This window comes from Chryseobacterium camelliae (assembly GCF_002770595.1).
GTDB classification, from domain to species: Bacteria; Bacteroidota; Bacteroidia; order Flavobacteriales; family Weeksellaceae; genus Chryseobacterium; species Chryseobacterium camelliae.
The window spans coordinates 1,441,788-1,557,130 of record NZ_CP022986.1; the positions used below are offsets into that span (position 1 = coordinate 1,441,788).

Below are 115,343 nucleotides of genomic sequence, written 5' to 3' on the forward strand. Positions count from 1 at the left end.
AACTGTTTCTTTTTAATAAGGGGCGCTATGGACGACCAAAGATGAGCGAGATGATCAGACTTTTCAATACGGTCTGCTCCCGTGTCGCCGAGATACAGTATATAATGGTCTTCTTTTCTCACCAGTGCAGCGCTGCTCTTATAAGGATTAACGTGGCTCAGCTCGTATCCTGTTATCGAAAATGGCGTCTCAGATACTAAAATTTCCGTTTCTTCCTTCAGCTCATTATAGTGGTATTTTCCAAGCACTGGTTTCTGCCCCTGGTCGGCGAAGTTGACCCAGGTATCCGATATAAAATAATGGTCCTGTAGGATCCGGATAACCGGATCTATGGCAAATATATTCTTTTTGGAATCGGCCGGCGAATTGATAATCAGTCCTGACAGATGATCCAGGTGTCCATGTGAGATAAAATATCCCTTAATCTGGTCTTTTAACACCGATTCTGCTGATCCGTCAAGGCTTTTCAGCTGAAGGGCTTTCCGGATACCGGCATTGACCGTTCCTGCATCAAGGCATAAGAAGGAATGTCCTTCAGGAGCACCCAGCAGATATGCTGACAGGTTATCTTCCTGTTCGCCGCCATAGATTCCCAGTGGTACAACATCAAAATTTTGTGCATAGCCAATGATACTGAATAAAAGTGCCAGTAAAGAAAGTTTGATCTTTTTCATAATTATCCTGCGGTAATAATCTTCTATATGGCTACCGGTGCTTTGATCCCCGGATGCGGGTCATAGTTTTCCAGGGTGAAGTCTTCGAAATCGAAATCAAAGATATCCTTGATTTCAGGATTAAGCTTCATGGTCGGAAGCGGCCTCGTTTCTCTGGAGAGCTGCTTATGAACCTGCTCAAAGTGGTTGTTATAAATATGGACATCCCCGAAGCTGTGTACATAATCGCCCACCTCAAGCCCGCACACCTGTGCTACCATCATCAGCAGTAAAGCATAGCTGGCAATATTGAACGGAACGCCGAGAAACACATCGGCACTCCTCTGGTACAGCTGTAAGGATAATTTTCCGTCTGCCACATAAAACTGGAATAAAGCATGGCATGGAGCCAGAGCCATATTAGGAATTTCGGCAACATTCCATGCGGAAACAATCAGCCTCCTGGAATCCGGATTTTTTTTAATCTGGTCAATCACTTCGGTAATCTGGTCCACTACTTTTCCGTCTGCACCGTTCCAGCTTCTCCATTGCGCGCCGTAAACCGGACCTAAATCACCGTTTTCATCGGCCCATTCATCCCAGATGGACACGCCGTGGTCATTCAGGTACCTGATATTCGTATCTCCTTTCAGAAACCACAGCAACTCATAAATGATGGATTTGAGGTGGACTTTTTTAGTGGTTACCAGCGGAAACCCTTCAGAAAGGTCATATCTCAGCTGATACCCGAAAACGCTTCTCGTACCGGTACCGGTACGGTCGGTCTTATCAGTTCCGTGGTCTAAAATATGCTGTAGGAGGTCTAGGTAGTTTTGCATTCCGAAGGGTTTTTATGCCTCAAATTTAGAAAAAATATACGGCATTTTCCGGTATAGGAAGACATAAAAAAAGCATCCTGTTTGGAATGCTTTGTATTTCTAGACATTATCCGTGATCTAAACAGCAGTATATCCGCCGTCTACCAGATAGTAGGCTCCCGTCATAAAAGAAGCCTTATCCGAGCTTAAAAACAGGACCAGCTCGGCAACTTCCTGCGGCTTGCCCAATCTTCCCATCGGGTGTTTTGCCACCAATGCATCTTTCATATCACTGTCAAGGCTTTCTAATAAAGGCGTTTCGATATAGGCCGGACCTACAGCATTGCAACGGATATTTCTCTGCCCATATTCTGCTCCGATATTTTTTGTCAGGCCTACCACAGCATGTTTCGCCGTAGTATATGCTGAAGAAAGCGGTGCAGCAACGGTGCCGTGAATGGACGCCATATTAACGATAACGCCGCCGCCGTTCTTTTCCATCTGCTGGATTTCATATTTACAGCCGTAAAATACCCCGTCAAGATTGATATCCAGTACCTTTTTCCAGCTGTCGATGCTGTAATCCCCGGTAAGGTTCTGCTCACCGCCGATTCCGGCATTATTGCAGGCTATATCAAGCCTTCCGTATATTTCTGCCGTTTTTCTTACCAATTCTTCTACCTGTGCCGGATCTGATGTATCTGCTTTTACAAAAGATGCTTCACCCCCACCTGACTTGATCTGTTCAACCACTTTGTTCCCGTGTTCTTCATTAATGTCGGAAACAATAACTTTCGCTCCTTCTCTGGCATAGGTTACGGCAATGGCAAGACCAATCCCTGACCCTGCACCTGTAACCAGCGCTACTTTGTTTTCAAGTATTCCCATTATTAAAAATTTATGTGATTTGTGTTTGCATTCATTTCACTGTCTTATAACAGTACCACAGTTACTTCCCTGGTATTCCCCTGGATGGATTTCAGCCTGCCGAATTTATTTTTAGCAACAATATTGTCATTCCAGTAATCGAGTTTTACATTGCCAAACCTGATTAGTTTCCTGTACCGGCTCTGGTCTGTAAAATCCTTTAATCCATAATCCACCGTAATATTGCCGATGGACCTTATTTTCCTGAGCCGGCTGTTGTCGGTAAGGTCATTCCCCCAATAATCAATGGGAACAGAACCGATCATTTTCACCTTGCCCAGTTTTTCTTTTTCAACGATCGTATCTTCCCAGTACTGTACGGTTACATTTCCGATCTTTTTAATCTTCCCGTATTTGGGGTCATCCTGATCCGGTGCATCCCAGTATTCTATTTTGGTATTGCCGATGCTTTTAAGTTTCCCGTCACGGTAACGGTCAAAAAGCTGATCATCGTAATAATCGAAAGTCCCGTTCAGAGGATCCTGATAAAACCTGATGATCTGCCCTTCCGCATTGATGCTGATGATGAGGTCATCAACACTGATATCCACATACTGAATGTCATAAGACCTGCCGGAAACATAAGCCTTAACCTGTGCAGGCAGATACATATACAACGCCATACAAATGACTGAAAGAATGGTTTTTATCTTCATAATGATCCGTATATTGATTACCAGATTTCCTGAATGGTCTGTTCAATGGTATTAACCGCAAATGTCTCTCCCATTTTCCTGCCAAACATCATTTTTGCCAGTGGCGCTTCCGGCGAAACAGCCGTTACTTTTTTTCCACCGATCATCAGATCACCGGCAGAGACAGAGATATAGAACATCCCTTTATCTGTTTTTACCAGTGCTCCGTTCTGTACCTTAGAACAGGAATCTGCACTGATCCTTCTGAATACTGCCTGCTGGCTCAGCACTTCGTTCAGCTGCTTCTGTAAATTGTTGATTTCCTGTTGCAGCATCTCACGGCTCGTCTCATATTTATCGCCCATGGAGCTTTTGGTGTCGTTATTTGAAGCTCTGGCTTCTTCAATCAGCCGTTCCAGATGGCTGATCTTGTCCGAGATTTTATTTTCTAGGGTTTCACGTATGATTAACTTGTCCATATCCTTATGATCACTCTCAAATGTACTGAATTAATTTCAAGTTTATCCGGTCATATAATAAAACAGACAGCTCTTAAGGCTGCCTGTTATTCAAATATATATTATTGCTCATTTATTTTTCAAAGACAGCATAATCCGAAACTTTGAAGCTGAAATCTTTTCCGGCACTGAAATCCCTTTTGGTTTTATCAAATACATTTTTGAAACTTCCTGACACATGATCATCCTGAATACTGAAGCTCACGGGTTCCTTAGACATGTTAAGTACTACCAGCACCTCATCTTTGCCGTTCTTTCTCAGATAAGCCAGGATTTTATCATTGGCCGTCGTATTCAACAGGTAAGTGGTCACTGCCGTATCACCACCGCGTAGTGCCGGATTGGATGATTTAAGTTCCAGCAGCGTTTTATAAAAATCAGCCATCTGGTAATTATTCGTCCATGCAATAGGGTCTTTCTCGAAGAACTCCAGCCTTTTCATATTCGGGAGTTCCTGCCCGGAATACAGCAACGGCACACCGTTCCATGTCGCTGAAAAAACAGCCATAGGCTTGGTGATCACGCCATACTTTTCATACTCGGTACCATTCCAGGAATTTTCGTCATGATTGGCCGTAAACCACGCCCTCATTGAGCCGTCACCGATATTGGAATATTTGATCAGCAGATCTTTCAGGTCCTGTAAAGGCAGGTTCTTTTTATAGTAATCTTCAGATACGTGCATCCATTTCCATGAATAACTGGCATCGAAAACTTTTCCGTGTTCAGGATTTTCAAGTTCATCAAATTCTCCCAGCCAGAACAGAGGCTTTACCTGATCCAGTTCCGGGCGTGCTTCCTCCCAGAAGTCAGCTTCCACCCATGAAGCGAGATCACAACGGAAACCGTCGATTCCTGTTTCCTGCACCCAGAACTTCATGGCATCAATCATAGCTCTGCGTACTTCTTTTTTACTGTAATCCAGCTCAATGATATCATCCATTCCTGAAGCCCGGTGAAAAGATCCGTCCGGATCTTTCAGGTAAAATTCAGGATGGGTTTTGGTCCAGATATGGTCCCAGCCCGTATGGTTGGCCACCCAGTCAATAATGACTTTAAAACCAAGCCGGTGGGCTTCGTTTACCATATGCTTAAAATCATTCATGGTCCCGAATTCAGGATTGATAGATGTATAATCCGATGCTGCATAGGGACTTCCCAGGCTTCCTTTTTTATTTTCCTGGGCGATCGGTGTTACCGGCATGAACCAGAGTGTTTTCACCCCCATGGATTTCAAACGGGGCATTTCCTTTTCAAAGGCTTTAAAGGTTCCTTCCTTGGTATATTGCCTTGTGTTTACTTCATAGATGTTTGTGGTGTGTTTCCATTCCTTCGGTAAATCCATAGTATCTTTTTTATTTTGAGTAGCGCAGGATACAATCCCCAGGCTGATAACAGCCATTAGCATGAACTTCTTCATGAGTCAATTTTTAACAAAAATAATGATTACAATTGTATTCGGCTGTCTTTTCATTATTTTTTGAGATGATTTAATATGCCTGCGGAAGATATTTCAGGATTGGATATTATACAGATACTTTTTTAATGCTTTGATTTCAAGAGTATTTTTAAATACATAAAATCCTGTTAAAATGATTTGAAAATTTATAATATTTTACACAAATAATAGGCTTATCATATAAAATTATTCATTATGAAAGTAGTTCTATGATACTTGGCGTACTTATTGTTATGTGATCTAAAATCAAACCACATTAAATAATAACGATATGATAAAGATTATTCCCGAAGCTCCGGAAAATGTTGCAGCTTTCAATGCAACGGGAGAAGTGACGAAAGAAGATTTTGAACAACTGGTGATTCCGCGTGTTCAACAGAAGGTAGACCAATATGGAGAGCTGAATTACTTATTGTATCTGGATACGGATTTAGACAAATTCACAATGGGTGCATGGATAGAAGATGCGCTTTTGGGAGTAAAGAATTTCACAAAATGGAACCGTACGGCTATTGTGACTGATAAAGAGGGCGTTCAGAACTTTACCGATGCTTTCAGCGTACTGATGCCGGGAGAATGCAAATCCTTTCCGAAAGAAAATTTATACAATGCATTGTACTGGTGTACCAATGGTAACGAAGTAGAAGCATAGAGGTAAAATTAAAAAACAAAAAATCCGTTTCAGATAAAACTGGGACGGATTTTTTAGTGGGCATTGCTCTACAATACCCCTTACCTTCATGGTTATTAGTTTTCAATACAAATATATTTAAAATTAATTCACCATAAATGAAATTATCGTTACTTTTCTCAATTATTTTGATCGTGATTTAATAAATTATCTTAATGCTGCCCCATTACAGAGAATCTGATGATGACTTCATACTTAGTGCTGATTTTCCCGCATACAGGTATTTATACCGGAGGCTGATAGCCAGTCCGATTCCGGTCATGACCACTCCTACCAGGGACGGATAATTGAAAGTGTAGCCATGTTCCAAAGGGATTCCCCCAAGAAAAGCGCCCATAGCATTGGCAATATTGAAGGCAGCCTGCATGAATGCGGCAGCCATCATTTCGCTTTTTGGGGCTGCCTTCATCATCATGATATTGATGGGCGCAGCTACTGACATGGATAATGCACCGCAAACAAAGGTTAGCACCAGGGCTATATTCTGGTATTGCGAAAGAAAGAAGACTCCGGCCAGTGAAAACATCATCAGCAACAGCAACAGGGAGCAGGTTTTTTCAGGGCTCATCCTGTCCGACAGAACTCCGCCACCCAAATTTCCGGCTACCATCCCTACTCCGGCGATCACCATCACATAAGCCATCTGGCTGCTTTTGATTCCTGCCACTACCGTCATCAGAGGCGTAATATAGCTGAACCAGGTAAAAAGCCCCCCGAAACCGATGGCTGTAATCATCAATACCAGCCAGGCCTGCCTGCCTTTCAGGAATTTAAGCTCTTCCATAAAATGCGCATTCTGATTGTTCCGGAGATCAGGAAGCCATAACTTAAGGAACAGCAGGGCTATAAGACCAATAACCGCAACAATGGCGAAATACCACCGCCAGTGAAAAGTATGCCCTATATAAGTTACCAGAGGCACCATAGCCAGGTTGGCAACGGTAAGCCCGGTAAACATCAGGGAAATATAAAATGCTTCTTTTCCTTTTCCACCCATCCTGGAAGCCATTACCGTTCCTACTCCAAAGAAGGCACCGTGAGGAAGTCCGGACAGGAACCTGATGATCAGCATGGTGGTATAATCCGGAGCTATCGCAGACAAAGCATTGAAAATGGTAAAAATGACCATCAGTGACATCAGCACTTTTTTAGGAGGAAACTTTACTGAATATCCGATCAGAAACGGAGCACCGATAACCACTCCAAGCGCATAAGCTGAAATAAGGTGTCCCGCCTCCGGAATGCTGATCTGCAATGTTCTGGCCATGTCCGGCAACAGTCCCATAATGGTAAATTCTGTTGTCCCGATGCCTAATCCGCCTATTGCAAGCGGTATAATCCTTTTATCTATGGTTGCCATGACTTGTCTACTATTGTTTTTGAAAGTGCAAAAATCGCCAGAAATTATGGTTTCTGCTCCACCGCTAATGATAAAAATTTGCTCTGTATTAATCTTTTCTTTTAAATTTAACCCAATAAATCATCAAAACAGAACCAATGAAGATCCAGAAAGAGATCATAGATTTTGAAGAAGGAAAGTCCTTCAAACTGTTTTCACCATCGCTTAAAAATTGTTTCTACTGGCACTACCATCCTGAAACCGAGCTGGTCTATGTGGAAGCTTCCCATGGAATCCGGCATGTGGGTAAAGATATTTCAAAGTTTACCGATCACGATCTCCTGCTGATCGGGTCCAACGTCCCGCATCTTAACTTTGACTACGGCATCCAGACCGAATGCCGGCAGCTGGTCCTTCAGATGCAGGAAGAATTTACCCGTAACCTGACTGCCATGGCAGAATTTAATGCCGTAAAAGAACTCTTGGACCGCTCATGTCTTGGACTATCATTTTTTGGCGCGACAAAAAAAACCGTAGTGGAAAAGCTGCGTATCATGGAAACCCAGGATTCCTTTGAAGCTGTTATGAGCCTGATTGAGATCCTGCAGATTCTTGCGCATTCCAGGGAGGTTAAAGTGCTTAATCAGGAGGATACGCGTGTACAGTGGTTTATGAACGATAAGATCCGGATGGGCGCCATTTACCATTATATTGATGAGCATTATGATAAAAAACCGGATGTTAATGAGATTGCCAGGATCGTCGGGCTGAGTACGCCTGCTTTCTGCCGGTATTTTAAAAAACAGACGGATATGACTTTTACAGGCTTTGTTAATAATTACCGCATCAACCAGGCTAAAATATCACTCCTGAAAGGCAGTTCGGTTACAGAAGCCTGTTTCCAGGCAGGTTTTGAAAGCCTTTCTTACTTCAATAAACTCTTTAAGCAGCATATGGAACAGACCCCTTCAGAATTCAGGAAAGAACATATGAAGAGATGATCTGTAAAAAACGCCCCTAAAAGGAGCGTTAATTATTAATGGATATGTTTTTCTGCATGGTAAGAACTCCTAACCAAAGGCGAACTCTCCACATGCCTGAATCCTAAACTTCTTGCAAAATCCCCGAATTCATCAAATTCTTCCGGAGTAATGAATTTCTTTACCGGCAGGTGTTTTTTGGTAGGCTGAAGGTATTGGCCCAGTGTAATGACATCCACATCAGCATTCCTGATATCTTCAATCGTCTGGAAAACTTCATCCCTGGTTTCCCCTAAACCAAGCATCACGCCGGTTTTGGTCCTCCTCTGTCCGGCTTCCTTGAGGTATCTCAGTACGTCCAGGCTCCTTTCATATTTAGCCTGGATCCTTACTTCCCGGGTCAGCCTTTTTACCGTTTCCATATTATGCGAAATAACTTCAGGTGCTACACTTACCAACCGGTCTAGATGTTTGGTGATCCCCTGAAAATCCGGGATCAGCGTTTCCATAGTTGTTCCGGGTGAAATCCTTCTTACCGCATTCACGGTTTCTGCCCAAAGGATAGACCCCATATCTTTAAGGTCATCACGGTCTACGGATGTAAGCACGGCATGTTTGATCTTCATCAACTTGATTGAACGGGCCACTTTTTCAGGCTCATCCCAGTTGACATCCATCGGCTTCCCGGTCTTCACCCCACAGAATCCACAGCTACGGGTACATATATTCCCCAGGATCATAAATGTTGCGGTCCCTTCTCCCCAGCACTCCCCCATATTCGGGCAGCTTCCGCTTTGGCAAATGGTATTGAGTTTATATTTATCAACCAAAGTCCTGAGTTCTCTGTAGTTTTTCCCGGTAGGGAGCTTTACACGGATCCACTTTGGTTTTTGTACGGTAGTATCTTGAACTAAATTTTCCATCTCTAGAATTGAAGGTCAAAGTTAAGCATTTTTTTATCGAAACCATCAAACAGGTCTATTGATGAAACAGATGATTTCAAAGTGCATCTGATCTGATCAAATTAAAAGGGTTGCAAATTACAAGTCCTCAAACTCATTATTTTTCAGCAGTTCTGCCAGGACCTTCTTAGCACGCATCACTCTTACCTTGGTATTGGCGACAGAAATCCCTAATTCATCAGCAATCTCCTTGATGCTTTTTTCCTCAAAAAAACGGAGTTTGATAATATCCTGGTAATTGGCATCCAGCGATTCAATGGTCTTGATTATTTTTTTCTGCTCTTCATTCGAGATCATCAGCTCCTCCGGGGATTTAGCATACTGGTTCTTTACTTCTTCGAGGTTTTCGGTAGGATCCTGGTTTTCGCGGCTCTTTTTACGCCAGAAGTCAATAACGGTGTTCTGGGCAATGGTAAGTATCCAGGTTTTGAACTGGAAATGAGGATCAAACATATCCAGCTTGGAAAGCACTTTGGAAAAAACATTGACCGTAATTTCATCGGCATCGTTTTCATCCCTGACCTTTTTCATGACAAATGAAAAAACATCCACCCAGAAAATATTAATCAGCTTCGTCTGGGCTTTCTGGTCTTTCTCTTTTGCTCTGCGGATCAGCAGGAATAATTGTTCGTCATTCATTATAAACAAATATACTTTAATTACCAGAAAAAGCAAAGAACTTACCACGGGCTTCAGGATTCTTATATTTAAAGGGTTCTTTATGCCTTTCTGCCGTCCGCCTCAGTCCGATACCGCTGAATTTATTATCTTTGCCAGTAAAATTTTAAAGAAAATACAATGAACTCCTTTATTGAAGAACTGAAATGGCGTGGCCTTTTTGCCGACATGATGCCCGGAACCGATGAGCAACTGAATAAAGAGGTCACTACCGCATATATCGGCTTTGATCCTACTGCCGATTCTTTACATATCGGAAGTCTTATTCAGATTAAAATTTTAGCCCATTTCCAGCAGCATGGCCACAAGCCGATCGCATTGGTAGGTGGTGCAACCGGAATGATCGGGGACCCTTCCGGGAAATCTTCCGAAAGGAACCTTCTGGATGAGGAAACACTCCTGCATTACGTAGACTGCCTGAAAAACCAGCTTTCAAGATTTTTAGATTTTGAAGGCAGCGGACCGAACAGGGCAGAGCTGGTGAATAACTATGACTGGATGAAGAACATCTCCTTCCTTGATTTTGCTAAAAATATAGGTAAAAACATTACCGTTAATTACATGATGGCAAAAGATTCCGTGAAGAAGCGTTTTTCCGGAGAGAGCGGTGCAGACGGAATGAGCTTTACGGAATTTACTTATCAGCTGATCCAGGGATACGATTTCCTTCACCTGTATCAGAATAACCAGGTAAAGCTTCAGATGGGCGGTTCTGACCAGTGGGGAAATATCACGACCGGAACAGAGCTGATCAGAAGAAAAGCACAGGGAGAAGCTTTTGCGCTTACCGTACCTTTAATTACCAAAGCAGACGGATCCAAGTTCGGAAAATCTGAAAGTGGTGAAAATTACTGGCTGGATAAAAAGAAAACGTCACCGTACAGGTTTTATCAGTTCTGGCTTAATGCCACTGATAATGATGCTGAACGATTCATTAAATTTTATACCTTTTTAGGTAAAGAAGAAATCGAGTCACTTATTGAAGATCATAAAGCCGCCCCTCACGAAAGAAAACTTCAGAAGAAACTCGCTGAAGAAGTTACGGTATGGGTACACGGTAAAGAGGAATATGAAAAAGCGCTGAAAGCTTCTGAAATTCTTTTTGGGCGTTCTACCGCTGAAGATCTTATCAGCCTGGATGAAGAAACCTTTCTTGATGTTTTTGACGGCGTACCTCAGAAAGAAATAGCCAAGGCTGATGTACTGAATGTGCCTGTTATTGATCTTCTTTCAGAAAAATCAGGATTTCTTAAATCCAAAAGCGAAGCCCAGCGTGAAATCAAGGGTAATGCAATCTCTGTTAACAAACAAAAAGTTGATGATACTTTCCTGGCCGGCGAGCATGATCTTATTGACAATAAGTTTCTTTTATTACAGAAAGGAAAGAAAAACTATTTTATTATTAAAGTAATGTAATGGGTTTCGGCGCGGCTTCTCCGAAGCCGCGCCGAAACTGTTCTATAAAATAGCAAAGACCGCAATATATGCGGTCTTTGCTATTTTATCTTATAAGATTTTATTACAATTCCAGGAAGCTGTAAGCAACAGCGGCGTTTTTAGTCCCGGATCCGGTTACTGTATCGCTTTTCGCTACTTCACTGTCTACCCAAATACTTACAATAAGTTTAGAATCGGCATTCGGAAGAACAGCATTAGAAGCAAGGTTCAGCTGAGACTGGCTCGAATTTACAAATATATCACCACTGCTCCAGGTAGTACCGGTAGGATCAAAAATAGTATTCTGGCTTGTTCCTACCTGTGTTACCACAGTTTTGAAAGTTCCTGTACCACTGCCTGTACCATTCACTATTTTTGCTTCAAACTTTACAATATGGTCCGTAAATTCATCCTCTTTATCATCCTTACATGAATTCATTACAGAAACTACAGAAAATAAGACGGCGAACAGGAAAGAAAGTCTGAGTACACGTTTTGATTTGTAAAATTGCTTCATTTCTCCAAATAGATTTTTTAATGTTCCAAATATAGCTTTTTTATCAATATAAAAATACGTTTTATGAAAATATTCCAATAAAGATTTCCTATTAATAGTAAATCAATAAAAATATTATTCTGGTTTATACCATAGTCGTTTTTGGATAAAACATTTCATTTACAAAGACTTAAAAATAAATTCATATTGTAATGAATGGGATTTTTACAGGTTGTATCAGGATAACCTGATTATTAATTATCTTTGCTCTTATGAATTTAGACTATCTGATAAGAGAGCCCGAGCAGCTGACCCAGGACACTCCTGTCCTATTCATGCTGCACGGATACGGAAGCAATGAACAGGACCTTTTCAGCTTCAGGGAAACGCTTCCTGCCGACTGGCTTATTGTGAGCTTCAGGGCTCCTCATCCTACCCAGTTTGAAGGGTATTCATGGTATGATATCAATTTCAATAATCCTGGAGAATTTGTGAATGTTCCGCAGGCTAAAGAGTCTTTAAATGCCGTACTGGAAAGTATTCTCAAAGTCATTAATGATTACGGGCTCACCAACTCCAAAACACATTTATGCGGCTTCAGCCAGGGAGGAGTCCTATGCTATGCACTGGCCTTGAGCTATCCTGAAATGTTCAGCCATGTTGCCTGCCTCAGCAGCTATCCTGAAGAAAAGCTACTGGAACATATTGTAAAAGACAAGAAAAAACTGGAGCAGCTTCGTTTCTTTGTCTCACACGGGACAGATGATGCTGTCATCCCTCTGGAATGGGGACGCAAGGCGGCAGACCTGCTGTATGATCTCAGCTGTTATTTTACCTTCAGAGAGTATATGAGCGGTCATGGAGTCAACCAGAAAAATTATATGGACCTGATGGAATTCTTTTCAAAATAAGAACCCATATAATATAAAAAGTAAAAACATTCTCAGAGACGGGAATGTTTTTTGTTATCAATCATGTAAGGATGAACTGCTATTAATACAGCAAGTCTCTATAAATAACAGAAATGATTATGAATACTGAAGAAAGCACCATTGACAGAATAAGAACGCGTCCCAGGTTCAAAATGTTCACCCATCTGACTAAGGAACAATATGCCGAAAACCTGAAAAAATACCTTCATGAGCATAATGATGAGTTTTCAGGGAACATCAACCATGAGGTTGCAACAATCTGTGTTGAAACTGAATACGACAATTACTGGAAACCAAATCTTGCACTAAGGATCGAACAGGAAGATGAAAAAACGGTGATCAGGGGTATATTCGGACCCAGCCATTCAGTCTGGACATTTTTTATGTTCCTTTACTTTTTCTTTTCCATTCTCTGGATGACATTCTTTTCCATGTATTATGTGGAAAAGCAGATTAACAGCCATGAATATCCATGGGCATTGTCTGCTTCTTTTGTGATGTTGTTCTGTATTGCACTTACCTATGCAGCTGCCCAATTCGGACAATACAAAGGAAGGGAAGAAATGAAAAAGCTGAGAAGATTTGCAGAAGAATCTACACTTCCTTTTGAAACCCAGAATTAATCCACAGATTATTGCGTTGCATCAGAAGTTTCCTGGGTTGCCAGGACTTCTGCTTTGGCCGCTTTCATTGAATCGGCTACTTTTTCCCTGTTATCCTGTTCTTTCAGTATTTTATCAATATTAGGTTCTATCATTTTGGTCATCTGTTCTACAGAGACATTATTGGCATTAGGGTCATCCAGAAGTTTTCTCCATGGCTTTCTTTTTCCCCAAGGATAGTCTCCGTATACCAAAACAGCCGTTCCCCTCGCTTTTGTTGTGGCACCGCCCGGATTCAGGATCCATGTATCCGCATAAGAATACAGCCATTGAGCATCTTTCATGAGCAATCTCAGACAGGAATGTGAAGCCGGATAACCGGGAAGGTCATACTGATGCCATCCGATGCCGCCCATATTGAAGATGTTGAAATTATAAGGGAGCTTCCATTCGCTTTTTACTGTAGAGATTGCCAGTTTCTTTTTCCAGTTGGCAAAGGTAAGCCCGCGGGTGGTCTGGGCAGATTTTTTACCCATGCTGGTAGGCCCCCATTTTACAAGGCTGCCGTTGGAATACACACCATACGCCTGAAGCGGATAAGAAAACACTACGAATTTCTTGACATTGCTTAGGATATCAAGCTGCATAGGAAAAGGTGAGTAGGCCATCAGGGTCGTATCGATATCTTTCGGAACGACAAGGGTATCTGCATTCCATTTGTTTTTGGAATCCAGGCGGTTCAGAGCTAAAATAGCATACCTTTCTTTTTCGTTATACTTTTTACTGAATACCGCAAACATGGAATCCTTCAGTTTCTTACTTTTAGGAAGCACAAAAGCATTATAAAATCCGTCTTCCTGCATGGCCGGCGGCATAGACTCCTTTTCTATCACCGAATCTTTTTTCACAACAGCTGAGTCTTTTTTATCTTGCGAATCCGTGACCACAGAAGACGATGTATCCTGTACGGCATCTTTGATCTTCTCAACTTCTTTTTTACATGAAATAAGCATTAATGCCATGCATAATGCAGATACTGATATTTTTTTTACAGATATGTTTTTCATAGCTATTATAAGACGAAATATTTTCGCTACATATTACAAATATCAGACCTAAATATCAATATTAAAAGTGTCTGTACAAAATACTGTAAAAACCGGGATAGTCAATTGATAATCCGGAACTATAGCGATTGTAAAAGGACAAAAAAACCTTGCTTATCATGTGGAACTAAAATTCATCAACAATAAAACCCATATAATTCAGCTCTTTTCCAGCTGATGATATTGATCCTGAACAGGCTATCTGATCAGGCTTAAATTTCCTGTAGCTTTGTTGATCAGTTTCTTGTCACCATATAAAGCAATACCCCTGTAGTGAATCTCATTTTCTGCAGTCGTAAGCATTGCCGTTTCATATTGTTCATATGTTTTGGAATGCTGGGCAAGATCTGAAAAGTCCACGATGATCAGATCCTCCCTATCAAGCGATAAGAGATGCTTCCGTATTTCTTTTATCTTGTCAGCCACAGCACCCAATATCGGTATTGGAATTTTTGTGATGCCCAGATGTATGCCTCCTTGCCGGTCACAGATGTCATGTCCTATGATATTTCCGGCATATTTGCCCAGCGTAATAGACAGGACGCTGGCTGTATTGGCAATAATCCCTGTAGGTTGTGCACTGTCGATGATCAATACACATTTTTTTAAATCCGTTTCTTCTTTAGTCTGATTCATTGTAGTCATTTATGTTCTGTAAATTTATATTAAATAGACATTTGAACTACTGATATTGATTAAATTAGGAAATATTCCTAAATTTAGATTTGAAAATATTTAATATTCCCAAATTAAACTGTATAACAACCATAAACAGGAAATTATCCTATGGCGAAACTTGATAAAACCGATATCGGTATACTGAATGCCTTACAGAATAATGCGAAACTGAACATCAAAGAGCTCTCAGATCTTCTGCATATCTCTAAAACACCCATTTATGAGCGTATAAAACGCCTGGAAACCGAAGGATACATCAAAAGATATGTGGCATTGCTGGATAATAAAAAAGTAGGGTTACCCTTGATTGCATTTTGCAATGTATCACTGGCTGTGCATGATGATGAACACATCAGGCGCTTTCAGGAGGAAATCAGGAATATTGAAGAAATCGTGGAATGCTACTCCATCGGAGGTATGTACGACTTTCTGATCAAGGTTGTCCTCAAAGACCTTGATCACTACAATATCTTTGCCTTTGAAAAACTGACGAAAGTTCAGGGGATTGTAAAGATGCAGAGCTCTTTTGTGCTGGATGAAATAAAAAATGTAACCACACTGAATATTCCATTGGTAAAGTAGCTGTTAAAAAGTACAAATAATCTACCAGGACCTGTCTTAAAATAAAAATGCTGTAAAACAGATGTTTTACAGCACTTATACTATTATAATCGAATAGTTGCGATCCGGACGGGACTCGAACCCGCGACCTCCGCCGTGACAGGGCGGCATTCTAACCAGCTGAACTACCGGATCAATTTTTTTAAAAAGAAATTGACAAAACTTCTGCGATCCGGACGGGACTCGAACCCGCGACCTCCGCCGTGACAGGGCGGCATTCTAACCAGCTGAACTACCGGATCTAATTTTGTTTGAAAAGTAAATTGAAAAACTTTTGCGATCCGGACGGGACTCGAACCCGCGACCTCCGCCGTGACAGGGCGGCATTCTAACCAGCTGAACTACCGGATCATTGTTTGCTAAAATAAAGAACGTCGTTTCTTTTTTGTGATTGCAAAATTACATCTTTTTTAATACCCTGCAAATTATTTTGCAAAAAAAAGCCTTCCAAAAGCGGAAGGCATTCATTATCAAACTTATTTTTTTATAAGTGTGCGCTTAGTTTTTCAGCGATTACTTCTTTAGGAGCTACGCCTACAAGCTTATCCACTACTTCTCCGTTCTTAAAGATTAGTACAGTAGGAATATTTCTGATCCCGTACTGCATGGAAATTTCCTGGTTGTTGTCTACATCCACTTTCCCTACTACTGCTTTCCCTTCAAAATCTGTTGCTACTTCTTCGATGATTGGTCCCAACGTTCTGCATGGTCCGCACCATACTGCCCAAAAATCTACCAATACCGGTTTATCAGATTTTAAAACCGTTTCCTGAAATGAGCTATCTGTAATTTCTAAAGCCATTTTTTTATTTTTATTTAAATTAATATTCTATCAGATTAAAATTGTTTTATTACGAAATCAAAATTACGATTTTTACGAAATAAGACTATCTATGTTCAACATTTGTTTTTTCTATAACGAAATCTTCCGAGATTTCTTTCAGCGCAGAGGTCAAAGCATCAATATCTGCTTTGGTGGTCAGGTGGCTGAATGATATTCTTAATGGCGTACAGGTATCCATTTCATCTTCAGTTAAGACCATCATCATGACCATGGAAGGTTTTGAAGCTCCGGAAGAGCACGCGCTTCCCTGGGAAATCGCAATACCTTTCATATCCAGCTGAAGCCCGATCAAAGGGTTTTTATATGGCAGTAACGCACTTAAAACCGTATACAAACTGTTATCTTTCTCAGCACTTCTGCCGTTGAATTTCATTCCAGGGATTTCAGCGCTTAATTTTTCAATTGCATAATCCTTTATAGCCTGCATATGGTCCCTGTAAGCATTCATATGGGTAAGGGAAAGCTCCAGTGCTTTGCCCAGACCTACAATCCCGGCTACGTTCTCTGTTCCGGCTCTCAGGTTTCTTTCCTGAGGCCCACCGGTAATAATACCTTTCAGGCCTGTTGCTTTTCTGATAAATGCAAAACCGATGCCTTTCGGCCCGTGGAACTTGTGGGCACTGCATGAGGCAAAATCCACCATGATCTCAGAAAAATCAAGGTTCATATGGGCCATGGTCTGTACCGTATCAGAATGGAACAAAGCATTATACTGCTTGCATAATTCCGCCACTCTTTTGATATCAATGAGGTTCCCGATCTCATTATTGGCGTGCATCAGGCTTACCAGGGTCTTTTTATCAGAAACTTTCAGCAGTTCTTCCAGCCTGCCCAGGTCCAGGTCCCCTTTTTCATCGGGACGGATGTAATTTACCTCTACTCCTTTCCTGTTCTTCATATCCAGGATGCTTTCAGAAACACATTTATGCTCCAGAGGAGAGCTGATGATCCTTTCAATGCCCAGATGTTCCACACTGGACTTGATGATCATATTATTGGATTCTGTCCCGCATGAAGTGAAGATGATTTCCGCAGGAGTGACGTGAAGATAATCTGCAATCTGCCTTCTCACGTTTTCGATGAGGATCTTGGCTTCCTGTCCAAAGCTGTGGGTGGAAGACGGATTCCCGAAATTCATTTTCATGGTGTCTACCATGGCATCGATAACTTCTTCTGAAAGAGGCGTTGTTGCAGCGTTATCTAAATATATTTTATTCATTTTACTTTGAATATTTTAATTCTACGGAGTTAAACTGATATCCTGCAGGAACAGCAAAAATGATCCACGGATGGGAAATCACCTGGATCTCCATTCCACCTGAAACTTTTTGCGGTACCTCTACATACAATACTTTATTCTGTACAGAAATATTGTTGATCTGTGTTACCGTATGGTCTCCGGAATTGAATGTTCCAAGGTTATACAGCACCACGGTTTTGCCTTTGGGGAAAGCAGGCATCTTACTTTGCACATCAGTTCCTGCTTCTACGATACCAAACTGGCTCTTACGGATGACAGACTGGAATTCCTGTTCATTCTTCAGAATGGTAAATCCCGGCTTTCCTGTACCTCCCTGTGATTCTGAAACGATGATCTGTGCATTGTCCTGCATTGGCGAAGTTTTATCTGAAGGCATCCCGGAACAGCTGATGATAGTTCCTAACCCTATGGCAAACAGTTTTTTCATGACCCTATTTTATCATCCAAAATTAATGAAAAAATTGGTAATGACCTTCATTTGCCCACCTGAGCATATATTTATCTCCGGAAGTATCTCCGAAAGCAATAATTTTATCAAATTTTGAATCATGGATCTCTTCCTGTATCCTGACCAGTTTTTCTTTTCCGTTGCAGTTTTTACCGATAAAATTGCCTGTAAAAATGCCGTTCCGGAATTCAGCCTTAGTAGCTACCAGCTGCATCTGCAGGGCTTCTGCAAAGGGTTTTGCCCATATATCCAGTGAAGCGGTAACCAAAAGGCTTTTCGTACTTTCACGATCCATATTTTGGATAAAGTCCAGCGCATTTTCCCTTACGATTTTAGGATAATGCTGTTCAAAGAACTGCTGTGCTTTTTTTTCAATCTTTTCCTGGGTCTGGCCTTTAAGGATCGAACCGATAAAGCTTTTTTTCACTTTTTCGGTTTCGGCCAGCTTCAGTTTAAGCAGAATAAAGAGGGGAACATGCCTTAAAAACTGCATCCTGAACCTGGCTGGATCATAAAACCTGAGGTACATGAACATGGTGTCTTTATAGGTAATGGTCCCGTCAAAATCAAAGCAATATAATTTTTTCATCATTTATAGTTTTAATTTTTTGAATAGGAATTCCGGAATGTTCCTGATGATCATCATGATCACTGCCCATACCGGCAGTACATAGGTAATATTCCTCCTGCTTTTGTACGCTTTAAAAATATGGGCCGCTGCCTGTTTGGGAGTTGCCGTCAATGCCGGGTTCAACGGCATGCCTTCGGTCATTTTGGTTGCCATAAAGCCCGGCTTAACCGTCATGACATGGACTTTCTTTTCAAAAAGATAGTTCCTTAAACCACTTAGGTAAGCTGTGAATGCCGCTTTTGCACTTCCATAAATGAAATTGCTCTGCCTGCCACGGTCACCGGCTACTGAGGATAGTCCGATGATGGTTCCGGACCTCCGGCTTTCGAATTTATAGGCAAAGTGATTGATAACGGGAACCAGGCGGGAATAGTTGATGCTGATGATCCTTTCGGTATTCCTGTTGTCGTACAGTCCCTCTTCAGAACCTTCACCCAGGTATCCTGCCGCACAGAACAGCAGTTGCGAATGTACAGAATCCAGCCTGTTGTAATCAATCTCTTTCATCAGGTCCAGCTCAATGACTTCGGACTGCTGAAAGAACTTCACATCAATATGCCTGGCAAACCGTTCGGTTGTTTCCCTGTTAGAGGTCACGAGATAAATTTTCTCAAATTTCTCCCCTTCCTGAAGTGCTTTTTCCACAAAAGCCTGTGCTACCTCGGATGTACTTCCCAGAACTATCATGATGAATGGTTGTTTATGATTCTTTTGTGCTGAAGAGACACAAATTTAGGATTATGGATATTTTTTAGATAACCGGTAAGGGAGGACCTACTCATACTGTCTTTGGTAAGGTAAATCCTTCCCCCGAATTCCTGTACGATATCATCCAGCTTATCTACCAGCTTTTTAAGTTTTGCATTGACTTTAAAATCAAGTGCGAGCGTATAGCCTTCCATCGGAAATGAGTTGTACGCCTGCGGATTGTTTTTCCCGAAGAGTTTCAGCACCGCCAGGAAGGATCCGTTTCCGCTGCTGGCAATGGTTTCAAGGATTTTTTTCATTCCTTCTCTTCCATTCTCTTTCGGGATGACCATCTGATACTGGATAAATCCTGATTTCCCATAGATGCGGTTCCAGTTATGGATGGCATCTAAAGGATAAAAAAAAGTCTCGTAATCAATAAAGTTTTTAAGTTCCTTTTTAGACTGCTTTTTATAATACAGCAGATTGAATATCTTAATTGTAAACGCATTCAATACAAATCCCGGAAAGTAAAACGGGACATTGGGTTCAATCTTTTTCTTAAGCCTTAAGGGACTTCCGGAAAGGTTCTGCGGCAGTTCATGCTGGAAGGCGTGTTCTCCCCGCATCAGGATACTTCTGCCAGTATTGGGGCCTTTCTGAAAACAGTCGATCCACGCTACCGTATAGGTCCAGCTTTCACTTTCCTCAAAAAGGCGGAATATTTCATCCAGGTTTTCAGCTTTGATGCTTTCCTGGCGGATGTAAGCCGTTTCTATATTTTTAAGCTTGAATTTTGCCGTCAGAATGATCCCTGTAAGTCCCATTCCCCCGATGGTTGCCCAGAACTTTTCCTGGTTCTCTTCCCTTGAACAGGTCATAATATCACCGGATTCCGTCATAAGCTGAAACTCCAGGACGTACTCAGAAAAACATCCTTCGGCGTGATGATTTTTACCATGCACATCTGAGGCAATGGCACCACCCACAGACACAAATTTTGTCCCGGGTGTCACATACAGAAAGTAGCCCTGCGGAACAGCGACTTCCAGGACTTCGGAAAGAAGCACGCCGGACTCACATTCTATGATTCCGTTCAACCGGTCGAAACTGATAAACTTATTGAGTTTTTTGGTTGAAAAAATATGGTCGCCTAATGAAGCATCCCCGTAACACCTCCCGTTTCCCCTTGCGATCACTTCATTACGCCCGAGTACAAATTCCTTTATTTTACGGAAGCTGTCTTCAGACTTTATTTCTTTTTCCACTATCGGAAAATTGCCCCAGTTGGTGACTTTCTGTATAAAATTAGGCTTCATTTTTTAAAGTAGATTTGAATTAAAAATGCAGCAACCCACAACACTAAGGTGACCTGAATGTACCGGTCCCTGTACACGATCTTGGTTGGAGATTCCGTCCTGTTGTATACCAGCGTCTGCTGAAGATACCGCAGAAAAGCAAAGACCACAAAGATAACCGTATAAAATACCCTTTCATGAAACCGCATCTGGACTTCAGGTGATAATGTAAACATAAGGTAACATACGATGGCCAGTGTTACAGAAATAGAAAGGGTTATATCTGCAAACTGAACATTATATCCATCCAAAGCCCTCCGTGTTTTACCGGAAACCTGCGCATTGATCAGTTCTCCTCTCCTTTTTCCGATGGCCAGAACCAGCGCAAGGACAAATGTAAGCAATATCGCCCATTGCGAAGTTTTAATCCCGGTAATGTATCCTCCTGACAATACGCGGAGTACAAAGCCTACCGCAATAATGGAAATATCTACAATGGCAACATGCTTCAGCCTGAATGTATAAGCCAGGTTCATCACAAAATAAAAGCCTATGATCACGGCAAATTTCCATAAATTCTGATGGAAATATATCTGAGCAAGAAAGACAGCAATACTGTTGATCACGAGTAAAACAATCAGAATGGCAACAGCCTGTCTTTTCGATATGGCACCGCTGGCTAACGGACGCCTTCTTTTTTCAGGGTGCTTGCGGTCTGCTTCAATATCATTATAATCATTAAGGATATAAACCACACTGGCAGTAAGTGAAAAAATAACGAATGCAACAATACTTTTGGTAAGAAGATCAACATTGGTAATATTGCCTGAAAAAAAGAGGGGAACAAAAACAAACAGGTTCTTCACCCATTGCTCCATCCGGAGCAGCTTTACATATTTCTTCATTTATGTGGTTTCAGATGCAAAAATAACAATTTAAAAAAAAATTCCGGATAAAAATACAAAAAAAACCGCCGAAGCGGTTATCTGGAAAATATTTATATGTTAATTAATTACTGTCCCTGCTGGGCATCGTTAATCATTTTTTCGTTTGCTGTAATAGCAAATTCTACCCTCCTGTTTTTAGCTCTTCCCGCATCGGTATCGTTGCTGGCTACAGGCATGCTTTCTCCTTCACCTTTAGCATATAATCTGGATGATGCTATTCCTTTACCCATAAGATAGGCTTTTACCGAATTGGCTCTTCTTTCAGAAAGGCTCATATTATAACTATCAGAACCTTTGCTGTCCGTATGGCCATAGATATTGATGTTGGTATCAGGGTTGTTAACGAGTACCTGAGCCAATTTATCCAGGTTGGTTTTAGCTGCAGCAGTAAGGTCTGATGAGTCAAAAGCAAAATTCACAATGCTTTCACTTAAAGTAATCTTAATACCGTCCCCTACTCTTTCTACTTCAGCGCCAGGTAAGGTTTCTTTAATCTCCTTAGCCTGCTTATCCATTTTGGAACCGATCACATTACCAGCTACACCACCGATAATTCCGCCTAAAACAGCTCCTAAGGCTGCATTTTTTCCTCTACCTACATTGTTACCCAATACGCCTCCGATCACTGCTCCTGAAGCAACACCTACGGCTGTACCTCTCTGCTGGTGGTTGGAATTCTGAATGGTTTCGCAGCTTGTCAGCAATAGTGCTGACGACATGAAAAACGCTCCGATATATGTTTTAGTTAATTTCATCTTTTTAATTTTTTTGTTATTATTACTTATTTCATTCCGCTTCTCTCGAAATGGTATACGACTCTTACATTATTTCCATCAAATGGAACATTCTGTTCCAATGAAAACTGGTCTGTATTCTGATCAACAATGGTCAGGGAGTACCCTACTGTATTTTGTTTGGCCTTGGTTCCGGCAGCAATTTTCTTGAACATAAAAGTATTGCCTCCTTTTGACTCAAATTTTATAGGCTGTGTAAGAGCAGGGCAGGATCCGCCGCCATTTAAAGTATATGCTCCTGTGTAGTTATTGGGAATCAATCTCCAGTGGCTTCCAATGAAACACTGAATATCTGCACCTTCATCAAAAGGTTTGATCTTATACTGCTTATCGTAATCGATACGTACAATTTCCCAGTCCCCTTTCATTTTTAAAAATTCAGCCCTCTGATTCTGGGAATTCGCAGCTCTGTTTACAGAGGAACAAGACACTGCAAAAAGTGAAGTTCCCAGTATGCCTGCAAGAAATAAATTTTTCATACTCTAGTTTATTATAGTTAGTATAAAGTCATAAAAAACCGTGCCAAATAAATTGTGAAAACAAAAAAGTCCGGGACGACCCGGACTCTTATATTGCTATTCCTGAAGTAAAATCAGAATTATTTCCTCACTGCTTTTCTGGATGGTTTTGCTGCTTTTTTAGCAGATCCGGATTTGCCGTTGTAGAAGTTCGTGTACGCATATTCTGCCGCTTTCTCAAGATCGATTACGCCTCCGGCCTGTGAATAGGTATTAAACTGATTGACGGTACTCGGATTGCTGGATTTCACCAGTGACTCGATGATCTGGTCAGGCTTTAGCCCAGGCATATACGCCAGAAGCACTGCTGCTGCACCGGCTACAACAGGCGAAGCCATGGACGTTCCCTGAAGGTATCTGTATTCATTCTTCGGGACCGTAGAATAAATCTGCTCTCCCGGGGCGAATACATTCACCATTTTCTTGTTGTAATTGGAGAAGCTCGCTCGTAAAGCATCATTGTTATTGGTACTTGCCCCTACAACCAAAACATTGTTCACAAACGGCTTTTCATCTGTAGCATTTTTGAAATTGGTAGGATATGCAACATGCTCAGCAACATCTTCATTCTCATTACCGGCAGCCTTCACCAAAAGTACGCCTTTATCCTGCGCATATTTGAATGCATCCCAAACGACATTTTTACCTGGAGAAAGCGGCTTACCGAAGCTCATGTTCAGCACTTTGGCTCCATTGTCTACCGCATATCTGATGGCATTAGCCACGTCCTTATCTCTTTCATCCCCGTTCGGTACTGTTCTTACAGACATGATTTTCGCTACCCTCGACGCAACTCCGTACTGTACTTCTTTCCCCTGAGGAAGACCGGCAATGATACCCGCAACGTGGGTTCCGTGTTCTGCATCCGGACCCTCATAATGGTTATTACCATATTTCTTTTCAGAATAATCATCATAATTATCCCCTACGATTTCTTTTCTCGGGTCATAACTGAGATCATATTGTTTGCTCTGAGGCTCAAAATGATCAATAGCTTCCTTCATCTGTGCAGAGATGGCTTTTTCAAATTCCGCAGACGATTTGCCTTTAAAATCCGGACTTTGCGCAACCTGCTTCAATATATTCAATGCAATGGCATCTTTCTGATCGGTAGGAGCCGGTATAGCGGCTACCGTTTCCGGAGTCACTGCTTTGCCGTTCAGCATTTTCATCATATTAGGGATCAGGGTATTGATCATGGTGAATGTCTGAAGGCTCTGTCTGGCTTCTGTACTTTTATCGGTAAAAAGTTCTTTGGCTTTCATATACATCGCAAACTCTTCCGGCATTTTAGCCTGGTTAGCTTTGTTTTTAGTAGAATCATCCCCTTCAAAAACAGGCTTGTATTTGGCAACCACTCTCGTAACTTCCATATTGTCTACATCGATATCGCCGTTTTTTCCGCCGATAAAGTTCCATCCGTGAACGTCATCGATGTATCCGTTACCGTCATCATCCTTACCATTTCCAGGAACTTCGTTAGGATTGGTCCATATGTTTTTCACCAGTCCCGGATGGTCTACCTGAACACCGCTGTCTAAAACACCAACGATAACTGTTTTAGGCTTAAGACCTTTGGACTCTAAAAATTTATATGCGTTTTCGGTATTGATCCCATATACTTTTGTGGTGGCAAAATCTTTATGATACCATGTCATCAGGTCCTTATCCTCATTAGGATCGAGTTTTTTATCCTGTGCTTGCTGAGCAAAACCAAAGCTGAAACCTGTCAGGAAAACAGCAGCCAACAAAATCTTTTTCATGTTAATAAGATTATTTAATATTTCTAATATAAGTAACAGATTCAGGTCCTTTGTTACAGATCAGGTCTAAAACAGACAGATCTTTAAGAAACCCAAGCTTATCCGAAAATGTCTGGTAATAGTCTTCCATAGCAAATTCTGAAGGTGCCTTAGCTGAAAAACGTTCCCTGAAATTTACCGCTTCCGGATTTTTGATGTATTTTTCATTCAAAATATATGCCTGATCTGTTTTCAGTATCTGTTGGATGATCTGAAGGGCATTCAGGTTAAAATCAAGAAGTGAATTTCCTTCATAATTATAAATTTCTTTCAGCCTGCTTTCGTAGTATTCAAAATAAGGCGAGCTCTGGTAGGCTGTCTTGATGGATTTCCAGTGCAGGGTCTTCCAGTCTTCGGAGTCAGACATTTCAATGTCCTTCAAGAGCCTTTTTCCGTTATGCCTGATCGGGATGATCAGAGCAAGCTTGCCATTGGCTCCATAGATGTTGGCCCGGTTCCTGTACGTCTGTTTTGGAAAATTTTCGTGCTGTTCCAGCCCGATGGTATTCTCAGGATTTAAAAACACTGAGAACCATGAAATAGGCGGCAGATAAAATACCGGCAATAATACGTTCTTCATATTCATGATGCAAAAATGAAGTATTTTTTCAAATACTTCATTCTGTTTATAATTTATTTAACTGATTAATCCTGCTCTGCATTTTTCTTTCTGAACAGCTTCACAAAATATTCCCATCCGAAGAACAGGATCAGGATCATGGCTGCAATCCACCAGTAAGAGGCTTTATTGGATTCGCCGGTGTTCGTAGCTTTGAACATCCTGTCCCAACGGACTTTAAACGGAGCCTGATACGAGGAACTGTTATCTTTGAACGCTCCCTGTAAGCTCATCCAGGTAAACATTGGTTTTCCTACGATGTTTTCTTCCGGAACAAAACCAAAGAACCTGGCATCCAGGGAAGCATCCCTGTTATCCCCGATCATCATATAGTAGTCCTGTTTGATCGTATAAGTGCTTGCAGGCTGGCCATTGATAAAAATCTGGTTCCCTTTTTCTTCAAGATGATTATGTTCATATTCAGAGATAATCCAGCGGTATTCAGGAAGGGTTTCTTTATTAACAGCCACAACGTCTCCTTTTTTAGGAATTCTAAGCGGTCCGTACCAATCCTGGTTCCAGGGCTTGTTGATCGGGAAGATCGACTGTGTGGTATCTATTTTCTTTCTTGCTTCATCTCTGTAAAACACGGCGGCAAGTCCTTTTTCCTGAATGTCTTCCTTCATCTCAATTACCTGAGGAAGAGCCTTGATATCTGCTGCCACTTTATCAGTAAGTCCCTGGAAACCGTAGATAAATCCTTTATCTGTCTGCTGCTCCTGAACGGGTAAAAAACCGTAAATATTGTATAGTGACGGAATATCCAGCTGGCTTCCTGTCGTTACGATATACCTGTGCTGTACTTCCTGGTCTCCCAGAACAGTTTCCGGCTTACCGTTTACAAACAGTCTTCCTGCTCTCATTTCAAAAGTATCGCCTGCTACGGCAACACATCTTTTTACATAAGGATCTTTCCTGTCTGTCGCTGTATGCACAGAATCACGCGGGTAGTTAAATACAACGATATCGTTTTTCTGCGGCTTACTGAACTGGAATATTCTCTCATAAGGCAGTTGAACCGCATCTACATAAGATTTAGGATCATCTTTAGGGTTTCCTGGCTGGCCGGTATCAAAAATAGTTCCCTGTAGGAAAGGTATTGCTACCGGACGCATGGGCAGCCTGTAGCCATAGCTCCATTTATTAACGAAAAGGAAATCTCCAACGAGCAGTGTCCGTTCCATAGATCCCGTAGGAATCCCGAAAGGCTGGGTAACAAATACGTGGATGATGGTGGCAAAGACCACCGCAAAAGTGATAGATCCGATAAATGAATCTTTCTTTTTGGCATTTTTCTCCTCTTCGGTAAGAAACATGTCATTCATGCTTTCATCTTCCAGTTCCGTATCTTTGGAATAATTGACTACAGCCATATAAATGAACGGAAGAAAAACCGTCAGCAGCTGTTGTTGCGTAAGGCTTTTCCCGAATTTCTTCATAAGATAAATATGGAAAACAGACATCATGATAGGTCCTACAATAGGAAGGTAGGAAAGAAGAGCCCACCACTTAGGATGCTTGGTCTCTTTGAGGATGATGAAGTAATTATAGAACGGGACAAATGCGAAAACCGGATTGTAGCCCATTTTTTTGAACAGCTTCCATGTTGAAATTCCCATCAGAAGGGATAAAATAACAACGTATACTGCATAAGTTAGAAAGTAATTCATAAATTTTTGTGCCTGTCTGTTATAATTTGTGTTAGCAACATTTATATTAGTGCAGGAATCTGATGTTTCGTTACAGGACTACAGCCCTAAAACATCTTTCATCCCGAAATTTCCTTTTTTGTCACGGATCCATTCTGCAGCGATCACCGCCCCCAAAGCGAATCCATTTCTGCTGAATGCCGTGTGCTTGATTTCGATCTCATCCACTTCGCTTCTGTAAAACACGCTGTGTGTCCCCGGAACCTCATCTTCACGGATAGCAAAGATACCTAACTGATTGTCCTGCGTTTCCTCCAGTTTCCAGGCATCAAATTTCGGATGGTGCTGGATGATTCCTTCTGCAATAGAAATTGCAGTACCGCTGGGAGCATCTTTTTTATGGACGTGATGGATCTCTTCAAGCTGACAGGCATATTCATCCCTGTTTTTCATCAGCCCGGCCAGCTTTTCATTCAGTGCGAAGAACAGATTGACGCCAAGGCTGAAGTTGGAACCATAGAGGAATGCAGTATCATTCTGAACAGCAAGATCTTCTATTTCCTTTCTTTTTTCCAGCCAGCCGGTAGTTCCGCACACCACAGGAATCTGGTGTTCCAGACATGACTTGATATTTCCGAAAGCGGCTTCCGGAAGTGAAAACTCAATCACCACATCGGGATTGTTCAGGTTTTCAGCAGTTGGGGTTTCTTTTAGCCTGGCGACCACTTCATGTCCTCTCTGAGTGGCAATCTCATCTATGATTCTGCCCATCTTACCATATCCAACTAATGCTATTCTCATTGTCCTATTATTTTTAACAGGCCGTTATTATCACCACGGCCTTAAAATCTGTAACTTAAACTTATTCCTGTTTTAGGAGGATTTATTCCGTACTGGTCCTGGATTACTGCCGGATTGAAAGTAAGGTCCGGATCATGGCGGCTTTCATATAAATGGGAATCTACCACTGCATCCACAATATTGAGGATGTAAATAAGCCCTGAAATGGCAATGGCATAATCGCGTTGTCTTTTTGCTCTGTCCTGCGCATTTCCCAAGGCTACTTTATCCAGCCACGGATGTTCATCCACAAACTGATTAGGCGTACCGTTCAGCTTGGCAATATAATACTCACGGTATTTACGGTATTGCTTATCATTCCATACCGCGATTCCTACTCCGGTTCCTACAGCCCCCCATACGATAGGGATTTTCCAGTATTTTTTATTGTAAAACTGGCCCAGTCCGGGAAGTACGGCGGAATACAGGCCCGCTTTGGTAGGATTAAGCTTCATGGTCTTGCGGGTAGGACCATTGGCATTTTCAAGGTCAGCCACTACAGCTGATTCTGTTTTTGTATTATTTCTTTCAACCGATACGCTGTCCTTCGGATGGTATTCCACCCGGATGGTATCATTGGGCCTCACCTGGGCATAGCCCAGCGCAGACAGATACAGGAAGAATATTAAGAGTGTTTTATTCATTTATTTGATATGGGACAGAATATAATCCAGTTCTTCCTGATTTTTAAAGTCCAGAACTATTTTCCCTTTTTTACCGTTTCCGGCTGTTTTGATCTCCACTTTTACATCGAGAAGGTCGGCAATGGCTTTTTCAGCCCTTTTAAAATGATTGGGCAGTTCAGCTTTTGCCGCTTTCCTGGCCGCCGGTGACTTAGGATTTTTCAGTATGGCCGCAGCCTGTTCAGACTGTCGTACATTCAGGTGTTCCTTGATGATTTTCTCGAACAGGATCTGCTGAAGTTCTTCATTGTCCAGGCTGATGATCGCCCGGCCATGCCCGGCAGAGATCTCCCCGCTTCTGATGGCGTTCTGGATATCCGGGCTTAGCCTTAAAAGCCTGATGGAATTGGTAATGGTACTTCTGTCCTTTCCTACTCTCTGGCTCAGGTTTTCCTGCGTAAGACCGATTTCATCCATTAATCTCTGATAGGTCAGAGCAATTTCCACGGCATCAAGGTCTTCCCTCTGGATATTTTCCACCAGGGCCATTTCAAGCAGCTCCTGATCGTTTACCAGTCGGATGTAGGCAGGAATCGTGGCCAGGCCTGCCATTTTACTGGCCCTGTACCTCCTTTCCCCGGATATGATTTCAAACTTTTCACCGTCCTTTCTCAGGGTAACCGGCTGGATAACGCCTAAATTTTTGATCGACTGCGCCAGTTCGTTCAGTGCTTTTTCGTCAAAATAGGTCCTTGGCTGAGTGGGATTCGGATAGATATCCTCAACAGCTACTTCTACAATATTCCCTACAAACTTGTCGGCACCTTCGTCGGTTGCTGAGTTGATCGTCGCTTTGGATTCAGCACTAAGAATAGCACCCAAACCACGCCCCATCGCTCTTTTTTTGTCCTTCATAGTATATGTAAAGCTATAGCGTTCGCTATCAGCTGTTTATTAATTCTTTACTAAATTTTCGTTTTTCAGCAGCACTTCTTCCGCCAGCTGAATGTACTGAATGGCACCTTTGCTTTCCGCATCATAATTCAGAATGCTCTCTCCGAAACTCGGTGCTTCGCTCAGCCTTACATTCCTGCTGATGATGGTTTCAAAAACCATTTCAGGGAAGTGGGCATTAACTTCTTCCACCACCTGGTTGGACAGCCTTAACCTTCCGTCGTACATGGTGAGCAGCAAGCCTTCGATATCAAGATCCTTGTTGTGGATTTTCTGAACATTCTTAATGGTATTCAACAGTTTACCCAGTCCTTCCAAGGCGAAATATTCACACTGGATCGGGATGATTACGGAATCAGCCGCAGTAAGGGCGTTAACAGTAATCAGACCTAAGCTCGGTGCACAGTCGATGATGATATAGTCATAATCATCACGAACGGTCTGCAATGCTTTCTTAAGCATATATTCCCGGTCTTCTTTGTCTACCAGCTCAATCTCTGCTGCAACCAGGTCAATATGCGACGGCACGATGTCCAGATTCGGAGTTGCGGTTCTTTTGATGCAGGTCCTAGTATCCACACTATGCTCCAGAAGATTATAGGTTGAATACTGAACGTCATCCACTCCCAGTCCGGAAGTTGCATTTGCCTGAGGATCAGCATCAATAATTAAAATTTTCTTTTCCAACACCCCTAATGCCGCAGCCAGGTTAACAGCTGTGGTTGTCTTCCCGACTCCTCCTTTCTGATTAGCGATCCCTATGATTTTTGCCATTATTAGAACTTTAAGGCTCAAAAATACACTTTTTTCTTTGCTCCTCGTGAACGATGAAAACGAAAAATGAGTTAAAATATTGTTAATAAGCCTTTTAGCCCTAAAAAAAATTATCCACAAAAAAAATTCTTTGTGGATAAGTATCAAGATTGGTCTGGAGTGTTAATTTTCAAACTTCATAGAAATTGGGAATTTAAAATAGCTTCTTACCGCCTGGCCTTTTACTTTGGCCGGAATCCATTTTCCTTTGATGTTTTTGATGGTTCTTAATGCTTCACTGTTGAAATCAGCATTTTTACCGTCTGCTTTGATGGCGGAGATAGATCCGTCACGTTCCACAATAAATGTAATCATGGTTTTTACGACACCATCTGAATCGATGCCAGAACCATCGAAGTTATTTAATACTTTATTCCTGAAAGAATCGATGCCGCCAGGGAAGCTCGCCTCCACATCAACAACAGTAGAAACCGCATTTGGGTCTGCTTTTTCAGGCACGGGAGTGGTTGCTGTCGGAATGGAAACAGGTCCAGTATTGATGGCCGGAGCCTGCGGCACATAGGTATTTGCCGGAGCGGTTTCACCATCGCTGTTATTTCTGGTTCCCGCAACCGCGCCTTCAATCTTTTCAACCACTTTTTCTTTGGTTAGATTAGCTTTAGGCTCCGGTATTGTTTCATCAAAGGTTTTAACTTTCTTTTGCTGAGCGGCTGGAGGAGTCGGTTTTACAGGGACAACAACTTCATGTTCAGGTATATCTTTAAAAACAAACGGTCCCGGATCAGGAGTTTCTATACTCACTTCTGTTGTCTTAAAAGCTGAAACAATCAATGGTGTAATTGAAATCGCAGCCAGTAAACTCACGCCCACAAAAAGCGCTTTGGTTAATATTCTGTCGGATTCATTTCTTAATACATACGCACCATATTCTTTATTACGGTGTTCAAAGAGCAGTTCATTAAAACGGGACTCTTCATTTTTAAACGGGTTTTTCATCACAATAAACATTTAGATGGGTTACACAAAATTATCAACTTATCACAGGTTATTCAATAACATAATTAAAGCATCAAAACATAAGCCAATATATTAATAAAAACTCAACAAAATCACACATTGAAGCCGAAGTATTAAATTTAACTATGCTTTAAATAATATTGTTTTATGGTATGATGAAAAAATATCACCTGTCGTGGTAAATAAAAAGAGACTGTCCGATGACAGTCTCTGTAGTATGATTAAGATGGATATCCTGTTAGAATAGTTCCTTTCTGATGATGTTCTGGCTTCTTTCAGGACCCACAGAAACTAAGTACACATTGATACCCAGATATTTTTCAATAAACTCGATGTATTTCTGAGCCGTGTCCGGAAGCTCATCGTAGCTTCTTACTTTGGTAAGATCTTCAGTCCAGCCCGGAAGATCCTGGTAGATCGGTTCGTAGTTGTATAATTTTTCAGTAGAAGAAGTAAAATAGTCGATGATTTTGCCATCTTCAGTTTTGTAATGCGTAACGATCTTCAGGTTTTCGATCCCGGTAAGGACATCCAGTTTGGTAATCACCAAGTTGTTGATCCCGTTGATCATGCAGGCATGTTTCAGGGAAACCAGGTCTAACCATCCTGTTCTTCTCGGTCTTCCGGTCGTTGCGCCGAATTCGCCTCCGATCTGCCTGATGCTTTCCCCAAGCTCATTATCCAATTCAGAAGGGAACGGACCGTTTCCTACTCTTGTACAGTAAGCTTTGGCCACCCCGATCAGGTTTTGAAGGGAAGTAGGAGGAACTCCTGCTCCCGTGCACACTCCTCCGGTAGACGGAGAAGATGACGTTACGTAAGGATAGGTTCCGAAGTCAATGTCCAGCATCAGGGCCTGAGCACCTTCAAACAGAACATTCTTACCTTCCTGGATCGCCTGGTTCAGTTCCAGTTCGGTATCTACGATCCTGTCCTGAAGCAGTTTCCCGATTTCAAGGAATTCATTATAGATCTCTTCAACATCCAAAACCGGCTTTCCGTAGTATTTTTCAAACAGGGAATTTTTAACCTTCAGGTTTTTCTCTATTTTATCTCTTAAAATTTCAGGGTTCAGAAGATCGATCATCCTGATGCCCACTCTTGCAATTTTGTCTTCGTAGCAAGGTCCAATCCCTTTTTTGGTGGTCCCGATCTGCGTTCCTCCGTGCTCTTCCTCACGGTAGGTATCCAGAAGAATGTGGTATGGCATGATGACATGTGCTCTTCTGCTGATGAAAATGTGGTCTGTTTTCAGGCCTTTGCTTTCGATCTGATTTACCTCCTTAATGAAAGATTTAGGATTTACCACCACTCCATTGGCAATGATGCATTTCCCTTTGCACTGAAGGACTCCGGACGGAAGAAGGTGCAACACAAATTTTTCATCGCCCACATATACCGTGTGACCTGCGTTGTCTCCACCCTGGAAGCGCACCACATAATCTGATTTGGCCGATAAAACATCCGTGATTTTTCCTTTCCCTTCATCTCCGTACTGAAGACCTACAACTACGTAAGTTGACATATTTTACTTTTATTTTAGATTCATGCAAAATTACTTTTAAAAAATTGTGTGGGCAAATTTGAGGGGGAATTTATTTTGGATGAAATAAAAATCATTATTTGATAACTTCATGCTGTTAAATCAATTGTGATTACTGTTAAGAATTGATATGTTTAAATTAAAAGTAAAAACCATGACCTAAAAGGTATTCACTTTACCAGGTGGTCATCAAATAATTCCATAATGTCATAGATAAAAGCAGATAAATATTCGTCTGCAATTGAAGTAGCAAGGGCGACTTCATAAAGATATCAAAGATGAAGGATCTAAAAAATCGGAATTGATTCGAGAACTGGACAGGCAAAAAAATCAGGATTTATTAAAAATTTCGACTATTAAAGAACTTCTGAAGATGCTTTATCAAAAATATTCCGGTGACCTATGGTGATCTATAAACAAAACCTAACGGGTTTTTAAAAACCCATTAGGTTTAAAATCATTCCATCACCACCTCACGCTTCACCCCTATCTCCTCCAAAAACACCGCATCATGCGAAATAACCAGCAGGGTTCCACGATAATCTTTAATCGAATTCGTCAGGATGTCCACATTCTGAAGGTCTAAATTATTGGTAGGCTCATCGAGGATGATCATATCGGGTGCTTTCCGGCTGATGGATAATGCACACAGCAAAAGCCGCAGGCATTCTCCCCCGCTCAGCACTCCACATCTTTTATCCCAGGTTTCCTTGCCGAACAGGAACCTTGAAAGCAACGTCTTTATTTCGGATTCCTGTAAAGCCGTATCATTGAACTGCCGGGCAAAATCATATACGGTTGCGTTCTGGTCAATCAGGGAATATTCCTGGTCGACATAGACTGCATGAAAACCTGACTTTGAAATTTTTCCGGTGGACGGCTGCAGTGTTCCCAGCAGCAATCGAATGAGGGTCGTTTTTCCGGAACCGTTTGAACCCTTTACCTGAATCCTGTCGCCACTGCGGACCTCTAAGTTCAGGTTTTCTTTCCAAAGGTTTTCCTGTCCATACCGGAAATTAATTCCGTCTGCTGAAACCAGCAGTTTCCCTTCGTGCAGGTCCGGATCGTCAAAGCTGACTTTCATCTGTTCCACATTTTTCCTTCCGGAGCGGAGATCGCGCAGGTCTCCGGAAATTTCACCGATCCTGTCAGCATGAATGCTTTTCAGCCTGGAAGAATTTTTCTCCGCATTGTTCCGCATCGTATTCATCATGATCCTAGCGACACCTGCTTTTTCCTGTTTGCCTTTTGCCCTTGCATCAAGCTTCTGTTTCCTTTCCAATGTTTCGCGCTCTTTTTCCCTAGCTTTTTTCAGAGCACGTTCCCTGGAGTGGATGTCGTTTTGCAAAGCTTCGTTTTCAATGTCTTTTTGCGCGGCATAGAAATCATAATTCCCGCCATAGGTAGAAATTCCCTGGTTACTCAGCTCAAAAACGGTATCTGCCAGATTGAGCAAAGTACGGTCATGGCTGACCATGACTACGGTTGCACTGGTCTTATGCAGCCAGTCGTACAGCAGATGCCGGGCTTCCAGGTCAAGGTGATTGGTCGGTTCGTCGAGCAGTATGGTATTGGGCTGATGAATCTGTAGCCCGGCCAGGAAAACTCTGGTCTTCTGGCCGCCGCTCAGCGTCTCCAGCTTCTGATAAAGGCTTACGGAATCCAGTTTCCAGTACTCCAACGCCTGCCTGCACCGTTCTTCAATGTCCCAATCGTCATTCAGGAGGTCAAAATACCGTTGCTCCACTTCTCCACCGGTGATTTTTTGAAGCGCATCCAGTTTCTGATCTACTGTAAGGCATTCTGCTACGGTCAGATGATCCAGGTTGCCGAACATCTGCGGAACATAAAAAAGATTTCCCTCAATACGTACACTTCCTTCCAGAGGAATAAGCTCACCGGCCATGATTTTCAGCAGCGTAGATTTACCTGTACCGTTGCTGCCTACCAAAGCTGATTTTGATGATGAAGGTACCGTTAAGTCGATAGAATTGAATAGCAGATTTCCTGCGGGAAACCCAAAAGATATATGGTGTAAAAAAAACATAATTCCTTTCTTAATTAAAGTTGAACTTCAACAGCCACAATGCTGCTTTATCATTAAATCTGAAAGAAACTATATCCTACATGACTGTTTTTTGGGTAATGTTGTATGACAAATATAGTAATTTTTTCACCAATAGCTTCAAAACGCCAGCAGCCTTTGTGTATGCCTCAAGAGCATTTAAAAATTTCCTGTAACAATTAGGCTGACGGTAATATGATTATTATTAATTCGTCCTGAACTTTTTAAAACCGGTAGCTGAGTCTGCTTCAGTCAGTACTTTTACTGTTATCCATATAAAATCCTTCCTTCCAACGCATAAAAACTTTGATCAAAAATCCGTAACTTTGCCGCCTACTAAAATTTTTATGGAAAGTATTAAAGTTCACGACAAAACTTTTGTTCCTTATCTGGAGGACGCCGAAATTCAGGAAATTGTAAAAGCAACGGCTTTAAAGATTTACGAAGATTACAAGGATGAAGTTCCTGTTTTCATAGGGGTTCTGAATGGAGTGATCATGTTTTTCTCAGACCTTCTGAAACATTATCCCGGACCGTGCGAGATTGCATTTATTCAGATGAGCTCTTATGTAGGTACTGAATCTACGGGCATCGTTTACCAGAAAATGGAGCTGACCAAGGATGTAAAAGACCGCCACATTATCTTGGTAGAAGATATTGTGGATACAGGAAATACAGTGGAAAGCCTGTTCAAGTATTTCAAGGAAACCCAGCGTCCTAAATCCGTAAAACTGGCTTCATTCCTGTTGAAACCTGAAGTTTACAAGAAAGATTTCAAACTGGATTATATCGGCAAAGAAATTCCGAACAAATTTGTTCTCGGTTACGGACTGGATTATGATGAACTGGGAAGGAACCTGCCGAATCTGTACCAGCTGGAAGAGGGACAAATCAACCACTAGACAGCTAAAAAATAAATCGAAGAAAAGTAAATATTAATTTTAAATGCTGAACAGCAAAAAGCAGGAAGCCACAGGCCTGCTGCCAATTGCCAGAAGCGAAACAACATTATGATAAACATTGTTCTGTTCGGCCCTCCGGGAAGCGGTAAAGGAACCCAGGCACAAAACCTGATCGAGAAATTTAATCTGAAACAGATTTCAACAGGTGACCTGTTCAGATTCAATATGAAAAATGATACTGAGCTTGGAAAACTGGCCAAATCATATATTGATAAAGGTGAGCTGGTTCCGGATCAGGTGACTACGGATATGCTGATCGATGAGCTCAGAAAGCCTACGGATACCAACGGATTTATTTTTGACGGATATCCGCGGACGGTAGCCCAGACAGAAGCTTTGGAAAAAATCGTTCAGGAAGAGTTGAATGATGAGATCGATGTTTGCCTGTCCCTGGTGGTAGAAGACAGGATTCTGGTAGAAAGATTACTGAAAAGAGGAGAAACCAGCGGAAGATCAGACGACAGCAATGTAGAGATCATCGAAAACAGGATTAAAGAATATTATACCAAAACCGCAGAAGTAGCCGAGCTGTACAAACAGCAGGGGAAATATGTGGAAGTAAACGGCGTTGGTGATATCAACGAAATTTCAGAAAAGCTTTTTTCTGAAGTGGAAAAAGTAAAATAGTTAAAAGTTATGGGTGATGAGTTATAAGTTTTTACAATTCATACCTCATGCTTCAGTACTCATAACTCATTAAGGATAAGAAATGTCAAATTTTGTAGATTACGTAAAGATTCATTGTAAGAGCGGCCACGGAGGCGCAGGTTCTGCCCACCTCCGCCGTGAAAAATACATTCCCAAAGGAGGACCGGACGGAGGTGACGGAGGCCGCGGAGGCCACATCATCATGAAAGGGAATGCCAATGAATGGACTTTACTTCCTCTTCGGTACACACGCCACGTAAAAGCGGAACGCGGGGAAAACGGAGGGAAAAACCAGTTAACCGGCGCGTATGGCGCAGATGTATATATTGAGGTTCCTATCGGGACCATTGCCAAAAATGAAGACGGTGAGATCATCGGCGAAATCATGGAGGACGGACAGGAAATCATCCTCATGGAAGGCGGAATGGGAGGAAAAGGAAACGAGCATTTCAAGTCTTCCACCAACCAGACGCCCCGATTTGCACAGCCGGGAATGGACGGGCAGGAAGGATATGTAATTTTCGAACTTAAGATTTTAGCAGATGTAGGCCTTGTAGGTTTTCCGAATGCCGGAAAATCAACGCTGCTTTCCGCAGTTTCTGCAGCTAAACCGAAGATCGCGAATTATGCCTTTACGACCCTTACCCCTAACCTGGGAATCGTGGATTACAGGAATTACAAGTCTTTCGTCATGGCCGATATCCCCGGAATTATTGAAGGAGCTGCTGAAGGTAAAGGACTGGGACACCGGTTCCTGCGCCATATCGAAAGAAATTCAATCCTTCTGTTCTTAATCCCGGCAGATTCTGAAGACCATTTCCAGGAATACAAGATCCTTGAGAATGAATTGAAAGAATACAATCCTGAACTTCTGGACAAAGATTTTATTATTTCCGTATCCAAATCCGACCTTCTGGATGACGAACTTAAAAAAGAAATCTCCGCAGAGTTCCCGGAAAACAAACAGCCTCTGTTTTTCTCCGGTGTAACGGGCGAAGGCCTTGTGGAGCTTAAAGATGCCATCTGGAAGCAGCTACACGGATAAAAAAAATCTTACGGCAATCAATGCTGAAATACAATCATACAAACCGGGGAATATCTCCGGTTTTTTTATTGATCAATCTGATTTACCACACATCGCATCAGATGTATTTGGAACATTTATTGAAGCAGATCATCCAAATTTATGTTATGAAATATCTGTTAAGCCTTTTTGCTTTTGTACTTCTGTCTTCCTGCGGGCCGCAGAAGATGACTGCAAAATATTCCACGATCGAATATGAAGCAACACCATGCTTCGGATTCTGCCCGGTTTTTAAAATGACCATTAATGCAGACCGTACGGCAATATTTGAAGCTGAACATTTCAACTTCAGCGACCGCCCTTCAAAAGATGATTTTTCCAAGCCGCGTGAAGGCACATTCAAGGGAACCATTAAGGAAACCGACTATAATCAACTTATCAGTTTACTGGATGGATTGAATGTACAATCTCTGAATGACAAGTATGGCAGCCACAACGTTACGGATCTTCCCACCTCGTACCTGAGAGTGCGTTTTGCAGACGGAACGTCTAAAAACATTGAAGATTACGGGAAAAGAGGCAGTGAAAAACTTTCCGAACTTTACACTTTTTTTGAAAATCTGAGAAAGAATCAGCAGTGGACGAAAGTGAAGTAATTCCATTTAAAAATATTACGCTACCTTTGCAAAACCAATTCCTTCAAAATGAAGGAATTTTTTAATGATAAAACAATTCATTTGAATTTTACAGACTTACAACTCATAGAACCTATTGCCAAGGCAATTGAGGAACAAGGATACACCAGCCCTACGCCTATTCAGGAAAGATCGATTCCTGAAATCCTGAAAGGAAGGGATTTTTTAGGTTGTGCCCAGACAGGAACAGGAAAAACCGCAGCATTTGCCATTCCTATCCTTCAGAATTTAACTCAGAGAAAAACTCCCGGAAAACATATTAAAGCCCTTATTCTAACGCCTACCAGAGAGCTTGCCATACAGATTGAAGAAAACATCCAGGCTTATGGAAAATACCTGCCATTGAAGCACCTCGTTATTTTTGGCGGTGTGAAACAGGGAAACCAGGAAATTGCGCTTAGAAAAGGAGTAGATATTCTGGTTGCGACGCCGGGAAGACTGCTGGACTTTATCGCCCAGGGAATCATCAGTCTTAAAAATCTTGAAATTTTTGTCCTGGATGAAGCAGACCGTATGCTTGATATGGGTTTTGTGCATGACGTGAAGAGGATCATCAAGCTTCTTCCCCAGAGAAGACAAACGTTATTCTTCTCTGCCACCATGCCTGCAGAAATCCAGAAGCTGGCAGGATCGATCTTAGACAATCCTGTAAAAGTGGAAGTTACCCCGGTCTCTTCAACAGCGGAAACCATTAAGCAGTCGGTATATTTTGTTGAAAAGGAAAATAAGCTTGACCTTCTTACCCATATTTTAAAGAATGATATTTCAGATTCTGTATTGGTATTCTCAAGGACTAAGCATGGTGCCGATAAAATTGCACGGAAGCTGCAGAAAGACAATATCACCACAGAAGCCATTCATGGGAACAAATCTCAGAATGCACGCCAGAATGCCCTGAATAACTTTAAATCGGGTAAAACAAGGGTATTGGTGGCTACGGATATTGCAGCGAGGGGGATTGATATCGATGAACTTAAATATGTAGTTAATTTTGAGCTTTCCGATGTTTCCGAAACGTATGTGCACCGTATTGGAAGAACCGGAAGAGCGGGCGCAGAAGGAAGTTCTATTTCCTTTGTGGACGGACTGGACCTCGTCAATCTAAAAAATACGGAAAAGCTGATCGGAAAAAAGATCCCGGTCATTAGAGACCATCCTTTCCATACGGACGATCTTGTTGCGCAGAAGAGGGATTCCAATAATAAACCTATGGGAGCGGGAATGCAAAGGCCGAAACCACCGGTGAAAGATAAAGCTTCGGTAGGATTTAAAAAGCCTAAGAATAAGAACTTCACCAGAAAAAAATAAAAAATAAAACCTTTCATTCTGAAAGGTTTTATTTTTTCCGGAAAATCCAGATATCTTGTTCCGGGCGGCCATTGTTCATAAATGAAGGTATATGTTCCATCACTTCAAAGTCGGAAAATAATTGCTCTACATACTCATCAGGATGAAACGCAGAATAGGTTCTATGTCCTTCTTTTACATTGCCTCTTACGACCAGTTTACCATTTTCAAATTTTCTTACCTCTTTTTCGGTAAGAATCATTTTAAACAAGTTACCTTGCAGGGAAAGAAGGAGGATACCGCCTTTCTTTAATACTCGTGTCAGTTCATTTTTCCAATCATCATGCAGTTGTTCTGATAAATGCGTAAAAATGGAAATTCCATAAACGAAATCAAAGAACTCGTTTTCATAGGGCAGTTCGGCTTTCAAACCATTTAAATTAAATGTGACATTGTTTATGTTACTTTTATTCCATGCGATTGAATTTTCATTATAATCTGTCGCATAGACCTGACATCCAGGTAAAAAATCCGACATGTGGCGCACTACTCTTGCAGGACCACAACCCCAATCCAGAATATGAAGTGTCTCAACAGAAGTATATTTTTTTAAGATCCCGACAAATCTCTCTGCAGTAGACCTCCCACTTTTATAATAACTTTCATAATTGATATTGAAAGATTCGTACATCAGATAATCCGGTGGAAATACAAAATTCGGATACTGAGACTGAAAAGTTTTATTTTTGCTTTTATTTTTGTTCTTATAAATATAAAACCTCAGCTTATCCGCTAAAAACAGCAAATTTAATCGCCTTAGAAGATTAGAAATTTCAGCTTTCATCTTTGCGTATTAAATATTTTCATTGCGTTTTCTGTAGTGATCCTGTCAATTTCCGAAAAGTCCTTCCCGTAAATGTTCACCAGCTTCCCGGCAACGAGATCCAGGTAACTGCTTTCGTTTCTTTTCCCCCTGTGCGGTACCGGAGCAAGATACGGAGAATCTGTTTCCAGGACGATTTTCTCCAGCGGGACTTCATGCAGGAACTGATCGATCTTACCGTTTTTAAACGTAACTACCCCACCGATTCCCAGGATAAAATTAAGGTCGATGGCATGCTTTGCCTGTTCCAGCGTTCCGGAAAAACAATGGAAGATTCCCCTCAGTCTGGGATGCTTTTTTCTTTCCAGGACTTCGAACGTCTCATCAAAGCTTTCCCGGGTATGGATCACAATCGGAAGATCCATTTCTATGGCCCAGTCGATCTGCTTTTCAAAGGCTTGAATCTGGATGTCCAGCGTAGTTTTATCCCAATACAGGTCGATACCGATCTCACCGATAGCCGGAAAAGTCCTGCTGTCCAGATAATTTTTAACCGTTTCCAGTTCTGCCTCCCAGCTTTCAGGCTTAACGTAGCAGGGATGCAGCCCCATCATCGCGTAAACATCTCCTGGATATTCCGCTTCCAGTTCCAGCATCTTTTCGTGGGATGCGGAATCTATCGCGGGCAGGTAAAATTTTGTAATTCCTTTGTCTAAAGCCCTCTGAATGGCTTCTTTCCGATCGTCATCAAATTCTTCTGCATATAAATGCGTATGTGTATCAATCATTTCTTAATCATTTTAGCAGGTCTTCGTAAGGATCTTCCAATCCCAGCAAAAGACCGAAGGCAGGCTCCGTTTTGACGCCCTTCCTTTTCAGTTGTATTATTTCCTGTTTAAAACCGTCTCCTTTTTCTTTTAAAATGCGGTATTCAGCGAGCATATGACGGTACGCATTCTGCTGAACCGACGGTATATCCTGTCCGAAAATTTCAACCGGGAAACCGTCCAGCATAAAGTTCAGAATAATGGATGCCTCCCCGTTGACCATCATCTTCTCAACAGCAATTTCCACATCCGGCGGAAAGATCTTTTTAAACATCAGCTTATCTAAAAAATCTTCTTCATAGGTAAGATCTACCTGACAGATAATATCCAGATCGCTTCCTTCCACATCGATCCCGATAGGTATAGTTCCGGCCAGCACCGGTGAATACGCTTTCAGTTTTTCAAAAATCCGGTATCTGGTGAGCACCTCATAAGCCTTTCTCTGTATTTCGTTTCCTTCCTTCAGATAATCAATGGCTGTAAAATCAATCATAACAGAGCTTACTGGAAGTTGACATGGTTAAGCACATCCTGAGTGACATCCTTTCCTCCGGTAAAATTCGTATAGAAAGCTCCTATCGTAAAGATCGGGCCGAAAGGAAACCCCCACCATCCGAAAAGGAAATTGATCATGCTGTACTTCCAGCTGTACGATGCTGTGGATTCACCGGCTCTGATGAAATAAATATCACTCCGCTTTCTGGTCGTCAGGATGATGATGGATATCGTATAGGAAAACATGATGAACTTTGCTCCTTTAGCCAACTCCTGATTGACCTGATCTGTTGTTAACCCTTCTATATTTTTTATTGACGGCATATCTGTCTACGGGAATATTTTGTATTTTACTTTTTTCTGCTGCTGTTCTATCCTCAGATTCAGTTTTTCTCTGAATTCTATGTACTTCGGGTCTTTTTCATCGGCTGTTGTATGAGCCAGGGCTTTATTAATGCTGAAATTTTCCCTGATGAACGTTTTCGTATTCTCTGCAAACCATGCACTGCCGAATTTTTCAAAAATATACAGGACTGCCTGAACGCTTGGATGGATCATATCATCTTTATAGAAACGGTAATCTCTCAGGTCATCCATCATGATCTCATAGACCGGCAGGTAGTGGCAGTTATCAAACTGTTCAATCGTTTCATGTACTGATGCTATAAGCTTGGATTTACTCAGCTGGTTTTCCGTCATGCCGTCTTTGGTATGGCGCACCGGGGATACGGTAAACAGGATCTGCACATCATCTTTACAGATGTCGTCCAGGTTTAAGACCGTATTATAAATGGCATCAGTAATTTCCTGATGGGTCAGCAACCTCTTTTCAAAGAATTTCTGAGGAATCTTGTGGCAATTGGCGACCAGCTTCTGCTTAGGCAGGAATTCATAAATAAACGAAGTCCCATAGGTGATGATTACCCAGCGTGTTTCCTGCAGGAACTGGTTTCCATCGGCAATATGATGATTGATCTTATCCAGCGTCTGATGGATATACCGGCTGTCGAAACCTGTATGGTGATCCAGCGAGATGTATTCTTCGTTAAAAAGAATGAGTTCCTCTTCCGTATAAAACTCAGAATCGTGAAGCCGCTTGACCGCATTGGCAATCGAAAACGGATTAAAGACCGTCCCGAAAGGATTGCTGAGCGTCTGCAGCTGACCCTGGCGGAACAGGTCCGACATTTCCGAAGCAAAGCAGGAACCGATCGAAAATATTTTATCTTCAACCTGAATCTTCTTCTGCGATTCCCTGAGCTCTACTTCGGTACGGAATTTCATTAGGTTAATCCGGATTTAAAATTTCAAAATGAAATATGATCTCATTTTCAGGTGTATCAGCTTTCCCTTCTCAGAAGGTAGTTAGCCAGCTCTGAAAACGGTTTTTTCTTTTCTTCCGGAATATCGATTTTTTCCAGATAGCTCTGCCCTATCTCATTATGCTTTTCAATCAGTCGCAGGGCTTTTTCATCCACTTTTGCCCTCCTGAAAATCTTTTCTACTCCGTAAACTTTATCGATGTTATCGGTTTTCTTGGAATACCAGTAATCCAGTTCCTTACGTTCTTCCTCTGTTGCATGTTCTTTTGCCAGGAGGTAAAGTACGGTTTTCTTATTTTCGTAAATATCTCCTGCATGTTTTTTACCGAACTGTGCCTGGTCCCCGAAAACATCCAGGTAATCATCCATGATCTGGAAGGCAATACCGATATGCTTCCCAAAGTTGAAGATCGCTTTAGCATCTTTAAAGTCTGCTTTGGCAATTAGGGCACCGATTTCAAACGAAGAGGCACTCAAAACTCCTGTCTTATAGGTAATCATTCTGATGTAGTCATCGAAAGTGACATCTTCCTGGGTCTCGAAATTGATGTCATACTGCTGGCCTTCGCATAAAAGCAGTCCTGTATGGGTAAATATCCTGATGCAGGCTTTGAAAATCTCCGGTTCAAGGTCTTCAAAAAACTTGTAGGCTTTCAGCATCAGTCCGTCTCCGGAAAGGATTCCCACATTGATCCCGTGCAGTGTATGAATCGTAGGCTTGTTTCTTCTCAGCGGTGCTTCATCCATGATATCATCATGGATCAGGGTGAAGTTATGGAAAAACTCAATGGCCAGTGCCGGCTTGATTGCCTGTTTCAGATCGCCGCCAAATAAATCGCATGCCATGAGAACCATAATAGGACGAAGGCGTTTGCCCCCGTGCGAGATGATGTAGTTCATGGGCTCATACAATTCTGCCGGCTTGTCTTTAAAGGTATATCTGGCAATAGCTTCAGCAACAATCTGCTGATATCGGTCTAAAAATTCCATACAATCTAATCGTTTAAACAAAAATACAATTTTTAAAGGAGCCTACAGAAGCATTTGACAACATTTGTAATCAAAAAAAACATCTGAAAATGGCACTTTGTTGATTTTATTCTAGCAGGAGAACAGTAAAGCACCAATATATGATTTACGGCCGTAGGCTGATCCGCTTATCCGTCCGGAAAAGATGAGGACAATAATTCATAATCCAGATGCAAAAAAACTTTGCCCGGCCGGACAAAGTTTTTTTATGGTATTTAAAATTTGTGTTAAGATAAAAAGGTAACCAGCAGATAGGTAACCCCTGCCACAATAGCGGAAATCGGAATCGTTAATACCCATGCCCATAGCAGGCTTACGGTAATCCCCCATCTTACGGCAGAAATCCTTTTGGTCAGTCCTACCCCAATGATGGATCCTGTAATGGTATGTGTAGTAGATACCGGGATACCGAAATGGTCTGTAATAAACAGGGTGATCGCCCCGGCTGTTTCAGCACTTACTCCTTCCAGCGAAGTTACTTTGGTAATTTTTGTTCCCATGGTTTTGATGATCTTCCAACCTCCGCTCATGGTACCCAGACCAATGGCAAGGAAAGATACAAGAGGTACCCAAAGGTAATGTTCGGCAAAATAATCAAAACGTTCTGCAGAAGGAATGTTCAGGTAAATTGGGTCCTGAAGCATGTTCACATGGTAATAGATCAGTGCAGCCCCGATGATTCCCATTACTTTCTGGGCATCATTAAGACCGTGTCCCAAACTGAATAGCGCCGAAGAAGCCAGCTGCAGCCTCTTGAAAGACTGGTCTGCCTTATGCGGGTTTGACCTTTTATACAGGTGTACAATGATCAGCGTAATGATGATTGAAATAATCATCCCGATGATCGGTGCCATGAATATAAAAAGGAAAATAGGGATTACTTTATCAAATTTCACCACACTCTGGGTCGTTACCTGGTGGGCCGCCTGTTTCAGCGTATCCCAAAGTCCAAGGGCAGGCTGTGCAGCGGCAACATCATGATAATCCATCATGAATGCATGCATCAGAGCAGCTCCGAGAAAACCTCCGATCAGCGTGTGGGAAGAGGATGACGGGATCCCGAACCACCATGTGAGGAGGTTCCAGGCAATAGCAGCCACCAGTCCGGAAAAGATCACTTCAAGTGTAATGAAGTTTTCATTAACGGTTTTAGCAATCGTGTTACCGATCTTAAACTCACCGATGATGTAAGCAGCGATAAAGAAAGCGGCAAAATTCCAGAGTGCTGCCCAGAGAACAGCCTGAAAAGGGGTTAAAACTTTTGTAGAAACTATGGTCGCAATTGAATTGGCCGCATCATGGAAACCGTTGATATAATCAAAGATCAGGGCTAAAGCAATAATAACCGTCAGTAAAATAGGAAATTCCATTTCTGTTGTATTCTTTTAAGCGTATTTAATCATGATGTTCTCAATAGTATTGGCAACATCTTCCGCTTTGTCGGTTACTACCTCAAGATAATTAAGTACGGATGAAACTTTGATGATGTTGATGGCATCATTGGTTTCGAACAGTTCTACCATAGAATTGGAAAGAAGGTCGTCCGCAATATTTTCAATGGAATTTACTTTGATACATGCTTCCTTTACCTGCTCCATATTCTTGAAACCTTTAAGGTTCTTCATGGCATTCTGGATCTCAAGACAGGCTTTGTGGATCAGCAGCGAGAAATCTGAGTAAGCCTTCATCTCAGGAGACTTGTACAGGAAAATATATTTTGTGGAAGCATAGATATAATCGGCAATATCATCCAATCCGGTAGCCAGCGTGTGGATATCTTCCCTGTCGAAAGGAGTGATGAAATTTTTACCCAGCTCTACGAAGATTTCATGTGTAAGTTCATCATTCTTATGCTCATAGTCGCTCATTTTCTTCAGCATGGTATCGTCATTAAGATCGAAATCCTTGATCCCGTTGTTGAATTCCTCAGACATAGCCACCAGGTTTTCTGTCACTTTTTCGAAAAGAACGAAGAAGATTTTATCTTTAGGCTGAAAAGCGTGGAAAATATTACCAATTCCCATTGTATCGTTTTTATAATTTCGTGCAAATTTCTTAAAAAAGAGGCTTACCCAAAAGCATATAACATTAAGTTTTGTTAACATTGAATATCCTATGGACATGCACAAAAAAAAACCGGCTGAAAAGCCGGTTTATATTATTGATAATGAGTTTAGTTAGCCTCTTCAGCCCTCATATCTTTTCCTCTGAATTTCATAGAAGAAATATTGCTTAAAAGGTCTCCTTTGAACGATTTTTCAATCTCAAAGAAAGAAAATTTATCTAAAATTTCAATATCGCCTATTTCAGCTCTTTTCTTGCTCTTTCCGTTAGATGTTGCTTTGTTGATGATATCCAGAACGTCGAGTTTTTTCAACTGGTCTTTTTTACCCAGATTGAAGAAGAACCGTACCATGTCTTCATTTTGTTTTCTCGGCTTTCCTCCGCGGTCTCTTCTTTCTCCTCTGTCACTTCTGTCACGGTCTCTGCCTCCTCTGTCACGGTCTCTTCTTGAACCTCTGTCATCATCTCTGCTGCTCAGTTTCTGTTCCATCAGATCATGTCTGTCTTTGTAGTACAGGGCAAGATCTTTCAGCTGGAACTGAAGTAATTTATGGGCAAGTTCCTCTTTTGTGAATGCTGATAAATCAGGAATCAGGGAATCATCGAACTCAAAGAAATCTTCGTGGATCTCAAAAAGGCTTTCGAAAACACCTCCTACCTGAGCTTTAATGATATCATCTCCGGTAGGGATTTTCCCTTCGTTGATTTCAATTTTGGTAACCGCTTTGATCTGCTTCAGCTTTCTGCTTTCTTCAGGCTTGATCAGGGAGATCGAAACCCCATCTTTTCCCGCTCTACCTGTTCTTCCGCTTCTGTGAACGAAAACTTCAGGATCATCCGGTAAAGAATAGTGGATCACGTGCGTTAAAGAGTTTACATCCAGCCCTCTTGCAGCTACATCCGTTGCCACAAGGATGTCGATGTTTTTCAGCCTGAATTTCTTCATCACCGTATCTCTCTGTGCCTGAGAAAGGTCTCCGTGAAGCGCGTCTGCTGCATAACCGTTCTGCATTAAGAAATCGGCCACCTCCTGGGTTTCCATTCTGGTCCTGCAGAAAATAATGGAATACTGGTTCGGGTTAGAATCAATAAGACGCTTTAAAGCTTCTTTTTTCTGACGGTACCCGGCAACATAATATTCGTGTTTGATGTTTTTCTTAACCTCGTTAATAGAACCTACCGAAATTCTGTGCGGCTTTGTCAGGTAATTTTTTGAAATTCTTTCCACTTCTTTGCTCATGGTGGCAGAGAACAGGAAAGTCTGCTTGGTTTCAGGCGTTTCGCTTAAGATGGTTTCCAGTTCGTCTTTGAACCCCATGGAAAGCATTTCGTCGGCTTCATCTAAAACCAGCCAGTGAATCGCAGAAAAGTCAAGTGCTTTTCTGTTGATCAGGTCGATCACCCTTCCCGGAGTTCCCACAATAATCTGCGGTTTGTCCTTTAGGGATCTCATTTGGTCCATAATACTGCTTCCACCATAAACTGCTGTAGTTTTGATGTCTTTCATGTACTTGGAGTAATTTTTAATGTCTTTGGTAATCTGAAGACATAGTTCGCGTGTCGGACAAAGCACCAATAGCTGGATTTTGCGACTCGTATCGTCAATCATATCCAAAATCGGAAGCGAAAATGCTGCTGTTTTGCCTGTCCCAGTCTGCGCAAGTGCGATCAAGTCGCGGATATCTGAAAGAATGAAAGGGATAGTCTGTTTTTGGATTTCTGTCGGGCTTTCGTAACCCATTTCGCCAATTGCCTTTAGAATGTCAGGACTTAAATTGGTCTCCGTAAATAAATTCATTAAATATTATAAAATTTTTGCAAAGATACAATTAATATTTGAATATCATTTAATTTGATGTTACATTAATGGTAATTTAACATCTCATTCCCGAAATACTTATAAATTATCCGCAAAAAAAGGTATGTTTTTTTATGTTTAATTTAATAATACCGGCACTATACGCATCAATTAAAACGTGCTTTACTCATCTGGATTCATCATCTTTTTGCTTATATTTGATAGAAACTCTATCTACTATGCCCGCAACACTTTCCCCGGATGTTTTCAGCTTCCTGAAAAAACTCACCCTTAACAATACCCGTGAATGGTTTAATGACCATAAAGATCTGTACACACAGTCCAGAGACAACCTCATTGAATTCCTTGAGGACCTGATGATGGAAATGTCCCGTTTCGATGAAGAACAGGCTAAAACAGATGCCAAAAAAGCACTGTTCAGGATTTACCGCGATACCAGGTTTTCCAAAGACAAGTCTCCGTACAAAACCAATTTCGGGGCTTCCATGGGAATGGGTAAAGGAAACCAGAAAGCCGGCTATTACCTTCATATAGAACCCGGAAAATCTTTTCTTGCCGGCGGCATCTACATGCCTGATACTGCTGTCCTCAAACAGATCCGCAAAGAAATATCTGTATACAGTAATGAGTTCCTCGCTATCCTGAATAATCCGGATTTCAAAAAATATTTCCCGCAGCTCGACCAGGAAAGTAAACTGGTGAAGGTTCCGCAGGGTTTTGAGAAAGATGACCCTATGGCGGATTTCCTGAAACTAAAAAACTTTATCGTGGTGTATAATCTGAAAGACCAGGAGCTTATGGACAAAGAAGCGGTGAAGAACCTGGCTGCCATCTATGAAACCATGAAGCCTTTGAATGATTTCCTGAATACTGCTTTATCCTGATCGGTCATGCAAGGGAACATATTTTTCAACTACAAATCAGCATTGTGCAACTTTGATGCAATATCGGCGCGGTTTTAACAGGTCTTGGCATTTTTGTTTATATTTGCTGACAGTTAAAAGGCTAAACATGTCCCTATACCAAAGAATTGCGGAAAAACTCCAGTATATAAGCCCTGCTTTTTATAAAAAAAGGTTCTTTAAAAACATCTCACATCTCAGCCGGAATAATTTTTCAGCGCGTAATGTGGAACCTGAACTGGTGTGGATCAAGGAATACCTTCCCGCAGATGCCGTTATTTTTGACATCGGGGCCAATGTAGGCACTTTTCTGTATCAGCTGGAAAACAAGCTCCAGCATCAGAATATTTTCGGATTTGAGCCTAATAAAATCCTGTACGAAAGACTCAGGAGGCTGTTTCCTCAGATGAGGATTTTTCCGCTGGCGCTTTCTGATGAGAATACCACTGCTACTTTTAAGGTTCCGGTCATCAACGGACAGAAAGTTGCCTCCCGCGGAACCCTGAATACCTCCTACAAAGAAAAAGGAGAAGAAAAAAGCTTTACCGAGCAGGTCACGGTAGTACAACTGGATAACTGGGCAGCTCAACAGGATCTACAGCGCCTGGATTTTATCAAAATCGATGTGGAAGGAAATGAAATGAAAACCTTAACGGGGGCCAAAAACACGATTACCCGCTTCTTTCCCACTCTCATGGTAGAAATGGAACAGAGGCATCATGACACCCCGGTATGGAATGAAATTGCCCTGATTGAAAACTGGGGATATGAAGCCCGCTACCTGGACCGTGAGACATTTACCTTAAAAAAGCTTACCCAAGCCATTTTGCAGGAGAATTCTGATGACGAAAAAAACAAAAAGGAATACATCAATAATATTATTTTTATCCCTAAAAGCCATTAAAAATGAGTGTAGTAGCAAGACAAGGGTTTAAATATTCTATTATTGGTTATATCGGTTTCCTTTTAGGTACCGCTTCCATTTTTATTTTCATGAACAACCTGACGTTCTATGGTACGCTCAGGTATATCATGCCTGCTGCTGAAATGCTTGTCCCATTTGTTGTTTTTGGAATTTCTTACGCCAATGTTAAATTTTTCCCACAAGCAGATAAGGACGGCAAACGACAAAACATGCTATCGCTTTCCCTGGCTGCAGTTTTCATCAATTTCATCATTTTTCTGATTGTCTTTTTTCTTATACCCTATTTTTTTCCCGGATTCAAACATACCAAAGCCTGGAACAGCAGGGGAATCATCCTTCCGCTCACATTGCTGCTATCATTCTGTGCTATCTTCAATAAGTATATTTCAAACTATAAAAGAATTGTTGTCTCCAATATTTTCGATAATCTTTTTCCGAAAATAGCCAATCTGGGATCTTTTCTGATTTTCATGTACCTGGCTTCAAAGTATGCCGAAAGTTCAACTGTACCGGAAAACACTGCATTGATGTTCTTTTTTGGAATGTTTGTACTGATGTTTGCCGGGTATGCTTTTTACACCAACAAACTTGAAAAAATCAGGTTCGACTTCAGCACAGATTATTTTAAAAAGGATGATTTCTACAAAGAGTTTGCGGCCTATAGTTTCTTTGGATTTTTAGGAACTTTTGGAAATTATCTTGCCATCAACAACTTCATGATCGGTGAATTTTTAGGCATGGAGGAAAACGGTATTTATTCGACGCTGTATGCACTGATTTCACTGATATCGATCCCACAGCTCGGGCTGTTCAATATTTCTGCGCCCATCATCAGCAAAAACCTGATTGACGGTGATATGGAAGGCCTGGACCGGTTCCATAAGAAAACTTCTCTGACACTTTATTTTTTAGGCGCCGTTTTATTTTCCTGTATTATGGTAGGTTTCCCTTACCTTACTCATTTTATGCCTAAAAACGGCGTGCTATTAAGGGAATACGAGCCGGTAATCTGGATCTGGGGATCTGCGGTGCTGGTTGACCTCGCCACGGGGTTCAACGGGAATATTATTTCGCTTTCCAAATACTACAAGTTCAATATTGTCGTGATGCTCCTCCTGGCCGGATTAACCATTGCCCTGAATCTCTATTTCCTGAAGCACACGGACCTGAAACTGATCGGTATTGCATTATCTACGGCGATTTCCCTGACGACGTATAATGTCATAAAAATTGTTTTCAATTACTTTATGTTCAAGGTTTCACCTTTATCTATTGAGATGATCTTCGTTTCGATCATTTGTACTCTGGCGATCACAGTTGCCATTATTTTACCGGAAGTCAACAATAATTTCATTAACCTTGTTTATAAACCTCTGGTCGTTTTAATCCTGATCTTTATCGGAAATCATTTTACGAAAGTATTCCCGATAGAGGATTATGTCAATGCAAAATTCATCAGAAGCCTCCTTAAGTTCAAGTAGCCAGGCTCTTCAGCAGATCTTCCAGATCAGTACGGACCTTCTCAGGATTATAATGTCCTTTAAAATCAAAGCCGTATTTTTTCAGGTGGTTCAGCTGTTGCAGAAGGTCCTGCTCTTCCGGCACAATAAAGTCCAGTGAAGAAGGATATGCCGGCGGGAATACCGCAGGCTTGCCAAAAGTAATCGCATCGCCGATGTTCCCTGTCATTTTGGTCGTTCCATATTGTTCGGGCTGACTGAAAAATTCAGTTTCCGGCTGTACCGGGCACCATAAAACGTCCGCTTTCCGCATCCAGCTTCCAAAATCAGCCTGTGAGACTCTTTCACTGAAATACCGGATGGAAATGTATTCTAAAGAGTGCTCAAGACCTGCAAGATCATCAAGTAAAGGTCCTGCTGCTTTTCCCAGAAAAACAAATTCAACAGATTGAGCCCGGATACTACCGTTCCTAAAATTATTTTCCCATTCTCTGATCACCTTCAAGACCCTCAGGTAATCCCTGCGCTGCTGCGAAACCCCTCCGGGAATAACTACCGTAAGGATTTTACTTTCCGCACGCTCCGTTTCCTTTGTGTAGAACAGAGGCAGGTACAGATACCGTCCGGATGATAAAGCCGGATCGAGGACGAGAAGGTTGCCTGCTTTCTGATACACTTTGCCTGCAAGCAGCAGGCCTTCTTTCAGGAACAGTTTCAGACGGTAGAGACGGTCCGCCCTGAATATGCTTTTGAGTAAGGCAAAAGGGGAAGCTTTGGAAAAATTCAGGTTATGAACAATCACTGCAGTAGGGTATCGCTCGGTAATGACTTTAAAGGTGTTGAAATACCGGTGAACCGTTCCTATGACCATCAGGTCATACTTTTTTGTTTTAAGCTGATCCAGGATCAGGGAACTGTCTGACATGATTATATTCTCAGTTTCAACATTGCTCAGCTGGCGGTATATTTTTTCAGAAAAATAGTAATCCACCGTAAAAGATTTGGAACCACGCATGACTTCCACAAAGTTTTGTGCAATTTCCGCATGGGTATCCAGTTCTATGTAGGCGAGTTTTTTCACGATCAGTGTAGTTGCTTTTTAAAGAAAAACTTTAGCTTTTCAGCCATTTTTTCTTCAGGGTCTTCCAGCGATGGCTATTGATGACTTTCTGCTCGTCAGGCGATATTTTCAGCGCTTCCTTCCGTGAGCGGCAGCTTTCATAAGCCCTGACAATCTGTATAAAAAATACAGGCGACCTGCTTTTGAATGCTTCTTTGAGCGAAGCAATGTAGGCAAAAGTTCTGTTCAGTCCTAAAAAGTAAAAATATTTCCCGTAATACTCAGCAGGCCGTATGGTGTAATCGGCTCCTTTGGTTTTGATCAGCTTTACATGCAGTTCGGGCAGCACCACTTCTTTCCAGCCCTGATGCTCAAGGATAATGGAATCGATGTTGTCCCATCCGAGTGTCTCTCTCAATCCTCCTATTGCCGTATAACATTCTTTACGGTAAGCTTTTACAGGACCTCTTACATGATGCCTGCTGGAATTGCCCTCGTAAACCCAATTGTCCTCTTTTTCAACATACAGCAATCCACCAACAAGTCCGTAATCAGGATGCCTTTCAAAGGCTCCGGCAACCGTTTCAAGGTAATGATCCGGAAGAATAATGTCTGCATCAAATTTACAGATGATGTCATAGTCATCCGTATTTTGGGTTTCCAGCCCTTTTTTAAATGCCCTGACGACTTTGGAGCCGGGCTGGTGACCGGATTTTTCAAGGTTAAGCGTTACAAAACGGCTGTCGGTATCGGTATATTGGCTGACAATATCAGAAGTACGGTCTGTGGATCCGTCATTCACCACCACCACTTTAAAATCCCTCCGGCTTTGCTGCTGCAATGCCTTCAAGGTAAAGCCAAGATGATGCTCTTCGTTATGTGCCGGAATAATGATTAAGAACCTCACGGTAAAAGAATAAGTATCGTATTGAAGATGAATGGCCCCATGTTACATCAACAAGCAGCCATCCATCCTGTAATTTGTTATTTGTTGTGCGGCTTCAGCATATGGGCCGGATCGAGGATTTCATCCAGCTTTTCCTGGGAAAGCATTCCCCTTTCCAGGACCAGGTCATAGACACTTTTCCCGGTTTCCAATGATTCTTTGGCAATGGCTGTGGATTGCTTGTATCCGATATAAGGGTTCAGTGCGGTTACAATTCCTATGCTGTGCTTCACCATATTGAGGCATACATCTTTATTAGCCGTAATGCCCACCACACATTTTTCGCGGAGGGTGTCCAGCGCATTGCACAGGAAGTGAATATTTTCCATGATGGCATGGGACAATACCGGCTCCATTACGTTCAGCTGCAGCTGGCCCGCTTCTGCGGCAAAAGTTACCGTTAAATCGTTTCCGATCACTTTAAAGCACACCTGATTAACCACTTCAGGAATCACCGGGTTTACTTTTCCGGGCATGATAGAAGATCCGGGCTGCATCGGAGGAAGGTTGATTTCAAAAAGCCCGGCTCTGGGGCCCGATGAAAGAAGCCTTAAATCATTACAGATTTTAGACAGCTTTACAGCGAGACGCTTCATGGCTGAAGAATAAATCACGTACGAACCTGTATCAGGAGTGGCTTCTACAAGATCCGGAGCTGACACGATAGGATAACCGGTAATTTCCGCCAGGTTTTTCGCGCATAATGCAGCGTACCCAACCGGAGCATTAATCCCGGTACCGATGGCTGTAGCGCCCATATTGACTTCAACAAAGAGTTCCGCATTATTGTTCAGCTTGGAGATATCTTCTTCAAGCGTAGCGGCAAAAGCTTCAAATTCCTGTCCGAGGGTCATGGGAACAGCATCCTGAAGCTGGGTCCTCCCCATTTTGATGATCCCCCTGAATTCATTTCCTTTTTCGCGGAATGCCTCTACAATTTTCTGAAGCTTTTCTACCAGGACGGCATTCATCTGAAGGAGTCCCATTTTTATTGCTGTGGGATACGCATCATTGGTAGACTGGGAAAGGTTGATATGGTCATTGGGAGAACAGAATTCGTATTGCCCCTTGTCTTTTCCCATCTTTTCCAGCACCCGGTTGGCAATAACCTCGTTGGCATTCATGTTAATGGATGTCCCTGCTCCTCCCTGGATCATATCCACGGGAAACTGTTCATGAAAACGCCCTGCAATAATTTCGTGGCAGGTTTCGGCTATTTTAAAATACAGGCTCTCATCCAGCAATCCCAGTTCATAATTGGTTTTTGCTGCTGCCATTTTTACAAAAGCAAGCCCCCGGATAAACTCCGGATAGGACGAGAGCAATTGTCCCGAGATTTTAAAATTATCGATGGCCCTTTGGGTCTGAACTCCGTAATAAGCGTCTGCCGGCACTTCAAGCACGCCCAGCAGGTCGCTTTCCTTTCTGAAATCTCCCATTGTATGTATTTAAAATTAATCCTGTAAAGATAACAAAACCCACCGAAGGATGCGTCCTTAATCTCTTATTTTACGGGATATTTAACGTTCAGTGCCTGAAGGATAGCCCAGGTTTCCGCATCCATTACCCCGTCATAATTCTGAGGCCTGAAATGATACTGGAATGCTTCAATGGTTTTCCTGGTGGCATCATCCCATTTTCCGCTTGACTCTAAGCCATACCCGAATTTCTGCAAAGCGGTCTGGATCATAAAGATGAAGGCTGGCTCATTGTACCGTGTGGTAAATTCAACCAGTGCAAGTTCATAATAGTTCTTTTTAGTCGCTTCATCGTACCACATCCCGATCTGGTATTCATCGTAAAGCTTTTTCCATGGAAACAGAGGTCCCGGATCCTGTTTTCTGGTCGGGGCGATATCCGAATGTGCCAGGACATTGGTTGGCGGAATCTGGTACCGGGTTACAATATCTTTGGCTAAGGCAGCTACTTTTTTAACCTGGTCATCACTGAAGGGTACAAAGATCCTCCTGGCTGTACTGTCTGCGGTATATCCGTTATTTACGATCTCAATGCCTATTGACGTATCATTAAGGTTTTTATCGTTCCTCCATGAGCTTATTCCGGCATGATAGGCACGCTTATTTTCATCCACCAGCTGATAGATCTGGTTGTCCTCTTTATCATTTACCAGATAATGGGCACTTACAGCCTGCTGAGTCAGCACGGTGATGGATTTATCTTCCGGCAGGGCTGTATAATGAAGGATGAGGTATTTCTGTCTGAAATTCTGCGCAACCGCAGGAAAATAGGTTTTGGTAACCTTATAGCCGGCAGGTTTTGCAGAGACAATAGATCCGTAACTGATGGTATTGTCATTCTTGGTAATATCGGCAATATTGGTGGTAAAAAATTCTACGCCATGATCGGTGGTGATCTGGGGCTTAGGCTTAGCCTGAGGTGGGGTTACAACGGCTGTTTTTTGCTGTGTTACCGGCGTTTTACGCTTGTAGGAAGTTTTTTTAACATTCTGCTGGGAAGTACAGGAAAAAACCATAGCACTTAATCCCATGATATATAATGTTTTACGCATCAGTCTCATTTTTTAGTCGTTTATATACCTCAAAAATACATAAATTTTTCCTGAAATTTATTTGGTATGTAAGGAAAACTATTCTATATTTGCACTCGCAATAACGGAATAACGATCATTAGAAAATAAAGTTAAAGGAGGGTTGCCGGAGTGGTTAACGGAGCAGTTTGCTAAACTGTCGACGCGAAAGTGTCGCAAGGGTTCGAATCCCTTACCCTCCGCTTTTCAAAGCTATATTCGGGGCGTAGCGTAGTCCGGTCATCGCGCCTGGTTTGGGACCAGGAGGTCGCAGGTTCGAATCCTGCCGCCCCGACTTTTCAACAACTTTTTAGGGTGCGTAGCTCAGCTGGATAGAGCATCTGCCTTCTAAGCAGACGGTCAAAGGTTCGAATCCTTTCGCGCTCACTCTATGGTCATCAGGATTTTCTAAATTCTGATGACTTTTTTTTTGACCTTCTAATCCACTCTTACTCAGTTTAATAAGATTAAGAAAAGCATTCGATTTAGGAGTTCGAAAAGTCTTGCCGTCAAACTCCAGTTTTTGGTAGTATAGTGAACTCGCAATCATCCTTCTATCATCTAAAGTACCTTCTACATATCTCTGTGCTAAATTGGATATACCATCTAATGCCAAAGACAGTTTGCCTGGTATATCTTGATCCTTACCTGCTTTAACAAGTCCTTTCAAATTTTCTTCAAGTTCTTCTAGTTTCTGTTTACATTCTTTTTTGACCTCATTGTAATCATCCTCGTCCAATCTATCAGTTAAAAACAGATCTCTTGCCTTTGTTAACTTTTGGTTGACTTTCTCAATTTCTGCCATCACTGATCTTCTCTCGTCATCTACATTACCACAATATTTTTTGTAATTCCTTAAAAGTGCCACTTTTAGCAGGTCCTTATGTTCAGGTAAGATCTCATATTTTCTTAGATCATCTACGAACTTTTTGTTTAAATCATCAGAATTATGTCTGAATCCACATTTAGAATTACAGTGATAATAACTGTAAAATTTGGTGTTACCTTTTGAAGTACTCGCAGTCAATGTGTTACCGCAGCGAGGGCAGATTAAAATCCCGCGTAAAGGAAAACTTTCATTGCTCAAAACCTTGCTCTCTCCAACCTCAGTCCTACTCTTTCGGCTTTTCCCCTCCAGAACCCGCTGAACCTTCTCAAATAGCTCTTCGCTGATTAAAGGTACATGCTTCCCTTTAACGTAATGTGCAGGTTCATTCTCAAATTCCGCAATGAAAACTTTTCCGGCATATACCGGATTTCGGATAGCGACCATGAAGGCATTTCTGGTCAAATTTTTACCCTCTCTTTTATTCATAAGCACTCGAATGTGCTCAGAAGGCAATTCGCCTTTCGCAATTTCTTCAAATGCCCATATAATATTATCAGCCTCAGGATGTAAAACACCTATATATTTCCTTCCATCCTCAGTACATCTGTTTATATATCCGTATGGGGGTGTGCCCATTATCCGGCCTTCTTTTCGTGCCCTCCTCATTCCATAAAATACATTCAGAGCCCTCCTATCATTTTCAACTTCCGGAGTTGAGAGATATATCGCCAGTACGATCTTGTTCTCCGGGATCTTAAGGTCTAAAGGCTGTTCTATTGCTTGAGGCTCTACTTGTAAGCTCTCCAAAACACTGATCATATGATATGCATCCCCAGCATTTCTACTAAACCGATCCCACTTAGTAAATAGGATTAACCGTGGCTCCCGATCTTTCTTAGTCCTTTTCTTTAAATTTTTCAGATAAGCGCTCCATTGAGGTCGTTCAAAATTTTTAGCGGAATGATCCTCAAATATTACATTCTGAACTGCAATACCGTACTTTGCGCAATATCCCTTTAGCCGCTCTGCTTGATCTCGTTGTGAATAACCTTTGTCAGCCTGTTCATCTGTAGATACACGAATATACAGGTCGGCTATTTTGCTGCTATAGTTCTTTTTCATACGAATACATTTTACTTTGAATACTTTTAGGAATTAACATGAATGGACTGCTGTCCTCGTCTTCATAGGATGGAAATCTGAAATGTAACTCAGCTGTCCAAAATAACTTAGTCTTTCTCATTGGAAATTATTTATAATCTTGGCTATCGCGGTTAAACCAATAAGCTGAATGCTAATATTTTATCACCACGAAGAATATAACAAAATTACAAAAAATAGATTATTCCGGAGAGAAGAACTGTTTAATAGTGACCCTTGTTAGCATATGTAAAAAATCGAGCATTTCGATAGCTTCTTCTTCAGTAACTTTCTTACCGGTTTTGCGGACAGCCTCCATAAACTCGTCTAGGGAAATTTCTTCCAGCTCAATAAAAGCAGATTGCTTCAACATCTCAATGTTGAACTTTTTGTCTGGTTTGGAAGTTCCATATTTTTTCATATTAGCTGACACCTTACTGGTAAAGCTATCTTAAAATATTCCCAACAGATCAAGAATGGAAATAAAGTGACTAACTTTTCCTACAATTTCCTATGAATATTTGCTTTCATTTCATTACGGAAAACCGTAAATGCTTTTAAATACATTTACCTATTTTAGTGTATAAAAGCATATTCAAAATAACAGCGGATAATTATTAAGTAGATGGATATTTTTCTCGACTCTCTAAGGCATTGTTTTTTAACTGACATATTGGCCTTAAGGATTGGATGGATGAAGGCTCAAATTAGGTAAAATTCCAAATGTAAGGACAAGGATTTTTGTATAAATGGGACAATTTGTCGTTAAAAAACTTAGGGCATAATTACTGTGATCTACAAATTACAAATTATAAACATATGGCAACCAGTGTAATTGCAAGACAGAGCGGTGACGACTTCCAATCAAAATTTTTTTGGCTAAAAGCCTGTGGATTAAATCTTCCACATACATGCATCAAAAAAGTTGCATGGGAAATGGATTCTACCTTTGGATTCGACGACGTTGTGGTATATTATGAGCCAGCAGCCAAAGAATCAGGGTATGACGTGACAGAAGACTACTACCAAGTAAAATTCCATGTTGACCACAAAAGAGGATTTACTTGCGACGCGCTAATGGACCCGGAATTTATTGGAAATAAGACAGAATCAATTTTACAGAGATTACATAACAATTATAAAAGTGATCCAACTAATTTTGCTTCTAAACGGTACAATATCGTAAATACCTGGGGCTTGGACCACAGTGATAATCTACGACTATTACTTGGTAATAATGGAGGTATTCGACTTGATAATCTTTTTAAAAAAGGACCGAAATCCACAAATGGTAAAATAAGGGAAGCTTGGAAGGCTCATCTTGAAATTCATAGCGATGATGAATTGCGGGAAATACTGGCACCGTTAAGAATAATGCACAGTTTTGGGGATGAACGCCATGTAAAGGATCAACTAAATTCTAATCTTTTACTTTCGGGTTTGAAACCTATACCTGCAGATCAACACTCCAGCAAATATAATGACCTTATTCAAAAATTGCACGCATCAGGCAAAAATATCTTTACTAAAGATGAGCTATTCGACATTTTAAAAGCTGAGGAACTTTATATTGGGAAGGCTACTGATGAGGAAAACTATTTTAAGGTAGGGGTGCGTAGCTTTAGAAAAGGTGCAGAAAATTTGCATAATGAAGTTGATCAAATCAGCTGTTTTCTTCACTGCTTTTCGAGTAGATTTATTTTGGAAGAATATGCTGGAATGGAATTCATTAACGAACAAATAAAGGCCACTGCAGAGAAAATAATTGAAAATAAAAAACCTGTCCTATTACATCTAGATACGCACCTATCCCTAGCAACCTTATTAGGATCTCAGCTCAATCCTAAATATGGTGTTCCTGAAATAACTCTTGTACAAAAAACATTTAATGGTAAGAAGTTATGGAAAGCCGATACAGAAATCACACCTGCAGCGACTGGTCCTCATTGGACAATTACAGAGGAACAACTCAATAAACACGGTGATGAAACGGTCTTATCAATTAACGTGACACATGATATCATCGAAGATGTAAATAATTTTGTTAAAGAAAATCTCAGGAACGTAAAAGCAATTGTCCACGCAACCATACTGCCTAAAATTGGAGCTACTTCATTAATCGATGCCAATCACGCGGTTTCAGCACTCGAAGAACTAATAAATACAGTACGAACAGTGAAACGTAAATCCTCAGCGATGGGGAAAGTTCATTTATTTATTGCCGCACCAAATGCCCTAGCTTTCTATCTTGGTCAGAAGATCAGCTTACTTGGAAAAACGGCGCTATATGAGTTTGACTTTGAACAACAACGAAATGGTGGGTATCATGCCATTCTGGAAATATAATAACTTAATATTAAACCTATATGAAAATCAATTCGTATTTCAATGACTTTTTGTCAAATATCAGACTCACATCTTCGCAAAAAGATGATTTAAAAAGAGGACATAAGACATTACGCGACCGTCTTTCTGCAGATGATGAACTTAAAGACATCATTATTTCAACATTCCTACAGGGCAGTTACAGAAGGTCTACAGCTGTCCGACCTTTAAATGGTAAACGCGCAGATGTTGATGTGATAGTAGTCACCAACCTGGACCGAAATGAAATTACACCTCAGCAGTCCATTGAAAAATTTATCCCATTCGTAGAGAAACATTATAAGGGAAAGTATGAAATTCAAGGTCGATCTATTGGAATTGAACTATCTTACGTCGATCTGGATATTGTAATAACTTCTGCTCCGTCTGAATCAGATAGAGAACTTCTAAAATCAAGCAGTGTGACCTCAAGTCTAATGCTTGAAGATTTTACCAACGATTATGAATGGCGCCTGACAAAAGGATGGAGCGATCCTGATCCTATGAAATCTTTTAATTTTTTGGCAGAATCTGTAAAAAACCAAGCTGAGTGGAAAATGGAGCCTTTATGGATTCCGGACAGTGAAGCTGATTCCTGGGACCAAACTCATCCACTAGAGCAGATCCGTTGGACTAGAGACAAGAATAAAAATACAAACAAGCATTTTGTAAATATTGTTAAAGCATTAAAATGGTGGAGGACGCTGAAGCTAACTGACCTAAAATATCCAAAAGGTTATCCAATTGAACACATGATCGGTGATTGCTGTCCGGACGGTGTCACTTCTGTTGCCGAAGGTGTTTACAAGACACTGCAGGGAATAGTTGACACCTACAGTTCAGAGAGATTATGGGGGACTACTCCTGTCCTACCTGACCGAGGTGTACCAGAACACAATGTGTGGAAAAGAGTTTCCAATGATGATTTTATTTCATTTTATGATTCTGTGGAAGAATATGCGGCCCTGGCGAAGGAGGCATTGGAGGCTGAAACTTTAAAGGAGCAAGTAGAAAAGTGGAAAGAATTCTTTGGTGATAAATTTCCATCTTATGACGGAGATGACACTAAAAATACGCTATCCTCTGGCTCAGCTGGGTTTACAACAAGAAAAGAGAATACAGATGCTGGACCAGGTAGATTTGCATAATTTGGAGCCTACCGAAATATTAAAAGCTGCTCGCAGACGACTGGAGGATATTAAAGGTTATCAAATGCTGGAGGACTTGGTCTGGAACCACTTTGTAAAAAAGTGGAAAATGACCTTTAAGATATCCATTGAAAGCTCAGACCAAGACCTAGTGCCAAACGAAACCGTTTGGCATGTTTTAGTTGACCATAAATATCCCGCAGGCAATATTTTGGTGGTGCCTGACTGCAAAGATGGCATTACAACCACTTTTCAACATCAGGATTTTAATCATATCGTTAAAGATCGACCATGGTCCAGCGGTAAATTATGTCTCGACGAGAGTCAAGGAAGCTGGGGAAGAAAACAATATCTTACTGAACCGAAATCCACAACATCCAGACTTTATTGGCATATCGATAGATGTAAAAGCTGGCTGATCGCCGCCAGCAATAATACTTTGGTTGAAGATGGTGATCCCTTTGAATTGCCAGCATTCCCACCAAGACAAAAATACCAGCTTTTTTTTAACGAAAGCAGGGCTACTTTTGACAGCTGGTGTAAAAGTGATTATAAGGATGGAACTTTCACTTACAAGCAATTGAGGAAGGATATTTATGCAGTCCTTCAATTCAAAAGTGACAATTTTAGCCTGGAGCCGAATTGGGGTAAATACATTACAGATAACCAAAACGGCCATCAGCACGGTATTTGGCTACTTCTTGACAATATTCCTGTAATTAGCCCTTGGCAGATTCCCACTAATTTTGGAGAATTAATTGAGATATTAAATCTTCAAAAAATTGATCTGCTATCTACCTTTGTAAAACAAACACAGAATCTAAAGAGACAAGGCTTACATCCTAATGTTGTTTTTTTAGGTTTTCCTGTAGCAGAACGGATCGGACAGGACCATCATTTAATGCATTGGTTTGCGTTCACATATCCACAATTACCAAAAATAAAAGGATTCCGTCCCAATGCTATCGGCTTATCAAAACATCTTATTAAACTGGCCCTACAGCCTAATAAAAGAATAAACTGGATTAAAACAGATAACTGGAGTCAGGAACAATTAACAAATAGAGGTAGAATGACAAAAGATATGTCGGAAATGAAAGTATTGCTAATTGGAGCAGGATCAGTCGGCTCAATTTTCATTCAGTCATTGGTGAGACTTGGTATGAACGAAATTAAAGTAATAGATCCTGATACGATGGTAGCAGGAAATTTATCGCGCCACGTTTTGACTCTAGACTCTGTGGGTGTTCCGAAAGCCGAAGCATTATCAAATCATATGAACAGCATATTCCCTTCTGTACATAGCACATATGAAAATTCTTCACTTGAGGATGCCATCAGTCAAAATAAGCTAACATTATCAGATTTTGATATTATTATTGAAGCGACTGGTCAAGATTCCGTCATTGCTTTTCTCAATGACAGTTTGGTGGATTGCACATGTTTGTTTACATCCATATCAACAGGCTACATGGCAGACACTTTCTACCTCTATACGAGTCGCCTCAGAAGGGGTAAACAAAATTTTTTAATTGATTTTAATGCAAAATCTAAGAAGTGGCTGGAAATGGATGCAAAAAAGGTAAGTGGAGAAGAACAATTAATTGAAGGTATCGGTTGTTGGCACCCCTTATTCCCTGCTAGAATAGATGACATACAAATGCTTGCCGGTGCCGCAGTGAAAAGTTTTGAAAAGCAAATTTTTGATGGTGACACAGCTAAATTAACCATCATCCAAAAACAATATAACAACGATACATTTATAGGTATCAAAATATTCGAAGAATAACGATGGTCTACGCTAATATAGAAAATAATTTAAAAATTCATCTTTCCGAAGATCTACTTTTTGAACTACAAACGTATTGCACCCTGTCCGGACATTTAGAAACCGGAGGAATACTAATAGGACTATACACGGACAATAACATGTCCGCAAAAATTACGGCTGTCACCGGTCCACCCAGTGACTCTAAACATGGTAGAACAACATTTTTCAGAGGAACGAAGGGATTAAAAAAAACCTTAGACACCAACTGGAAAAAAGGTCAGTATTACCTCGGAGAATGGCATTATCATCCCTACGCATTACCCGACCCAAGCTTTCAGGATATCAACCAGATTAAGAAAATATCCACAGATCATAAATATCATTGTCCAGAACCATTGATGATTATTATCGGAATGGACGGAAAAAACTTCATAAACCGCATTTTTGCGTCTTTAAAAGGGCAAAATTTAATTGAGTTTCATCCGCTAGAAAGCATAACCACCTGATGTAAATTAAAATGATCCCGTTTCACTTGTATTTCCCCGAATTTCATGGTTTTTTCATTCTTTAATATGTTGCAAAGATCAAGAAGAAAACTTTCTGCGTTTTTTTTCATAAGCGCAATCGAAAATACACCCATTATTTAGTCTGATTTATCCATTCACTTAAAAATTCATTTACATCCAGGACATATTGCTCAGCATCAATTTTTGATTTTAACTGCCCAGCATGCGCTACGGCATTTCTGCGTATCCTGAGATCATCAATGTTTTCAATCAGCAAATCTCTCGGTCTATTGAAAATAACTGTCAATTCGGTTACCAAAAGCGCCAATTCAGCTGAAGAACAGCTTGAGCTTAGAGGACTGCTACCGAATTTAAATTTTTCCAATGACGATTGCATACCTCCTAACATCCATTTTTTAACAGGATCGACTCTGTAAAAAACTTTTTTCAACTCATTTTCAAGAGCTCTGCCATATTGCAGTATAACTGGAGAAAAGTCACTTGACAATGTAATCATATTTAATAAGAACTGACCTGATGCTAAATATTTGACGGTTGTAGTTTCGAGCTTCGACGTATCGAATAGAACTTCTAAGTTTGCTTGATAACGGGATATATCCATTCTCGCGTCAAACTCGTCAATCTTTTCCTCCAATGCGGAAATTTTCTCTTCACTATCCTCCAGATTGGTCTTCATCGATTCAAATTCCAACACAAAGTTATCTCTCCTGATATTGAGTAAGCTCAACTGTAAATTATTTGATTCGTCGAAGAATCCACCATCAAACACTTCGAATGGTATACTTCCATCATCTTTAATTTTAAGGACTTCAACCTGTTTATTCCCACCATTAATATTCTTAAAATGTCGAAGATAAAAAATTTTAACAAGGTCAACAGCATTTTGCGCTGCTACCAAATTTTGAAACTTACGAATTAAATACTCACTGTGAGTTTCGATAATCAACTGGATTTTGAATCGCTTGTTGGCTTCAAAGAACATTTCTGCAAGCAGTGACTGCCATTTTGGATGTAAATTCGTCTCCGGCTCTTCGATCAATAACATGCTAGGGTCAAAAATGTCCCTCCAATATTCACCTTTATCATCATATTCATGGACTTCCCTCTTATTTTTTTCGGCCAGAACACAAATCTGAATAAGCAATAAAATGAGCTGTTTTATTCCGTAACCAAAATCCACAAGCTCACGCTTCTCGCCATTCATATCAATTACAGAAACAAAAATTAACTGGTAATCTTGCTTAAAATCTATATAAAGCCTTTTCCCAATCTCAAAAGCTTGTAGGTATCTATTTAAAAATGAAGTGCTATCACCCTGTAATGGAAGGAAGCCCTTTAATAGGTTAATGAAAGGAGTATTTAATGATGCATTATAGATTCTTACATGCTGCTCCCTTACTGTAGAAAGGTAATTAACCGAAAACAGACGCTGCTCTAAGTGAGACATAGTCTGTATAAATGCATGCTCAATAACATTGTATTTTCTTTGATTACTAGGATCAACATCAATCCATTTTAGATTATCCCTTAAGATTTCAAGACAGCTGGAGTAAAAAACACCCTCAATCTCCAGTTGTGGATAAAAATATTCAGGGGGTTCAAAGTCTCGATCTGTCACTTTTAAGGAACCCCGAAGTACTTTTTTCTTTAAACCTTTACTAAGAAAACTCACCCATGCTTTTCTATCGGCTACTGGCTTGAATGAGCTCATTAATATAGACGGAATAACTCGAAACCCCTCCTTATCTAAAACTTTTTCTAACCAAGCTTTTTCGGTCTGATTATCTTGATGATAATCATAAATTTCCAAGCCGTCGCTTAAAATGGATTTTAATTTCGCAGTATTGATACTCCAATTAACAAGACCTACTGGAGGTTCTCCATCGGGTTTCCCAAAAATTCCGTATTTAATATAAAAATCCCTCTTTTTGTAGGTTGGATCGGCTTTCAGCTTTTCGTACTCTTCAATATCTTTTTTATACTTTCTCAGATCTCTGGCTTTGTCAGCTTTGGAAGCATTCTTATAAGCAAAAGAAAGGAGAACATCGCCATCCTGAGCGTCAGAAAGCTGCACCTCCCTTAATTTCGCCTTGTAAGGATCAGCTGGCAGTACCACGTACGTAAGTGAGATAAGTCCATGCCTTATCCCAAGGAAATTAAAGGGAAGTGAAACTGTTATTTTCTTCTTTGTTTTTTTGTAAAGTACATTTTCTAAATTTCCCAGCAGGTGTTCCTGTTCCGTGAGATCGAGTTCATAAGGAAAAACTTTTGCACTAACGCTATTTTTTAACAGCTGTAGCCCTTTGATTATTGAACTTTTCCCTGAATTATTCGTACCTGTCAATAAATTTATCGCAGAAAAGTTTTCAAGAATTCCTTGCTGATCATCAAAAATTCTGAAATTTTTAAGACCAAAAATGTTTACTGGTAGCATTAACAAATTTCATTAGTAAGATTAATTCTCTGCAACCTTAGTAGTTCTCCAAGTATTTACCTCAAATAAAACGGCCGCATCACCTGAATTATTCCAAACGGAACTCTTTAAATCCCAGTAGATAAAATATTTTTTGTTTTTTCCACCATTGATATCAGTTGATCTTTTAATGCCAACTTTTGAATAGAGGACCACTTCGTCACCTTTTTTTACTTCCTGGGGCTTGAACCAGAAAGTGTGCCTCATTTTGTTAGAAATTTTACCTTCATCAAGATATGTTGTGTCGGAAATGATAAAGTAATACAGATTTGTATCTTCCAAAACTGATAATTCAACACGCTCACTTTCCAATGTTCCGAAGTCCACGACCTGGTTGATTTTTAATTTCATAATAGATTATATAGCTTTTAAAGCAATTTATGAAAATTTCAAAGGATACCAAACACATTTAAAACCTTTCTAAATATTTTCCTAAATTTAAGTATGACTATACAGACCTCGTAATAAAAAAATATGTTTGAAATTGAAATTCAAGGCTTGAAAATTGCTGTATCTGAACATATAGTAAATGGCCAGCAGGTCTTTAGGCTTTCATTTGCCGATAATAGAAAACCCCTGGTCGTTGCGCGCGCGAAAACATGGAACGGTGATACATGGACAAGCATTCCGCAAGGCCGTCAGAAGGAGGCCGAAGAGTTTGGTAAAGAAATTAGTAAACACTTAAAAGAATAAAACTATGTGTTATTACAATGGACAACGCGTATCAAGGGAAGAATTCATCAGATTAATGGATCTCGAAAAAGCCGTTATGAACTATGATTTCCTTGATCAGGAAATACATGAAGGTTTTAATTACGGAAATATTGCTGTTTTAAGACCCACCGAAGACCGATGTAATTTCGATATCGTACAGATGGAATGGGGCTTTATACCATCCTATATAAAAAACAGAGAAGATGTCAAAAAAATGCGTTTTGGTTACAAGGACAGTACCGGTAAATGGCGTCAGCCCTACACGACATTGAATGCAAAAGGCGAAGAACTAATATTGATCGATGAAAATACTGGCCGTGAAAAAATGTTCCGGAAGGCAGCACTGGAAAGAAGATGTCTGATCTTATCCAGTGAGTTCTATGAATGGCGCCATATCCATCGACTGAACAAAAAAACCAACCTGCCACTTAAAACAGCTGATAAATATCCATACCATATCGGCTTAAAGGACAAGGCATATTTTTTTATCGCGGCCATATGGCAGAACTGGACTGATAAAGACACAGGGGAAACCGTCGATACTGTTGCCCTTGTAACCACCGAGGCCAATTCATTGATGAGACAGATTCATAACTCAAAGAACAGAATGCCAACAATGCTTCCTGACGAGCTTGCATGGGAATGGATGATGGAAGATCTAACAGAGCAGCGAATCACAGAAATTGCAACTTATCAGATTAAAGCTTCTGACATGGATGCCTATACGGTTGAAAAAGACTTCAGAACAACAGGAAGCCCATCAAAAGTATTTGTCTATTCCGAAGTCCCGGAGTTATCATATGAAGTTTAAAAGTAATCATCAATACAAATTAAATGATGCAACTTTTTTAATGGTTTGCTTTTCCTTATTTTGTAATTTTATAAGCAAATCAATATTATGGAAAGTACAGCACGAATTAAAGTTGATAAAGATATCAAGCCTTTGAAAGATCTTAAGTCTTGGAAACCTTTTGAGTTTATTGTTGGTGAAAAGTATTATGTCTCATTTCAAACGGGTTATGCAGTTCCTTGTAAATTGGTCGAGGTTTATCAAGAAGGACACCGTACGAGGCTTTTGATCGACTGTAAAAATCCAAGCTATAATGGAACTTATACTTTGTTTCAGGAAGAACTTGGACGTACACCAGAGGAAGCTGCGATCAATAAATTTGGACTTTTTTAGAAAGGTCCAGTTTTATTAAGTAATATCCCTTAGGCAGCTTGTATTTTTATGTCTTATTTCTCCGCAACTGCTTCAAATAATCCTGGATAGCTCTTCACTATACCTTGCTTATCCACAACAATTAATTCTACAATCATTAGGAATAATATTTCTGAAAACTTTAGCTGTATTATACAAAGGTCAGGGATGGGTGGCGAAGTGCTTTCCGACCCATCCGAGACTAATAATTAGGTAAGTGTGTTAGATCATCAAAAGATAAAACGGATCATAAATATTTGAATATCGCCAGGACCTTCGCAATGTAATCCTCAGCTGTATACCTATCGATCACATCATGGGTACACACAGCGTCATTATAGGTATGACCTGCACAGTTTCTGAGATCTTTTATATATCTAAAGGTATCAAATAGGCTTTCTGCATTATTGTAGTCACTCCAAAAACTTCTTAGAAAATTGGAAAATTCCAATACTAGTGGTACAGATTTATAATTGTACATAGCATTGCTTGTTGGCGATATGCTATGTAGTAATTCAAAGATTTGGGTCAAATTCCCGAACTTATAATCAGTAGTGGAATTTTTGCTATAATTCTTCAAGTGATCGATCATTACATTATTTCCATTAATTAGAATTGTGCCACTGCCATTTCCCCTAGGTAGCGGTAAATTATCAATAATGTGATTAATTTTGTCTTTATAGTGCACATCTTCTGACCATATAGTCACGGTCGAACTGTCGATATAGTTCGTGAAATCATCCATCCATTTGATCATTTCAAATTCCACTGCACGACCAAACTGTATGATAACAGGAGCAAAATCGGCGTCATTGTCTAACGTTATCAATAGGAATTTACCTGTTGCTAAATATTGTAGCGTTTTATTATTATCGATTTTGCTTTCATCAACTAATAATTTTACTTCTGCTACGTATTTTGAATAATCGGTTTTTTCCAGGAAACGATCAATCATTTGCTGCTGTTGCTCTAACCCTAGCTGTAATTCAGATTCTATCTTATCTTTCTGCCTTTTGACTTCATTGATTTCTTCTTTAAGCTTGGCATGATCAGAATATGCACCTTCCAATTTATGCTGCAGCTGTTCCAATTCTCTATTTTTTTTATCAAGAGCAGTTTTGGACGCTATTTGCTTTTCTTTTATTTCGTCATAATCTTCAATAAAATGGTTTCTTTGAATGTTGAACAAGCTTAGCTTTAGATTATTCTGCTCATCAAAGAATCCCTTGCCAAAATATTGTTCATAGTCTATACTGCCATCTTTCTCAATCTTTACGTGACTGATATAATTTTGTTTGAAACCTGCTTTAACGTCATGGGGCTGATTAAAATAATACATCTTGACCTCACTGGGAGAAATTACTTTGTTGCCTATGTATTCCTGGAATTTATAGATAAGATATTCACTATGGGTTTCAATGAGAAATTGGATATTGAACCTGCTGGCGGCATCTATAAATAACTCTGCCATTTTTGACTGTAAAGATGGATGAAGATTGGCCTCCGGTTCTTCTATCAAAAGCGTCGATGGCATAAAATAAGTAGCTTCCTTTTCATAATAACCCTCATTACCATTAAAGTCGTATTCATGGTTCCTTTGGTACATAAAGGCAAGCGTAGCTATCTTCAGTATGATAGGAAGAAGTTGTGACACACCGTATCCCAGATCGACCAATGCTGTCCTTGTACCGTCAAAATTTATTAGGAAAATTTTGGTCATACCGATAGATTCATCCCTATCCACTGACAGTTCTTTTCCTATATTGAAACCTTTATTTTTGATTTCACCATTTTTATCCTTAAATTCTCCCTTGCCGATCCAGAAATTGACAAAATCCTGTATTTGTGGATAGCTTTCTAGATAGATAGATGTGAAATCCCTTACGATCTGTACGTCTTCCCCATTCTGCTCGTCTATAAACCATGCCCTATTTCTTCCGCGTGCAGTTGGCAAAAAATGGATTCGATTTAAACTCTCAACCTTTTTCTTGACAATTTCCGTAAAATCTTTTTCTATGGCCTGCGACAGATCTGAATAAATATCACTACTATCTGTTGTTTGAATCCAGGGCGAGTCGAAAATACTTTGTACGCTTGCTTCGTTACTGCCACTCTCCTCCTTGGATTCGGCTATCACAATGTCTCTACAGACGCCATAATACGTTCGGGAAAAGTTGTCATGGAAACAATTTAAGATCTTTTCATGATTGTTTTCTTTTCCATTAAGAAGTGATGTCGTGACCATCTCTTCTATTTCAGACAGTTTTGACTTTTCGTGCTCCGATAATCCCGAATAGTTGGAAAATATGCTTTTTCCAGCTACCCTTTTTTTAAGAAAGTCTTTATAACTCTCGCGCTCGTAGGAAAAAAAGTTTTTCTCAAGCGAAATGGATTTGTATTTATCGATTCTACTAAAAAGGTTAATACTGCAAATATCGACAGTCTCTTCATCCGGCTCTGATTTTTTCATCTCCTTTAAAGGATTCTTTAAGATGAGCCTGATGATTTCTTTCAGATCAATACTTGTGGACATTTCCCAGTAATCGGCTTCTTCATGACCGTATCTGAATGCAATCACATTGGACCAGTGCAAATATTTACCTTTCCTTACAATCGCAATACTTTTGATATCATGGTTTACCACATCCTCTTCGATGGCACCTTTTCTATAGATAAAGCGGTTCAGTCCATACCTGATCTCAAGCATTGCATCTATTTCTCTACTTCCGCCGATTTTAATCGGAAATGCAAATACTAGATCTGAATCATCCTCAAAAATAGGCCTTTCCGTGGTTTGTGAACTATACTTCTTATGGAAATTAGAAATCCTTGAGTACATTTGCTCGCTCTGTTGATTCGAGTCTTTATAATGCTGCAATGCTTCCCGGTTAAAAATACGTTCCATATTTCCCAGTTCATGTTGCATATTCTTAAAATCCAGGTGTTGCGAAACAATCCCGTCTTTGTAATTGTGGACCATGAACTGAATTGCTTTAAAAACAGAGCTTTTTCCAGCATTATTTGACCCAGTAATAATCGTAATAGGTCCAAACTCAAGATTTTCCTTCTTGCTAAATGTCCTAAAATTCTGTAGGCCAATTCCCTCTAAATTTGGCATTATGATAGTTTAATATTTTATAAATTATGTATTTGAAGAGTCTTTGAAGCAACTTTAATTAAAAAATCACTACACCACACTTCGAGATGAATTATACCATGCTTTGCAGCACAATATATAACCTGGTTCAAGATCCCTACTTCTACTCCTTTGTTTCCGCAAACTGCACTTACTGAAAATTAAATGCTATACAGTGTCAGGAATCTAATTAACGGTAAATGTGCCATTCCCCTTAAGGATCAGAAAAGAACCCTGTTTCACATTTTTTCTGATACCGCTGAACTTGCTAAAACTGCCCGTCAGCACCATCTGTTCATACCGTGTGGAATCAGCAGATTCCCAGTCCATTCCGCAGGGAACACCTTGAGCCCTCACGCTGTCCGCCGTCATTTTAGAATCCAGGTTTGCCCGCTCTAGCCTTGCATAACTGATGCGCATACATCCGCCTGGGTCCTTTGCAACAAGATAAAATAGCTTTATTGGTTCCTTACTGTCGGGTAACTTAAGGTCAAACTGTTCCGTAATGGTATCGCCTGCCACTTTCCAGTCCGCATGGCCTGTGGCAAAGTCTTTCTCAAAAAATATTTTGGAATTTGTGCTGTTAGTGCATGCTGATGCAACTAGGTACAATAGGAACATGCCTATCACTTTTTTAACTGTTTTCATATTTTTAGGTTATTAGCTGACACTAATTTAAAAAAAAAATCATTTTTATCTGCTTAAAACATAAAGAAAGTGATACTTGCTGGGATTGGCCCCTAAACTCAAAAAAATAAGCAAAATACTGAGGTCACTGACCTTTGTCAGTACATATTGAAATCAGCATTGCACCTCGAAAAGGTGACATAAGTGTCTTCGTCAAAAAACTGAAAATCTATATTTATTACAATCAAGTAAATAAGTGATTTCCATATTTTTTTATCGTGTTTTACGAATTACGCAATAACCAAAATTTGCTTAGTAAACTATTAGAAGGCTCGTCTTAACAATTTCACTCACATCCTTAATAAATATGGTATTGAAAAAAATACAAAACATGCTCAAAACCTCGATTCGCTTGGACCTCATCAATAAGATCTGTCAGATGGTCTGTTATGTAACTGGTGCTATACTTTCCATTTTGCCGATTACAATGCACCAAAAACCAATCCCGTCGTTCCACCAAAAAAGCCCGTGAAAATATTTGCAGTATATTCTGCGGTTAGAGATTCATTGATGAACCTTAGCGCAATATCTATATATTAAGAAAATGCCTGATACTGTTGATAATGGACCGTGCTGGTTTTTTTTTTTAAATCTACAATTCGATGTGATTCAGTGATATTACGGAGCTTTATATAATTTTCAAAACTAAAGTAGGTATTTTCATTGCCGTATTTTTCAAGACAAATCACATAATAATTGGTCTGAAAATCTTCGATTGCGTATTCCTCCTTATTGATAATATCTGCCCATTGATAAATTTTTTCAAGCAGGTCTCGTTTGAGCAGGTTTTCCAGCGGATCATTCAGATCCTGATCCTCCAATACCCTCAAACAGCAATCAATTGTTTCTAAATTCAGCATTAAATCGAATTCTCTTTTTTGCGGGAAATCTTTAAAAGAATAACCAAAATAACCCTCCGTAATGCAGCGTCTTTCGACCGGGTGCATTTTCAAATACTTGTATAACAATCCAGCCTCAATATCATTGATGCTAACTCTTATGCGAATATCATATAGAACTTCCATTACAAATATTTATACAAAAAACTTTCTTGCGATCGGTACGTCAGATAGTGGGCGTTTGACCGGCGGCGTTAAAAATTCTTATTGATACCCAAGACGATATGGAAAGGTATCAGCTTCTGCGTGTACAGGCTCTCACTGATATTATCGATAGAATACTTAGTTATGCTATTGGAATTCAGCAAATTATTCCCCTGCAGATAAATATCGCTATTGTATTTTTTCCACGTGTAGTTAAGCTTGATATCCCAAAAATGAGTTGGATCCTGACCGGTATTCCCAAATTTATAATATTCCATCGACGACTCGATCCTGAACATTGGACTTACCCTAAAATATACATTCGCGAAGGCTTTTTGATCCTGATAATTGTTTGAGTTTACATCCGAGACAATCTTATTGAAGGCGATCTCATAACCGAGTTCATAATTGAAAAATCCCATAAAACCTGATTTCATCTCGAAACCTGTTTTGAGGTTAGAAAACCGTGATTTGATCAGAGGCCCGCTATTGATGCTGTTTTCATATTCCGAATCCGAATAAGAACCTAAAAGACTTATTCTGGTCTTGATAAAATTCAGGTATTTGCGAAGTTCCAGGTTAGCGGAAAACGTGCTGTTATCTTTTACCAGGATCGCCTGACTGAACGTAAAAGTTGGATTCACGATCATATTATTTGAAAGGTAGCTGTCATTTTTTGAAAAATTTGCGTTAAAGGACAGATATTGCGAGCTGATCTGCCCAACGTTATAGCTCAAGTTAAAACTGTAGCTTGGTAGCATTGAAAACCCTACCTCACTCTTGTTAAAATTTCTGTTTCCCTGATAAATGTATCCAGTATAGACATCGTTGATGCCTACTGTTGAAAATTTTCTGGATGCGCTTAAACTAATATTTCCGGTCCTGCTGTTTTCATACCCAATATTGACGGTCGGAAACAGATGAAATCCTGCTGTATTCTCGTCTCTGAGATCGGAGTAAATAAACTGACCCAGCATCGTCAAGCCATAACGCCATTTTTTGCTTTTCCGCAGGTATTTTCCCTGGGCAAACAGGTTATTCTGTTCAAGCGACACATCATTGCTAAAACCCCGGTCATCGTAATTAACCTTATTGTTGTCCGTATCAAAAAGTGAAAGATCTGAAGATAACCGGTTCCTCCGGTATTCATTACCGGCCTGAATCTCAACCGATTCCTTTTCCGAATATTTTTTAAGATAGGAAACTTTAACTCCACCAAAATTCATTTTTGAGCTAATGGTCTGCCGGGATTTTCTGACGTCCGGATTACCAGTGACTTTTTGGAATACATCATTATCATCAGTAAAATCATAAGGCCTATCCTGAAAAATATATCTTGCAACAGCAACTACAGCCTTGGAAGAGTCAATTTTCTTGGTATAGACGAATTTATTCTCAGTAGACAACAACCTGTTGGTTCCTATCTGTTTATTCAGCTGTTCATTGAAGACAAAAATATTATCGTTGTTTTCTTTCATGGATGATGTTTTACTGTAAAACTGAAAATTCGAATTATTCCTGAATTCCTTTGAAATTTCCAGTTTTCCGACCAGATTCGTGTTGTTCTGTTTCCAGGTCTTATCCTCCACGTTTGCGAAATTTTGTCCCGCATAGTTGAACCGGTAAAAACTGGAGATGTAATTTCTATTCTCGATGTCGTTGAATACAGTGATGAATTTAATTTTCCAGTCATTCTTGAAGTTGTAGATATAATTCAGTGAACCCAGCTTATCATTGTTGAAATTGGTACGCTTATCCTGAAAGATGCTGTTTTTTTGATGAAGATTCACAACCGACAGTATACCCACGTTCGTCCCCACATTCTCAACCTCATTCTCCGAAGCCGGATCTATCAGGTATTCAACGCCTTTCATTTCGTTCAGTCCAAGATTGTTCGCATTAAGAAGAAAATAGACCTTTCGTCTCTTGTTGAAATTCATCACGTTGACCTTCCCCTGTCTCATGTCCTCTTTGTAGCTTGTCGAAGCAAGCAGTAAATTCCCGAACCATTTTCCCTTCGCATCTTCTTTTAGTGTAAGATTAAGGGCGATACGGTTTGTATTTTCGATGTTCTTTAGCAGTTTATTCTTGGAGTAGTTCTCCAGCACCTGAACTTTTTCAAGGGGTTTGGAAGGCATATTCTGTGTAAGGGTCTGATAACCTTTTTCAAAGAGGTCATCATTTTCTATCATGACCCGCTCTACCTCCCTGTTCCTGAATTTTATTTTTCCGTCACTTTCAACCGTGATGCCGGGAAGTTTTTTTAGCAGTTCTTCCACATTGCGTTCTGTTCCACTGGAGAAACTCTGCACATTATATTCTGTCGTATCTTTTTTTTGCCTGATCGGTGTGTTTCTGGTAATGACAACTTCTTTGATTTCCTTGATTTTATCCCTGCTAAGTTCGATAGCGTTAAGATCAATAACCGAATTCTTTTTGATGAACGAGATAGGAATATTTTTCTTTTCATGCCCCGCCGCGGTAACCTGCACGTTAAAGCTGCCATACTGATCCGTATTTAACGAAAAGCTTCCGTCCTTATTGCTAAAGACGAAAGCTATGATATTATCATGTGTATCCGTAAGAATGATACTGGCTCTAAGGAGCGGCTGCTTACTATCTGAAAGTACAGTTCCTGCAATCTTCGTTTGCGCGGAGATCTTAAGAATTAGTATAAAGAATAATAAACATAAATATTTCATTAAGGCTTCTTGGTGTCAGGTTCCCATTCAAAGTGGGTTTCCATTGACATCTCTCTGATGTTGGGCACTTCGTACTCGGTTCCTGCTGGCAATGCAGCGATAGATTTATTCATATCGTCCCGCAAGATAACATTTTCCAATTCTATCATTTTTTTGAACGGCATGACGGGGTCAGTCGTTTTTTTCTCAAAAATTGCTAGAATTTTAGGTGGAAACTTATCCTGCGAATTTAATGAAATTGTTTTTGCAGTACCTCTTATAAAACCATCTTTATCCTGAAATTCCAGAATAACACCAGGTAGTCCCTTAAGTTTCCAAGGAAACACTTCGACATTTAGATCCTTGGTGAACCATACCGTATATTCTCTTCCCCTAAAATTGGCGGTGGCCAAAAAGGCTTTGTAACCGAGAATATCCTTTGATTCCTTCGAGATCTTCCAGTCAAGGTTCTTCAGCTTTTCGGAAGCTAATCTCGGGAGCGGCTGCTTTTCATTTTTCGGAACCATGTACACCCGCTGGTAGAGATTTTCACTGGAAAGATCATAGTCATAGACATGATACGGATTAATTGATGTAAAGTCAGTTTCTATTAATTTTTTATAACTAACAGACGGATCACTGGCAAAGAAAAAATAGGAGTTTTTTTGATCACTTATGACAAATGATTTTAAATTACTCATATGGGCAAAAGTATAATCGTACTCCACGATAATCTTATCCTGAGCGTCAGCATATCCAAAAATGGTCAGCAATAAAAAAATTAATACGTTTTTTAAGGCCATAGATCAATATAAGGATGTAATTGATGAACATAGGTCGTTGTGGTAGAACCCTCAAGTTGTCCAGATGCGCACGGAGCCGAGACTCTCGGTCCCACAGAAGCACTGATGTAGTTCCCCTGATGGTCTTCATATTGTGTAACTGTCTGCGTGAAACAGCCAGCAAGCTTCTTTACGTTAACTTTTTTCACTCCTGGAGCGGCATATGTTAAGCCACTTAAACCCAGAACAGTCGCTGTTAAAATGATTCTTTTCATATTTTTTTATTTTATTCTATGGACATGATGTCGCTTGGTTAGGATCTGAGCCTGGGTTCCATCCACCCTCTGTTCTGACTTCGTAATAAGTGGAGGTTGAGCCTTCCGCCTGTCCCTGTCTGCAATTGACAGTATATTTTGGACTAGCCGAAGAATATAGATACTGTCCGCACGTATTTTCAACGTTTACAATAACTTGCGCGTAGCAGTTTCCTTTGAAACACTGATCCTGATCAAGATCCTTTTCGATCTCAATGGTGTTAGCAAGAGCAAACGATGATGATCCTGCAATTAGAAATAAACCTAAAATGAGTTTTTTCATAAGATAAGATTTTTGTTGTTTATTGGTAATTACACATATTCCTTACTCAATGAGTAATGGTTTTTATTTTTTAATCTGCTTTTCTTACAGATCAATAACTGATCTATATGGCTGTTAAGGAAAACCTAGCCAATACACAGCAAGCGGAGAGATCTGATGGACATAAGTTGTCTGGGTTGAGCCTTCAAGCTGTCCCTGCGCGCACTCAACTGACACTCTCGGCCCAACAGAAGAACTTACGTAGTTGCCCTGAAGATCTTCATATTGGGTTACTGTCTGCGTAAAGCATCCGGCAAGCCTCTTTTCAGCGGCCACTTTTTTTACAATAGGTGAAGAAGCATAAGATAAACCAGCAAACCCTAAAACGGTCACTGTCAAAATGAATTTTTTCATAGATTTTAATTTAATTATGGTTGGATTAGTTACAGCTTGATGGTGTTTGCAAGCACGTTAGAAATCGTGCATGACAGTGGGGATAATCCCAGGAAGAGTTTTTTCATAAGTTTTTAGTTATTTATTGGTGGTCAAATATATAAATTTTTATCACACAAAAATGATATTTTTAACTTATATTTAATATTTTATGTAATATTTTCCCCTAAAGACCGCCAATACGGCATTTTATAAAATACTTACTTCACCAGTCTTAGATAAAATACAAGCTATTATTGCTTCCAATAAAACAATTTTCAATAAAACATTGCCTTCTGAAATAGAGGGTCTCCACTCTTAGCGCTTACAATTAAAAAAGTGAATAATTTTATTAAATGGGCTTACGAATTAGGGCTGATTCTGCGAGTAAGGACAGTGCTGCAATTTCAAAAGAAAAGGCAGGAAAATCGACATTGCAGTAGATACAGACAGCTAAGAAATAGACATCGAATAGTCGGTAGCTAAAAATTTTAGGGGTATTTTATTGAGATGCATTGGCCATCACGATACGTTTTTATTATTTGAACAGGGCCATTTTCTGAATAATTCCATTCCCCGTTTCTCGTGCCGTTGATATAGTACCCGTCCTCCATCATGTTTCTGTTGAGGGTAATATCATAACGTTTTTCAATCCAATAGCCATTTTTTAAGTGATTTTTGCATAAGCCCTTTAGCTGGTAATCGCCCCATTTTTTATCAACTGACGGTGTGCTCAGGTAATCAAGGTACAGACCGTCTTTAACCTCATACTTTAAAATTCTATTAGCTGCAGGTGTCTTAAAATGGGTAGTGATTAGGCTTTGTTTGATCTCACTGTATCGTTGATATGTTTCTTCCGAATGTAATGCTTCATAAAGTAACAAACTACTATATTCTGCAGTCGACAAGTCATTAATGAGCAGAACAGCCTGATAATCTCCATCCTCGTAATTAACTTTTATATAAAAGCCCTTAAAATATGTTTCTCCAATAACCAGATCTTTATATTTATAAAATTGAAGTAAGGTATCATTAGATGAAACAAACAGATCCCACATAAAAGGTCTTTCTACATCTCTTTCCAGAGCGTGCCTCAATCTCTTTCGCAACTCAATGATACTATCCTGTGCCGTTATTATTTTTTGAATGGCATCTTTATCAATACCTCTCACTAAAGTTGAATCCGGCGCAGAAATTTTATTAGTATTGTTCCCTTTGTTTGTGAGAAAAAGGGAAAAAAATATGCCAGTAATAATAAAACGTAACATAAATTCCTCTTTACTATATCTATAAATACGTATCACGATAAATTGGCCGTCCCATGTCCCTGCATTCCTTTGCATAGCATGAATTCCACCTGATAATCTCCGCACTTTCTCTTCCAATAATTTCTTAAGACGGTGCTTGGAGTAATGAACACTTTGCTAAAATCGAGCTATCGTTCACACTATTCTGTTGCTTCTAACTTTGCACCAGTTAGCTTATAATGCAAGATAACAATTTAATATTTCAAAATCTGTACTTCCCAAATTTTTAAAACATGAAAGAACATAAGGGTTTCCATTCACTAGTCGGAGACAGATCCACATAACTTTACCAGTGCTATCCCAACGAATTTCTAAATGGCCCTCGCACTAGAAAATTATACTGAGTATATCAAATAGCTATTATATCATCTGAAGAATAGGGGTAGCTGCTTTATCTGTTTTGCTGGCGTGTGTCTCAAAGCAACGGTCTTTGTGCTACAAATCATCATACATGAGGCCTTTCCACGTCAATCCCTCACGCGAAGTCATATTCTTTTTAATCACTGTTTTCAGATAAACTCTAAGTTTCTTGCCATTCACGGAAAAGCACATTTCCTCCAGCGCAAAGCCCTTAGCAAAAAAGAGCTTTTTATGCCGCCCATCATAGCAAATCGAAAGCTATCCAGATCCTGTCCCATCGGCCAAAACCTTTCAATTACCTATGAAATAAAACTGCCTTTAAAACGCCTGAGAATCTATTGGTTGGATAAAAATTTGGAAATCACTTTTTATCAAAAGAACAGTCGAAAAAGACATTCAAAGGTACATCGTGCAGCCAACCCGCATCCCGCAAAAGACTACGGCATAAACACGTGCCGCCCCCCTTTCCCATCCTTTATTCCGTTTCCTTTTGCCTTACAGCAATTGCCCGATTTACTGATTGACTTTCTTTTTTTTCCTGTTTTTTCTTTTGAAAAAAATGATTCGGGGCCGAGGCTCAGCAGGACAGGAAGAATGAAAAACTTAACAGGATTGTAGAACAACTAAAACAAAAAGTTATGAACATTTCAGGAAGACTGACACAAGATGCAACGGTCAGTAAAACAACAACAGGTAAGGAAGTGGTAAACTTCAGTGTAGCGGTAAATGATGGCTACAAAAACAGACAAGGGGAATGGGTGGACAATACCGCATTTATTGAATGTGCCTACTGGCGAAGCGCAAAGCCTGCTTCTTGGCTCAAACAGGGGCTATATGTCGAACTAACGGGGCAGATCAGTGCAAGGGCGTGGACTGGAAAGGACGGCAACCTAAAAGCAGGGCTGAACTTCACAACCTCCAATATAAAACCCGCATGGGGTACAGCATCGGAAAAAGATTCCGTACACGCTAGTATAAAACAGGAACCTGTTAACACTGCCAAAGAGGACGAAAAAGACGACCTCCCATTCTAAGCAGGACAGCGCAAAATCAAATCATTTTTAACCCTTTAATAAATAGAAATCATGGGACATAATTTAAATTTCAACAATAGAACAGGCAGATATTCATTTTTCAGTGTTAAGGAAAAGGCTTGGCACGGCTTGGGGCAGATCGTGCAGGACTACCCGACCAGTGCCGAAGCAATTAGACACGCAGGACTGGACTACGAGGTGCAAAAAAGCCCTCTTTATACCAAAGGTTCGGGCATAGTGGAAATTTCTGACGGCATCGTTATACAGGACACTGAAATTGAGGTGCCTAACTATTTTGCCAATATCCGCACGGATAACAATACCGTACTCGGTGTAGTGGGTAGAGACTACCACATCGTTCAGAATAAAGATGCCTTTTCATTTTTTGATTCTATCGTAGGCGGTGGCAGTGGAATACTGTACGAAACCGCAGGGGCACTCGGACAGGGCGAACGCATATTCATTACCGCAAAACTTCCTAACTATATCCGCATTGGAAATTCAGACGATGTCATTGAAAAATACATCTTCCTGACCACAAGCCATGACGGAAGCGGAAGCATAACGGCAGCCTTCACCCCCATCCGCATCGTCTGTCAGAACACGCTGAACGCATCACTCCGAAATATGAGCAACGTTGTACGCATCAAACATACCGCAGGGGCTAAACAACGGCTCAATGATGCACATAAAGTCATGGGACTGGCGAATAATATGACCACGCAGATGGACGGAATTTTTAACCACTGGGCAACAATAAAAATCAAGGACAGCGAGGTCAGAAAATTAATACAGCTTGCCTTATGCCCGAACAAGGAATCATATAACCTGCTCAAAAAAGGTGCGGAGGACGAACTCTCAACAATGTTTAAAAATACCGTGGATGATGCATTCGCCTATGCCATGATGAACGACACACAGCAACTGGAAACGACCAAAGGAACCCTGTTCGGAGCATACAATGCCGTCACTGGCTATTTTCAGAATGTCCGCAATTACAAGGATGGAGAAGCGAAGTTACAGAGCATTGTACTTGGTGGTACTGCACAACTTAAATCACAAAAGGCGTTTGACCTCTGCACTTCATTTGAAAAGATAGGAACGGACATATTTCAGTTGAATTAAGCAAATCTTAACAGGTGGCAGGATTGTAAAAAACTGCCACCTACTTAAAACACACGATCATGAAAGCATTAACAGAAATGAACAAGACGGAAAGGGCGTTTGCGGTGGCAAGGCTTTTCCCCGATCACCTTGGAACGTTGACCGACTTTATAAAAACTGAAATCGCCCACTTACGGGAAAAAGAGCAGGATATCAGAAAAGCGTGGCCACCCAATTGCGTTGCAAGTGCTGATTATTGGTACAGGCTTGTTGAAAATGCCGAGCAGACAATCGAAAAATTCGGTGTTCTACTTTACAGAAACCCGAGGATTTTTGCAGACCAATTTTTCTATCAGGACAACAGCGTTTTTGGTATCCACTGCCTGATCAGACTGGCAGGTTCGCAGGACTTACCACCCATGCTGAGACTGGCAATAGAACTCTATTTCGGGGACGACAAGGTGGTCACCATCGACTTTAAAAAGAAACCTTAAAATTAAAAAAATGAAAAACTTACAGAAAATGAACAATTTGGATAGGGCGTATTTACTCGCAAATCTATTTCCCGATGAACTGAAAGCGCTGACCGAGTTCATGAAAAAGGAAGCCGACCTATTCACGGAAAATCGGGAGCAGGTCTATGCGCAGTGGACAGAAAAAAATATAGATGCTGACCTCTGGTTTAGGTTTATAGCAAATTTTCAGAACAGCTACAAAAGGAGCGCTACAAGACTGTACAGAAATAAAAAAACGTTTAGGGATCAATTATTTGACGGCTACGATTCCCTGTTTACTTTACACGCTATCCTGCATTATACCGAGAAGAAAGAATGCAGCACTGAATTGAAGTATGCCATATACATGCTGTTTGGAACAAGGAAACTCATTGAAATCAACTTCAATACTTCGCCATGAAAAAATCAGCTAAAATGACGGATGTCATGCTTTTAAAAGCATTCAGCGAGAAAGGGCGGAATAATCACGAGGTAGCCATTATCCCCCTTTGGGGGGACTGGCTACAAAAGTCAGTGGAGACAACAGACCTGCTCGAACTGCTGAACGTGGAATCCTTTTCGGGCTACATCGCCCGAAAAGATCACGGCATTTCTTTCCTGCTGTGCAGGACAGCTAAAATACCATTCTACGAGCAGTGGCTCGATGGAAATGAAATTGCTTTCTTGGAAGCTCAGGCAAGCGAAATAGAACAGCTATGCAGGCATTTTGACTGCATCAAAAGTGACAGCCTTCGGGTGCATCCGAGCGGGATGGCAAATTATGAAGCATTTGAGGACATGAAATTCAGAACGGTTGATTTCGACCTCAGACTGATACAGGAAATACTAACCTCAAAAAATTAAACATCATGACACGATCAAACTTACATATCACCTTATCAAACGGAAAGCAGGTTATCTGTGTTGCCGATAGTTCGAGCGCACCCGAACAGGGCTACATCGTAGAGCAATTACTCATCCCCCTACTCAGCTTAAACAACAGTCATAGCGAAATTGAACTGCTTAAAAAACACTGTACAATGGACGAGAGGCGAGCCAATGCAGATTACCGCTATTATATCAATTTGGTAGATAAAGAGGTAACCATGTTCGAGGAACATTTTAATTACACTACGGAGAAGTTCAGAAAAGGGAAAGAGATAACGCAACGCTATACAAGCTACGTAGAAAATCTAAATACCAAAGATCATGAATAGTCAAACTGATACTGAACCGCAAGCATTACACACAGTTGCTGAAATGCTGATGCAATTCGGACTTCTTCACGTTCTGAACATTCGCCAAGAAGACCGGAAACAACTTCAAATGGTTAGGGAATGCCTTGAAAAAATAATCCATGACAACGGCTTCCGCATGAACTACGACAGGAATATAAAAAACAATCTCATAAAAATTAAAAATGGAAACACTGGCAAAATATAAGTTCGCAGACTGGCTCTATAACAGGTTTGTGGAAAATTACAAAAATCAGAACATTGCCGAAGCATTTACCTTCTTGGATATTCTTTCACGGTATCAGATGTTCGCAATGGAAGTGCGTAAACTTTCCGATCAGCGCAGGCATATCAAAGAACTATATCGGGATATTCAAAAGGCACTAAAAAATGGAACGGCACATAAACTATTTCTCACAGGCGAGGAAGGAGCAGCACAATTTAAAAGGGAAATGAAAGCCTATGAAAATTACCTGCGGGAACAAGGCTTTTCAGAATCCTATATCACAGAATGCGTAAGCGATAAAGCAATGAACTATTATGGAAACAGCTAATTTTTTCAGACAGATTGCGAAAATGGACATTAACAGCAAATTGACGCTATCCATTACAAAGGCAACAGAAAGCACGATACTCGTATCTATCTTGATTGAAAACGACAGTTGCGGGGACAAAGCGAAGAATATCATTCCCCCTTTTAACCTGAAAGGAAGCCCCGAAGAACTGGACAGCGGATTCTTTGAACACATCAAAAAGCCAGTTCAGATGGCAGACGGACTGATTTCAAATATGCAGAACTTTCTTAAAGGTCTGGAGACGGCTCAGGCGAGTTCCGCAATGGAAAAACAGAAATCAGACAAAGAAAAGGCTAAGGGCAAAAAATACGGCGAAGCAGTCCAAAAAGCCGATGCCCTCGCTAATGCAGGTAAATACAAGGAAGCTTGGTCTGCTCTGCCAAAAGTCGCGGAATATCCTGAGCATAAAGAAGAAATCAGAAAAAAACAGGACAGCTACGAAAAACAGTTTGTCCCCGATCTCTGGTCAGCTTCGGAGCCAAAAGCAGAACAGCCCGAACAACAGGAGTTTAACCCTTAAAATACAATATTATGTTAGTAGCAACAACACTTCAGCGGGTATTTATCCTCAAAGAAAAAGAACAGGAGATCAGGCTTGATGATCCTGAACCGAAATGGAATCTACAGGCGGTACTCAATTTTTATTCGAGCAACTACCCTGCCCTGACCACAGCGAAAATTTCACGTCCGACAATCGTTGACGATATCGTAGAATATCGCTTCGAGACGGTAATCGGAACAAAAGGTTAATCCAAAATTCAAAACCCATGAACCATGCAACAAAAATATCCGCAGACGGTAAAACTTCCTACTCTCGAAAGCCAGTCACAACTGCACCGCCAGTTGGGCGAGTTCACGAAATGGATGAAACGTCCAAAAGATGCAGGCGAACTCCGCAGGGACAGACGGCAGTCCGTACCACCTGCGATGTTACCAATGCCTTTTTGAAAGTGCAATTCTATTCTAGGTTGCAGGAGCCTGAAATTGGAGAAAAACACCACAGTACCAAATTGGAGAGGGAATTTTATCAGTCCCTCTCCATGATCTCCAAAAAACTGAATATTTCGGTACAGGATTGTAAAAGCCTTCCGTTTCCGTACAACGTTTCTGAATCGCTCAAACATTTTAAAGAGCAACTTAAAATCCATACCAAGGACTGGAAAGAAATTAGGTTGGTCAACGATGGAACAAGTACATTTTTTGCTCGGGAAGACAGGTATAATACAGGCTCAACATTATACTATATCCCTGTAATTCCGTTATATACGATCTTAAATAAAAGAAAGACAGCAAAATCCAGTAAATTGTTGATTTCGGTTTATGCATACATCTATCAGGTACTTGCTATACCCTATTATAAAAATGAAGACAGCTATCTGCACTCCATGTATGACATGCTTGAAAACTCCTATGCCGAAGAGGAAAAGGACGACAATTTTAACGATGAAAGTTCATTGGAGTTCAGTGATGCCGAGCTGATCGGTGACTATATCAAAGAAATAATTGCTGATAAAAAGCATCTGCTGTCCTTTCAGAAACTCCTTTCCACCTTTGAACCAAAAAATAATTTTGAAAGTGATGTCCATCGGATTGCCAGTTCATTCTACGAACTTTATCAGACCTATCCAAATGTGCGTATAGACCGCAAATACTTCCCATTGCGATACAGGGAAATAACCGATGAATATGACCGTCCTGTCACATTGGACAACTATGTTTCATTCTGCGCATCTATAACAGGAAATCTATTTGAAACACTCTGCGACTTCGTAAACAATGACTTGCAGGAATGTTCCGAAGTAGATGAACCAACACGTTTTTTACCCATTGACAACAGAAAAATTGAAAACAACAATTTCGATTTTGAAACCAAGGTTTTTGATTCCATCGACAACCTTATCAGACTTTGGCAGGAACATAATTTTTAACACTTGAAATCATGGAAGATATTACAAACAGTTTTGGAACCTATTTTGACCCGATATGCGCACTGGTAATTTATCAGGGTAATAGCGGATATAATGAATCCTATGTCGAATACTTTGATATGGAAAATGGCGTGCCTGTCAATCCGCATCCCCTTTCAGTCATGGAAGGTCAAAGGCTATCCACGGCATTGCAGGTCAATGAGGAAAATCTGAACCTCCTTAAATCGGACGGAATCCTGCAAAGCAACCTGCTTTCCTTTGATGCAAAATTATCGACAATAGTCTGGTTTACAAAAGCAGGATTTCGGGAACTTTTCTTTGATAAGAATCTCGGCATAAAGTCAGGTAAAGCGCATATTCCACCCTTGGTATGGATTGCAGACCGACAGACACTACATCTGTATGCCCTTTCAACAAACAGAAAACCCACGCTCAACACCCCCCTCTATTATGCCCCATTTTTTAATGTCTATGAAAATGGATCGGTTTGCATGGGTACGGTAGATATTGCCACTACTGAAACAGGATCAGTCAATGAGCTGATGACATTGTGGGAGAATTACTTTTTCAACAGCTACTTTTCCCATCTGATGGCTGACCATAATCCTGTTATCGGGAACTGCGTGATACTATGGGAAAATCTTGTAGGTACTGGAAAAACTTTTCCGAATGACAAGCTCGTAAAAACAGCTAAAAAACTTAAAAACATTCTGTTATGAGAACAGCCAAAACAAATATCCATTTTTTGGACAACTATCTTTTAAGCCCCACAAATCCGATTCGTGTACATGTAATCGGTGCGGGCGGTACAGGCTCCAAGTTTATGACAGCGCTGATGGAAATCAATCACAGCCTGTTGGAACTTGAACACCCAGGACTGGACGTGCATCTTTGGGATGATGATATTATTACTGCTTCCAATATAGGAAGACAGCGTTTTGCAGAATCTGAAAAAGACCTTTATAAATCTCAGGCGATCATCAACCGTCTCAACCGATGGGCAGGTACAAACTGGAAAGCAGAAACAAGAAAATTCCAGCGTGAAGATAATGGCAATCTGCCAATGGGCGCAGGGGCATCGATTTACATATCCTGTACAGATACCGTTACTTCACGGATCGAAATTGCTGAAATACTTAACAGTCTCGGTAAAGAATATGGTTTTCACAGGGACAAAGGACGTTATTGGTTAGACATGGGCAATACCAGATTTTCAGGACAGGGATTATTGTCCACTATCGGAAAGATAGAACAACCGACCTCAAAAAAATTTAAGACTTTTGAAAAACTGCCGTCAATCATTGAGGAGTATGGCGAAGTTATGCAAAACTCCGAGCAAAATGATGATACGCCAAGCTGTTCACTTGCTGAATCACTAGCCAGACAGGATCTTTTCATTAACAGTACCATTGCACAATTGGGGGCCTCCCTTCTGTGGAACCTGCTGAAAAATGGAATGACAGAAAATCGGGGCTTTTTTCTGAATCTCCAAAATTTTAAATCTCAACCTATCGCAGTCGGCAGTTGAAAAAACTGCCGGCGGCCAAAAGCCGTTGGCTTTTGGCGCAAAAATCGGCTGCAACGGCTTTCTCCATCTACTTATCCCCGCTTCGACAGCCGTTGCGGGTTATTTGTGGGATACACGGTATCCCAGTGGCTTCGCAGATAAGTCTTCTAATAATTTTAATCTTGAGACTCATCTGAATCGTTATTGTTACCTCGTTTTTCGAGCGGCGTAACATCATTTAAAACGTTAGGAATTCCCTGTTCCCTGTATTCGGAGTAGACACTGACCTGAATTACTTCTCTAGTATCTTTCCAAAGTATGACACTTAAAAAAGCTAATGCCATCTGAACTTTAAGGTCTTGATCACCAGCTTCACTATCTAAACTCCATCTGTCTCTTGTGGAACGGTTTTCCGCTTTGTTGATATCTATGACCGAACCGTAAATCTTTAAATTTTCATTAATCAGTACAAGCTGTAATTCATCGATTTCATTCTGCTGCAATACCCTATGTTCTATAGCGGGCAAATCCTCTTTTCGCAAAATAAAAAACAGATCTTGGGCGCCAAACTCTGTTGCTGGTATAGCTATTATCTGATCTTTAAATCCACTACCGTCAATAATCTGCTGAACCTGATACTGTAGATTAACTCCAACAATCACCACCCCTGACTGTCCATTTATCAATTTTGTTAATCCCGTAATGAGATCTTCCGGTTTAAGCAAATATCTTTTGGTTCTTGCAATTGCAAAAGAGTTTGGTATATACTTCCTTATACTTTCTCTCACCAAGGCCGAGGCTAAAAATGAATCAGAGTTCATATGAGGGATATCGCCTTCGGTGAATGCGGATTTGGAAATCAACATCGTACTACCGGAAACCGTTAGTTTTATTTTAGCTTTTTCGTGCTCTTCATCCGCTTCAATAAAGATCGGATTGTACTCTTCAAAAGCCTGTTGCAGAACAGCACTGGAAGCTTCATAAAAATGTTGGATCATCTGCGGTGAAAGCTCCGCCTGAAGTCTTTGCTGTCCAATTTCGTCGATTATATCTTGTCTTAATTTTACTAGAAATTCTCTCAATTCTTGCTCTTTGGCTTCATCTACCTCATAATTCAAAGTTCTAAGTAGCTCAGAATTCTGCAAAACATCATTTAAGCATTTCTCAAAGAAAGTCGTCCGATCAAGCCAGTTACCTAGCTCTATTATTTCATCGGGTAAATTTGGTGCGACTATAGTCTCCCGATACCGCTGAGATTGACCTATGAAAAATTGCCTGATGAACAGGACTGCGATATAACAGCATATCCAATAACTCACCTGTCTTCTATTGCCGAGATTGTCAAGCTCGGGATAATAATATTTAAAGTCAATGGGTGCACCTATATTTTTGAATTCATTTCCGAAATACTCGAACCACTGGAATATATCAGTCATTGTTCTTGGCAATAAAACATATCTTGGTGGCTGTGCTTGCGTGTATTCTAAAAAATACTTCAATACTTCATATTTGCCACGATAAAGCATAAGGCCTCCCAGCGCATAATGAAATTCAAGAAACCGCTGGCGTTCAAGATTCCTTCGTTTAATGTCCTCCGAATTGCTGATCACTCCCCCAGGTTCAATGTTTGCAATTATTAATCTTAATCGGTGATCATAATACTGATGTGAATGAGCCCAGAACATTTTGACCAACCGTGGAAAATCACAGATCGTATAAATATTCCACCATAGTGTCCTATATGTGTCATCGGATATGATGATCTCCTCAAAATCTTCACCGAGAAGCCATACTCCGCTGACAGCTCGATGCTCAATGCCCCGCAGTTTTCTGTTGTGAACCACTGTAGCTTCTTCATTGATCTTGTTGACCATAAAATAAAGATCAACGGGATATACCAAAGCTTCATTTTTTGGATGCTTCCTTCTGATATTTGCAAATGTTTTGTAATAAAACTGCAGCAGTGTCTCCTGCAGGTGCTCGTCCTGCTTTTCTACTGCATAATAGGTGAGTTCATTGATAGCTTTTAGATAATATTGCCGCTTTTCATCATTTTCCGGAAGCTCATCATTTTTTCTGATAATGTGACTTAATAACGCTGTAGATTTTCCATTAAAAAGACTGACTTTCTCTAACCATTTAAAGAACTTGACAGTTAACACTATCGTGAAAGCAAAAACAAGGAAATTTGCTGAATTATTGATAAACAAGTTATCCCAGCCGAAAGGCGGTTCCACTTTAAAAATTATAAACAAAAACGAAAAAAGGGTTGCGAAAAGAATGAGTTTAAATGTTGAGATTTTGAACTCCCTTCCTCTAATCGTAAAATTAAAAGGTTTTTGAGGATCTTCATAGTTGAATAAAGTTAAAAGATACTCGGATTGATATTTGTCGCCGATATTGGAGGTTTTATCCACAATTATGGGATATGCAATACCCAGGATCGCAATATCTATGGCTACACAAATTTCAACAATATTATCAATATTTATCATAAAATCTATTTGGTCTTTAATTGGCTTCTTGCTAAAAATGAAAATATTAAAATTAATTCAGATATTTAGAAGACTTTTACGGTTTTCCGCAAGGATTGAAATAATAAATTATCATGGATCGATGATGATGCCGTCCTCATATTTATTTTTACGGATAAAGTCTGAAAATGATATTCCGTTTATTTCAGTAAATAGTGCGGAAAAATTTGTTCGGGAAGCAATCCCACATTCTTTCGCCAGCGTCGCACTGTTATATTTTCGGTACAGTGGATCGGTAATCAGTTTTTCAGTAATATAATTTATGCGCAATTCACTAAGATATCGATTGAAGCTTGCTCCCTTATGCTCGTTTATGACATTGGAGAGGTAATTGGAATTGACCTCAAACTTCTTTGCGACGGATTTCAGATCTATCTTTTGTTCAAGAAATTCCTTATTCACCTCAAACTCCGTTAGCTTGCTCAGAATTTCATCAACAACGTCCTGCCCTATTTCGGTTCTGCTATAATGCCGTATTCTAAAAGTACCGTCCTGAATCGGTATAGGAGAACTACTGCCAAAGTTAATACCAAACAGGCTGTTGTTTCCTGCGCCCTTCTTTCTTGACCTGATGCGCAAGACGACATAGAAGGCAATGAAAGCAGTAATAAAAATTGCCGTTATAATCAGCCAACCTCTCATTGATATCTGCCTTTCAAGTAGCGCTTTCTCCTGTAGAAGCCTTTTGGTATCATATTCTTTATGGATTTTAGAGGAGAGGTAAATAAAATCCTTTTCTAATACCTTATCAACTTTAATAAGCTGGGTAGTATAATACAAAGCTTTACTCGCGTCATTTTTCTCTTTATAATAAACGATAAGGTCTTCATAAACATCCCTTACTTCGGGCAGCACGAAAGAATGACGGTTAAAGATCGAATCAATTTTATCAAAATTCTTAATACCCTCTTCGGCGTGCCCCAACTTCCATTGAGCCTTTCCCAGATAAGCATAAGATACCGTCAACCATGAAAAGTCATTAATTGCTATCAGGTTCTGCAATGAATTTTGGAGAGATCGGATTGCGCCGTCAAAATCACCTTTCCGATACCTGTTTATCCCCTCTTCCTTTAAAAAATAACTGTGTTCCTGTTTATAATCACTGTTCTTCCATGTATTTCCCAGCCCTATAGCAACTAGCGAATCGGACTTTTTAAAATCATGCAGGTTCCGATAACACACCGCCATCTGGTGTAAGGTATTGTTATATCCGCGCTGGTTTCCATACATGAGGTTCGGGTGCAGGTCTTTCTTGGTTTCATTTTCAAAAAATTGCCGTGCTTCCTCGAAATCACTCAGCGCATCGGCATAATATCCAATATAACTTTTTACAACACCGATATGGTAATTGATCTTATTGCGGTAATATGGATCTTTTCTGCTCTTGTTTTTTTCAAATGCTTTTAAATATTCATTCAGTGCAAGCTTATATTTTTTTAGATAGAAGTAGTAAACAACTCCCTTACTCAGATAGGCACTGCTAAGAAGGCTGTCATTCTTCTTTTTTACAGCAACGGATATTGCACTATCAGCATATTTTAATTTTAGTGCGGGATCAGGTGAATAGTACCTGGCGTCAGTGTAACCCAGGTACAATTGCATCTGGTTTTCTTTGGCTTTTGCCATTCTGATCAGCTTTTGAACCAGCGGTAAAGCCGTTGAATCATTTTCTGCCCTGCTTTCATATTGTCTTTGGATCAGATAAAATTCGCTCAGTTTTTCCTTTTGTGCAAACAACGATTCACACAGAAAAAGGAATATGATTGACAAAAAACGAAAAGGCCGGTGGTTCATGGCTAAGTATTACCATAAAATTAAGAAAAAATACAATATACTAGATAAATCACCGCACAGATTGTTGGTACACCATCCACTTCATTTTTTTAATACTGATTATCAAATACTTACAATCCTATAAATGATAAATTATATCACCGTCCGAGGATTCTAATACACGTCCGACCTTGCTAATACACTATTAAAAAGATCGCAAAGCAGAAATTTTCTAGGGTTGTAATAGTTCATTTTCTTTCAGTTCGTTACACTTCGGGAAACCACTATTAATAGACTGTCCGTGTATGTCCTAAGACCACAAACTGTTTCAAACTAGCGCGAAGACTGATAATTTGGTCACCAGAATTCAACACGTCTCGGCCGAGATAATCCTAAAAATTTTAACATGAAAAAAAAGACGGTTATCTCAATATCGATAATCCTTTTCTCCCTTTGCTCGACGGAATCGTGCAGACAGGACGAAATGGATATGGCACCGGAAAATACCAGCCTGGTGCAAAAAGGAAAACAGAAAACGACGTATCAAAAAACAGAGAATGATACGGTGAAAACAGCATCTAATTTACAGTTCGACGATAGCGGCGTCGAGATAGCAGATCCGCCTCCAAAAGATAAGGATCAGTGGAGACACTAACCTGTCCGTGCGATTTAATACGCTGTCCGTGTCCCTTCTGATACAACAAGTTCTTGGAATTGACCAAAAAGGCACTCTAAATTTGATGAAATAAAAATTTTGAAAACAGATTTTTGAATTGTCAAATAAAGCCTGCCTTCGAAAAATTTATAACAACCACCAAACTATCACATCATGAGAATTAAGAACATCATTTCCGAATTGATCATTTTTATCCTCATCTTATTATGGGCATGTACATTCGCCAGTAAAATCTTTGATTTCGACACATTCAATAGGCAGATTAAGGGTGCTTATCTGTTATCTGCAGGAGGATTTGCCTTACCTTATATTTTACAGGCTGTACACCTCGCGATTGTTATATTACTGATCAAGAAGAACTGGAGAGGCTTAGGACTATTAGCTTCCATTTCCGTCATAATCATCTATACGGCATACCTTATTTACATTTTAAAATTTGCACCGAGCATTCCATGCTCATGTATAGCCGTATTACACGGTATGAACTGGAACGACCAGCTTTATTTTAATTTCATTGCACTGGCAATTAATAGCATTGGTCTGATCACTTTTTCATCGCTAAAGCGAGCCCCACACGATAGTGTTCAGACCACTTATAACTAAAAAACTAATAACCAAACAGGGGTAGCCGAAAACCTGAACCAAGAGTAGGCGAAAAACTAACCAAAGTTTAGCTTTTTGATTTAAAAAGCACCAATATCATGAAAAATTTAAGAATTACACTAGGAGTTGCAGCAATTGCAATCGGAAGTTTCGCAGCTTTCTCTTTTGCTCCGGCAAATCAAGAGAAAGAAGACACAGTAGGAGATTTTTACGTTAACGCAGATGGATCAATGGGATCTCCTGTAGGAAGTTCAAACTTATGTCAACCGACCAGACCAAATTTATGCTCACAAGAATATAATATTGAAACCGGGCAGCCAACTGGTAATCATAAGATCAATGGTGCTAGACCATAAAAATTGAGGTCGCTTAATTAGCGACCTCTTTTTTTACCTTTTTTATGAATTGAATAAAATCCGCTTGGCTACTTCGTGGGTCTGGAGGAATGCCAGCAAAATTTCCACGTGCATCCACAACAAACAATGCTGGGTAGCCCAAAATATTTAATGACCTAATAATGGGATGATGGAATTTTTCTTCCATTGTATATAACTGTAAGGAACTTTTACTACTATATTGCCCAATACCCTTAAGCCATCTCTCTTTTTTATCGACATTAATTGAAATAAATATAACATTTTCGTCATTTAGACTTTTTTCGACTGCATCCAATGCTGGTGCCATTTGTTTACAACCACTGCAACCTGTGAACCAGAAGTCAATAATTAAAACTTTTCCTTTAAAATCAGGCAATGCATGTATGTTACCTACCGTGTCAGTAAGACTAAAATTAAAGAATGGCTTCCCTACCTGTAAAGAACGCTGCGAACGAAAATAACTGTTTGATACTTCGGTTAAAAAGGGATTAAGCTGATCAGTATTCTTAAGATAAAAATCATATAGAACTTTACTTGTTTTGTCAAATATTTTAGAATTCAAATATGAGATCATAAAATTAGATAGTAAATAGTTTTTAACGTGCGATTTCTTTCCGAAATACTTTATAATTAGATTACAATAAGTAATTGCGCTATCAGTTTTAAAACGATCGCCCGCGTACAAAAGTGGATTTTTAAACTCGTTAAGTAGGATAAACTCTGACAGTAATGTTCCACCTGCATAAAAGATATTCTTTTCCTCAATAAACGGTTCCATTCTATTCTTTTGGACAATAAATTTTTTAAAATATGTCTTCGATGAATCGTTATCACTTCTCTTAACAGCAATAAAAAGACTTTCTAAAAGACTTTCATATACTTCTGCTCTTATTAAGCTGCGAACCTTAGCATCTAAAAATCCATTATAGCTATTACATACTGAATCAATAATATTGAGTTTCCTATCTGTTGTTAAAAACTTATAGTACAAACTTTGATCTTGATATTTTGGATCTGTTTTGAATACTGCAAAAACATCTCGCAGAATCATTTTTTTAAAATTCACCTTTTCATAGCCTCTACCAGTAATATTAAGATTTAGAATTCCTAATTTTTTACTATCATCTATATTTATATATAAGCTATCATTGGGCGAAATAACTAATTTATAGGTTCCGGGAAAAAAGATAGATTTTCCGCTAAGCTCGATACCTACGATCATCTCTTTTTTAATATTAAAAGTAAAATCAAAGTTTCCTTTTCTTGTAATAACAGTATCTTCTATTATCTGTGGATTATAGATTGAAAACGGATCATAGACAGTAAGGACCAGTTCTTTTGGACTATTAACGGCATCTTTAACGAAACCAGAAATTTTCGTTTGAGAGTGACAAAGCGCTGAACAAGATATTAATATGCAAATTACACTTAATATTTTCATTATAAGTTATTTTAATAAGAGTTCTGTGTTATGTGATTATAATTTATTATGTATTGTGGGATTCGCATTATATACCGCGGATCTTTGGGCGGTAGTGTGTAAGTATTTTCGCCAATTGTCCTTGTTAGGGTCTGAGCAAAATCGATATCATTATTTAATCTTTTGAGATCCTGCCAACGGAGACCTCGTGTTACTAGCTCTTTTCGGCGTTCTAATAAAATAAAGCTCAAAACGTCATGCTTGTTTTTTGTAGGCATAGGAATTGCAGCACCTGTTTTAAAACGATTTTGTAATAATAGTTTTATCTTTTCAAGACCTCCCTCTAAATCGCCAAGCCTTGCCCTGCATTCTGCACTTATTAATAGTATTTCCCCAGTGGATGTTCCAGAAAAGAGCTGAGCAGTAAAACTTCCTTTAAACGTATACTTACCGTCGGTTTGCACTTTATAGAAAATCTGTTTCCTTAGATCATTAGCATTATAACTTTCGATAAGCGCTTGGTTAATTCTGCCTGTAATACTATTCGGAGAATATTTACTTTGCATACTATATATATGAATTTCTTTGGAAATATCGTAAAAGGGATAGTCACTGGTCAAATCGATTTTGTTGAAATCCTCAATATATGAGTGATATTTAAAGCTCGAATCAGCGTTTGAAGACGCTTGCTTGTAATCATCCATAAATAAATAGGTTCTAGCAAGCAGCCCATAAGCACCTGCTTTTGCAATCTGAGTATTTATTGTCGAGGCAGAAGGTAATAGAATTGCAGATTCTTTTAAGTCCGAAACAATCCGGTCGTAAGTTTTTTTAAGGCTACCCCTATCGACAATTTCATCAATATCTTCAGTCAATTTGAGAGGGATACCTAACTCAGTTTCCGCGGTGTTATTGTCATAATATTTACAAAAAGTTAACGCAAGATTCAAAAATTGCTTTGCCCTGTGATACAATGCAGTTCCTTTTATTTTATCATATTGTTCTTTATTACTATTTGTTCGATTAATTTTGGATAAACCGTTAAGAACTACATTGCAAACTTGAATTTGCGAATAAGCCATGTCCCACTCATCCCATACCAAAATTCCAAACTTTGGAAACTCTTGCGTTTTCCAAATAACTAAATCTCTATCAAATGCATTGTAAAGTGCATTATACTGTTCCAACGTGAAATCATAATCATCGCATGAGGTTTCAGTTGCACCACGTCCATCACTTTGGAACACATCTGCATTCAATAGTAGATCCATGTCGTTCAAAGTAGTAGGAACAATTAATTTTATATCTCTTTTTTCTTCAAGCCAATCTTTGCTGCAAGAAACAGTAAGGTACAACGAGGCAATTGAAAAAATATATGTAATGAACTTGTTCATAATCAATTTTTAAAAATTACAATTTAAACCAAATGCTATTGTCCTGATAGGTTTGCTGGTTGGAAAATCTGGATCTAATCCCGACTTATCTTTCTTCCAAATAATACCGAGATTACTTACGTAAGTAAAAAACTTCATATTATTTATATTATATTTCTTTAGTAAGTTTTTACCAACATTATAAGCTAACGAAATATCTTGAAGCCTTATATGATCAGCTTTTCCAACAAGTATTTCCGAATTTTTATAATAATTATCGGCGACTCCGTTCCCAGGAAAAATCATTGCTGGAACGTTGGTAATCAATTCATCACCTGGCTTTTTCCATCTATTATAGTAATCTCCATGTGTGTAATATGTACTATAAAGAGAACTGTACATAACAGAATTACGACGGAAATAGTAGCCAAATCGATATGTGATATTAAATGATAACTCAACTCCATATGTTGAAATTGTGTTTCTTAGGGCTCCAAAGTAAGGAGGCAAAGCATTCCCATTATACACTAGATTATTCTCGGGATTTTCAGCTAAATATTGAGTGATCTGCGAGTATTCTTTGGAGGGTAGTCCGTTCAGTAAACCTTGAACCTGACCATCTTCAGAATTTAAACCGGCAAATGGATAGGAATAAATACTAAAAAGTGGCTTCCCAACAACAGGAGTGTAACCAGATGTTAACCTTAAAATTTTGTAACTATCATCAACAAAGTTAGAAAGACTAGTTTGCTTCTGGTATTTTGTCACCCTATCCAAGGCATAAGAAAAAAGAAATATTGAATTCCATTTAAAATTAGGTTTGCTAATATTTTTTGATTGAAGTTCAATGTCTATTCCCTTTCCTTTCATGTTAGCCAAATTGCCGCGATAAGAGATATATCCAGTAGTCGGATCAATCTCTCCATTGCCAATAAGGTCAGAACCTTTACGCTGAAAATACTCAATACTTCCTGATAAGGCATTTTCGCTAGAAGCAAAATCGAATCCTATATTCCACATTCTATTTTTTTCCCACCTTAAATTCTTATTTGGTGGGTTCTGTAACTCAGCACTTGGTAATCTGTTGGTGGAATTAGTAACAAATTTTGCAGTAGTAAATGCAGTAATAGTTCTGTCTACATTTCCGCTAAAGCCAATTGTCGTTCTAAAGCTTAATACAGGCAACCAATCAATATTATAGAATTGCTCTTTTGATAAGTTCCATTTCGAGCCAACGGACCACAACGGAACTGATTTTTGATTAGTTGAAACGCCAAATAAATTTGACTGATCTATTCTTGCACTTGCAGAAATTACATATCGCAAATCATAATTATAAGCACCATTCATATAATAAGATCGTATTCGATCAGTAGTTTCTGAATAGCTGTCGTTATTTGGAATAAGTGATGAACCACCTTTACCATATTGACTAAATCGCGTTAAATAATCGACTAAAACACTTGAACCAATGTGGGGATCAAAACCATATTGTCTCGAACTTATACTGTTAGCTTTTGTTTCTCTAATTTCAAATCCACCGATGGCATTAACCTGATGCTTACCCCAAGCTTGGTCGAAATTTATTTGGAAACGCCCATTTAAGGCGGTTAGTTCACCATTTGTATTGTCAAGTCTACCACCTAATGGTATATTACGAGTCAAAATACCATTATTAAAGGACGTAAATCTATTAATTTGATCTCGCATCACATAAGTATCCTGATCAAAAAAATTCCTTCGCTTCACCTGTTGATTCTCATATTGCAGGCGAAGTTCTGTTGATAAAGAAGGCAGTATACTGTATTTTATTGCAGTGTTTAATCGTACTTCTGATTGCTTAAGCTTATTATCCTGCATATCTATTTCCTCCAGTGGTATAAAATCCCAGTTTAACAAGCCAGCATTGAGTGCTTTTTGCTTTAACACTGTGCTGTGATCTTTTGTAAGTATTGCTGGTTTCCCTTCATCATCGACTAGCCTTGCATAGGGATACATCAGTTCTTGCCCCATATTGTTCAGCATTGATACTACATTCGAAGTAGATTGATTATTCTGGTTATAGGAAAGACCTGCTGAAATTTCAAGTTTTTCAATAGGGCGAAATACTTGATTACTATTTAAGCTTATCCGACTAAATGAATTACCTTTTTCCGAATTTTGATTTTTATCAAAACCCGTAGAAAAATAATAAATGTACTTTTTAGTTCCGCCGTTAAAATTCAAAGCATACTGTTGTTTGACGCTATTTCTATACAAGTATTTGGTCATATCATCTCTCAAATCATATTTTCTTAATACATCTAATCTTAAGTTAGCTTCATCTTGAGTTAAGAGTCCATTTTTTTGGTCATTTAGAATACTGACGACGGGGGAATATGGTCTGTTAGTTGCGGTATTGCTGATTATTGTGTTAAAATAGCCCTTTTCAAAAAGCATCTTTTCAATATCAATAAAATCCGTTGGTGCTATCTTTGGAATATAGTAGAGATCAGGCTTCTGTCCTACGGAGACATTAGAAGTAAAACCTATATTCATTGGCTGGTCTGCTCGTCCTTTTTTAGTTTTTATGACGATCACACCATTACCAGCACGAACTCCCCAGATAGATGCCGCTGCCGCATCCTTTAAAATATCAATATCCTCAATATCGTTCGGATTGATATTGTTGATATCACCCTCATAAGGAAAATTGTCAACAACAATTAGCGGCTGATCGTTACCAAAGATCGTTGCCTGTCCCCGAATTGTTAGCTTCGGAGATCCTGAACGCTCGTCAAATAAAATAGATGGTGCAATACCTTTCAGCCTGCTGATCACATCGGTCGAAACCTGACGGTTAAAAGTCGCATTGTCAACCTTTGAAAAAGATCCTGTTGCCCTTTCTTTGGGAATGGATTGGTAACCACTGGCTACCACACTCACCTCCTCTATCCTATTGGAATTCGTAACAAGTACGATTCGTTCGGCATTCTTTGCAGAGACTTCCATCCGTGCGTAGCCCAGATAGGATATCATCAGATCGGAATCAGAAAATTCACCGGGCAGTTCAAAAGATCCCGCACTGTCGGAAGTTACTGTAAAATTTGTTCCTTTTACCTGAATGGTTGCCCCCGCAAGTGGATTGCCATTTTCATCTACAACCCTCCCTTTAATTGTTTCCTTATTTTTTGAAGGGGATGAATTTCCGTTTGCTGGTTTTTCCTTTAAAATGATAATGCCATCGGCGATCTTGTAGGAAATCGGCTGATCAGCAAACATCTTATTCAGTACCTCGGTAATGTTGGCATTTTTAAGGTTGATGGAAATTGGACCTGCTTTTTTTAATAATTCTTCACTATAGGCAAAGTCATACTTTGTGCTCTTCCGTATTTCGGAAATCGCCTTTGAAAGTGGCGCTTTCTGCAGCGAAAGGCTGATCTGCTGTGCCTTAATAGCAGTACCGCTAGCAAGAAGCATAAAGAATAGGGTACTCTTTAAGCCTGCGCGCAGCAATTTTTTCCTGCCCGAAAACATATCCGCCACCTGCGTTACGTTTTCCCTGTTGGAAAAATCATGTTTTTTCATAGATTTGTGTAGGGTTAATTATTAGTTGCTCGAAACTCTAGTATATAGACCCGATCGCCGGAGTGCGCTAACACTCCGGCATTATTTCAGGCCAACATATGAAACATAAATCTTTATTTCTTGATCTCAATCCTCCTTCCGCTCATTTTAAAATTTAAATCTGTAATTTCTCCAAGCGCATAGAGTACACTCGTCAATTTCTTATTTCGGCTGATTGTAGCATAGACTTTTGTATTGGGAACATACTTATAATCCACATCGATATCGTACCACCGCTCCAGTTGCCGCAGAACCTCCGCCAGTTGAGCTCCTTTAAATTGGAATTCATTCTCAGTCCATCCGATGAAAGACTCCGCATCAACTTTTTTGACGTCAATACCACCCAGCACAAATCTACCCTGCTCCCCAGGTTTCAGTCTTACTAATAACTCATTTTGTAAATTTCTTAGTTCAACACTTCCGCTAATAAGTGTTGTCCTTGAATATTCCTCGTTAGCATACGAATTGATATTGAACTTTGTTCCAAGAACCTTGACCCGCTGGCCTTTAGATTCAACTATAAATGGACTTGAAGCATTATGCGTAACTTCAAAATAGCCTTCACCTTCAAGTTCAACCAGGCGTTCCGCACCTGCAAATTTTGTAGGATACTTAAGTTTGGATTCGGCATTCAGCCAAACGGTCGTTCCATCCGGTAGTACTGCTTTATATTGCCCTTTACGTGGTGTAGTCAGTGTCGCAAACTGCGTCTTTGGCGCTGAAACAGCTTTGCCATCCAGATAGGTTACGCCACTGGCATCGCTCTCCACGGTCTTTCCTTGCAGATCAATGATCTGACCATCGTCGAAAGTCAATGTCGCCTGATCCTTACCCGGGTCAATGTCGGCCGTGGCCATATTGACGGTCTCAAGAATAGACTCTCTGGACTGATAATACCTGTACAGAAGCAGGGTAAGCGAAAAAAACAGGAATACGGCGGCAGCGGAGGTCCAAAAGACAACGCGCTTATAATGGGATTGGCGTTTCTTCAATACCCCATGTAATTTTTCAAGTTCCGAAGTAGTGCTGGCACCAGCAAGCTCCCGCTTTAAAAGTTCACGGGCAACATGCTCGTCGTCTTTCAGGTGTTCAAAGAAAGCACGGTTCTCACTGCTCTGACTGAGCCAGACCTCAACCGCCTTCTCTTCGAGAACAGTCAGATCCTCTCCTCTTAAAATCTTTGTCAGAAGCGGGACAATCTTTAACTCATCAAGAATACGTTGCTCATCCATCGGTTTCATTTTAAATAGAAACCCGAAAAGATATTGCGTTGTCCCAAAAAAGTTAAAAAATTATGAATAAATCATTAAAAGTGCGATTCCGGCACCTGAGAGGGATTTTTTCAGTAGCGAAAGCGCTCTTGATTTTTGGGTATTAATCGTACTGACAGGAATACCGAGCTCCTCGGATATTTCTTTTGGCGTATCACCGCTGACAAGCCTGCCCATGATAAGCCGGTATTGTTCAGGCAACAGATCAATTGCTCTGTAAAGCTCCTCATATACTTCGGTCTGAACAATACTATCCAGTACATTTTTTTCAAACTCATCATAGTTCTTCGAGTAAAGGTCAAACCGCTTTTGGTTCACTTTTTCCTTTTCAATCGCTTTGATACAACTATTTCTTACGGATATGTATAGAAAAGCTTTGATATTTGACAGCGTTTCAAATCCTTCCCTTCGGTCATATAATTTCAGAAATATGTCCAGCACGATCTCCTTTGAAATTTCCATCCCGATATTCAGAAGTAACCGATCTGCAAAAAATACCAATGAAGAGTGAAACATCGTGAAAATACGGTCAAAAGCCAGTTTATCACCGCTTTGAAACTGGGAAAGCAGTGCCCTTTCGTCGATCACATTTCGGGGTGTCATAATAGGGCAATTGGTAAATGATAAAGTAAAGTTAGAAAATAATAGTTGTAAAAAAAATATGGCAACCGTCGATGAGTTATAAAAGTAAATTTTTTAAAATGTTTAAAATGTTATACCGTTACAATCATTGACTTTAAGGTAGAAGATATATTTTGAAAATAATGGGAAAGTATTTCAAATAAGTACTTAAATTATACCTCAAAATAGGGCTAAAGAAAAGAAACCATTTCATTTTTTTTTAAATTATCTATATTTTTAATTCAAAATATATAAATGAAAAGTTTGACAAACATCGAATTAGAGTTAATTATACATGCCCTGGAAATGAAGGTTCTTATTTACGAATGCTACGGTATGGACCCAAAAATTGAAAAAATGCTTGATGAGTACAAAAGCCTATTAGACAAAATGAAGTCCAAACGTCAGTTCAGAAACTTTATATAGCCGGCTGCTAAGCCTATTAATAACATTCATCGCGTTCAATATTTCTTTTACTTTTAGTGCCCCGTTATTTACCCCCATTCAAAATATCCTACCCTTCCTGTCTAACTCACAGTTTATCCTTACGATTGGAATATATGAGATTTTTCTTCCAAATTTTCAAAAACATCATTTTTTTGCCTTTTGTCAAAAGATTTAAGTTTTTATAGGCTTAATTTAGTTTCAATAATTCAATAGTAAAAGAAATAAAGCTACACTAACCTATAAACCATATAACATGTTAACAAACATTTTCAAAAACTTAATTTATGCAGTATTCACAATCATGCTGCTACAGTCATGCGAAAGAGATTTGGAAAATTATCCTCAGAACGATGAAACCTCGGTAGCCAAAAAATGGTATGAAGACAACGGGAAACCTTTTCCCTTAGATTGGTCGAAATCACAGCTTATAAAGATTGACAATGAGAATACAACGCTTGTTGTCCCCTTGGAAAACGGCACAAACCTAGGACCGGATAATTCGATGCAACAAAACCTTGTCTTTACTATTGAGGGAAATAAAGTAGCCAATGCCAATAAAGTGAACATTTTCGCAGACACACGTACTGTAGCGGAATTTTCACAACAGGCTAGCTCCAATTTTGTAAAAAAACAAATGTATCGAAGTAAGGAACTGGGAAAAGTATATTATTTGGTATATGATCTCAACGATACCCTTTTATACAGCCAATCACTCGATTCAAGTGGACTTAAAAAGGTAAACCTACAATTGAAGATTAAAGACGCCGATACCACCGTAAATAAAGAAAACGGCAATCCTGACACAAGTAAAAATATACCTGTTGTATGCAGCGAGTGGTATCTCGTGGAATACTTTGACGACGGTACCGAATATTGGACTTATCTATATACAACCTGCAGCGGAACCTCATCCAACGGAGGCGGCGGTGGAGGCGGCGGCGGCGGTGGCGGTAGTCATGGAGGTGGAAGCGGTGCACCTGCCTCAACTTATTACGAAGCTCCGACTGAACCAATTAATATTCAAGAGCTTTTAAATTGTTTCAGTAATATCCCTTCTAATGCACAAACCACCTACAAGGTTACGATTCATAGCCATCTAGCCAATCCTAGTAATGCTTATCAGGTTTATAATGTTTCAGACAACGATCCTGGACATGCATATATAACTATGCAAAAAACCAACGGATCTGCAACCCGTTCGCTAACTTTTGGTTTTTATCCTAGTGCTGGTAGTTGGATGACCACAATTAAAGATGCGGAAAACTCTGCAATTGGACAGGAAATCCCCCAAACCCGCAGAAGCGACGGTAGCTATACAATAAGTGTTTCTGAGGCCGCATTTAATAACGCACGAAATGTTGCCTTAACAAGCGCCGCAAAAAAGTACGACCTCAATGATTTTAACTGTACAAATTATGCCATAGGAGTTTTTAATGCCGCAATGGGCGGAACGGGATTGCAAGTACCCAATAGTCCCATTGGTTATAAAACGCCCTCAAGCCTATATCTCCGGTTAAGTGATATGAAGACCGGAGGAACTGCTGGTATTTCCCTTACACCAAGTATGGCTCCTACCAGTACCACACCTTGCAACTAAACAAAAAAGATATGAAGAAGAAAACAATGACGATGCTGAGGAAAACAATTATTGTAGTGCTGGGCACTATGCTATTACTTCCCAATATGCCTTTTATTGGGAAGGATATTCATCACTGGTTAGATGAGGGATATTTTAGGTATTCCAATTTAGATGGATCATATATGATAACACAAGATTTTGATTTTAAAAGTCCCGGATTCTCAACCTTTGGTTTTGAATATTTCGTAAAGAACACTTCACCTGCAAAAGAAAACCGGAAACTCTATAGATTGTACAAGATTAATCCGCTGTGTTTTTGGCGATGGAGCTATTACCTCCGCCATAGTATCCATTTAGATTATATGGACCCAAGTGTAATTGAACAGAATATAGCGAAGAAAAAGATCGATACCTCTAAAGTAATGTAGCATTAGGTCGTGTAGTGCCGCCCACTAGCACGAATTGTCAATAAAGGATATGAAAAGAAAATTTATTATAGGAATTGTACTATCTGTTCTGGTGATACCCAATACACCGGTTATAGGTACGGAGATATTGAAGGCCATTGATGGTGACCATTTCCGATATGCTAATGCAAACGCTTCTTTTACCGGTATAGAATACATGGATGTTTTTCACCCTTGGATGAGCAAGTGGGTAACTTATGGATTTATCGAGGCTACGAGACCGCAAATGGCCAATATGGAAATTTATAGGTTGTATAGAATTAACCCACTGTGTTTCTGGCGCTGGCGCTATTATTTTACCGTAAGCAAAAATTTCGCGTATCGGGACTGGGAAAAAATAAGGACAAACAGGGTTTCTTTTAAACCATCTAATAAATGGCAGAAGTTTTAATTTTATATAATTAGGAATCTTTACGCTTGGAAAAACTCTCATTACATGGGAGTTTTTTTAAATACATCCATAAAAAAACGCATCTTTTAAAGATGCGTTTAAAAACTAATAACCATGAAACGTATTAAAACTGTAAGCAGCCTAATACGTATGTTTGAAATATATTATATTTTAAATATTGGCAAATTACATTGACTTTTAGTCGAGATAAGATTCTCAATTTTCAGTTGCAAATTTAAGCATTAATTTCAGATCTGCCTACGGGTTCCCGTAATCTCATTAATTCATTTTCCTTAGTGATAGCAATTAAAACATCTTTTTTCTAGGAAGACCAATTTCACTTTCCTGTGGATACTAAGTTCGGTTTGAAGTGAAGTCCGCTCTACGAGCATCATTAAATTCTTCACTGGTGAGCAGATCAAAATATACGGTCTGATAACTGCTGAGTGAAAGTCCTTTTTCACTTAACTTTTTTGTTTTAATAAGATCCTCAGACATTGCAGCAAATTCTTCTTCTCGAATCTGACTTAAATTCCTGAGTATGGTATTTATACACGATCCTATAAAGCCGTAATGATCTTGAATTTCCTCTTTCGTGCGGGTAATGGTCGATGGTATAAAAACATCCCAGCTGAGCTTCTCATTTTCCTGTCGGAACTCCGGGGAGCGATCGTAATTTTCAGCAACCTGGATATTTATCCTCACAATTGGCGAATTAAATCGGGGATTGGTTCCCAGAGCGGCAATTTCTGCTAAAGTGATCTGAAGCAATGCACAGAATTCCTCCGCAACTCCATTAGAAACCGCATCGTTAGGAAAAGCAATTTGCCACTGCATACCATAGAATTGGAACCTGATTTCACGCACAGGCCCCAAATCATTTAAAGGAATATCGACCAATTTTCTTTCCAGCAGCTTATACAAATCACTTTGACCCTCTAGCGTTGGTATGATCCCACTTGCCATTGCGTCAACCATTTCGGGAAAAGGACTTCCAAAGCTACTTTTCTGGTAATTTAAAAATGCAGTCAGATCTTCACGAAGTTTAGTACTGCTTCCAAGGAGCATTGAGATGTCGAGTAGGGTTTTCCTTAACATTTCGTCTTTTTCCAGGTCTACTTCTTCTGTCGTAAATTCCTTTCGGGCATGGAGGTATTTTTTAAATGTATATAGTGCGCTGATCCAGGCCCCCTGTGTAAAATCGGCCTGAAATATGACAGCGTAACTGTCGCTTATTCTTTTCAGCGTTTTATAATCTCCCAGGTGAAAGCATGCGTGCAAGGCACATAGACCATAATATTTAGCAGCAAAGTTCAATTTTAAAGTTGAATACACCTGAGCTGTGACTAACAATCCGAGAATAAAACCTTCCTTTGTATCGTCAAGAAAATATAAGCTTTTTGCCTTATGAAAACATTCTAATGCATTTAGATTGTTTTTAAAGGATGGATTACTCAAATAAGCCTTTCCACGTTTTACCAGGTTTTGTGCCGAATGGTGATTGCGTTCAGTTTTACCTGCCTGTTCCTCTATTTCATCACAAAAATCTTCAATAAGCTTAACCACCGCAGGATGGCCCCCGATTACAATCAAATTTTCCAAAATCTGCGTCAATTGATCATGCAATGTGGAAATACTGTAGGTTTTAGTGTCCGGTAAAAGCTCTATTATTTTCCTATAGATAGCAATTGAGGCGTTTGTGCGATCGATCAGTGGAATCTGTTGATTTCCATGGAACACGAAATGTCCTTGTAGCTCAAATGCCTTACAGAGTTCATCCACTGTCGTCGGGTTACCCAATTTCACATTAATTTCCTGTTCTACTCCGGCTACCCATCCTTCGATTTCCGCATCCTCCAGAAACTTTTCACGAAAATACTGCTGGGCCTGAATAATTTCCAGCAGTACAATATCGTCCTCAATATCACTGAAAGTATTCCTATCCCCCATGTGGTTAAAGTAATACCGGATCAGCTCCTGCTGGTCTGTAATTTCCCCTTTATGCTGAAAATTTTTAGGATCAGGTGATAAGGTAAGAAATATATATTCATAGATAGCCTTTCGTCTGCAGACAATAATCGTTTGATCCAGATCAATATATTTTTTAAGCAGTGTAAGCCATAATCTTTCATGCTCACTGTCGGAAAGCTCCCATCTGCAGTGCCTTGCGGCACTGATCACCTCGTAGAAAGATCCCACATTAAATTCTGTAATATTCTCTACTGCTGACCATTTTTGATAAACATCTGCGTACCATCTCTGTGCCTCTGAACCTTCATTTAGGATAAGAAAATCCAGTAATTGATTGGTAAGTGCGCTTTCTTCGGGAGCTGTTTTTCCTGTGCGTTGCGTAATTTCATAGTGGAGAACCGAAATATAAGTTGACACTTTTTTCGAGTCTACCGGAAGCGGGAGCTGAAGGACTAAATCTTCGATTTCTGAGAGTAAAAGAGGAATGGCCTCTTCCTGAGGGATGGCATCAAATTGCCACTCAATCGAGGAAATGAACTTATTCCAGGTTTCCTCAGTTAGCTGATCATAGATTTCTTTAGCCTCCCTGAATTCCTCAATGCGCTTTTGCGACGTGGCGGCGGAAATCGCTTTTTCTACGTATTCATCAATGATTGTTTTGACCCGTTCGCGACATCTCTGCTGTAGTTCTTCACTCAGTTTCCCATAATTTGCTGCCCATTCACGCAGAAGTTCGGCATCGTTTTCCCCATAGGCTCTAGCAACATTTGAATTTGTTTCAAAGACAAAACTAACCTCATCCGCACTATAATCCTCCTTAACAAAGAGCATAAAAAAATGAGCCAGACTTTTGGTGACTTCTTCCTTTGAAAAAGAAAAATTGGAAGAATAAAGTTTGACCTGCCTGAATTTAGATTTACCCTTTTCAAAATCCCGTTGGAAAATATCTTCTTCATAGTCACAATAAATAGTTTCATGGGCTTGGTTGATCCGGTTTTCCAGCCATGTTTTTAATGTCTTTAATTTTTGGTACTGGAATCCCTGTTCTGTGGCTGGCGCATCAGTATCTTTTGCAAATAAATAGAGTTTATGTATGGACATTGAATATCGTTTTCAGGTTATTAATATATGGAATTAGCCATCAATTTTTCCTTAGAAACAAATATATTTAAAAAGATCAACTGATTATTACTTTCAGTAAGAAACTCTTTATACGTAAAAAAACGATAAATCATTTAAAGTTTTTTCCTTGGAAGTCCAATTTCATGCTCCTGCGGATAAGGCGCTCTAAAAGTCAAACTGACATCTTCCTTGATCCGCTGTTGCGCCTCATATTTCTTTTCCTCATCGTGCGAATACCTTGGATCAGCAATAAATGGCATCTTTGCCATCTTGGTGATGGTAATTGTCGGAAAATGAAAGTCCACTTCGACTATTCCCAAAAGCAAATAACATCCCCCACCCTGAAAAGGATATTTTTCAAGGCAGTTCGGGAAATGAGCTGTATCAAAATAGTTTCCTTCCACATCTATCCATGTTCCGAAGTACATTGTTCCCCGTTTCGTCGGGACGTGTTTTCTTGAGATCAGATAGGCAAGCATCTTCACCTCTTTTTTGTGATGATGCGTAAGTTCCTTTGCCATCACTGTTCCTCTGTACTTGGTTTGTAGCAGATCGAATGGCGTACAGGAAACCGGAAAGCTTAATATCTCTATCTCATCAAAGGCATCCTCAAACATATTTCTTTTTAGCTCCGGAAATTTATACTCCTTCGCCGGTTCTTCAAAAAGAGTTTGAAATCTTTTCTCCGGTTTAAAATCCCCCAGTAAAATGCGCGCTTTGAGCAATAGTTCATTCTTTGGAACACCTGAAAAACGAAATGCTCCGATAAAAATCAACGTCTGCAAAGTCTCAATACCAATTGGAACCCTCTTGATAAAATCTTCCATTGACCTATACTCCCCATTTGCCTTTCTTTCCTTCGGTATCAGCTGAGCGAGTTTCGATTCGACTTTTTCAAGAAGCATCAGTCCCAGATATATTTCCTCTCCATAAATCGTTGTTTCGTACTCGCTTCTATTGACACATGGATTCAATATAATACCCCCTGACATCCTTGCCTCATGTACATAGACCTCTGTCCTATAGAAACCGCCCATATTATTTATCGCCGAAACCATAAACTCCAATGGATAATAAACTTTCAGGTAAAGCGATTGATAACTTTCCACTGCATAGGAAGCGGAATGGGCCTTACAAAATGAATACCCTGCAAAAGATTCGATCTGCCGGTAAATTTCTTTACTCAACTCCTCAGGATGCCCCTGTTCTCTGCAAGATGCAAAAAAATCATCCTTAACTTTTTGAAGTGCACTTAACGACCTACCTTTTCCGCTCATTGCTCTTCGCAGGATATCCCCGTCAGCAGCAGAAACCCCTCCATAATGCAATGCGATCTTGATCACGTCTTCTTGATATACCATAATGCCATAGGTTTCCCCTAACTGATTCTCAAAAACAGGATGGAAATATTCAAACTTGTCCGGGTTGTTATGCCTAAAGATGTATTCCCGCATCATTCCCGATTGGGCAACACCTGGTCTGATAATGGATGAAGCAGCAACCAATACTTTATAGTTATCACACTTTAACCTTCTGAGTAAACCGCGCATAGCGGGCGATTCAATATAAAAACAGCCTATGGTTCTACCCTGACTTAAATATTCATTGCATTTTTGTTCATCTTTAGAAATCGTAGTGTCTTTTATATTGACTTTAATTCCCCTTTTTTCTTCCAGTAGTCTTACGGTATCGTTAATCGTACCAAGCCCTCTTTGTGATAAAATATCAAATTTTTCAAAACCGACCTCTTCAGCAACATGCATATCCCATTGTACAATGGGAAATCCCTTTGGTGGCAACTCTAGGGCTGTAAAATTTGTCAGCGGTTCCTCGGAAATAATAATCCCGCAGGAATGCATACTCCGCTGGTTAGGAAATTTTTCAAGCAGCTTCCCATACTTCTGCACCTGCTTTACTATATCGTCCCGAAATACACGCTCTGGATATTTGCTGAGCTCGTCAAGCTCCTCCTTGGGAAGTCCAAATGCTTTGCCTACTTCCCGAATGATAGAACGGTATTTAAACTCTACATTAGTACCGCAGAAGGCGACATACTCTTTACCGTATCTATTGAAAATATAATCCAGAATAATATCTCTTTCCTGCCATGACCAATCAATATCAAAGTCAGGCGGACTTTTTCGGTTAAGATTCAAGAACCTTTCAAAATATAGATCAAGCTCAATCGGACATATATCTGTAATACCGAGACAATAAGCGACTATCGAGTTCGCTCCGCTCCCACGTCCCACATGCATAAAGCCCATGCTATTACTGTATCGGATGATATCCCATGTAATCAGAAAATAACCGCTAAAGTTCAATTCGTCGATGACCTTTAGCTCTTTCTCAATCCGCTGTTTTGCCTGCTCATGATTTCTACCGTACCGTCTTTCCAATCCCGCATAAGCTAAACGGGTCAGAAGTTTAAGGTCATCGGCCTTTGTACCTGTATAATGTTTTCTATTTCTGGGCGTCGAAAACGCAAAATCAAAGCTGCATTTTGAAAGTAATTTTTGCGTATTCTCAATAATTTCGGGATAGTGACGATAAATTCTATGTATTGAATCCACAGAACGAAAATATTCCGATTTTCTGCACACTTCTTTTTCCGGAAGTTTGGAAAGAAGTAAATTGTTATCAATGGCACGTAAGATCCTATGAAGATTATATTCCTTCTTTGTACTAAATGTAACCGGGCAGAGAACAACCATTTTTGATATTAGCCTTTTTAATTCAGGTCTTATCAACAGATTGAGTTCATCCTCACGGATACCGATATATTCATTATCACGAAGATTTTTAGGGAAATTATCCAAAGGATAAATAATAAAATTGTCCCTTAAATCCGGCTGTAACGGTAAATCGAACCCATCACAATTATACGAAGTAAGCATTCTGTTTACTTCTGAAAGTCCTCTAAAGTCCTTAGCAATTGTTATATAGTACAGTTCACTACCTTTACGCACTTCCACCCCTACAACCGGACGAATATTATTTTTTTCACATTTCTTTTTAAATTCGTAGATACCGGTTACCGTATTTATATCGGTTAGAACAAGTTCCTCTATTCCCAGAGCTAATGCCTGCGAAATAAGTTCATCTATGGAAAGCGTTCCATAACGAAGGCTGTGAAAGGAATGGCAGTTTAAAAACATACTTGCACATGCTAACGTGAAAAATTAAAACCTACAGCACGACCTACCGCACCTTTACCGAAACGGTTTTTGATGTTGTCCATCGCCTGATATAAACTGATCAGTTCAGCATTGTCTTCAAAAAGATTCATCTGGTAGCTACCGTGAACGAGATCCGTCAATCGTAAACCCACTAAACGGAGCCGCATACGTCTCGTATAAATCTTATCAAAAAGTTCCAGCGCAACCCGCGCCAATGTATGGTCTGAGGAGGTATAGCTCACCCGGCATTGCTTGGACTCCGTATCAAAGTTGGAGTATCTGATCTTGATCACAACTGTAGAAGTCAGCCACTTTTCCTGACGGAGCTGATGGGCAAGCTGCTCTGCCATACCCGATATCAGGCTTTTAACCTCAAAGACATCCATCGTATCACTGCTAAAAGTTCTCTCTTTTGAAATTGACTTTCTTTCGGAATAAGGTATAACAGGGGTTTCGTCAATACCATTCGCCTTTTTCCACAGATCGACTCCATTTTTTCCAATCATCTGCTGTAGGACATCAACAGGCATTTCTGAAAGTGTGCCGATAGTCCGGATACCGACTCTCGAAAAAAGCTGGAAAGTTGCACTCCCGACCATCGGCATTTTTTTTATAGACAAAGGATTTAAAAATGACTGAACACCAAATGAAGGAATCTCTCGATGTCCGTGAGGCTTTGACTCGCCAGTCCCGATCTTACTTACCGTTTTATTCGTCGATAGTGCATAACTGATGGGTAAACCTGTTTCCTTCTCGATCTTGGCTCCGAGTTCGTTGGTCCATTTATAAGCTCCGAAAAACCTGTCCATCCCAGTTAGATCCAGATAAAACTCATCGATTGAAGCCTTTTCCATTACCGGGGCACTTTCCTCGATCACCTCAGTGACCATATGTGACATCTTGGAATACAGTTCCATATCACCCTTAACAACTTTTGCTTGCGGGCAGAGACGAAGCGCCATTTTCATGGGCATAGCTGACCGTACCCCGAACGTTCTTGCTTCATAGCTACATGAAGAAACAACACCCCTGTCACCTCCACCAATGATCAGTGGAATCCCATCTAAACTGGAATTTATCAGTCTTTCGCAGGATACGAAAAACGTATCCAGGTCCAAATGCACTATCGATCGCTCCATATTGTTTACTAATTTATTTAGCAAAATTGATAAGATTTTTCACAATTTATATTACATTTGTTGTGAAAAATATTCACAAAATGTCAACACGCTCTATTTTAGCTGATAACATAAGGTATTTAAGGATGCAGCAGATACCGGAACTCTCGCAACAGCAGATTGCTGACAGGCTGTTTGTGACAAGAGTTTCTTATGCAAAATATGAGACCGCAAAAGCTTCGCCTCCGCTGGAAGTTTTGCTAGCGATTTCAAGATATTACCACATCAGTACAGATCTGCTGCTGACTGTAGATCTAAGAAAATATAAGCTGCAGGAAATGCTTAACCTTCCGGATAATAGAATCCTGCTACCCATAAAAACTGATTCATTAGGAGAAAATAAAATAGAAATAATACCCTATAAAGCCTCAATGGGCTATCTTTCAGGATATGCTGATCCAGAATATATTGAAGGTCTGCAAACAATGTCACTACCATTCCTTCATAATGGAAAATATAGAGCTTTTCCAGCAGTAGGCGATTCAATGCCTCCCTATCAGGATGGTACCTACATTGTCGGAAAATACGTTGAGAGTATTCAAGATATCAGTGTAGGCAAAACGCATGTACTGGTAACCCGCACAGGATTTACTTTCAAACGCATTGAAACTATCAACGACAGTTCCATTACCGTAAAATCTGACAACACATTTTATGATAGTTACGATATTTCATTTGCCGACCTTTGGGAGGTTTGGCAATATGCAGGCAGCTTTTCATCTAGGGAACAGGAAATAATTGACTTCGCTGGAGATGACATAAAATCAATGCTGATAAAATTGATGCAAGAGGTAAGGGAATTAAAAGCCCGATAAATACTTAATCAACATCCTTTTTATCAATGATACTTTCATAAAATTCATTTAGCTTTTTCACCAAGGCTTTAAATACCTCCAGATCAGTTGCAGTCTCCTGGAGACCCAACCTTTGTTTGCACGAATTATACCGTTTCTCAAAACTGGAATCACTTAGGTGCCCATGTAATTGTCTCAAATCATTCAGCACAAATAGAGGTGCAATCAATGTTTCTGCGTCACTTTTCAAAAGCACTCTTTCAATGAACAATGATAAAAGCTTTAAACTGCCTAACTTTCTACCCTCTTTATTTACTAAATCTTCATCAGCTAAACCAGATTTTTTTAAGATTTCTCTTAGCGATTGATCTTGAATATTCTCTACAAGATATTTATTTAAACTGAGAAACGCAGAAAATACCTGCTCCCTTTCTTCCATTATCGGGGGCTTATAATATTCAGATAACTTGCTGACATCAACTTTGGTGAGATCTATTCCAAATTTATCTCTAATTTCAGAATTGAATTGATTTTTTAAATAAAATAAGCGTGTTTCGTTATCAGAATTCTGAAAAGCATCATCTGGAGAATATGGATTCTGACTTAAATAAAATTTTGAAAAAACTTCATGATCGGACGGAACGTTTGAGGCTTGAAATCGTTTCAGATGGGGCTTCATATCTTCATCCCTGAAATCTTCATCAAGATCACCAAGCCATTTAAACAATTTTCCATTCCTGTTAATTCCAAATCCCCAACTAAATAATGGTTCTCCCTTGAAATATATATTACAAGAGGAAAACGAGGTAAATTTTACTGAGTAATCAGGATGGCCATTATAATAAATCAAAAGATCCTTGTCGAAGAAAACCGGAGTCAAATATCCATCATCCTCCGGACGATATAATCCTGGAATTATATAGTAATCTAAAGGATCATATTGAAATCCCAAATGATCATATCGTTTAAATCTCTTTTCTGTATCCAGCTTTGAAAAAACGTATTTCAAAGGCATGTCAAAAAACTCCCCTTCCTTTATTTCGCCGATCATTTCATCCCTAAACTTCATGAAATTATCACCGGGAAGAATACTTTCCCTGTCACCGCAGCTTTTACATAAATAAAAAGGTATTTTGATCCCGAAACCTTTCTTATTATCTGCATCATTGAAGTTTACACCGGCAAATTCAATAAATCTATAATCCCCACATTTTTTACATTTAAGCGGATGTCCCATACTTAAAATTTTAAAGTTTTTGTCGAACTTTTCTTAACAATGACGATTTGTAATTCAGCTCGCTTTCCAGTTTTGCAAAAAAGTCGATCCTAATTTAGTTATACCCAAATATAAAGAAATTGAACTCACGATATGCAACTTCATTCTTTGCAAAATCAAACCTAAGTCAACATAAATAATAAACCTCTGGAAGATTATCGTTTTAACCTAACGTCTTCATATTTTTTTCTTTCCGTCTTAAGAGAAACGAGCCATTCCAGATACATCCCTTCAGGCATATTTCTATACCCAATCTTGTGAATATAATTGTACTCTTTGTTCAATGACGAAAGTAGTTCCTTTGCTTTTGGATCAGATTTTTCCATTTTCAGATATTGTTCCTTGTGAGTTTCTGCCCGCAATAGTAATGCTGTTATTAAATTTGGGCTGACTTTCAAGGCCCTTTCAGCACATTTTAGCGCAAAGCTCCCGTCACTTTCAGGAAAAGACCGTTTATAAGCATTCGCCAGATCGACTAAACATAAACCGAGGCTTTCGCGGTTATCTAATGCTTTCATATAAATCCCATTTTCAATGGCATTTAAGTGAATAAATCCCGATGCCATCAGCCAGGCGTCCTGCGGAAAGATACCGCTGGTTAATTCTGTATTATACCAGCCAATGGATTTTATATTATGTTTGATATAAATATGGTTTGGTGCCAGCGCAAGATTTGCTTCAACGCCGATTTCCTCCGCAAGAATTTTATAGAGGTACGGTAATGAATTACAATTTCCTCTCTGCGTAGTTACCAGTTTTGAAACAAAATGGCTTGTCAAATCTTTGTGTCCGAAGACATCTTCAAAATCGTATGTAAATGGTTTATAGTGTACCGTATCTTGATCGATTAAAATAGGTGTTTCTTCACAGATAACTGAAAAAATCGACGCATATTTACTAACCTTATCTTTATCTATTTCATTATAAGTAAGCTCCCGATTTCGAAGAATAGTTTTACAGAAATTTGCCATAAATTTTATTTTCCTGTTTACTTCAACCGTATCTAACTTACCTTGATAATATGCATTCTCCGTACTCAGGACAGCCACTTTAAAACTATATTTCTGCTTATCATTGAGCATATTATCAATAGTTAAATATGCTTCATCATAAAATCGGTTCTCCTGCGATTTCACCCAACCGGCAATGAAAATAAATAAAGAGATATAAAAGTATTTCATAATTAGGTTCCCAAAAATTGGTTTATTTAATTGTTCTGATTATCCAGATGATCAATGATATCGATCACCAATATATCATCGGTTTTCCGACCATATTGTGAAAGGAAGTGATCTATTAAGAAACAAAGCTGGTTAAGTGAGCAAAGACGTTCGAACCATATTTGTTCTTCTTTTAGTAATCCCGACATATCGTTTCGAGATCGAAAAAATTTATAATCTGCATCAGTACTGACCGTGCATTCTGCATACAGAATAATGTTCTCATAGTCGGTATTGCTCAGGTCACCACTAAGCAGTTCATTGATTGTATTCGTCCTTACCGCCTTAATAATTTTATCTAATTTCATGGTTATCCACTTTTCATAATAGTTTTCAGTCAACTAGGTTCAGTACTTTCCAGCCATCATCTTTTATAAAACCTACCCAAAATTTATTACTTACCGTTGAGCCATCTTCAAATATTATCCTTTCCTCAATAAACTGCTGCCCTGCCCGACTATCAAGCAATGTAAATACCCTTTCTATGTTTTCGAAATTTGGAAATCCATTCCTTTCAAGATCTTCTAATAATGATATTTTAAGAACGGTTTTAATTTTTGAATGTATGTCCTTGCTAAATTCCAAATTGCTTTCAAGCAGAACATTTTCAGCTTCCATATTAAAATCCTTACATGAAAGAACACCTTCTATATTTTTTTCACTGTAAAAATTCTCAAGTGCAATAATTGCCCCTTCCGCAGTTGAACGGTCTGCCTTATATAAATCATTTCCAAG

At 39.8% G+C, this 115,343-nt stretch carries 111 protein-coding genes, 6 tRNA genes and 1 pseudogene (2 of these 118 cut by a window edge); 45 read left to right on the forward strand and 73 right to left on the reverse strand.

Annotated features, from left to right (window positions below):
• From CGB83_RS06550 to CGB83_RS06575, 6 genes are all read right to left on the reverse strand, one after another.
• Window positions 1–674 carry the 5' portion of an MBL fold metallo-hydrolase gene (locus CGB83_RS06550; protein WP_100075098.1) on the reverse strand. It extends 271 nt beyond the left edge of the window, so the window shows 674 of its 945 coding nt (coding positions 1–674); its start codon is at window positions 672–674; its stop codon lies off the left edge, out of view.
• Window positions 675–697: 23 nt separating this feature from the next.
• Window positions 698–1,492: a thymidylate synthase gene (locus CGB83_RS06555; protein ID WP_100075099.1), complete on the reverse strand. Its 795-nt coding sequence runs from the start codon at window positions 1,490–1,492 to the stop codon at window positions 698–700.
• Between the two features lie 117 nt (window positions 1,493–1,609).
• Complete coding sequence (locus CGB83_RS06560) at window positions 1,610–2,359, reverse strand: SDR family NAD(P)-dependent oxidoreductase (RefSeq protein WP_100075100.1); 750 nt, start codon at window positions 2,357–2,359, stop codon at window positions 1,610–1,612.
• A 44-nt stretch (window positions 2,360–2,403) separates the two neighbouring features.
• Window positions 2,404–3,054, reverse strand: coding sequence for a hypothetical protein (locus CGB83_RS06565; RefSeq protein WP_157761359.1), 651 nt, complete (start codon window positions 3,052–3,054; stop codon window positions 2,404–2,406).
• 17 nt (window positions 3,055–3,071) lie between these two features.
• Window positions 3,072–3,512 (reverse strand): hypothetical protein, encoded by a 441-nt coding sequence (locus CGB83_RS06570; protein WP_100075102.1) that lies wholly within the window; start codon window positions 3,510–3,512, stop codon window positions 3,072–3,074.
• 112 nt (window positions 3,513–3,624) lie between these two features.
• Entirely contained in the window at window positions 3,625–4,971 is a 1,347-nt protein-coding gene (locus CGB83_RS06575; RefSeq protein ID WP_100075103.1) for an alpha-amylase family glycosyl hydrolase, read from the reverse strand.
• Between the two features lie 310 nt (window positions 4,972–5,281).
• Between CGB83_RS06575 and CGB83_RS06580 the strand changes: the two genes are divergently transcribed.
• Window positions 5,282–5,662, forward strand: a complete 381-nt coding sequence (locus tag CGB83_RS06580; RefSeq protein ID WP_100075104.1) for a SpoIIAA family protein — start codon at window positions 5,282–5,284, stop codon at window positions 5,660–5,662.
• A gap of 205 nt (window positions 5,663–5,867) precedes the next feature.
• Here the strand turns inward: CGB83_RS06580 and CGB83_RS06585 are convergent, their stop codons facing one another.
• Window positions 5,868–7,061: an MFS transporter gene (locus CGB83_RS06585; protein WP_172954683.1), complete on the reverse strand. Its 1,194-nt coding sequence runs from the start codon at window positions 7,059–7,061 to the stop codon at window positions 5,868–5,870.
• A 137-nt stretch (window positions 7,062–7,198) separates the two neighbouring features.
• Here CGB83_RS06585 and CGB83_RS06590 point away from each other — a divergent pair, with 137 nt between their 5' ends.
• Window positions 7,199–8,041 (forward strand): AraC family transcriptional regulator, encoded by an 843-nt coding sequence (locus tag CGB83_RS06590; protein ID WP_100075105.1) that lies wholly within the window; start codon window positions 7,199–7,201, stop codon window positions 8,039–8,041.
• A 35-nt stretch (window positions 8,042–8,076) separates the two neighbouring features.
• Here CGB83_RS06590 and lipA read toward each other — a convergent pair whose 3' ends face one another.
• Together lipA and CGB83_RS06600 are read right to left on the reverse strand one after the other, a co-directional pair.
• Window positions 8,077–8,943, reverse strand: coding sequence for a lipoyl synthase (lipA, locus tag CGB83_RS06595; protein WP_100075106.1), 867 nt, complete (start codon window positions 8,941–8,943; stop codon window positions 8,077–8,079).
• Window positions 8,944–9,060: 117 nt separating this feature from the next.
• Window positions 9,061–9,621, reverse strand: coding sequence for an RNA polymerase sigma factor (locus CGB83_RS06600; protein WP_100075107.1), 561 nt, complete (start codon window positions 9,619–9,621; stop codon window positions 9,061–9,063).
• Between the two features lie 159 nt (window positions 9,622–9,780).
• Between CGB83_RS06600 and tyrS the strand changes: the two genes are divergently transcribed.
• Window positions 9,781–11,076: a tyrosine--tRNA ligase gene (gene tyrS, locus CGB83_RS06605; RefSeq protein ID WP_100075108.1), complete on the forward strand. Its 1,296-nt coding sequence runs from the start codon at window positions 9,781–9,783 to the stop codon at window positions 11,074–11,076.
• 103 nt (window positions 11,077–11,179) lie between these two features.
• On the opposite strand, the gene CGB83_RS06610 is transcribed toward tyrS, so the two are convergent.
• The gene (locus CGB83_RS06610) at window positions 11,180–11,614 is read right to left on the reverse strand and encodes a hypothetical protein (RefSeq protein ID WP_100077520.1); all 435 of its coding nucleotides are present in this window, start codon (window positions 11,612–11,614) and stop codon (window positions 11,180–11,182) included.
• A 251-nt stretch (window positions 11,615–11,865) separates the two neighbouring features.
• Between CGB83_RS06610 and CGB83_RS06615 the strand changes: the two genes are divergently transcribed.
• Window positions 11,866–12,504 carry an alpha/beta hydrolase gene (locus CGB83_RS06615; RefSeq protein ID WP_100075109.1) on the forward strand — a complete coding sequence of 213 codons (639 nt, stop codon included), beginning with the start codon at window positions 11,866–11,868 and terminating at the stop codon, window positions 12,502–12,504.
• 119 nt (window positions 12,505–12,623) lie between these two features.
• On the forward strand, window positions 12,624–13,148 hold the full coding sequence (locus tag CGB83_RS06620) for a hypothetical protein (protein ID WP_100077521.1): 525 nt from the start codon (window positions 12,624–12,626) through the stop codon (window positions 13,146–13,148).
• 8 nt (window positions 13,149–13,156) lie between these two features.
• Here CGB83_RS06620 and CGB83_RS06625 read toward each other — a convergent pair whose 3' ends face one another.
• Window positions 13,157–14,194 (reverse strand): L,D-transpeptidase, encoded by a 1,038-nt coding sequence (locus tag CGB83_RS06625; protein WP_100075110.1) that lies wholly within the window; start codon window positions 14,192–14,194, stop codon window positions 13,157–13,159.
• Window positions 14,195–14,431: 237 nt separating this feature from the next.
• A complete protein-coding gene (locus CGB83_RS06630; protein WP_100075111.1) occupies window positions 14,432–14,869 on the reverse strand; it encodes a DUF2000 domain-containing protein in 438 nt (145 codons plus the stop codon).
• A 150-nt stretch (window positions 14,870–15,019) separates the two neighbouring features.
• On the opposite strand from CGB83_RS06630, the gene CGB83_RS06635 reads away from it, so the two are divergent.
• A complete protein-coding gene (locus CGB83_RS06635) occupies window positions 15,020–15,493 on the forward strand; it encodes an Lrp/AsnC family transcriptional regulator (protein ID WP_100075112.1) in 474 nt (157 codons plus the stop codon).
• Window positions 15,494–15,593: 100 nt separating this feature from the next.
• Here CGB83_RS06635 and CGB83_RS06640 read toward each other — a convergent pair.
• From CGB83_RS06640 to CGB83_RS06745, 22 genes are all read right to left on the reverse strand, one after another.
• Window positions 15,594–15,667 (reverse strand) — tRNA-Asp (locus CGB83_RS06640).
• 33 nt (window positions 15,668–15,700) lie between these two features.
• A tRNA-Asp gene (locus CGB83_RS06645) sits at window positions 15,701–15,774 on the reverse strand.
• 35 nt (window positions 15,775–15,809) lie between these two features.
• Window positions 15,810–15,883, reverse strand: a tRNA-Asp gene (locus CGB83_RS06650).
• Window positions 15,884–16,016: 133 nt separating this feature from the next.
• The gene (gene trxA / locus CGB83_RS06655; RefSeq protein WP_027379107.1) at window positions 16,017–16,334 is read right to left on the reverse strand and encodes a thioredoxin; all 318 of its coding nucleotides are present in this window, start codon (window positions 16,332–16,334) and stop codon (window positions 16,017–16,019) included.
• Between the two features lie 85 nt (window positions 16,335–16,419).
• Window positions 16,420–17,595 carry a cysteine desulfurase family protein gene (locus CGB83_RS06660; protein ID WP_100075113.1) on the reverse strand — a complete coding sequence of 392 codons (1,176 nt, stop codon included), beginning with the start codon at window positions 17,593–17,595 and terminating at the stop codon, window positions 16,420–16,422.
• Between the two features lies 1 nt (window position 17,596).
• Complete coding sequence (locus CGB83_RS06665; protein ID WP_100075114.1) at window positions 17,597–18,064, reverse strand: hypothetical protein; 468 nt, start codon at window positions 18,062–18,064, stop codon at window positions 17,597–17,599.
• A 22-nt stretch (window positions 18,065–18,086) separates the two neighbouring features.
• Window positions 18,087–18,674, reverse strand: coding sequence for an HAD family hydrolase (locus CGB83_RS06670; protein WP_100077522.1), 588 nt, complete (start codon window positions 18,672–18,674; stop codon window positions 18,087–18,089).
• A gap of 3 nt (window positions 18,675–18,677) precedes the next feature.
• The gene (locus tag CGB83_RS06675) at window positions 18,678–19,403 is read right to left on the reverse strand and encodes an SDR family NAD(P)-dependent oxidoreductase (protein ID WP_100075115.1); all 726 of its coding nucleotides are present in this window, start codon (window positions 19,401–19,403) and stop codon (window positions 18,678–18,680) included.
• The gene (locus CGB83_RS06680; RefSeq protein ID WP_100075116.1) at window positions 19,400–20,722 is read right to left on the reverse strand and encodes an FAD-binding oxidoreductase; all 1,323 of its coding nucleotides are present in this window, start codon (window positions 20,720–20,722) and stop codon (window positions 19,400–19,402) included. The genes CGB83_RS06675 and CGB83_RS06680 overlap by 4 nt, the downstream gene beginning before the upstream one ends.
• Window positions 20,719–21,606 (reverse strand): decaprenyl-phosphate phosphoribosyltransferase, encoded by an 888-nt coding sequence (locus tag CGB83_RS06685; protein WP_100075117.1) that lies wholly within the window; start codon window positions 21,604–21,606, stop codon window positions 20,719–20,721. The genes CGB83_RS06680 and CGB83_RS06685 overlap by 4 nt, the downstream gene beginning before the upstream one ends.
• 107 nt (window positions 21,607–21,713) lie before the next feature.
• On the reverse strand, window positions 21,714–22,403 hold the full coding sequence (locus CGB83_RS06690; protein ID WP_100075118.1) for a YiaD family glycine zipper/OmpA-like lipoprotein: 690 nt from the start codon (window positions 22,401–22,403) through the stop codon (window positions 21,714–21,716).
• Between the two features lie 26 nt (window positions 22,404–22,429).
• Window positions 22,430–22,921 (reverse strand): hypothetical protein, encoded by a 492-nt coding sequence (locus CGB83_RS06695; protein WP_100075119.1) that lies wholly within the window; start codon window positions 22,919–22,921, stop codon window positions 22,430–22,432.
• 119 nt (window positions 22,922–23,040) lie between these two features.
• Window positions 23,041–24,723 carry a S8 family serine peptidase gene (locus tag CGB83_RS06700; RefSeq protein ID WP_100075120.1) on the reverse strand — a complete coding sequence of 561 codons (1,683 nt, stop codon included), beginning with the start codon at window positions 24,721–24,723 and terminating at the stop codon, window positions 23,041–23,043.
• Window positions 24,724–24,733: 10 nt separating this feature from the next.
• Entirely contained in the window at window positions 24,734–25,342 is a 609-nt protein-coding gene (locus tag CGB83_RS06705) for a WbqC family protein (RefSeq protein ID WP_100077523.1), read from the reverse strand.
• 65 nt (window positions 25,343–25,407) lie between these two features.
• Window positions 25,408–27,051: a signal peptidase I gene (lepB, locus tag CGB83_RS06710; protein WP_100075121.1), complete on the reverse strand. Its 1,644-nt coding sequence runs from the start codon at window positions 27,049–27,051 to the stop codon at window positions 25,408–25,410.
• A 78-nt stretch (window positions 27,052–27,129) separates the two neighbouring features.
• A complete protein-coding gene (gene dapB / locus CGB83_RS06715) occupies window positions 27,130–27,831 on the reverse strand; it encodes a 4-hydroxy-tetrahydrodipicolinate reductase (protein WP_100075122.1) in 702 nt (233 codons plus the stop codon).
• Between the two features lie 41 nt (window positions 27,832–27,872).
• Window positions 27,873–28,514 carry a DUF5683 domain-containing protein gene (locus CGB83_RS06720; protein ID WP_100075123.1) on the reverse strand — a complete coding sequence of 214 codons (642 nt, stop codon included), beginning with the start codon at window positions 28,512–28,514 and terminating at the stop codon, window positions 27,873–27,875.
• Window positions 28,515–29,408: a ParB/RepB/Spo0J family partition protein gene (locus CGB83_RS06725; protein WP_100075124.1), complete on the reverse strand. Its 894-nt coding sequence runs from the start codon at window positions 29,406–29,408 to the stop codon at window positions 28,515–28,517.
• A gap of 39 nt (window positions 29,409–29,447) precedes the next feature.
• Window positions 29,448–30,221, reverse strand: coding sequence for a ParA family protein (locus CGB83_RS06730; protein WP_100075125.1), 774 nt, complete (start codon window positions 30,219–30,221; stop codon window positions 29,448–29,450).
• Between the two features lie 162 nt (window positions 30,222–30,383).
• On the reverse strand, window positions 30,384–31,217 hold the full coding sequence (locus tag CGB83_RS06735) for an energy transducer TonB (RefSeq protein ID WP_100077524.1): 834 nt from the start codon (window positions 31,215–31,217) through the stop codon (window positions 30,384–30,386).
• A gap of 259 nt (window positions 31,218–31,476) precedes the next feature.
• Complete coding sequence (locus CGB83_RS06740; protein WP_100075126.1) at window positions 31,477–32,763, reverse strand: adenylosuccinate synthase; 1,287 nt, start codon at window positions 32,761–32,763, stop codon at window positions 31,477–31,479.
• A 475-nt stretch (window positions 32,764–33,238) separates the two neighbouring features.
• On the reverse strand, window positions 33,239–34,828 hold the full coding sequence (locus CGB83_RS06745) for an ABC-F family ATP-binding cassette domain-containing protein (RefSeq protein WP_100075127.1): 1,590 nt from the start codon (window positions 34,826–34,828) through the stop codon (window positions 33,239–33,241).
• Between the two features lie 365 nt (window positions 34,829–35,193).
• Here CGB83_RS06745 and CGB83_RS06750 point away from each other — a divergent pair, with 365 nt between their 5' ends.
• The 5 genes from CGB83_RS06750 to CGB83_RS06770 all read left to right on the forward strand — a co-directional run bounded on the left by CGB83_RS06750 (window position 35,194) and on the right by CGB83_RS06770 (window position 39,483).
• The gene (locus CGB83_RS06750; RefSeq protein WP_072884752.1) at window positions 35,194–35,748 is read left to right on the forward strand and encodes a phosphoribosyltransferase; all 555 of its coding nucleotides are present in this window, start codon (window positions 35,194–35,196) and stop codon (window positions 35,746–35,748) included.
• A gap of 108 nt (window positions 35,749–35,856) precedes the next feature.
• Window positions 35,857–36,435 (forward strand): adenylate kinase, encoded by a 579-nt coding sequence (locus CGB83_RS06755; RefSeq protein ID WP_100075128.1) that lies wholly within the window; start codon window positions 35,857–35,859, stop codon window positions 36,433–36,435.
• An 82-nt stretch (window positions 36,436–36,517) separates the two neighbouring features.
• Window positions 36,518–37,501 carry a GTPase ObgE gene (gene obgE, locus CGB83_RS06760; protein ID WP_100075129.1) on the forward strand — a complete coding sequence of 328 codons (984 nt, stop codon included), beginning with the start codon at window positions 36,518–36,520 and terminating at the stop codon, window positions 37,499–37,501.
• Window positions 37,502–37,647: 146 nt separating this feature from the next.
• Window positions 37,648–38,136: a DUF6438 domain-containing protein gene (locus tag CGB83_RS06765; protein WP_100077525.1), complete on the forward strand. Its 489-nt coding sequence runs from the start codon at window positions 37,648–37,650 to the stop codon at window positions 38,134–38,136.
• Window positions 38,137–38,217: 81 nt separating this feature from the next.
• The gene (locus tag CGB83_RS06770; protein WP_100077526.1) at window positions 38,218–39,483 is read left to right on the forward strand and encodes a DEAD/DEAH box helicase; all 1,266 of its coding nucleotides are present in this window, start codon (window positions 38,218–38,220) and stop codon (window positions 39,481–39,483) included.
• A 28-nt stretch (window positions 39,484–39,511) separates the two neighbouring features.
• On the opposite strand, the gene CGB83_RS06775 is transcribed toward CGB83_RS06770, so the two are convergent.
• The 9 genes from CGB83_RS06775 to CGB83_RS06815 form a co-directional block, all read right to left on the reverse strand.
• Window positions 39,512–40,306: a class I SAM-dependent methyltransferase gene (locus tag CGB83_RS06775; protein ID WP_100075130.1), complete on the reverse strand. Its 795-nt coding sequence runs from the start codon at window positions 40,304–40,306 to the stop codon at window positions 39,512–39,514.
• Complete coding sequence (locus CGB83_RS06780; RefSeq protein ID WP_100075131.1) at window positions 40,303–41,073, reverse strand: TatD family hydrolase; 771 nt, start codon at window positions 41,071–41,073, stop codon at window positions 40,303–40,305. Before CGB83_RS06780 ends, CGB83_RS06775 begins: the two co-directional genes overlap by 4 nt.
• Window positions 41,074–41,080: 7 nt before the next feature.
• The gene (locus tag CGB83_RS06785; RefSeq protein WP_100075132.1) at window positions 41,081–41,605 is read right to left on the reverse strand and encodes a DUF4269 domain-containing protein; all 525 of its coding nucleotides are present in this window, start codon (window positions 41,603–41,605) and stop codon (window positions 41,081–41,083) included.
• Between the two features lie 8 nt (window positions 41,606–41,613).
• Window positions 41,614–41,931 (reverse strand): hypothetical protein, encoded by a 318-nt coding sequence (locus CGB83_RS06790; RefSeq protein WP_100075133.1) that lies wholly within the window; start codon window positions 41,929–41,931, stop codon window positions 41,614–41,616.
• A 6-nt stretch (window positions 41,932–41,937) separates the two neighbouring features.
• Window positions 41,938–42,891, reverse strand: a complete 954-nt coding sequence (locus tag CGB83_RS06795) for a GSCFA domain-containing protein (RefSeq protein ID WP_100075134.1) — start codon at window positions 42,889–42,891, stop codon at window positions 41,938–41,940.
• A gap of 56 nt (window positions 42,892–42,947) precedes the next feature.
• Window positions 42,948–43,919, reverse strand: a complete 972-nt coding sequence (locus CGB83_RS06800) for a polyprenyl synthetase family protein (RefSeq protein WP_100075135.1) — start codon at window positions 43,917–43,919, stop codon at window positions 42,948–42,950.
• 266 nt (window positions 43,920–44,185) lie between these two features.
• A complete protein-coding gene (locus tag CGB83_RS06805) occupies window positions 44,186–45,328 on the reverse strand; it encodes an inorganic phosphate transporter (protein WP_100075136.1) in 1,143 nt (380 codons plus the stop codon).
• Between the two features lie 15 nt (window positions 45,329–45,343).
• Window positions 45,344–45,982: a DUF47 domain-containing protein gene (locus tag CGB83_RS06810; RefSeq protein ID WP_100075137.1), complete on the reverse strand. Its 639-nt coding sequence runs from the start codon at window positions 45,980–45,982 to the stop codon at window positions 45,344–45,346.
• A 149-nt stretch (window positions 45,983–46,131) separates the two neighbouring features.
• Entirely contained in the window at window positions 46,132–47,820 is a 1,689-nt protein-coding gene (locus CGB83_RS06815; protein WP_100075138.1) for a DEAD/DEAH box helicase, read from the reverse strand.
• 239 nt (window positions 47,821–48,059) lie between these two features.
• On the opposite strand from CGB83_RS06815, the gene CGB83_RS06820 reads away from it, so the two are divergent.
• The 3 genes from CGB83_RS06820 (at window position 48,060) to CGB83_RS06830 (ending at window position 51,149) form a co-directional block, all read left to right on the forward strand.
• Entirely contained in the window at window positions 48,060–48,725 is a 666-nt protein-coding gene (locus CGB83_RS06820) for a DUF2461 domain-containing protein (RefSeq protein WP_100075139.1), read from the forward strand.
• A 127-nt stretch (window positions 48,726–48,852) separates the two neighbouring features.
• Complete coding sequence (locus tag CGB83_RS06825; RefSeq protein ID WP_100075140.1) at window positions 48,853–49,647, forward strand: FkbM family methyltransferase; 795 nt, start codon at window positions 48,853–48,855, stop codon at window positions 49,645–49,647.
• Window positions 49,648–49,649: 2 nt separating this feature from the next.
• Complete coding sequence (locus CGB83_RS06830) at window positions 49,650–51,149, forward strand: lipopolysaccharide biosynthesis protein (protein WP_100075141.1); 1,500 nt, start codon at window positions 49,650–49,652, stop codon at window positions 51,147–51,149.
• Here CGB83_RS06830 and CGB83_RS06835 read toward each other — a convergent pair.
• The 4 genes from CGB83_RS06835 to CGB83_RS06850 form a co-directional block, all read right to left on the reverse strand.
• A complete protein-coding gene (locus tag CGB83_RS06835; protein ID WP_100075142.1) occupies window positions 51,142–52,209 on the reverse strand; it encodes a hypothetical protein in 1,068 nt (355 codons plus the stop codon). The two genes, CGB83_RS06830 and CGB83_RS06835, sit on opposite strands and share 8 nt — an antisense overlap.
• 31 nt (window positions 52,210–52,240) lie before the next feature.
• On the reverse strand, window positions 52,241–53,095 hold the full coding sequence (locus tag CGB83_RS06840; protein ID WP_100075143.1) for a glycosyltransferase family 2 protein: 855 nt from the start codon (window positions 53,093–53,095) through the stop codon (window positions 52,241–52,243).
• Between the two features lie 77 nt (window positions 53,096–53,172).
• Entirely contained in the window at window positions 53,173–54,573 is a 1,401-nt protein-coding gene (aspA, locus tag CGB83_RS06845) for an aspartate ammonia-lyase (RefSeq protein ID WP_100075144.1), read from the reverse strand.
• A 65-nt stretch (window positions 54,574–54,638) separates the two neighbouring features.
• The gene (locus tag CGB83_RS06850) at window positions 54,639–55,664 is read right to left on the reverse strand and encodes an N-acetylmuramoyl-L-alanine amidase (RefSeq protein WP_100077527.1); all 1,026 of its coding nucleotides are present in this window, start codon (window positions 55,662–55,664) and stop codon (window positions 54,639–54,641) included.
• 136 nt (window positions 55,665–55,800) lie between these two features.
• On the opposite strand from CGB83_RS06850, the gene CGB83_RS06855 reads away from it, so the two are divergent.
• The 3 genes from CGB83_RS06855 to CGB83_RS06865 all read left to right on the forward strand — a co-directional run bounded on the left by CGB83_RS06855 (window position 55,801) and on the right by CGB83_RS06865 (window position 56,069).
• Window positions 55,801–55,885 (forward strand) — tRNA-Ser (locus CGB83_RS06855).
• Between the two features lie 17 nt (window positions 55,886–55,902).
• Window positions 55,903–55,977, forward strand: a tRNA-Pro gene (locus CGB83_RS06860).
• Window positions 55,978–55,995: 18 nt separating this feature from the next.
• A tRNA-Arg gene (locus CGB83_RS06865) sits at window positions 55,996–56,069 on the forward strand.
• A 541-nt stretch (window positions 56,070–56,610) separates the two neighbouring features.
• Here CGB83_RS06865 and CGB83_RS20730 read toward each other — a convergent pair.
• Window positions 56,611–57,633 (reverse strand): annotated as a pseudogene (locus tag CGB83_RS20730) (recombinase family protein); the annotation flags it as partial.
• A gap of 220 nt (window positions 57,634–57,853) precedes the next feature.
• Window positions 57,854–58,072: a hypothetical protein gene (locus tag CGB83_RS06880; protein WP_100075145.1), complete on the reverse strand. Its 219-nt coding sequence runs from the start codon at window positions 58,070–58,072 to the stop codon at window positions 57,854–57,856.
• A 398-nt stretch (window positions 58,073–58,470) separates the two neighbouring features.
• Here CGB83_RS06880 and CGB83_RS06885 point away from each other — a divergent pair, with 398 nt between their 5' ends.
• The 4 genes from CGB83_RS06885 to CGB83_RS06900 are packed head-to-tail and all read left to right on the forward strand — an operon-like array spanning window position 58,471 to window position 63,440.
• Window positions 58,471–59,997 carry an SAVED domain-containing protein gene (locus CGB83_RS06885; protein ID WP_100075146.1) on the forward strand — a complete coding sequence of 509 codons (1,527 nt, stop codon included), beginning with the start codon at window positions 58,471–58,473 and terminating at the stop codon, window positions 59,995–59,997.
• Between the two features lie 20 nt (window positions 59,998–60,017).
• Window positions 60,018–61,163 (forward strand): SMODS domain-containing nucleotidyltransferase, encoded by a 1,146-nt coding sequence (locus CGB83_RS06890; protein ID WP_100075147.1) that lies wholly within the window; start codon window positions 60,018–60,020, stop codon window positions 61,161–61,163.
• Window positions 61,066–62,952 carry a ThiF family adenylyltransferase gene (locus CGB83_RS06895; RefSeq protein WP_100075148.1) on the forward strand — a complete coding sequence of 629 codons (1,887 nt, stop codon included), beginning with the start codon at window positions 61,066–61,068 and terminating at the stop codon, window positions 62,950–62,952. Before CGB83_RS06890 ends, CGB83_RS06895 begins: the two co-directional genes overlap by 98 nt.
• 2 nt (window positions 62,953–62,954) lie before the next feature.
• The gene (locus CGB83_RS06900) at window positions 62,955–63,440 is read left to right on the forward strand and encodes a Mov34/MPN/PAD-1 family protein (protein WP_100075149.1); all 486 of its coding nucleotides are present in this window, start codon (window positions 62,955–62,957) and stop codon (window positions 63,438–63,440) included.
• 133 nt (window positions 63,441–63,573) lie between these two features.
• Here the strand turns inward: CGB83_RS06900 and CGB83_RS06905 are convergent, their stop codons facing one another.
• Together CGB83_RS06905 and CGB83_RS06910 are read right to left on the reverse strand one after the other, a co-directional pair.
• Complete coding sequence (locus CGB83_RS06905) at window positions 63,574–65,895, reverse strand: AAA family ATPase (protein WP_100075150.1); 2,322 nt, start codon at window positions 65,893–65,895, stop codon at window positions 63,574–63,576.
• 21 nt (window positions 65,896–65,916) lie between these two features.
• A complete protein-coding gene (locus CGB83_RS06910) occupies window positions 65,917–66,285 on the reverse strand; it encodes a hypothetical protein (RefSeq protein WP_027374889.1) in 369 nt (122 codons plus the stop codon).
• A 123-nt stretch (window positions 66,286–66,408) separates the two neighbouring features.
• On the opposite strand from CGB83_RS06910, the gene CGB83_RS06915 reads away from it, so the two are divergent.
• The 3 genes from CGB83_RS06915 (at window position 66,409) to CGB83_RS06925 (ending at window position 67,831) form a co-directional block, all read left to right on the forward strand.
• Window positions 66,409–66,627 (forward strand): hypothetical protein, encoded by a 219-nt coding sequence (locus CGB83_RS06915; protein ID WP_027374888.1) that lies wholly within the window; start codon window positions 66,409–66,411, stop codon window positions 66,625–66,627.
• Window positions 66,628–66,631: 4 nt separating this feature from the next.
• On the forward strand, window positions 66,632–67,459 hold the full coding sequence (locus CGB83_RS06920; protein ID WP_100075151.1) for an SOS response-associated peptidase: 828 nt from the start codon (window positions 66,632–66,634) through the stop codon (window positions 67,457–67,459).
• 87 nt (window positions 67,460–67,546) lie between these two features.
• Window positions 67,547–67,831, forward strand: coding sequence for a hypothetical protein (locus tag CGB83_RS06925; protein WP_027374886.1), 285 nt, complete (start codon window positions 67,547–67,549; stop codon window positions 67,829–67,831).
• A 265-nt stretch (window positions 67,832–68,096) separates the two neighbouring features.
• Here the strand turns inward: CGB83_RS06925 and CGB83_RS06930 are convergent, their stop codons facing one another.
• The 9 genes from CGB83_RS06930 to CGB83_RS06965 all read right to left on the reverse strand — a co-directional run bounded on the left by CGB83_RS06930 (window position 68,097) and on the right by CGB83_RS06965 (window position 78,571).
• On the reverse strand, window positions 68,097–70,967 hold the full coding sequence (locus tag CGB83_RS06930; RefSeq protein WP_100075152.1) for a DUF3696 domain-containing protein: 2,871 nt from the start codon (window positions 70,965–70,967) through the stop codon (window positions 68,097–68,099).
• Window positions 70,968–71,171: 204 nt separating this feature from the next.
• Window positions 71,172–71,633, reverse strand: coding sequence for a hypothetical protein (locus CGB83_RS06935; protein WP_100075153.1), 462 nt, complete (start codon window positions 71,631–71,633; stop codon window positions 71,172–71,174).
• Between the two features lie 575 nt (window positions 71,634–72,208).
• Window positions 72,209–72,697, reverse strand: a complete 489-nt coding sequence (locus tag CGB83_RS06940; protein ID WP_157761360.1) for a hypothetical protein — start codon at window positions 72,695–72,697, stop codon at window positions 72,209–72,211.
• A 68-nt stretch (window positions 72,698–72,765) separates the two neighbouring features.
• Complete coding sequence (locus tag CGB83_RS06945) at window positions 72,766–75,417, reverse strand: carboxypeptidase-like regulatory domain-containing protein (protein ID WP_100075155.1); 2,652 nt, start codon at window positions 75,415–75,417, stop codon at window positions 72,766–72,768.
• Window positions 75,417–76,199, reverse strand: a complete 783-nt coding sequence (locus CGB83_RS06950; RefSeq protein WP_100075156.1) for a GLPGLI family protein — start codon at window positions 76,197–76,199, stop codon at window positions 75,417–75,419. The genes CGB83_RS06945 and CGB83_RS06950 overlap by 1 nt, the downstream gene beginning before the upstream one ends.
• A complete protein-coding gene (locus CGB83_RS20300) occupies window positions 76,190–76,453 on the reverse strand; it encodes a hypothetical protein (protein WP_172954684.1) in 264 nt (87 codons plus the stop codon). Before CGB83_RS20300 ends, CGB83_RS06950 begins: the two co-directional genes overlap by 10 nt.
• A gap of 16 nt (window positions 76,454–76,469) precedes the next feature.
• Complete coding sequence (locus CGB83_RS06955) at window positions 76,470–76,775, reverse strand: hypothetical protein (RefSeq protein ID WP_100075157.1); 306 nt, start codon at window positions 76,773–76,775, stop codon at window positions 76,470–76,472.
• Between the two features lie 114 nt (window positions 76,776–76,889).
• Window positions 76,890–77,168 (reverse strand): hypothetical protein, encoded by a 279-nt coding sequence (locus CGB83_RS06960; protein WP_100075158.1) that lies wholly within the window; start codon window positions 77,166–77,168, stop codon window positions 76,890–76,892.
• A gap of 509 nt (window positions 77,169–77,677) precedes the next feature.
• Window positions 77,678–78,571, reverse strand: coding sequence for a hypothetical protein (locus CGB83_RS06965; RefSeq protein ID WP_157761361.1), 894 nt, complete (start codon window positions 78,569–78,571; stop codon window positions 77,678–77,680).
• 354 nt (window positions 78,572–78,925) lie between these two features.
• Here CGB83_RS06965 and CGB83_RS20125 point away from each other — a divergent pair, with 354 nt between their 5' ends.
• Genes CGB83_RS20125 through CGB83_RS07035 form a run of 14 tightly spaced genes read left to right on the forward strand, consistent with a single transcriptional unit; the run spans window position 78,926 to window position 86,751 of the window.
• Window positions 78,926–79,471, forward strand: a complete 546-nt coding sequence (locus tag CGB83_RS20125; protein WP_157761362.1) for a hypothetical protein — start codon at window positions 78,926–78,928, stop codon at window positions 79,469–79,471.
• Between the two features lie 20 nt (window positions 79,472–79,491).
• Window positions 79,492–79,887 (forward strand): single-stranded DNA-binding protein, encoded by a 396-nt coding sequence (locus CGB83_RS06975; protein WP_100075161.1) that lies wholly within the window; start codon window positions 79,492–79,494, stop codon window positions 79,885–79,887.
• A 51-nt stretch (window positions 79,888–79,938) separates the two neighbouring features.
• Window positions 79,939–81,012 (forward strand): DUF932 domain-containing protein, encoded by a 1,074-nt coding sequence (locus CGB83_RS06980; protein WP_100075162.1) that lies wholly within the window; start codon window positions 79,939–79,941, stop codon window positions 81,010–81,012.
• A 59-nt stretch (window positions 81,013–81,071) separates the two neighbouring features.
• Window positions 81,072–81,485 (forward strand): hypothetical protein, encoded by a 414-nt coding sequence (locus CGB83_RS06985; RefSeq protein ID WP_100075163.1) that lies wholly within the window; start codon window positions 81,072–81,074, stop codon window positions 81,483–81,485.
• 10 nt (window positions 81,486–81,495) lie between these two features.
• Window positions 81,496–81,906: a hypothetical protein gene (locus tag CGB83_RS06990; protein ID WP_100075164.1), complete on the forward strand. Its 411-nt coding sequence runs from the start codon at window positions 81,496–81,498 to the stop codon at window positions 81,904–81,906.
• A complete protein-coding gene (locus tag CGB83_RS06995) occupies window positions 81,903–82,349 on the forward strand; it encodes a hypothetical protein (RefSeq protein ID WP_100075165.1) in 447 nt (148 codons plus the stop codon). Before CGB83_RS06990 ends, CGB83_RS06995 begins: the two co-directional genes overlap by 4 nt.
• Before the next feature lie 5 nt (window positions 82,350–82,354).
• The gene (locus CGB83_RS07000; protein ID WP_100075166.1) at window positions 82,355–82,702 is read left to right on the forward strand and encodes a penicillin-binding protein; all 348 of its coding nucleotides are present in this window, start codon (window positions 82,355–82,357) and stop codon (window positions 82,700–82,702) included.
• Window positions 82,695–82,928, forward strand: a complete 234-nt coding sequence (locus tag CGB83_RS07005; protein ID WP_100075167.1) for a hypothetical protein — start codon at window positions 82,695–82,697, stop codon at window positions 82,926–82,928. Before CGB83_RS07000 ends, CGB83_RS07005 begins: the two co-directional genes overlap by 8 nt.
• Window positions 82,906–83,274, forward strand: a complete 369-nt coding sequence (locus CGB83_RS07010; protein ID WP_100075168.1) for a hypothetical protein — start codon at window positions 82,906–82,908, stop codon at window positions 83,272–83,274. Before CGB83_RS07005 ends, CGB83_RS07010 begins: the two co-directional genes overlap by 23 nt.
• Window positions 83,261–83,815 (forward strand): PRTRC system protein E, encoded by a 555-nt coding sequence (locus CGB83_RS07015; RefSeq protein ID WP_100075169.1) that lies wholly within the window; start codon window positions 83,261–83,263, stop codon window positions 83,813–83,815. Before CGB83_RS07010 ends, CGB83_RS07015 begins: the two co-directional genes overlap by 14 nt.
• 11 nt (window positions 83,816–83,826) lie before the next feature.
• Entirely contained in the window at window positions 83,827–84,045 is a 219-nt protein-coding gene (locus tag CGB83_RS07020; RefSeq protein WP_027374866.1) for a PRTRC system protein C, read from the forward strand.
• 17 nt (window positions 84,046–84,062) lie between these two features.
• Window positions 84,063–85,223, forward strand: coding sequence for a hypothetical protein (locus CGB83_RS07025; RefSeq protein WP_157761364.1), 1,161 nt, complete (start codon window positions 84,063–84,065; stop codon window positions 85,221–85,223).
• Between the two features lie 11 nt (window positions 85,224–85,234).
• On the forward strand, window positions 85,235–85,942 hold the full coding sequence (locus CGB83_RS07030; RefSeq protein ID WP_100075171.1) for a PRTRC system protein B: 708 nt from the start codon (window positions 85,235–85,237) through the stop codon (window positions 85,940–85,942).
• On the forward strand, window positions 85,939–86,751 hold the full coding sequence (locus CGB83_RS07035; RefSeq protein ID WP_100075172.1) for a PRTRC system ThiF family protein: 813 nt from the start codon (window positions 85,939–85,941) through the stop codon (window positions 86,749–86,751). Before CGB83_RS07030 ends, CGB83_RS07035 begins: the two co-directional genes overlap by 4 nt.
• 155 nt (window positions 86,752–86,906) lie before the next feature.
• Here CGB83_RS07035 and CGB83_RS07040 read toward each other — a convergent pair whose 3' ends face one another.
• The gene (locus CGB83_RS07040) at window positions 86,907–89,225 is read right to left on the reverse strand and encodes a hypothetical protein (RefSeq protein ID WP_100075173.1); all 2,319 of its coding nucleotides are present in this window, start codon (window positions 89,223–89,225) and stop codon (window positions 86,907–86,909) included.
• Window positions 89,226–89,336: 111 nt separating this feature from the next.
• On the reverse strand, window positions 89,337–90,890 hold the full coding sequence (locus CGB83_RS07045; protein WP_172954685.1) for a helix-turn-helix domain-containing protein: 1,554 nt from the start codon (window positions 90,888–90,890) through the stop codon (window positions 89,337–89,339).
• 553 nt (window positions 90,891–91,443) lie between these two features.
• Between CGB83_RS07045 and CGB83_RS20130 the strand changes: the two genes are divergently transcribed.
• From CGB83_RS20130 to CGB83_RS07055, 3 genes are all read left to right on the forward strand, one after another.
• Window positions 91,444–91,692: a hypothetical protein gene (locus CGB83_RS20130; RefSeq protein ID WP_157761366.1), complete on the forward strand. Its 249-nt coding sequence runs from the start codon at window positions 91,444–91,446 to the stop codon at window positions 91,690–91,692.
• A 174-nt stretch (window positions 91,693–91,866) separates the two neighbouring features.
• Window positions 91,867–92,316 (forward strand): MauE/DoxX family redox-associated membrane protein, encoded by a 450-nt coding sequence (locus tag CGB83_RS07050; RefSeq protein WP_100075175.1) that lies wholly within the window; start codon window positions 91,867–91,869, stop codon window positions 92,314–92,316.
• Between the two features lie 98 nt (window positions 92,317–92,414).
• On the forward strand, window positions 92,415–92,672 hold the full coding sequence (locus tag CGB83_RS07055; protein WP_100075176.1) for a hypothetical protein: 258 nt from the start codon (window positions 92,415–92,417) through the stop codon (window positions 92,670–92,672).
• Window positions 92,673–92,685: 13 nt separating this feature from the next.
• Here CGB83_RS07055 and CGB83_RS07060 read toward each other — a convergent pair whose 3' ends face one another.
• From CGB83_RS07060 to CGB83_RS07080, 5 genes are all read right to left on the reverse strand, one after another.
• Window positions 92,686–94,134 (reverse strand): TlpA family protein disulfide reductase, encoded by a 1,449-nt coding sequence (locus CGB83_RS07060; RefSeq protein ID WP_100075177.1) that lies wholly within the window; start codon window positions 94,132–94,134, stop codon window positions 92,686–92,688.
• An 11-nt stretch (window positions 94,135–94,145) separates the two neighbouring features.
• Window positions 94,146–95,507 (reverse strand): RagB/SusD family nutrient uptake outer membrane protein, encoded by a 1,362-nt coding sequence (locus CGB83_RS07065; RefSeq protein WP_100075178.1) that lies wholly within the window; start codon window positions 95,505–95,507, stop codon window positions 94,146–94,148.
• A 9-nt stretch (window positions 95,508–95,516) separates the two neighbouring features.
• Window positions 95,517–99,053, reverse strand: coding sequence for a SusC/RagA family TonB-linked outer membrane protein (locus CGB83_RS07070; RefSeq protein WP_100075179.1), 3,537 nt, complete (start codon window positions 99,051–99,053; stop codon window positions 95,517–95,519).
• A 113-nt stretch (window positions 99,054–99,166) separates the two neighbouring features.
• Window positions 99,167–100,324, reverse strand: a complete 1,158-nt coding sequence (locus CGB83_RS07075; RefSeq protein ID WP_172954686.1) for a FecR family protein — start codon at window positions 100,322–100,324, stop codon at window positions 99,167–99,169.
• Window positions 100,325–100,384: 60 nt separating this feature from the next.
• The gene (locus CGB83_RS07080; protein WP_100075181.1) at window positions 100,385–100,966 is read right to left on the reverse strand and encodes an RNA polymerase sigma factor; all 582 of its coding nucleotides are present in this window, start codon (window positions 100,964–100,966) and stop codon (window positions 100,385–100,387) included.
• A gap of 718 nt (window positions 100,967–101,684) precedes the next feature.
• On the opposite strand from CGB83_RS07080, the gene CGB83_RS07085 reads away from it, so the two are divergent.
• The 3 genes from CGB83_RS07085 to CGB83_RS07095 are packed head-to-tail and all read left to right on the forward strand — an operon-like array spanning window position 101,685 to window position 103,868.
• Window positions 101,685–103,028: a hypothetical protein gene (locus tag CGB83_RS07085; protein ID WP_157761367.1), complete on the forward strand. Its 1,344-nt coding sequence runs from the start codon at window positions 101,685–101,687 to the stop codon at window positions 103,026–103,028.
• Window positions 103,029–103,039: 11 nt separating this feature from the next.
• Window positions 103,040–103,438, forward strand: a complete 399-nt coding sequence (locus tag CGB83_RS07090; RefSeq protein ID WP_100075183.1) for a hypothetical protein — start codon at window positions 103,040–103,042, stop codon at window positions 103,436–103,438.
• 49 nt (window positions 103,439–103,487) lie between these two features.
• On the forward strand, window positions 103,488–103,868 hold the full coding sequence (locus tag CGB83_RS07095) for a hypothetical protein (RefSeq protein WP_100075184.1): 381 nt from the start codon (window positions 103,488–103,490) through the stop codon (window positions 103,866–103,868).
• Between the two features lie 354 nt (window positions 103,869–104,222).
• Here the strand turns inward: CGB83_RS07095 and CGB83_RS07100 are convergent, their stop codons facing one another.
• The 3 genes from CGB83_RS07100 to dinB all read right to left on the reverse strand — a co-directional run bounded on the left by CGB83_RS07100 (window position 104,223) and on the right by dinB (window position 111,279).
• Window positions 104,223–106,940, reverse strand: coding sequence for a dsDNA nuclease domain-containing protein (locus tag CGB83_RS07100; protein WP_100075185.1), 2,718 nt, complete (start codon window positions 106,938–106,940; stop codon window positions 104,223–104,225).
• Window positions 106,941–107,074: 134 nt separating this feature from the next.
• The gene (locus CGB83_RS07105; protein WP_100075186.1) at window positions 107,075–110,119 is read right to left on the reverse strand and encodes a DNA polymerase III subunit alpha; all 3,045 of its coding nucleotides are present in this window, start codon (window positions 110,117–110,119) and stop codon (window positions 107,075–107,077) included.
• A gap of 11 nt (window positions 110,120–110,130) precedes the next feature.
• Complete coding sequence (dinB, locus tag CGB83_RS07110; protein WP_100075187.1) at window positions 110,131–111,279, reverse strand: DNA polymerase IV; 1,149 nt, start codon at window positions 111,277–111,279, stop codon at window positions 110,131–110,133.
• An 80-nt stretch (window positions 111,280–111,359) separates the two neighbouring features.
• On the opposite strand from dinB, the gene CGB83_RS07115 reads away from it, so the two are divergent.
• A complete protein-coding gene (locus CGB83_RS07115) occupies window positions 111,360–112,133 on the forward strand; it encodes an XRE family transcriptional regulator (protein WP_100075188.1) in 774 nt (257 codons plus the stop codon).
• A 4-nt stretch (window positions 112,134–112,137) separates the two neighbouring features.
• On the opposite strand, the gene CGB83_RS07120 is transcribed toward CGB83_RS07115, so the two are convergent.
• The 3 genes from CGB83_RS07120 to CGB83_RS07135 form a co-directional block, all read right to left on the reverse strand.
• On the reverse strand, window positions 112,138–113,349 hold the full coding sequence (locus CGB83_RS07120; RefSeq protein WP_100075189.1) for a hypothetical protein: 1,212 nt from the start codon (window positions 113,347–113,349) through the stop codon (window positions 112,138–112,140).
• Window positions 113,350–113,543: 194 nt separating this feature from the next.
• The gene (locus CGB83_RS07125) at window positions 113,544–114,569 is read right to left on the reverse strand and encodes a hypothetical protein (RefSeq protein WP_100075190.1); all 1,026 of its coding nucleotides are present in this window, start codon (window positions 114,567–114,569) and stop codon (window positions 113,544–113,546) included.
• Window positions 114,570–114,941: 372 nt separating this feature from the next.
• Window positions 114,942–115,343: the 3' portion of a DUF2314 domain-containing protein gene (locus CGB83_RS07135; protein WP_100075192.1), read on the reverse strand. 366 nt of this gene lie beyond the right edge of the window; only the last 402 of its 768 coding nucleotides appear in the window; the start codon falls outside the window, past its right edge — the gene reads right to left on this strand; its stop codon occupies window positions 114,942–114,944.

What these genes read in the sequence shown, in the direction of transcription:
- CGB83_RS06665 (WP_100075114.1), bottom strand. Translation starts at nt 18,064, where the DNA reads ATGAAAAAACTGTTTGCCATAGGGTTAGGAACTATCATCAGCTGTTCC.
- CGB83_RS06700 (WP_100075120.1), bottom strand. Translation starts at nt 24,723, where the DNA reads ATGAAAAAGATTTTGTTGGCTGCTGTTTTCCTGACAGGTTTCAGCTTT.
- CGB83_RS06820 (WP_100075139.1), top strand. Translation starts at nt 48,060, where the DNA reads ATGCCCGCAACACTTTCCCCGGATGTTTTCAGCTTCCTGAAAAAACTC.
- CGB83_RS06960 (WP_100075158.1), bottom strand. Translation starts at nt 77,168, where the DNA reads ATGAAAAAATTCATTTTGACAGTGACCGTTTTAGGGTTTGCTGGTTTA.
- CGB83_RS06945 (WP_100075155.1), bottom strand. Translation starts at nt 75,417, where the DNA reads ATGAAATATTTATGTTTATTATTCTTTATACTAATTCTTAAGATCTCC.
- CGB83_RS07095 (WP_100075184.1), top strand. Translation starts at nt 103,488, where the DNA reads ATGAAAAGAAAATTTATTATAGGAATTGTACTATCTGTTCTGGTGATA.
- tyrS (WP_100075108.1), top strand. Translation starts at nt 9,781, where the DNA reads ATGAACTCCTTTATTGAAGAACTGAAATGGCGTGGCCTTTTTGCCGAC.
- CGB83_RS06585 (WP_172954683.1), bottom strand. Translation starts at nt 7,061, where the DNA reads ATGGCAACCATAGATAAAAGGATTATACCGCTTGCAATAGGCGGATTA.
- CGB83_RS07090 (WP_100075183.1), top strand. Translation starts at nt 103,040, where the DNA reads ATGAAGAAGAAAACAATGACGATGCTGAGGAAAACAATTATTGTAGTG.
- CGB83_RS06850 (WP_100077527.1), bottom strand. Translation starts at nt 55,664, where the DNA reads ATGCGTAAAACATTATATATCATGGGATTAAGTGCTATGGTTTTTTCC.
- CGB83_RS06580 (WP_100075104.1), top strand. Translation starts at nt 5,282, where the DNA reads ATGATAAAGATTATTCCCGAAGCTCCGGAAAATGTTGCAGCTTTCAAT.
- CGB83_RS06930 (WP_100075152.1), bottom strand. Translation starts at nt 70,967, where the DNA reads ATGCCAAATTTAGAGGGAATTGGCCTACAGAATTTTAGGACATTTAGC.
- CGB83_RS06775 (WP_100075130.1), bottom strand. Translation starts at nt 40,306, where the DNA reads ATGAAAGCTGAAATTTCTAATCTTCTAAGGCGATTAAATTTGCTGTTT.
- CGB83_RS07045 (WP_172954685.1), bottom strand. Translation starts at nt 90,890, where the DNA reads ATGGCAAAAGCCAAAGAAAACCAGATGCAATTGTACCTGGGTTACACT.
- aspA (WP_100075144.1), bottom strand. Translation starts at nt 54,573, where the DNA reads ATGGGAGATTTCAGAAAGGAAAGCGACCTGCTGGGCGTGCTTGAAGTG.
- CGB83_RS06695 (WP_100075119.1), bottom strand. Translation starts at nt 22,921, where the DNA reads ATGAAAAATTTATTTCTTGCAGGCATACTGGGAACTTCACTTTTTGCA.
- CGB83_RS07105 (WP_100075186.1), bottom strand. Translation starts at nt 110,119, where the DNA reads ATGTTTTTAAACTGCCATTCCTTTCACAGCCTTCGTTATGGAACGCTT.
- dinB (WP_100075187.1), bottom strand. Translation starts at nt 111,279, where the DNA reads ATGGAGCGATCGATAGTGCATTTGGACCTGGATACGTTTTTCGTATCC.
- CGB83_RS06900 (WP_100075149.1), top strand. Translation starts at nt 62,955, where the DNA reads ATGGTCTACGCTAATATAGAAAATAATTTAAAAATTCATCTTTCCGAA.
- CGB83_RS06570 (WP_100075102.1), bottom strand. Translation starts at nt 3,512, where the DNA reads ATGGACAAGTTAATCATACGTGAAACCCTAGAAAATAAAATCTCGGAC.
- CGB83_RS07025 (WP_157761364.1), top strand. Translation starts at nt 84,063, where the DNA reads ATGAACCATGCAACAAAAATATCCGCAGACGGTAAAACTTCCTACTCT.
- CGB83_RS06805 (WP_100075136.1), bottom strand. Translation starts at nt 45,328, where the DNA reads ATGGAATTTCCTATTTTACTGACGGTTATTATTGCTTTAGCCCTGATC.
- CGB83_RS06955 (WP_100075157.1), bottom strand. Translation starts at nt 76,775, where the DNA reads ATGAAAAAACTCATTTTAGGTTTATTTCTAATTGCAGGATCATCATCG.
- CGB83_RS06925 (WP_027374886.1), top strand. Translation starts at nt 67,547, where the DNA reads ATGGAAAGTACAGCACGAATTAAAGTTGATAAAGATATCAAGCCTTTG.
- CGB83_RS06780 (WP_100075131.1), bottom strand. Translation starts at nt 41,073, where the DNA reads ATGATTGATACACATACGCATTTATATGCAGAAGAATTTGATGACGAT.
- obgE (WP_100075129.1), top strand. Translation starts at nt 36,518, where the DNA reads ATGTCAAATTTTGTAGATTACGTAAAGATTCATTGTAAGAGCGGCCAC.
- CGB83_RS07060 (WP_100075177.1), bottom strand. Translation starts at nt 94,134, where the DNA reads ATGAAAATATTAAGTGTAATTTGCATATTAATATCTTGTTCAGCGCTT.
- CGB83_RS06675 (WP_100075115.1), bottom strand. Translation starts at nt 19,403, where the DNA reads ATGATAGTTCTGGGAAGTACATCCGAGGTAGCACAGGCTTTTGTGGAA.
- CGB83_RS06980 (WP_100075162.1), top strand. Translation starts at nt 79,939, where the DNA reads ATGGGACATAATTTAAATTTCAACAATAGAACAGGCAGATATTCATTT.
- CGB83_RS06565 (WP_157761359.1), bottom strand. Translation starts at nt 3,054, where the DNA reads ATGAAGATAAAAACCATTCTTTCAGTCATTTGTATGGCGTTGTATATG.
- CGB83_RS07005 (WP_100075167.1), top strand. Translation starts at nt 82,695, where the DNA reads ATGAATAGTCAAACTGATACTGAACCGCAAGCATTACACACAGTTGCT.
- CGB83_RS07080 (WP_100075181.1), bottom strand. Translation starts at nt 100,966, where the DNA reads ATGACACCCCGAAATGTGATCGACGAAAGGGCACTGCTTTCCCAGTTT.
- CGB83_RS07050 (WP_100075175.1), top strand. Translation starts at nt 91,867, where the DNA reads ATGAGAATTAAGAACATCATTTCCGAATTGATCATTTTTATCCTCATC.
- CGB83_RS06720 (WP_100075123.1), bottom strand. Translation starts at nt 28,514, where the DNA reads ATGAATAAAACACTCTTAATATTCTTCCTGTATCTGTCTGCGCTGGGC.
- CGB83_RS06615 (WP_100075109.1), top strand. Translation starts at nt 11,866, where the DNA reads ATGAATTTAGACTATCTGATAAGAGAGCCCGAGCAGCTGACCCAGGAC.
- CGB83_RS06880 (WP_100075145.1), bottom strand. Translation starts at nt 58,072, where the DNA reads ATGAAAAAATATGGAACTTCCAAACCAGACAAAAAGTTCAACATTGAG.
- CGB83_RS20130 (WP_157761366.1), top strand. Translation starts at nt 91,444, where the DNA reads ATGAAAAAAAAGACGGTTATCTCAATATCGATAATCCTTTTCTCCCTT.
- CGB83_RS06705 (WP_100077523.1), bottom strand. Translation starts at nt 25,342, where the DNA reads ATGAAGAACGTATTATTGCCGGTATTTTATCTGCCGCCTATTTCATGG.
- CGB83_RS06555 (WP_100075099.1), bottom strand. Translation starts at nt 1,492, where the DNA reads ATGCAAAACTACCTAGACCTCCTACAGCATATTTTAGACCACGGAACT.
- trxA (WP_027379107.1), bottom strand. Translation starts at nt 16,334, where the DNA reads ATGGCTTTAGAAATTACAGATAGCTCATTTCAGGAAACGGTTTTAAAA.
- CGB83_RS06825 (WP_100075140.1), top strand. Translation starts at nt 48,853, where the DNA reads ATGTCCCTATACCAAAGAATTGCGGAAAAACTCCAGTATATAAGCCCT.
- CGB83_RS06755 (WP_100075128.1), top strand. Translation starts at nt 35,857, where the DNA reads ATGATAAACATTGTTCTGTTCGGCCCTCCGGGAAGCGGTAAAGGAACC.
- CGB83_RS07035 (WP_100075172.1), top strand. Translation starts at nt 85,939, where the DNA reads ATGAGAACAGCCAAAACAAATATCCATTTTTTGGACAACTATCTTTTA.
- CGB83_RS07125 (WP_100075190.1), bottom strand. Translation starts at nt 114,569, where the DNA reads ATGAAATACTTTTATATCTCTTTATTTATTTTCATTGCCGGTTGGGTG.
- CGB83_RS07075 (WP_172954686.1), bottom strand. Translation starts at nt 100,324, where the DNA reads ATGGATGAGCAACGTATTCTTGATGAGTTAAAGATTGTCCCGCTTCTG.
- CGB83_RS06885 (WP_100075146.1), top strand. Translation starts at nt 58,471, where the DNA reads ATGGCAACCAGTGTAATTGCAAGACAGAGCGGTGACGACTTCCAATCA.
- CGB83_RS06560 (WP_100075100.1), bottom strand. Translation starts at nt 2,359, where the DNA reads ATGGGAATACTTGAAAACAAAGTAGCGCTGGTTACAGGTGCAGGGTCA.
- CGB83_RS07020 (WP_027374866.1), top strand. Translation starts at nt 83,827, where the DNA reads ATGTTAGTAGCAACAACACTTCAGCGGGTATTTATCCTCAAAGAAAAA.
- CGB83_RS06830 (WP_100075141.1), top strand. Translation starts at nt 49,650, where the DNA reads ATGAGTGTAGTAGCAAGACAAGGGTTTAAATATTCTATTATTGGTTAT.
- CGB83_RS06740 (WP_100075126.1), bottom strand. Translation starts at nt 32,763, where the DNA reads ATGTCAACTTACGTAGTTGTAGGTCTTCAGTACGGAGATGAAGGGAAA.
- CGB83_RS07030 (WP_100075171.1), top strand. Translation starts at nt 85,235, where the DNA reads ATGGAAGATATTACAAACAGTTTTGGAACCTATTTTGACCCGATATGC.
- CGB83_RS06735 (WP_100077524.1), bottom strand. Translation starts at nt 31,217, where the DNA reads ATGAAAAACCCGTTTAAAAATGAAGAGTCCCGTTTTAATGAACTGCTC.
- CGB83_RS06935 (WP_100075153.1), bottom strand. Translation starts at nt 71,633, where the DNA reads ATGAAAACAGTTAAAAAAGTGATAGGCATGTTCCTATTGTACCTAGTT.
- CGB83_RS07040 (WP_100075173.1), bottom strand. Translation starts at nt 89,225, where the DNA reads ATGATAAATATTGATAATATTGTTGAAATTTGTGTAGCCATAGATATT.
- CGB83_RS06630 (WP_100075111.1), bottom strand. Translation starts at nt 14,869, where the DNA reads ATGAATCAGACTAAAGAAGAAACGGATTTAAAAAAATGTGTATTGATC.
- CGB83_RS06610 (WP_100077520.1), bottom strand. Translation starts at nt 11,614, where the DNA reads ATGAAGCAATTTTACAAATCAAAACGTGTACTCAGACTTTCTTTCCTG.
- CGB83_RS06765 (WP_100077525.1), top strand. Translation starts at nt 37,648, where the DNA reads ATGAAATATCTGTTAAGCCTTTTTGCTTTTGTACTTCTGTCTTCCTGC.
- CGB83_RS06975 (WP_100075161.1), top strand. Translation starts at nt 79,492, where the DNA reads ATGAACATTTCAGGAAGACTGACACAAGATGCAACGGTCAGTAAAACA.
- CGB83_RS06625 (WP_100075110.1), bottom strand. Translation starts at nt 14,194, where the DNA reads ATGAAAAACATATCTGTAAAAAAAATATCAGTATCTGCATTATGCATG.
- CGB83_RS06685 (WP_100075117.1), bottom strand. Translation starts at nt 21,606, where the DNA reads ATGAAGAAATATGTAAAGCTGCTCCGGATGGAGCAATGGGTGAAGAAC.
- CGB83_RS06600 (WP_100075107.1), bottom strand. Translation starts at nt 9,621, where the DNA reads ATGAATGACGAACAATTATTCCTGCTGATCCGCAGAGCAAAAGAGAAA.
- CGB83_RS07010 (WP_100075168.1), top strand. Translation starts at nt 82,906, where the DNA reads ATGGAAACACTGGCAAAATATAAGTTCGCAGACTGGCTCTATAACAGG.
- CGB83_RS07085 (WP_157761367.1), top strand. Translation starts at nt 101,685, where the DNA reads ATGTTAACAAACATTTTCAAAAACTTAATTTATGCAGTATTCACAATC.
- CGB83_RS06620 (WP_100077521.1), top strand. Translation starts at nt 12,624, where the DNA reads ATGAATACTGAAGAAAGCACCATTGACAGAATAAGAACGCGTCCCAGG.
- CGB83_RS06915 (WP_027374888.1), top strand. Translation starts at nt 66,409, where the DNA reads ATGTTTGAAATTGAAATTCAAGGCTTGAAAATTGCTGTATCTGAACAT.
- CGB83_RS06670 (WP_100077522.1), bottom strand. Translation starts at nt 18,674, where the DNA reads ATGAAAAAATTATATTGCTTTGATTTTGACGGGACCATTACCTATAAA.
- CGB83_RS06890 (WP_100075147.1), top strand. Translation starts at nt 60,018, where the DNA reads ATGAAAATCAATTCGTATTTCAATGACTTTTTGTCAAATATCAGACTC.
- CGB83_RS06635 (WP_100075112.1), top strand. Translation starts at nt 15,020, where the DNA reads ATGGCGAAACTTGATAAAACCGATATCGGTATACTGAATGCCTTACAG.
- lepB (WP_100075121.1), bottom strand. Translation starts at nt 27,051, where the DNA reads ATGAATTACTTTCTAACTTATGCAGTATACGTTGTTATTTTATCCCTT.
- CGB83_RS06725 (WP_100075124.1), bottom strand. Translation starts at nt 29,408, where the DNA reads ATGAAGGACAAAAAAAGAGCGATGGGGCGTGGTTTGGGTGCTATTCTT.
- CGB83_RS07100 (WP_100075185.1), bottom strand. Translation starts at nt 106,940, where the DNA reads ATGTCCATACATAAACTCTATTTATTTGCAAAAGATACTGATGCGCCA.
- CGB83_RS06905 (WP_100075150.1), bottom strand. Translation starts at nt 65,895, where the DNA reads ATGCTACCAGTAAACATTTTTGGTCTTAAAAATTTCAGAATTTTTGAT.
- CGB83_RS06895 (WP_100075148.1), top strand. Translation starts at nt 61,066, where the DNA reads ATGACGGAGATGACACTAAAAATACGCTATCCTCTGGCTCAGCTGGGT.
- CGB83_RS06815 (WP_100075138.1), bottom strand. Translation starts at nt 47,820, where the DNA reads ATGAATTTATTTACGGAGACCAATTTAAGTCCTGACATTCTAAAGGCA.
- CGB83_RS07120 (WP_100075189.1), bottom strand. Translation starts at nt 113,349, where the DNA reads ATGGGACATCCGCTTAAATGTAAAAAATGTGGGGATTATAGATTTATT.
- CGB83_RS06995 (WP_100075165.1), top strand. Translation starts at nt 81,903, where the DNA reads ATGAAAAAATCAGCTAAAATGACGGATGTCATGCTTTTAAAAGCATTC.
- CGB83_RS20300 (WP_172954684.1), bottom strand. Translation starts at nt 76,453, where the DNA reads ATGAAAAGAATCATTTTAACAGCGACTGTTCTGGGTTTAAGTGGCTTA.
- CGB83_RS07055 (WP_100075176.1), top strand. Translation starts at nt 92,415, where the DNA reads ATGAAAAATTTAAGAATTACACTAGGAGTTGCAGCAATTGCAATCGGA.
- CGB83_RS06660 (WP_100075113.1), bottom strand. Translation starts at nt 17,595, where the DNA reads ATGAATAAAATATATTTAGATAACGCTGCAACAACGCCTCTTTCAGAA.
- CGB83_RS06800 (WP_100075135.1), bottom strand. Translation starts at nt 43,919, where the DNA reads ATGGAATTTTTAGACCGATATCAGCAGATTGTTGCTGAAGCTATTGCC.
- CGB83_RS07065 (WP_100075178.1), bottom strand. Translation starts at nt 95,507, where the DNA reads ATGAACAAGTTCATTACATATATTTTTTCAATTGCCTCGTTGTACCTT.
- CGB83_RS06750 (WP_072884752.1), top strand. Translation starts at nt 35,194, where the DNA reads ATGGAAAGTATTAAAGTTCACGACAAAACTTTTGTTCCTTATCTGGAG.
- CGB83_RS07070 (WP_100075179.1), bottom strand. Translation starts at nt 99,053, where the DNA reads ATGAAAAAACATGATTTTTCCAACAGGGAAAACGTAACGCAGGTGGCG.
- CGB83_RS06990 (WP_100075164.1), top strand. Translation starts at nt 81,496, where the DNA reads ATGAAAAACTTACAGAAAATGAACAATTTGGATAGGGCGTATTTACTC.
- CGB83_RS06920 (WP_100075151.1), top strand. Translation starts at nt 66,632, where the DNA reads ATGTGTTATTACAATGGACAACGCGTATCAAGGGAAGAATTCATCAGA.
- CGB83_RS06690 (WP_100075118.1), bottom strand. Translation starts at nt 22,403, where the DNA reads ATGAAATTAACTAAAACATATATCGGAGCGTTTTTCATGTCGTCAGCA.
- CGB83_RS06785 (WP_100075132.1), bottom strand. Translation starts at nt 41,605, where the DNA reads ATGATTGATTTTACAGCCATTGATTATCTGAAGGAAGGAAACGAAATA.
- CGB83_RS06795 (WP_100075134.1), bottom strand. Translation starts at nt 42,891, where the DNA reads ATGAAATTCCGTACCGAAGTAGAGCTCAGGGAATCGCAGAAGAAGATT.
- CGB83_RS06730 (WP_100075125.1), bottom strand. Translation starts at nt 30,221, where the DNA reads ATGGCAAAAATCATAGGGATCGCTAATCAGAAAGGAGGAGTCGGGAAG.
- CGB83_RS06745 (WP_100075127.1), bottom strand. Translation starts at nt 34,828, where the DNA reads ATGTTTTTTTTACACCATATATCTTTTGGGTTTCCCGCAGGAAATCTG.
- CGB83_RS07015 (WP_100075169.1), top strand. Translation starts at nt 83,261, where the DNA reads ATGGAAACAGCTAATTTTTTCAGACAGATTGCGAAAATGGACATTAAC.
- CGB83_RS06810 (WP_100075137.1), bottom strand. Translation starts at nt 45,982, where the DNA reads ATGGGAATTGGTAATATTTTCCACGCTTTTCAGCCTAAAGATAAAATC.
- CGB83_RS06910 (WP_027374889.1), bottom strand. Translation starts at nt 66,285, where the DNA reads ATGAAATTAAAAATCAACCAGGTCGTGGACTTCGGAACATTGGAAAGT.
- dapB (WP_100075122.1), bottom strand. Translation starts at nt 27,831, where the DNA reads ATGAGAATAGCATTAGTTGGATATGGTAAGATGGGCAGAATCATAGAT.
- CGB83_RS07115 (WP_100075188.1), top strand. Translation starts at nt 111,360, where the DNA reads ATGTCAACACGCTCTATTTTAGCTGATAACATAAGGTATTTAAGGATG.
- CGB83_RS06940 (WP_157761360.1), bottom strand. Translation starts at nt 72,697, where the DNA reads ATGGAAGTTCTATATGATATTCGCATAAGAGTTAGCATCAATGATATT.
- CGB83_RS06680 (WP_100075116.1), bottom strand. Translation starts at nt 20,722, where the DNA reads ATGAAGCCTAATTTTATACAGAAAGTCACCAACTGGGGCAATTTTCCG.
- CGB83_RS06790 (WP_100075133.1), bottom strand. Translation starts at nt 41,931, where the DNA reads ATGCCGTCAATAAAAAATATAGAAGGGTTAACAACAGATCAGGTCAAT.
- CGB83_RS06985 (WP_100075163.1), top strand. Translation starts at nt 81,072, where the DNA reads ATGAAAGCATTAACAGAAATGAACAAGACGGAAAGGGCGTTTGCGGTG.
- lipA (WP_100075106.1), bottom strand. Translation starts at nt 8,943, where the DNA reads ATGGAAAATTTAGTTCAAGATACTACCGTACAAAAACCAAAGTGGATC.
- CGB83_RS06590 (WP_100075105.1), top strand. Translation starts at nt 7,199, where the DNA reads ATGAAGATCCAGAAAGAGATCATAGATTTTGAAGAAGGAAAGTCCTTC.
- CGB83_RS07000 (WP_100075166.1), top strand. Translation starts at nt 82,355, where the DNA reads ATGACACGATCAAACTTACATATCACCTTATCAAACGGAAAGCAGGTT.
- CGB83_RS06575 (WP_100075103.1), bottom strand. Translation starts at nt 4,971, where the DNA reads ATGAAGAAGTTCATGCTAATGGCTGTTATCAGCCTGGGGATTGTATCC.
- CGB83_RS06950 (WP_100075156.1), bottom strand. Translation starts at nt 76,199, where the DNA reads ATGGCCTTAAAAAACGTATTAATTTTTTTATTGCTGACCATTTTTGGA.